The organism is Pseudonocardia ailaonensis (genome assembly GCF_039531635.1).
GTDB classification, from domain to species: domain Bacteria; phylum Actinomycetota; class Actinomycetes; order Mycobacteriales; family Pseudonocardiaceae; genus Pseudonocardia; species Pseudonocardia ailaonensis.
The window spans coordinates 1-113441 of sequence record NZ_BAAAQK010000004.1; the positions used below are offsets into that span (position 1 = coordinate 1).

Annotated in this window: 107 protein-coding genes and 1 riboswitch (1 of these 108 running past the window's edge); of the genes, 63 read left to right on the forward strand and 44 right to left on the reverse strand. The window is 73.3% G+C overall.

Features of this window, described 5'->3' with window-relative positions; genetic code table 11:
• Positions 1 to 389, forward strand: a 389-nt coding sequence (locus tag ABD324_RS06440) for an SDR family NAD(P)-dependent oxidoreductase (RefSeq protein ID WP_344413455.1), incomplete at its 5' end; no start/stop codon positions are given.
• Between the two features lie 74 nt (positions 390 to 463).
• On the opposite strand, the gene ABD324_RS06445 is transcribed toward ABD324_RS06440, so the two are convergent.
• The gene (locus ABD324_RS06445; protein ID WP_344413458.1) at positions 464 to 1504 is read right to left on the reverse strand and encodes an alpha/beta hydrolase; all 1041 of its coding nucleotides are present in this window, start codon (positions 1502 to 1504) and stop codon (positions 464 to 466) included.
• A 166-nt stretch (positions 1505 to 1670) separates the two neighbouring features.
• On the opposite strand from ABD324_RS06445, the gene ABD324_RS06450 reads away from it, so the two are divergent.
• The 7 genes from ABD324_RS06450 to ABD324_RS06480 all read left to right on the forward strand — a co-directional run bounded on the left by ABD324_RS06450 (position 1671) and on the right by ABD324_RS06480 (position 9141).
• Complete coding sequence (locus ABD324_RS06450; RefSeq protein ID WP_344413460.1) at positions 1671 to 2540, forward strand: PaaX family transcriptional regulator; 870 nt, start codon at positions 1671 to 1673, stop codon at positions 2538 to 2540.
• 137 nt (positions 2541 to 2677) lie between these two features.
• The gene (locus tag ABD324_RS06455; RefSeq protein WP_344413462.1) at positions 2678 to 3448 is read left to right on the forward strand and encodes a cupin domain-containing protein; all 771 of its coding nucleotides are present in this window, start codon (positions 2678 to 2680) and stop codon (positions 3446 to 3448) included.
• 63 nt (positions 3449 to 3511) lie between these two features.
• Positions 3512 to 3922 (forward strand): Zn-ribbon domain-containing OB-fold protein, encoded by a 411-nt coding sequence (locus tag ABD324_RS06460; RefSeq protein ID WP_344413464.1) that lies wholly within the window; start codon positions 3512 to 3514, stop codon positions 3920 to 3922.
• On the forward strand, positions 3919 to 5082 hold the full coding sequence (locus ABD324_RS06465; RefSeq protein WP_344413466.1) for a thiolase family protein: 1164 nt from the start codon (positions 3919 to 3921) through the stop codon (positions 5080 to 5082). The genes ABD324_RS06460 and ABD324_RS06465 overlap by 4 nt, the downstream gene beginning before the upstream one ends.
• Positions 5083 to 5153: 71 nt before the next feature.
• Positions 5154 to 6272, forward strand: coding sequence for an ABC transporter substrate-binding protein (locus ABD324_RS06470; RefSeq protein WP_344413468.1), 1119 nt, complete (start codon positions 5154 to 5156; stop codon positions 6270 to 6272).
• A 6-nt stretch (positions 6273 to 6278) separates the two neighbouring features.
• Positions 6279 to 8012, forward strand: coding sequence for an ABC transporter permease (locus tag ABD324_RS06475; protein WP_344413470.1), 1734 nt, complete (start codon positions 6279 to 6281; stop codon positions 8010 to 8012).
• Between the two features lie 13 nt (positions 8013 to 8025).
• Positions 8026 to 9141, forward strand: coding sequence for an ABC transporter ATP-binding protein (locus tag ABD324_RS06480; protein ID WP_344413472.1), 1116 nt, complete (start codon positions 8026 to 8028; stop codon positions 9139 to 9141).
• Positions 9142 to 9300: 159 nt separating this feature from the next.
• Here the strand turns inward: ABD324_RS06480 and ABD324_RS06485 are convergent, their stop codons facing one another.
• Both ABD324_RS06485 and ABD324_RS06490 read right to left on the reverse strand, forming a co-directional pair.
• Entirely contained in the window at positions 9301 to 10617 is a 1317-nt protein-coding gene (locus tag ABD324_RS06485; RefSeq protein ID WP_344413474.1) for an LLM class flavin-dependent oxidoreductase, read from the reverse strand.
• Between the two features lie 56 nt (positions 10618 to 10673).
• Positions 10674 to 11897: an acyl-CoA dehydrogenase family protein gene (locus ABD324_RS06490; RefSeq protein ID WP_344413476.1), complete on the reverse strand. Its 1224-nt coding sequence runs from the start codon at positions 11895 to 11897 to the stop codon at positions 10674 to 10676.
• A 54-nt stretch (positions 11898 to 11951) separates the two neighbouring features.
• On the opposite strand from ABD324_RS06490, the gene ABD324_RS06495 reads away from it, so the two are divergent.
• Entirely contained in the window at positions 11952 to 12605 is a 654-nt protein-coding gene (locus ABD324_RS06495; protein WP_344413478.1) for a TetR/AcrR family transcriptional regulator, read from the forward strand.
• Positions 12606 to 12764: 159 nt separating this feature from the next.
• Here the strand turns inward: ABD324_RS06495 and ABD324_RS06500 are convergent, their stop codons facing one another.
• Together ABD324_RS06500 and ABD324_RS06505 are read right to left on the reverse strand one after the other, a co-directional pair.
• The gene (locus ABD324_RS06500) at positions 12765 to 13997 is read right to left on the reverse strand and encodes an NAD(P)/FAD-dependent oxidoreductase (protein WP_344413480.1); all 1233 of its coding nucleotides are present in this window, start codon (positions 13995 to 13997) and stop codon (positions 12765 to 12767) included.
• Position 13998: 1 nt separating this feature from the next.
• Positions 13999 to 16617, reverse strand: coding sequence for a CaiB/BaiF CoA transferase family protein (locus ABD324_RS06505; RefSeq protein WP_344413482.1), 2619 nt, complete (start codon positions 16615 to 16617; stop codon positions 13999 to 14001).
• A gap of 124 nt (positions 16618 to 16741) precedes the next feature.
• On the opposite strand from ABD324_RS06505, the gene ABD324_RS06510 reads away from it, so the two are divergent.
• Complete coding sequence (locus tag ABD324_RS06510) at positions 16742 to 17443, forward strand: GntR family transcriptional regulator (protein ID WP_344413484.1); 702 nt, start codon at positions 16742 to 16744, stop codon at positions 17441 to 17443.
• 6 nt (positions 17444 to 17449) lie between these two features.
• Here ABD324_RS06510 and ABD324_RS06515 read toward each other — a convergent pair whose 3' ends face one another.
• A complete protein-coding gene (locus ABD324_RS06515) occupies positions 17450 to 18163 on the reverse strand; it encodes a GntR family transcriptional regulator (protein ID WP_344413486.1) in 714 nt (237 codons plus the stop codon).
• A 229-nt stretch (positions 18164 to 18392) separates the two neighbouring features.
• Here ABD324_RS06515 and ABD324_RS06520 point away from each other — a divergent pair, with 229 nt between their 5' ends.
• The gene (locus ABD324_RS06520) at positions 18393 to 19595 is read left to right on the forward strand and encodes an amidohydrolase family protein (protein ID WP_344413488.1); all 1203 of its coding nucleotides are present in this window, start codon (positions 18393 to 18395) and stop codon (positions 19593 to 19595) included.
• Positions 19596 to 20192: 597 nt separating this feature from the next.
• On the opposite strand, the gene ABD324_RS06525 is transcribed toward ABD324_RS06520, so the two are convergent.
• The 3 genes from ABD324_RS06525 to ABD324_RS06535 are packed head-to-tail and all read right to left on the reverse strand — an operon-like array spanning position 20193 to position 25251.
• Positions 20193 to 21515: an aminotransferase class III-fold pyridoxal phosphate-dependent enzyme gene (locus tag ABD324_RS06525; RefSeq protein ID WP_344413490.1), complete on the reverse strand. Its 1323-nt coding sequence runs from the start codon at positions 21513 to 21515 to the stop codon at positions 20193 to 20195.
• Positions 21512 to 23566 (reverse strand): hydantoinase/oxoprolinase family protein, encoded by a 2055-nt coding sequence (locus ABD324_RS06530; RefSeq protein ID WP_344413492.1) that lies wholly within the window; start codon positions 23564 to 23566, stop codon positions 21512 to 21514. Before ABD324_RS06530 ends, ABD324_RS06525 begins: the two co-directional genes overlap by 4 nt.
• 2 nt (positions 23567 to 23568) lie before the next feature.
• A complete protein-coding gene (locus ABD324_RS06535) occupies positions 23569 to 25251 on the reverse strand; it encodes a hydantoinase B/oxoprolinase family protein (protein WP_344413494.1) in 1683 nt (560 codons plus the stop codon).
• Positions 25252 to 25399: 148 nt separating this feature from the next.
• On the opposite strand from ABD324_RS06535, the gene ABD324_RS06540 reads away from it, so the two are divergent.
• Both ABD324_RS06540 and ABD324_RS06545 read left to right on the forward strand, forming a co-directional pair.
• Positions 25400 to 26230 carry a beta-keto acid cleavage family enzyme gene (locus ABD324_RS06540; protein ID WP_344413496.1) on the forward strand — a complete coding sequence of 277 codons (831 nt, stop codon included), beginning with the start codon at positions 25400 to 25402 and terminating at the stop codon, positions 26228 to 26230.
• Positions 26227 to 27252, forward strand: coding sequence for a zinc-binding dehydrogenase (locus ABD324_RS06545; RefSeq protein WP_344413498.1), 1026 nt, complete (start codon positions 26227 to 26229; stop codon positions 27250 to 27252). The genes ABD324_RS06540 and ABD324_RS06545 overlap by 4 nt, the downstream gene beginning before the upstream one ends.
• Positions 27253 to 27316: 64 nt before the next feature.
• Here the strand turns inward: ABD324_RS06545 and ABD324_RS06550 are convergent, their stop codons facing one another.
• Positions 27317 to 28282: a zinc-binding dehydrogenase gene (locus ABD324_RS06550; RefSeq protein ID WP_344413500.1), complete on the reverse strand. Its 966-nt coding sequence runs from the start codon at positions 28280 to 28282 to the stop codon at positions 27317 to 27319.
• 127 nt (positions 28283 to 28409) lie between these two features.
• On the opposite strand from ABD324_RS06550, the gene ABD324_RS06555 reads away from it, so the two are divergent.
• Complete coding sequence (locus tag ABD324_RS06555) at positions 28410 to 28727, forward strand: ArsR/SmtB family transcription factor (protein WP_344413502.1); 318 nt, start codon at positions 28410 to 28412, stop codon at positions 28725 to 28727.
• A 61-nt stretch (positions 28728 to 28788) separates the two neighbouring features.
• On the opposite strand, the gene ABD324_RS06560 is transcribed toward ABD324_RS06555, so the two are convergent.
• Positions 28789 to 29478 (reverse strand): LysR family substrate-binding domain-containing protein, encoded by a 690-nt coding sequence (locus ABD324_RS06560; protein ID WP_344413504.1) that lies wholly within the window; start codon positions 29476 to 29478, stop codon positions 28789 to 28791.
• Between the two features lie 43 nt (positions 29479 to 29521).
• On the opposite strand from ABD324_RS06560, the gene ABD324_RS06565 reads away from it, so the two are divergent.
• The gene (locus ABD324_RS06565) at positions 29522 to 29947 is read left to right on the forward strand and encodes a DUF5997 family protein (RefSeq protein WP_344413506.1); all 426 of its coding nucleotides are present in this window, start codon (positions 29522 to 29524) and stop codon (positions 29945 to 29947) included.
• A 153-nt stretch (positions 29948 to 30100) separates the two neighbouring features.
• On the opposite strand, the gene ABD324_RS06570 is transcribed toward ABD324_RS06565, so the two are convergent.
• The 5 genes from ABD324_RS06570 to ABD324_RS06590 form a co-directional block, all read right to left on the reverse strand.
• Positions 30101 to 30373, reverse strand: a complete 273-nt coding sequence (locus ABD324_RS06570; protein WP_344413507.1) for a hypothetical protein — start codon at positions 30371 to 30373, stop codon at positions 30101 to 30103.
• 60 nt (positions 30374 to 30433) lie between these two features.
• On the reverse strand, positions 30434 to 31330 hold the full coding sequence (locus ABD324_RS06575; protein ID WP_344413508.1) for a pyridoxamine 5'-phosphate oxidase family protein: 897 nt from the start codon (positions 31328 to 31330) through the stop codon (positions 30434 to 30436).
• 67 nt (positions 31331 to 31397) lie between these two features.
• On the reverse strand, positions 31398 to 31961 hold the full coding sequence (locus tag ABD324_RS06580; RefSeq protein WP_344413509.1) for a TetR/AcrR family transcriptional regulator: 564 nt from the start codon (positions 31959 to 31961) through the stop codon (positions 31398 to 31400).
• Positions 31962 to 32027: 66 nt separating this feature from the next.
• Positions 32028 to 32441, reverse strand: a complete 414-nt coding sequence (locus ABD324_RS06585) for a WhiB family transcriptional regulator (RefSeq protein WP_344413510.1) — start codon at positions 32439 to 32441, stop codon at positions 32028 to 32030.
• 13 nt (positions 32442 to 32454) lie between these two features.
• Entirely contained in the window at positions 32455 to 32895 is a 441-nt protein-coding gene (locus ABD324_RS06590; RefSeq protein ID WP_344413511.1) for an SgcJ/EcaC family oxidoreductase, read from the reverse strand.
• A gap of 77 nt (positions 32896 to 32972) precedes the next feature.
• Between ABD324_RS06590 and ABD324_RS06595 the strand changes: the two genes are divergently transcribed.
• Positions 32973 to 33431: a MarR family winged helix-turn-helix transcriptional regulator gene (locus ABD324_RS06595; RefSeq protein ID WP_344413513.1), complete on the forward strand. Its 459-nt coding sequence runs from the start codon at positions 32973 to 32975 to the stop codon at positions 33429 to 33431.
• Here the strand turns inward: ABD324_RS06595 and ABD324_RS06600 are convergent.
• Positions 33428 to 34801, reverse strand: coding sequence for a carboxylesterase/lipase family protein (locus tag ABD324_RS06600; RefSeq protein ID WP_344413516.1), 1374 nt, complete (start codon positions 34799 to 34801; stop codon positions 33428 to 33430). The genes ABD324_RS06595 and ABD324_RS06600 overlap by 4 nt on opposite strands.
• A 174-nt stretch (positions 34802 to 34975) precedes the next feature.
• On the opposite strand from ABD324_RS06600, the gene ABD324_RS06605 reads away from it, so the two are divergent.
• The 3 genes from ABD324_RS06605 (at position 34976) to ABD324_RS06615 (ending at position 37102) form a co-directional block, all read left to right on the forward strand.
• Positions 34976 to 35317, forward strand: a complete 342-nt coding sequence (locus tag ABD324_RS06605) for a hypothetical protein (RefSeq protein WP_344413518.1) — start codon at positions 34976 to 34978, stop codon at positions 35315 to 35317.
• Positions 35318 to 35360: 43 nt separating this feature from the next.
• Entirely contained in the window at positions 35361 to 35594 is a 234-nt protein-coding gene (locus tag ABD324_RS06610; RefSeq protein ID WP_344413521.1) for a hypothetical protein, read from the forward strand.
• A 98-nt stretch (positions 35595 to 35692) separates the two neighbouring features.
• A complete protein-coding gene (locus tag ABD324_RS06615; RefSeq protein ID WP_344413523.1) occupies positions 35693 to 37102 on the forward strand; it encodes an LLM class flavin-dependent oxidoreductase in 1410 nt (469 codons plus the stop codon).
• Positions 37103 to 37114: 12 nt separating this feature from the next.
• Here ABD324_RS06615 and ABD324_RS06620 read toward each other — a convergent pair whose 3' ends face one another.
• Both ABD324_RS06620 and ABD324_RS06625 read right to left on the reverse strand, forming a co-directional pair.
• Entirely contained in the window at positions 37115 to 37261 is a 147-nt protein-coding gene (locus ABD324_RS06620; RefSeq protein ID WP_344413525.1) for a DUF1059 domain-containing protein, read from the reverse strand.
• Between the two features lie 83 nt (positions 37262 to 37344).
• The gene (locus ABD324_RS06625) at positions 37345 to 38559 is read right to left on the reverse strand and encodes a cytochrome P450 family protein (protein ID WP_344413527.1); all 1215 of its coding nucleotides are present in this window, start codon (positions 38557 to 38559) and stop codon (positions 37345 to 37347) included.
• Between the two features lie 111 nt (positions 38560 to 38670).
• Between ABD324_RS06625 and ABD324_RS06630 the strand changes: the two genes are divergently transcribed.
• Positions 38671 to 39450 (forward strand): alpha/beta fold hydrolase, encoded by a 780-nt coding sequence (locus ABD324_RS06630; RefSeq protein ID WP_344413529.1) that lies wholly within the window; start codon positions 38671 to 38673, stop codon positions 39448 to 39450.
• A gap of 61 nt (positions 39451 to 39511) precedes the next feature.
• Here ABD324_RS06630 and ABD324_RS06635 read toward each other — a convergent pair whose 3' ends face one another.
• Positions 39512 to 39937, reverse strand: coding sequence for a MarR family winged helix-turn-helix transcriptional regulator (locus tag ABD324_RS06635; protein WP_344413531.1), 426 nt, complete (start codon positions 39935 to 39937; stop codon positions 39512 to 39514).
• 76 nt (positions 39938 to 40013) lie between these two features.
• On the opposite strand from ABD324_RS06635, the gene ABD324_RS06640 reads away from it, so the two are divergent.
• Complete coding sequence (locus ABD324_RS06640) at positions 40014 to 40937, forward strand: zinc-binding alcohol dehydrogenase family protein (protein WP_344413533.1); 924 nt, start codon at positions 40014 to 40016, stop codon at positions 40935 to 40937.
• A 44-nt stretch (positions 40938 to 40981) separates the two neighbouring features.
• Here the strand turns inward: ABD324_RS06640 and ABD324_RS06645 are convergent, their stop codons facing one another.
• The 3 genes from ABD324_RS06645 to ABD324_RS06655 all read right to left on the reverse strand — a co-directional run bounded on the left by ABD324_RS06645 (position 40982) and on the right by ABD324_RS06655 (position 43187).
• Entirely contained in the window at positions 40982 to 41761 is a 780-nt protein-coding gene (locus tag ABD324_RS06645) for an IclR family transcriptional regulator (RefSeq protein ID WP_344413535.1), read from the reverse strand.
• Positions 41762 to 41936: 175 nt separating this feature from the next.
• Positions 41937 to 42575 (reverse strand): ribonuclease H family protein, encoded by a 639-nt coding sequence (locus ABD324_RS06650; protein ID WP_344413537.1) that lies wholly within the window; start codon positions 42573 to 42575, stop codon positions 41937 to 41939.
• A 9-nt stretch (positions 42576 to 42584) separates the two neighbouring features.
• Positions 42585 to 43187: a TetR/AcrR family transcriptional regulator gene (locus ABD324_RS06655; protein WP_344413539.1), complete on the reverse strand. Its 603-nt coding sequence runs from the start codon at positions 43185 to 43187 to the stop codon at positions 42585 to 42587.
• A 116-nt stretch (positions 43188 to 43303) separates the two neighbouring features.
• Between ABD324_RS06655 and ABD324_RS06660 the strand changes: the two genes are divergently transcribed.
• From ABD324_RS06660 to ABD324_RS06720, 13 genes are all read left to right on the forward strand, one after another.
• Complete coding sequence (locus ABD324_RS06660; RefSeq protein WP_344413541.1) at positions 43304 to 44443, forward strand: acyl-CoA dehydrogenase family protein; 1140 nt, start codon at positions 43304 to 43306, stop codon at positions 44441 to 44443.
• Positions 44440 to 45984 (forward strand): acyl-CoA carboxylase subunit beta, encoded by a 1545-nt coding sequence (locus tag ABD324_RS06665; RefSeq protein WP_344413543.1) that lies wholly within the window; start codon positions 44440 to 44442, stop codon positions 45982 to 45984. The genes ABD324_RS06660 and ABD324_RS06665 overlap by 4 nt, the downstream gene beginning before the upstream one ends.
• A gap of 13 nt (positions 45985 to 45997) precedes the next feature.
• On the forward strand, positions 45998 to 47923 hold the full coding sequence (locus tag ABD324_RS06670) for an AMP-binding protein (RefSeq protein ID WP_344413545.1): 1926 nt from the start codon (positions 45998 to 46000) through the stop codon (positions 47921 to 47923).
• Positions 47916 to 49484 (forward strand): AMP-binding protein, encoded by a 1569-nt coding sequence (locus tag ABD324_RS06675; protein ID WP_344413547.1) that lies wholly within the window; start codon positions 47916 to 47918, stop codon positions 49482 to 49484. The genes ABD324_RS06670 and ABD324_RS06675 overlap by 8 nt, the downstream gene beginning before the upstream one ends.
• Complete coding sequence (locus ABD324_RS06680; RefSeq protein WP_344413550.1) at positions 49481 to 50269, forward strand: enoyl-CoA hydratase/isomerase family protein; 789 nt, start codon at positions 49481 to 49483, stop codon at positions 50267 to 50269. The genes ABD324_RS06675 and ABD324_RS06680 overlap by 4 nt, the downstream gene beginning before the upstream one ends.
• Entirely contained in the window at positions 50266 to 50748 is a 483-nt protein-coding gene (locus tag ABD324_RS06685; RefSeq protein WP_344413552.1) for a MaoC family dehydratase, read from the forward strand. The genes ABD324_RS06680 and ABD324_RS06685 overlap by 4 nt, the downstream gene beginning before the upstream one ends.
• Before the next feature lie 26 nt (positions 50749 to 50774).
• Entirely contained in the window at positions 50775 to 52070 is a 1296-nt protein-coding gene (locus ABD324_RS06690) for an MFS transporter (RefSeq protein ID WP_344413554.1), read from the forward strand.
• On the forward strand, positions 52067 to 52510 hold the full coding sequence (locus tag ABD324_RS06695) for a MaoC/PaaZ C-terminal domain-containing protein (RefSeq protein WP_344413556.1): 444 nt from the start codon (positions 52067 to 52069) through the stop codon (positions 52508 to 52510). Before ABD324_RS06690 ends, ABD324_RS06695 begins: the two co-directional genes overlap by 4 nt.
• Positions 52507 to 53328: an HpcH/HpaI aldolase/citrate lyase family protein gene (locus ABD324_RS06700; RefSeq protein WP_344413559.1), complete on the forward strand. Its 822-nt coding sequence runs from the start codon at positions 52507 to 52509 to the stop codon at positions 53326 to 53328. Before ABD324_RS06695 ends, ABD324_RS06700 begins: the two co-directional genes overlap by 4 nt.
• Positions 53329 to 53339: 11 nt before the next feature.
• Positions 53340 to 54395 carry an LLM class flavin-dependent oxidoreductase gene (locus ABD324_RS06705; protein WP_344413561.1) on the forward strand — a complete coding sequence of 352 codons (1056 nt, stop codon included), beginning with the start codon at positions 53340 to 53342 and terminating at the stop codon, positions 54393 to 54395.
• Positions 54389 to 56119 carry an acetyl/propionyl/methylcrotonyl-CoA carboxylase subunit alpha gene (locus tag ABD324_RS06710; RefSeq protein ID WP_344413563.1) on the forward strand — a complete coding sequence of 577 codons (1731 nt, stop codon included), beginning with the start codon at positions 54389 to 54391 and terminating at the stop codon, positions 56117 to 56119. The genes ABD324_RS06705 and ABD324_RS06710 overlap by 7 nt, the downstream gene beginning before the upstream one ends.
• A 308-nt stretch (positions 56120 to 56427) precedes the next feature.
• On the forward strand, positions 56428 to 58365 hold the full coding sequence (locus ABD324_RS06715; protein WP_344413565.1) for an acetoacetate--CoA ligase: 1938 nt from the start codon (positions 56428 to 56430) through the stop codon (positions 58363 to 58365).
• Positions 58362 to 59003, forward strand: coding sequence for a luciferase domain-containing protein (locus ABD324_RS06720; protein ID WP_344413567.1), 642 nt, complete (start codon positions 58362 to 58364; stop codon positions 59001 to 59003). The genes ABD324_RS06715 and ABD324_RS06720 overlap by 4 nt, the downstream gene beginning before the upstream one ends.
• Here ABD324_RS06720 and ABD324_RS06725 read toward each other — a convergent pair.
• The 3 genes from ABD324_RS06725 to ABD324_RS06735 form a co-directional block, all read right to left on the reverse strand.
• Positions 58993 to 59421 (reverse strand): DUF1707 SHOCT-like domain-containing protein, encoded by a 429-nt coding sequence (locus tag ABD324_RS06725; protein WP_344413569.1) that lies wholly within the window; start codon positions 59419 to 59421, stop codon positions 58993 to 58995. The two genes, ABD324_RS06720 and ABD324_RS06725, sit on opposite strands and share 11 nt — an antisense overlap.
• A 70-nt stretch (positions 59422 to 59491) precedes the next feature.
• On the reverse strand, positions 59492 to 61612 hold the full coding sequence (gene glgX, locus ABD324_RS06730) for a glycogen debranching protein GlgX (RefSeq protein ID WP_344413571.1): 2121 nt from the start codon (positions 61610 to 61612) through the stop codon (positions 59492 to 59494).
• 97 nt (positions 61613 to 61709) lie between these two features.
• Positions 61710 to 62546, reverse strand: coding sequence for a helix-turn-helix transcriptional regulator (locus tag ABD324_RS06735; RefSeq protein ID WP_344413573.1), 837 nt, complete (start codon positions 62544 to 62546; stop codon positions 61710 to 61712).
• Between the two features lie 100 nt (positions 62547 to 62646).
• Here ABD324_RS06735 and ABD324_RS06740 point away from each other — a divergent pair, with 100 nt between their 5' ends.
• Together ABD324_RS06740 and ABD324_RS06745 are read left to right on the forward strand one after the other, a co-directional pair.
• Complete coding sequence (locus tag ABD324_RS06740) at positions 62647 to 63510, forward strand: oxidoreductase (protein ID WP_344413575.1); 864 nt, start codon at positions 62647 to 62649, stop codon at positions 63508 to 63510.
• Positions 63511 to 63673: 163 nt separating this feature from the next.
• Positions 63674 to 64852 (forward strand): acyl-CoA dehydrogenase family protein, encoded by a 1179-nt coding sequence (locus ABD324_RS06745; protein WP_344413577.1) that lies wholly within the window; start codon positions 63674 to 63676, stop codon positions 64850 to 64852.
• 40 nt (positions 64853 to 64892) lie between these two features.
• Here ABD324_RS06745 and ABD324_RS06750 read toward each other — a convergent pair whose 3' ends face one another.
• Complete coding sequence (locus ABD324_RS06750; RefSeq protein WP_344413579.1) at positions 64893 to 65438, reverse strand: VOC family protein; 546 nt, start codon at positions 65436 to 65438, stop codon at positions 64893 to 64895.
• Between the two features lie 23 nt (positions 65439 to 65461).
• Here ABD324_RS06750 and ABD324_RS06755 point away from each other — a divergent pair, with 23 nt between their 5' ends.
• Positions 65462 to 66058: a hypothetical protein gene (locus ABD324_RS06755; protein ID WP_344413581.1), complete on the forward strand. Its 597-nt coding sequence runs from the start codon at positions 65462 to 65464 to the stop codon at positions 66056 to 66058.
• Between the two features lie 50 nt (positions 66059 to 66108).
• Here the strand turns inward: ABD324_RS06755 and ABD324_RS06760 are convergent, their stop codons facing one another.
• Positions 66109 to 66885, reverse strand: coding sequence for an SDR family NAD(P)-dependent oxidoreductase (locus ABD324_RS06760; protein WP_344414232.1), 777 nt, complete (start codon positions 66883 to 66885; stop codon positions 66109 to 66111).
• A gap of 187 nt (positions 66886 to 67072) precedes the next feature.
• On the opposite strand from ABD324_RS06760, the gene ABD324_RS06765 reads away from it, so the two are divergent.
• Both ABD324_RS06765 and ABD324_RS06770 read left to right on the forward strand, forming a co-directional pair.
• Positions 67073 to 67546 (forward strand): hypothetical protein, encoded by a 474-nt coding sequence (locus ABD324_RS06765; RefSeq protein ID WP_344413583.1) that lies wholly within the window; start codon positions 67073 to 67075, stop codon positions 67544 to 67546.
• Positions 67543 to 67908, forward strand: a complete 366-nt coding sequence (locus ABD324_RS06770) for a hypothetical protein (RefSeq protein WP_344413585.1) — start codon at positions 67543 to 67545, stop codon at positions 67906 to 67908. Before ABD324_RS06765 ends, ABD324_RS06770 begins: the two co-directional genes overlap by 4 nt.
• Positions 67909 to 68031: 123 nt before the next feature.
• Here ABD324_RS06770 and ABD324_RS06775 read toward each other — a convergent pair whose 3' ends face one another.
• Positions 68032 to 69258: an acetyl-CoA C-acetyltransferase gene (locus ABD324_RS06775; RefSeq protein ID WP_344413587.1), complete on the reverse strand. Its 1227-nt coding sequence runs from the start codon at positions 69256 to 69258 to the stop codon at positions 68032 to 68034.
• A gap of 215 nt (positions 69259 to 69473) precedes the next feature.
• Between ABD324_RS06775 and ABD324_RS06780 the strand changes: the two genes are divergently transcribed.
• Positions 69474 to 69998, forward strand: coding sequence for a DUF4253 domain-containing protein (locus tag ABD324_RS06780; protein ID WP_344413590.1), 525 nt, complete (start codon positions 69474 to 69476; stop codon positions 69996 to 69998).
• 41 nt (positions 69999 to 70039) lie between these two features.
• Here the strand turns inward: ABD324_RS06780 and paaK are convergent, their stop codons facing one another.
• Both paaK and paaZ read right to left on the reverse strand, forming a co-directional pair.
• Positions 70040 to 71299 carry a phenylacetate--CoA ligase PaaK gene (paaK, locus tag ABD324_RS06785; protein WP_344414234.1) on the reverse strand — a complete coding sequence of 420 codons (1260 nt, stop codon included), beginning with the start codon at positions 71297 to 71299 and terminating at the stop codon, positions 70040 to 70042.
• Between the two features lie 47 nt (positions 71300 to 71346).
• Positions 71347 to 73323: a phenylacetic acid degradation bifunctional protein PaaZ gene (gene paaZ, locus ABD324_RS06790; protein WP_344413592.1), complete on the reverse strand. Its 1977-nt coding sequence runs from the start codon at positions 73321 to 73323 to the stop codon at positions 71347 to 71349.
• A gap of 99 nt (positions 73324 to 73422) precedes the next feature.
• On the opposite strand from paaZ, the gene ABD324_RS06795 reads away from it, so the two are divergent.
• From ABD324_RS06795 to paaE, 7 genes are all read left to right on the forward strand, one after another.
• The gene (locus tag ABD324_RS06795) at positions 73423 to 74232 is read left to right on the forward strand and encodes an enoyl-CoA hydratase-related protein (RefSeq protein ID WP_344413594.1); all 810 of its coding nucleotides are present in this window, start codon (positions 73423 to 73425) and stop codon (positions 74230 to 74232) included.
• A gap of 109 nt (positions 74233 to 74341) precedes the next feature.
• Positions 74342 to 74986, forward strand: a complete 645-nt coding sequence (locus ABD324_RS06800) for a TetR/AcrR family transcriptional regulator (RefSeq protein WP_344413596.1) — start codon at positions 74342 to 74344, stop codon at positions 74984 to 74986.
• Between the two features lie 149 nt (positions 74987 to 75135).
• Positions 75136 to 76068, forward strand: a complete 933-nt coding sequence (paaA, locus tag ABD324_RS06805) for a 1,2-phenylacetyl-CoA epoxidase subunit PaaA (RefSeq protein WP_344413597.1) — start codon at positions 75136 to 75138, stop codon at positions 76066 to 76068.
• On the forward strand, positions 76065 to 76424 hold the full coding sequence (paaB, locus tag ABD324_RS06810) for a 1,2-phenylacetyl-CoA epoxidase subunit PaaB (protein WP_344413598.1): 360 nt from the start codon (positions 76065 to 76067) through the stop codon (positions 76422 to 76424). Before paaA ends, paaB begins: the two co-directional genes overlap by 4 nt.
• Positions 76421 to 77311: a 1,2-phenylacetyl-CoA epoxidase subunit PaaC gene (gene paaC / locus ABD324_RS06815; protein ID WP_344413599.1), complete on the forward strand. Its 891-nt coding sequence runs from the start codon at positions 76421 to 76423 to the stop codon at positions 77309 to 77311. The genes paaB and paaC overlap by 4 nt, the downstream gene beginning before the upstream one ends.
• Before the next feature lie 5 nt (positions 77312 to 77316).
• Positions 77317 to 77835 carry a 1,2-phenylacetyl-CoA epoxidase subunit PaaD gene (gene paaD / locus ABD324_RS06820; RefSeq protein WP_425565746.1) on the forward strand — a complete coding sequence of 173 codons (519 nt, stop codon included), beginning with the start codon at positions 77317 to 77319 and terminating at the stop codon, positions 77833 to 77835.
• A gap of 81 nt (positions 77836 to 77916) precedes the next feature.
• A complete protein-coding gene (gene paaE / locus ABD324_RS06825) occupies positions 77917 to 78996 on the forward strand; it encodes a 1,2-phenylacetyl-CoA epoxidase subunit PaaE (protein WP_344413600.1) in 1080 nt (359 codons plus the stop codon).
• On the opposite strand, the gene ABD324_RS06830 is transcribed toward paaE, so the two are convergent.
• On the reverse strand, positions 78984 to 79508 hold the full coding sequence (locus ABD324_RS06830) for a YceI family protein (protein WP_344413602.1): 525 nt from the start codon (positions 79506 to 79508) through the stop codon (positions 78984 to 78986). The two genes, paaE and ABD324_RS06830, sit on opposite strands and share 13 nt — an antisense overlap.
• Before the next feature lie 221 nt (positions 79509 to 79729).
• Between ABD324_RS06830 and ABD324_RS06835 the strand changes: the two genes are divergently transcribed.
• On the forward strand, positions 79730 to 80209 hold the full coding sequence (locus ABD324_RS06835; protein ID WP_344413604.1) for a peroxiredoxin: 480 nt from the start codon (positions 79730 to 79732) through the stop codon (positions 80207 to 80209).
• Positions 80210 to 80222: 13 nt separating this feature from the next.
• Here the strand turns inward: ABD324_RS06835 and ABD324_RS06840 are convergent, their stop codons facing one another.
• The 3 genes from ABD324_RS06840 to ABD324_RS06850 all read right to left on the reverse strand — a co-directional run bounded on the left by ABD324_RS06840 (position 80223) and on the right by ABD324_RS06850 (position 83601).
• A complete protein-coding gene (locus ABD324_RS06840; RefSeq protein ID WP_344413606.1) occupies positions 80223 to 80645 on the reverse strand; it encodes a hypothetical protein in 423 nt (140 codons plus the stop codon).
• Between the two features lie 179 nt (positions 80646 to 80824).
• Positions 80825 to 82777, reverse strand: a complete 1953-nt coding sequence (locus tag ABD324_RS06845; RefSeq protein WP_425565747.1) for a M13 family metallopeptidase — start codon at positions 82775 to 82777, stop codon at positions 80825 to 80827.
• Entirely contained in the window at positions 82765 to 83601 is an 837-nt protein-coding gene (locus ABD324_RS06850) for an LLM class flavin-dependent oxidoreductase (RefSeq protein WP_344413610.1), read from the reverse strand. Before ABD324_RS06850 ends, ABD324_RS06845 begins: the two co-directional genes overlap by 13 nt.
• Before the next feature lie 90 nt (positions 83602 to 83691).
• On the opposite strand from ABD324_RS06850, the gene ABD324_RS06855 reads away from it, so the two are divergent.
• The 5 genes from ABD324_RS06855 (at position 83692) to ABD324_RS06875 (ending at position 88219) form a co-directional block, all read left to right on the forward strand.
• On the forward strand, positions 83692 to 83835 hold the full coding sequence (locus ABD324_RS06855; protein WP_344413612.1) for a hypothetical protein: 144 nt from the start codon (positions 83692 to 83694) through the stop codon (positions 83833 to 83835).
• 95 nt (positions 83836 to 83930) lie between these two features.
• A complete protein-coding gene (locus ABD324_RS06860; RefSeq protein WP_344413614.1) occupies positions 83931 to 84818 on the forward strand; it encodes a TauD/TfdA dioxygenase family protein in 888 nt (295 codons plus the stop codon).
• An 11-nt stretch (positions 84819 to 84829) separates the two neighbouring features.
• Entirely contained in the window at positions 84830 to 85744 is a 915-nt protein-coding gene (locus ABD324_RS06865) for an NADP-dependent oxidoreductase (RefSeq protein WP_344413616.1), read from the forward strand.
• Positions 85745 to 85888: 144 nt separating this feature from the next.
• A complete protein-coding gene (locus tag ABD324_RS06870; protein ID WP_344413618.1) occupies positions 85889 to 87094 on the forward strand; it encodes a CoA transferase in 1206 nt (401 codons plus the stop codon).
• 81 nt (positions 87095 to 87175) lie between these two features.
• Positions 87176 to 88219, forward strand: a complete 1044-nt coding sequence (locus ABD324_RS06875; RefSeq protein ID WP_344413620.1) for an alcohol dehydrogenase catalytic domain-containing protein — start codon at positions 87176 to 87178, stop codon at positions 88217 to 88219.
• A gap of 48 nt (positions 88220 to 88267) precedes the next feature.
• Here ABD324_RS06875 and ABD324_RS06880 read toward each other — a convergent pair whose 3' ends face one another.
• From ABD324_RS06880 to ABD324_RS06895, 4 genes are read right to left on the reverse strand one after another with little or no spacing between them, the layout of a single operon-like run.
• Complete coding sequence (locus ABD324_RS06880) at positions 88268 to 88846, reverse strand: sarcosine oxidase subunit gamma (RefSeq protein WP_344413622.1); 579 nt, start codon at positions 88844 to 88846, stop codon at positions 88268 to 88270.
• Complete coding sequence (locus ABD324_RS06885) at positions 88839 to 91610, reverse strand: 2Fe-2S iron-sulfur cluster-binding protein (protein ID WP_425565760.1); 2772 nt, start codon at positions 91608 to 91610, stop codon at positions 88839 to 88841. The genes ABD324_RS06880 and ABD324_RS06885 overlap by 8 nt, the downstream gene beginning before the upstream one ends.
• Positions 91611 to 91663: 53 nt before the next feature.
• Positions 91664 to 91906: a sarcosine oxidase subunit delta gene (locus ABD324_RS06890; RefSeq protein ID WP_344413626.1), complete on the reverse strand. Its 243-nt coding sequence runs from the start codon at positions 91904 to 91906 to the stop codon at positions 91664 to 91666.
• A gap of 8 nt (positions 91907 to 91914) precedes the next feature.
• Positions 91915 to 93126, reverse strand: coding sequence for a sarcosine oxidase subunit beta family protein (locus ABD324_RS06895; RefSeq protein ID WP_344413628.1), 1212 nt, complete (start codon positions 93124 to 93126; stop codon positions 91915 to 91917).
• Between the two features lie 165 nt (positions 93127 to 93291).
• On the opposite strand from ABD324_RS06895, the gene ABD324_RS06900 reads away from it, so the two are divergent.
• Positions 93292 to 93930, forward strand: a complete 639-nt coding sequence (locus ABD324_RS06900; protein ID WP_344413630.1) for a GntR family transcriptional regulator — start codon at positions 93292 to 93294, stop codon at positions 93928 to 93930.
• Positions 93931 to 94126: 196 nt separating this feature from the next.
• Here the strand turns inward: ABD324_RS06900 and ABD324_RS06905 are convergent, their stop codons facing one another.
• Together ABD324_RS06905 and ABD324_RS06910 are read right to left on the reverse strand one after the other, a co-directional pair.
• A complete protein-coding gene (locus tag ABD324_RS06905) occupies positions 94127 to 96121 on the reverse strand; it encodes a TPM domain-containing protein (protein ID WP_344413632.1) in 1995 nt (664 codons plus the stop codon).
• A 44-nt stretch (positions 96122 to 96165) separates the two neighbouring features.
• Complete coding sequence (locus ABD324_RS06910; protein WP_344413634.1) at positions 96166 to 96627, reverse strand: HIT family protein; 462 nt, start codon at positions 96625 to 96627, stop codon at positions 96166 to 96168.
• Positions 96628 to 96691: 64 nt separating this feature from the next.
• Between ABD324_RS06910 and ABD324_RS06915 the strand changes: the two genes are divergently transcribed.
• Positions 96692 to 97093 carry an SRPBCC family protein gene (locus ABD324_RS06915; RefSeq protein ID WP_344413636.1) on the forward strand — a complete coding sequence of 134 codons (402 nt, stop codon included), beginning with the start codon at positions 96692 to 96694 and terminating at the stop codon, positions 97091 to 97093.
• 39 nt (positions 97094 to 97132) lie between these two features.
• Here ABD324_RS06915 and treS read toward each other — a convergent pair whose 3' ends face one another.
• Complete coding sequence (treS, locus tag ABD324_RS06920; RefSeq protein WP_344413638.1) at positions 97133 to 99352, reverse strand: maltose alpha-D-glucosyltransferase; 2220 nt, start codon at positions 99350 to 99352, stop codon at positions 97133 to 97135.
• Positions 99353 to 99483: 131 nt separating this feature from the next.
• Here treS and ABD324_RS06925 point away from each other — a divergent pair, with 131 nt between their 5' ends.
• On the forward strand, positions 99484 to 100857 hold the full coding sequence (locus ABD324_RS06925; protein WP_344413640.1) for an MFS transporter: 1374 nt from the start codon (positions 99484 to 99486) through the stop codon (positions 100855 to 100857).
• Between the two features lie 92 nt (positions 100858 to 100949).
• On the opposite strand, the gene ABD324_RS06930 is transcribed toward ABD324_RS06925, so the two are convergent.
• Entirely contained in the window at positions 100950 to 102419 is a 1470-nt protein-coding gene (locus ABD324_RS06930; protein ID WP_344413642.1) for an aminotransferase class V-fold PLP-dependent enzyme, read from the reverse strand.
• 46 nt (positions 102420 to 102465) lie between these two features.
• A riboswitch (SAM riboswitch) is annotated at positions 102466 to 102579 on the reverse strand.
• A 477-nt stretch (positions 102580 to 103056) separates the two neighbouring features.
• Here ABD324_RS06930 and ABD324_RS37145 point away from each other — a divergent pair.
• The 6 genes from ABD324_RS37145 to ABD324_RS06955 all read left to right on the forward strand — a co-directional run bounded on the left by ABD324_RS37145 (position 103057) and on the right by ABD324_RS06955 (position 109891).
• Positions 103057 to 103143, forward strand: coding sequence for a putative leader peptide (locus ABD324_RS37145; protein ID WP_425565761.1), 87 nt, complete (start codon positions 103057 to 103059; stop codon positions 103141 to 103143).
• 289 nt (positions 103144 to 103432) lie between these two features.
• Positions 103433 to 103762 (forward strand): hypothetical protein, encoded by a 330-nt coding sequence (locus ABD324_RS06935; protein WP_344413644.1) that lies wholly within the window; start codon positions 103433 to 103435, stop codon positions 103760 to 103762.
• Positions 103762 to 105579: a hypothetical protein gene (locus tag ABD324_RS06940; RefSeq protein WP_344413646.1), complete on the forward strand. Its 1818-nt coding sequence runs from the start codon at positions 103762 to 103764 to the stop codon at positions 105577 to 105579. Before ABD324_RS06935 ends, ABD324_RS06940 begins: the two co-directional genes overlap by 1 nt.
• Positions 105580 to 105604: 25 nt before the next feature.
• Positions 105605 to 108373, forward strand: coding sequence for a hypothetical protein (locus ABD324_RS06945; RefSeq protein WP_344413648.1), 2769 nt, complete (start codon positions 105605 to 105607; stop codon positions 108371 to 108373).
• Positions 108374 to 108381: 8 nt separating this feature from the next.
• Positions 108382 to 109638 carry a YeeE/YedE family protein gene (locus ABD324_RS06950; RefSeq protein ID WP_344413650.1) on the forward strand — a complete coding sequence of 419 codons (1257 nt, stop codon included), beginning with the start codon at positions 108382 to 108384 and terminating at the stop codon, positions 109636 to 109638.
• 22 nt (positions 109639 to 109660) lie between these two features.
• Positions 109661 to 109891, forward strand: coding sequence for a hypothetical protein (locus tag ABD324_RS06955; protein WP_344413652.1), 231 nt, complete (start codon positions 109661 to 109663; stop codon positions 109889 to 109891).
• Positions 109892 to 110000: 109 nt separating this feature from the next.
• On the opposite strand, the gene ABD324_RS06960 is transcribed toward ABD324_RS06955, so the two are convergent.
• Positions 110001 to 111137, reverse strand: coding sequence for an MBL fold metallo-hydrolase (locus ABD324_RS06960; RefSeq protein WP_344413654.1), 1137 nt, complete (start codon positions 111135 to 111137; stop codon positions 110001 to 110003).
• Positions 111138 to 111334: 197 nt separating this feature from the next.
• Between ABD324_RS06960 and ABD324_RS06965 the strand changes: the two genes are divergently transcribed.
• On the forward strand, positions 111335 to 113441 hold the 5' portion of the coding sequence (locus ABD324_RS06965; protein WP_344413656.1) for an MFS transporter. 263 nt of this gene lie beyond the right edge of the window; only the first 2107 of its 2370 coding nucleotides appear in the window; it begins with the start codon at positions 111335 to 111337; the stop codon falls past the right edge of the window.

A 113441-nucleotide genomic window follows, 5' to 3' on the forward strand; every position in this document is an offset into this window, starting at 1 on the left:
CGAGCCGGGCGGTGCTGGACTACATGATCCCGCAGGGCGGCGGGCACATCATCAACATCGGCAGCGGCTCCGCGAACATGCCGACGGCGCCGCGGAACCTGCTCTACGGCACCGGCAAGAGCTGGCTGGCGTCGTTCACGAAGTTCCTCGCCGGCGAGGTGATCCACCACGGGGTCAACGTGTGTGGGGTCAACCCGGGGTCGATGGTGCGTACGAAGGCGAAGATCCCGGCCTTCAACGACATGTGGTTCTACTCGATGATCCGCAACCAGCTGGGTCGCTACCTGCTCCACGAGGAGACGGCGAACGTGGTGGCGTTCCTGGCCTCGCCGGCGGCCAGCGCGATCGTCGGCGAGGTCATCGGGACCGACGGCGGCGCGTCCCTCTAGCCGTAGCTCCCCGGCAACGGACGAGGCCCGGCGCACCGCGCCGGGCCTCGTCGTCGTTCGGGGTGCGGGAGTGCCTACGGGCGCAGCAGGTTCGCGCGGAGGAACTCGGCGGTGAGACGCTCGGTCTCCGGGCCGACCTCGGGCAGCGCCGCGCCGTGCGCCTGGGGGAGGCGGCGCTGGGTGACCGTGATCCCGTCGTCGACCAGGCGCCGCGCGTACGCGATGCCCTCGTCCCGCAGGACGTCGTAGTCGCCGAGGACGACCAGGGCCGGCGGGAGCCCGCTCAGGTCGGTCGCGTGGATGGGCGAGGCGTACGGGTCGTGGGCGTCGGCCGGCGTGGCCAGGTACATGTCCCACATCTCGAGCGCGTTCTGGCGGGTCATGACGTAGCCCTCGGCGAACACGCGCAGCGACTCCGAGCTGCACCCGCTGTCGACGGCCGGGATGTTGAGGACCTGCGCGGAGATCGCGGGCCCACCCCGGTCCCGGCTCATCAGCGCGACCCCCGCGGCCAGGGCGGCACCGGCGCTGCCGCCGCCCACCGCGATCCGGCCCGGGTCGACGCCGAGCTCCACGGCGTGGGATACAGCCCAGGTCGTCGCCGTGTAGCAGTCCTCGACCGGGAGGGGGAACTTGTGCTCGGGCGCCATCCGGTAGTCGACGTCGATGACCACGACGCCGAGCTCCTTGGCGCGGACGGCGTGCGCCGCGCCCGCGACCCGCAGGATCCCGCCGCCGCCGATCCAGAATCCGCCGCCGTGGAAGTGCAGGTAGACCGGCGCGTCGCTCACCCCGACCGGCCGGTACACGATCGCGCCGATCGACCCGGCGGTGCACTCGGGGCAGCCGGACCAGCCGCACGTCCCCTCGACCGGGATGCGGACCTCGGTCACCTCGACCCCGTCGACGGCCGGCATCCCGGCGGTCGCGGCCGTGACCATCTCGATGGTGCGGCCCTGCTGCCTCGCGCGCAGCTCCGCCACGCCGGCGAACCAGGCCTCCCGCTCCTGCGGATCGGCGGGGGGCTGTCGGACGGCAGGAGCCTCGTTGCCCTTGAGCAAGGGCGTGACCTGCTCGATGATGTCGCGAAGTTCCGCCTCCGCCACCAGTTTCATGGCGGCGGACGTTAGCTGATCGTCAGACCGATGTCTATATCAGATACCATATGTCGCTTCGCGGTCGATTGGGCGTCGGCGCGCTGCGCCGGTGCTGGTCACGCCCGCCGACGCCGTGATCTCATCCGGGGATGTCGTCGTGCCGCACCACCGTCGGGATGAACGTATGACCCCCCAGCACACCGCCGAGCCCGGCGCACGATGGACGGCCGCCCACCCGAGCACGCTGTTCGCCGAGTTCCTCTCGCTGGTCCTGCGGCCCGCCGGCGGGTGGGCCCCGGTGTCGGCGATGGTGGAGCTGATGGGCGAGCTCGGGATCGAGGAGGCCCTCGTCCGCGCGATGGTCTCCCGCCAGAAGCAGCGGGGATGGCTGGAGCCCGAGAAGCGCGGCCGGATGCGCGGGTACCGGCTCGGCGAGCAGGCGCTCGCCGGCCTCACCGAGAGCGACAAGATCGTCTGGCATCCGCGGGCGGAGGCCCGGCTCGAGGACGGCTGGGTGCTGGTCACGTTCTCCGTGCCGGAGTCCGCGCGGACCCGGCGGCACCTCCTCCGGTCCCGGCTGGGCAGCCTCGGCTTCGGGGCGATCGGTCCCGGGACCCTCCTCGCCCCGGCCCGCATGGAAGGGGCCATGAACGCGGTGCTGCGCGATCACGACCTCGGCCGGTTCGTCGACGTGTTCCACGCCCGGCTCGCCCCCGGGGGCGATGCCGCCGAGGTCATCAAGCGGGGCTGGGACCTCGCCGAGCTCAACGCCGGCTACCTCGAGTTCCTCGACGTCTACCGGCCGGTGGTGGCGCTCTGGTCCGAGCGCGGCCCCGACGACCGCGGTCACGACGTCGAGGCGTTCCGGGACTACGTGCTGGCCTTCAACCGGTGGCGGCGGTTGCCGCTGCGGGACCCGGGGCTGCCGACGCACCTGCTCGGGGCCGAGTGGGCGGGCCAGGCCGCGGGGCAGCTGTTCGAGGAGCTCGTGGACCTAATCCGCGACCGTGCCGTCGACTTCGCCCGCGGTCGCTGGGCCGACGAGACCCCCTGAGTCCCTGCCGTCCGGCGGGCGCGTCCTGCCTGCCGGAACGGCGGCGGCGTGGGCGCCGCGGGTGATCGGGCAACCTGGGCCGACACGCACCGGGACCCGGGCCCGGTTCCCCGCACGCGCACGGCAGAGGAGACGAGATGCGATCGTTCTGGATGGCCACCGACGGAGCGGGCGGTTCGCGCCTCGAGTCGCTTCCCCTGCCGTTCCAGCACGTCGGCGCCACGATGACCGCGGCCGACCTGGCCCGGACCCCCGACCCGTCGCTCGCCGGCCTGGTCCGCGCGGTCCGGCCGATCCGGCGTCGCGACGGCGAGACGACGCTGGGCGGGGACGGCGGAGGGCGCCGGCTGGTGGTCGTCGTCGCGGGGTCGCTGGCGGTCGCCGCGGGGGAGTCGCAGGCGCTGCTGGTCCCCGGTGACGTGCTGCTCGTCGACGACGAGGCGAGCCGCGACCACAAGCTCACCTGGGGCGGCGAGGCCCGGGCGGTGGAGATCGACGTCGAGGACGCCTGGGCCCCGTCGGGTTCGGTGCCGCCGGCCGTGGACGGCGGGCGGGGTCCGTCCGGCGCGCCCCGGGTCGACCGGATCCGGGTCCGCGACGACGTGGCGCACTTCGATCCGTTCGACACCTTCTTCCCGGCCGGGTCGCAGGAGGTCGACCGGTTCACCTTCACCCACTTCTCCCCGGGCCTGTCGGGGGACTGGCACACCGAGGACCGGCCGAACCTGGTCGTCGTGCTCGAGGGCGGTTTCGAGCTGGAGGTCGGGGGCAACGGCGGGTCCCGGGTCTTCGGCCCCGGCGACGTGTGCCTGGTCGAGGACGGCCACGGGCAAGGGCACAAGACGCGGATCAAGGGGGAGACCCGGATCCTCGTGTGCGCGCTGCCCGACGGTCACCGCTGGAGCTGAAACGTAACAAGCAAGCTTGGCTAACAGTTTGCTGAGAGTTCGTATCCGAGATACGGTACGGCGGTGCCGACAACGGACGTGGCTCGTCCCGTACCTCACCCCACCGCACTGACCGAACCGTTCTGGACGGCCTGCCGCGAGGGGCGCCTGCTCGTGCAGCGCTGCACCTCGTGCGGCACGCACCTCTTCCTGCCCAGGCCGTTCTGCTCGACCTGCCTCGGGACCGACCTCGAGTGGGTCGAGTCGACCGGGCGCGGGGTCGTCGTCACGCACACGGTCGTCTGGCGCGCCCAGACCCCGGCCTTCGAGACGCCGTACGTCGTCGCCGTCGTCCGGCTGGAGGAGGGCCACGAGATGTTCACCAACCTCGTGGAGGTCGACGTCGCGGCGGTCCGGCCCGGGATGCCGGTGGAGGTCCGCTTCGTCCCGGTGACGGAGACCGTCACGCTGCCCTGCTTCGCCACCGCATCGTGAGGTCCACCGTGCCGACCGCCGTCGCCCCCCGCACCCCGTCGCCCCGGGACGCCGTGATCGTCGGCGCCTTCAACACCCGGCAGGCCCGGCGGCTGGAGGGGGAGACCTCGGACAGCGTCACCCTGGCCGCGATCAAGGGCGCGCTGGCCGACGCCGGCGTGGCGCTCTCCGAGGTCGACGGTCTGAACATCCTGCCGGGCCTCGACCCCAACGGCACCCGCACCTACGGTTACCTGCTCGACATCCCGTACTTCTGGGTGGGTCGGGCCGCGCCCGGACCGCCGGGGGTGCTCGAGGCCGCGACCGCGATCGAGGCCGGGGTCTGCGACACCGTCGTGCTGGCCGCGGGGGAGGCCGGGCTGCACACCGACCGGTCGACCGTCGCGCCCTGGACCCGGCCGTCGAACGAGTTCATCGAGTGCTGGGGGCTCATGACCCCGGCCGAGTTCGCGCTCGCCGCCCAGGAGTACATGGCGCGGTTCTCGGTCGATCCCCGCAAGATCGCCCACATCGCCGCGGTGATCCGCAACAACGGGTCCCGCAACCCGGAGGCCGTGTACCACGGCAAGGGCCCCTTCACTGCCGACGACGTGCTGGCCTCTCGCATGATCGCGGAGCCGTACCACCTGCTGGACTGCGCGACCACGGCCGAGGGGGGTTCGGCCCTGGTCCTGACCACGGCCGAACGGGCCCGCGACCTCGATGTCCCGGCGATCCGGGTGCTGGGTGGAGGATCCGAGAGCTGGGGGCCCTCCTACACCCACCCGCCGACCTACGACCGGACCGGGATGCTGGGGCGGGCGGCGGCGGACCGCGCGTTCGCCAGGGCCGGCCTCGACCGGTCCGATGTGGACGTCTTCGAGCTCTACGACAACTTCTCGTGGGAGATCGTGCGGTACTTCGAGGCGTTCCGCTACTGCGAGGTCGGGGAGGGTCCGGACTTCGTCGCGGGCGGTGCGATCGAGGTCGGTGGCCGGTACCCGATCGTGACCGACGGCGGCACGATGTCGCACTCGCACACCGGCGAGTCGCAGCGCCACCAGCGCGTCGTGCAGGCCGTCCGGCAGCTTCGCGGCACCAGTGCCGCCAACCAGGTGGCGGACGCGCGGGTCGCGCTCGTCGCCGTGCTGGGAGACGTCGTCCTGCTGGGTCGGGACTGACAGGTCTGAACTACCGGTTCGACCACCGTCGCCGGCCCCGGCGCGGTGCCCCACTCGAAAGAGGTGTGTCCGTGAGCAAGGCGCGCTCGGCAAGGACCCGGTTCGGCACTCGAGGAGCACTGCTCCTCGCGGTATCCCTCTCCCTCGTGCTGACGGCCTGCGGCTCCGGCCCGGCCACGGCACCCGCCACATCCGCCGGCATCGATCCGAACCTGGGCGGTGACGCCGCCTGGCAGGAGATCGTCACCAAGGCCAACGCCGAGGGGACGGTCGTCCTCTACTCCGCGAACGACCAGGACGCGGCCACGCTCCCGGCGGCGTTCAACGCCTCGTACCCGGGGATCAAGCTCGAGGTCGACCACTTCGCGTCGGGCGCGCTCACCGCGAAGCTCGACGCCGAGGCGGGCGGCGGGACCGGTGCCGACGTCGCGACGCACTCGTCGCGCGCCTGGTGGCAGGCGAACGTCGCCCGGCTCGCCCCGATCGCGGGACCCGCCATCCCGAAGTACCTGAGCGGATCCCCGGACGTCTACGGGGACAAGCAGTACGCCCTGATCGCGGCCAACCCGCTCGGTGTCGCGGTGAACACGAACCGCCTCAAGGAGCTGGGTGCGCAGCCCATCGCGAGCTACAAGGACCTCCTGCAGCCCGCACTGAAGGACAACCTCGGCATCGTCCCCGGCGAGGGCTCGCCCGCCGCCGAGCAGTGGTGGTTCTACGCGGCGCAGCAGCTGGGTGGGCAGGCCGGCCTGACGCAGCTCGCCGCGCTGAACCCGCGGCTCTACCGCAGCGGGACCACCCCGCTGGCCACCGACGTCGCCTCCGGTGAGATCGCGGTCGGGTTCTACGCCACCCGCGCGTCGGTCGACGCGCTCAAGGCGAAGGGCGCTCCCGTCGAGTTCCTGCCGATCGAGCCGGCGATCGGCATCGGCGGCTACATCGGCGTCGTGGGCAAGACGCACCCGAACGCCGCCCAGGTGCTCGCGAACTGGATGCTGTCCCCGGCCGGTCAGGCGGTCCTGTCGAAGGGCGGGATCCTCACCCCGCTGAGCCCGGACGTGCTCGGCAGCGCCGGGAGCGGCGCCAAGCAGATCACCCCGGACGTGCACGTCACGGACGGCATCCTGACCCCGGAGCAGGACAGCTTCTACCGCACCCAGATGCTGCCGACCCTGGTCACGGGGCGGTGACCGGCGGTGGCCGTGATCTCCGAACGGCCGGCGGAGCGGCACCGGGAGCGGTCTGACCCGGGCACCCGACGTCCGCCCGCGGGCGCCCGCCTGCTCAGGAGCGGGCCCTGGGTCGTGCTGGCGCTGCTCCTCGCGCTGCTCGTGGTGGGCCCGCTCGTCCGCCTGGAGTGGCGTGCCTTCGAGGGCGGCGCCGAGGCCTTCGGGCGCATGTTCGCCCTGCCGAACATCGGGAGCATCTTCGCCAACACGCTGATCGTCGCGGTCGGCTCGGTGGCCTTCGCGGTCCCGGCCGGCACGGCCCTGGCGCTGCTCACCCTCCGGCTCCCGCGCGCCCTGCGGGGGATCATGGGCCTGCTCCCGATCGTGCCCCTGATGCTGCCCCCGGTGGCGAAGGTCGCCGCCTGGTCCTATCTCGTGTCGCCGCGGACCGGGTTGGTCAACACCACGCTGCGGAGCCTCGGCATCGGATCGGGCGGGACCGGACCGCTCGACGTGTTCACCATGACCGGCATCGTCCTGGTGTCCGGGCTGAGCATGACCTCGTTCGTCTTCCTGTTCGTCCACGCGAGCCTCCAGCAGCGCGGGGCGGAGCTGGAGGCGGCGGCCGCCGCGTCGGGCGCGGGCCCGTGGAGGGTCCTGTGGACGGTCACCCTGCCGCTGCTGCGCCCGCCCATCGTCTACGCGACGGGCATCACGTTCCTGCTGGCGCTGGGCCAGTTCACGGCGCCGCTGCTGTTGGGGGCGCCGAAGAACATCGACGTGCTGAGCACGATCATGTACCGGGTGTCGGCGGAGTACCCGGTCGACTACTCACTCGGCGCCGCGCTCGCCCTCCCGCTGCTGGTCGTCGGGCTGCTCGTGATCGGGGTACAGCGGCGCGTCCTCGGCGACGAGCGGCGGTACGCGGCCACGTCCGGGCGGGCCCGGATCGTCGGGCTGCGGACCAGCTGGTGGGCGGTCGTCCCGGTGGGCGTGTACCTCCTCCTGGCGGTCGTGCTGCCGCTGTTCACGCTCATCGCGGTCTCGTTGTCGCCCTACTGGTCCGGCCGCATCGAGCCGTCGACGTTCTCGCTCGACGGGTGGGCGGCCGCGCTGGCCGACCCGGCGACGGGCCAGGCCGTCGGGACCACCGCGCAGGCCGTCGGGATCACGGTGGTCATCGCCGTGCCGCTCGGCTATCTCTGCGCGCTCGCGCTGCTGACCCGCACCCGCGTCCCGGCCGCGGTCCGGCGGGTGATCGACTTCGTCAGCGGCCTGTCCCTGGCCCTGCCGGCGGTCCTGATGGGCTTCGCCCTGCTGCTGACGTACTCGACCCCGCCGCTGCGGCTCTACGGGACCACCGCGATGGTGGTCGTCGCCTACGTGACGCTGATGATCCCGCACGCGATCCGGCCCCAGCTCACGTCGCTGATGGCGACGGGGCCCGAGTACGGCGAGGCGTCCCGGGCGTCGGGAGCCGGCCCGCTGGCCACGACGTGGCGGGTGGGACTCCCGATGGCCCGCAGCGGGATCGGGGTGGCCGTGTCGCTCGTGGTGATCCTGGCGATCCACGAGTTCGCGGTCTCGGTGATGGTGACCTCGCCCGGCCGGCGGGTGATCGGCTCGCTGCTGTACGACGCCACGAACTTCGGCACGGCCCCACAGGTGGCCGTGATCGCCCTGCTGATGGTGGCCATCACGACCGTCGGCATCGTCGCGGCGCTGCTCGTCGGCGGCTCCCGCGCGCTGGACCGGGTCTGAGAGGGAGATTCTCGTGTCAGAGGTCAAGATCGAGGGACTGACCAAGACCTTCGGAGCCGACGTCCACGCCGTCGACGACCTGTCGCTCACCATCGGGGAGGGCGAGCTCGTGGTCCTGCTCGGCCCGAGCGGCTGCGGCAAGACGACCCTGCTGCGCTGCCTGGCGGGCCTGGAGAGTCCCGACGGCGGCCGGATCGACATCGGCGGGGAACAGGTGTCCGGCGGGCGGCGCGAGGTGCCGACGCACCGCCGCGACATCGGCATGGTGTTCCAGAACTACGCGCTGTGGCCGCACCTGACGGTCCTGCAGAACGTGGCCTACCCCCTGCGGGCCCGCGGGGTCGGGAAGGCGGAGCGGTACGAGGCTGCCCGGGAGGCACTGGCGCTGGTCGAGTGCGACATGCTCGCCGACCGGATCCCGGCGGCCCTCTCCGGTGGTCAGCAGCAGCGCATCGCGCTCGCCCGCGCGGTCGTGGCCCGGCCCCGGCTCATCCTGTTCGACGAGCCGCTGTCCAACCTGGACTACCGGCTCCGCGGCCAGCTGCGCCAGGAGATCCGGGACCTGCACCGCACGCTCGGGTTCACCGGCGTGTACGTGACCCACGACCAGACCGAGGCGATGCAGCTCGGCACGCGGGTGGCCGTCCTGCGCAGCGGGCGGATCGAGCAGCTGATGCCTCCGGCCGAGCTGTTCCGCAAGCCGGCGAGCCGCTACGTCGCGGAGTTCCTCGGCGTGGCGAACCGGGTCCACCTGCGGCGCTCAGGCGACACGTGGGTGTTCGGTGAGGCCGACCGGCAGATCGAGCTCCCCGGCGCGGCGCACCTGGGCGAGGGTCCGGTCGACGTGATGCTGAGGGCGGCCGACCTGGAGCTGACGGCTCCGGGCGGCGCCCCGGCGGGCCGGGCCACGATCCCGGGGGTGGTGCGGGACGTCCTGTTCGCCGGGGACCTCAGCGACTGGCTCGTCGAGATCGGGGAGGGCACCGTGCTGACCGCGACGGCGCCCGCGCGCCGGTGGCCGCAGGGCCCCGGGGACGCCGTCGAGGTGAGCTTCGACCCGGTCGACGCCCTCGTCTACGACGGCGCGGACGGTCGGCTCCGCGAGGCCGCGCCGACCTTCGCGGGCTAGGGAGCGTCTGACGGACCCCCGCCGGCCCGCGACGCCCCAGGCGGACGCCCCGCGGCGTTGGCGACAGGCCCGAATACGCCCGGTATGAGGGCCCGTCGCCGCCTTGCGGGGCATCCACCTGGAGCGCCGCGGACTCGACGGCGATCCGTCAGACACTCCCTAGGAGTTCGGCCCGGCGAGATCCGGGCTGTCGTAGGCCTTTCCCAGTTCGGCCACTCGGTTGAGCTGCTCGAACTGTGCTCGGATGTCCGGGGGGAAGGTCGAGGGGTCGATGGGGGGTCGGTCCCGGCCGTAGGCGTCGACGGGTTCCACCGCTGCGGGTGTGGTGGTGGCTCGTCGGGCCAGTGCCTCGGTGACGTGTGCCGGGATCTCGATCGGTTGCGGCCCGTCTCCGAGTGCGGGCAGCACCTGGTCGGCGAACAGCTCCAGCGACGCGCAGATCTCCGCGTGGGGTGTCCGTCCGGCCTGGTGGCTCAGGACGACCTGGTCGACGCCGGCGTCGCGCAGCTCCGTCAGGTGCGCGGCGAGCTGGTCCGGGGTGCCGACGCTGTGGCCGCCGTGCACGACGGGCGCGGCCCCGGTACCGGTGTCGGTGTCGGTGTCGAGCTGTGCGCGGGTGCGGTCCCAGCGTGCGGACAGGTCGGTGCGGCCGGGGTGGTGGCGGCCGAAGGTGTAGTAGTGGCGCACGGCGAAGGTCATGTACTCCATCGCCTGGCCCCCGCGTCGGCGGGCGATGTCGGGGTCGGGGTGGCAGTAGAACGGCTCGAGGGTGGCGACGCGGGGATTGACGGTGAACCCGATGGGTCGGCATTCCTCGGTGAAGGTGCGGCGGTAGATTTCGACGACCCGGCGGGCTTCGTCGGGGTCGCGGAAGCCGTGTGCGAGGGCGCCGACCCCGAACCGGGCCGCGGTGCGGACCGCTTCGTCGGAGGAGCAGGCCATCCACAGTGGAGGATGGGGGCGCTGGGCGGGTTTGGGTACCACGTTGCGGGCCGGCGCGGTGAACCAGCGCCCGCGGTGGCCGGGGTAGGGGTCGAGGGCGAGCATCGCGGCGACCTGTTCGATGGCCTCGGCGGTCATGGCCTGGCGCTGGTCGGCCTCGATGCCGAAGCCTTCCAGCTCGATCCGGGACTTCGAGTCGCCGAACCCGAACTCGACCCGGCCGTCGGAGACCAGGTCGAGCATGGCGAGGCGTTCGGCGATCCGGGTCGGTGGGTTGTAGGCGGGTGGCAGGAGCACGACCCCGTGGCCGAGGCGGATGGTGCGGGTGCGTGCGGCGGCGGCGGCGAGGAACACCTCCGGCGCCGAGGAGTGGGAGTACTCCTCGAGGAAGTGCTGCTCGGGTACCCAGGCGTGGGTGAACCCGAGCCGGTCGGCCAGCTCCACCTGCGCGAGCGCCTCGTGGACCAGTGTGTGCTCGGCCCCGGGACCCCAGGGCCGGGGCAGCTGCAGCGGGAAGTACAGACCGATGTCCACCCGGAAAACCTAGCAGGAGAATGACGATCGTCGGCCCGGGAAAATGCGGAAGCGGCTCAGCTTCCGGCCGGTCCGGTGAATCGGATCGCCCGCCCGAGCGCCCCCATGCCGAGGGTCTGCTGCAGCTGGTCGGTCTTCCACGCCATCACGACTCCCCCCACGAGGTCCCGGAAGATGCGTTCCAGCGGGCGGTCGGTGACGTAGCCGTGCGCGCCGCAGGTCTTCATGGCGCCCATGGCCACCTCCTCGACCATCCGGCGCAGGTGGAACAGGGTGCGGACCAGGTCGCGGGTCAGCCGGTGCTCGTCGGTGGAGTCCGGGTCCATCCGCCGGACCATGTCGTACAGCAGGGCGCGCCCGGTGCCGAGCCAGTGGTCCATGTTGCCGATCGCGGTGTGCGCCCAGGCCTCGTCGGCGTGGAACCGGCCCGGGGTCGGGTTGAAGGTCCCCTCGGCCATGTAGCCGTAGCGGTGCTGGACGTGGTCGGTGGTGAAGTCGAAGGCCGCCTGCGCCAGCCCCAGCCAGATGCCGGCGATCCCGAAGGCGACGAACGCCGAGTCGCCCTGCCGCTGGGACCGGAGCGAGTCGAGCGGGATCACCAGGCAGTCGGAGCGCGGCACCCGGAGGTCCGTGCACTCGATGTCGTTGCTGCCGGTGGCGCGCATGCCCATCGCGCTCCAGTTGTGGTGGTTGACCAGACCCGGCTCGCCGAAGCGCCCGATCGTCATCACGAACCGCGGTTCGCCCGTGGTGTCCTCGGTCAGGATCGCGCCGAGCATGGCGTACGTGGCGGCGTCGCTCATCGAGCCGAAGCCGGCGCGCCCGGAGAAGACGAAGTCGCCGCCGTCGGCCCGGCACTGCAGCCGGGCGGTGCGCGCGTCGAGCGAGCCGGACGGTACCGAGAACGCCCCGCAGATCACGGCCTCGTGCCGGCGGATCGCGTCCAGCGCCTCGTCGCGGCGCGGGAAGGACGGGATGCGGGCCAGCGCCCGGGCGCCGGACCAGTGCATGTTCAGCGCGACCGCGGTCGATGCGTCGCGGTAGCCGAGGGTCTCGGTCACCCGCACGGCGAGATCGAGGTCGGCCCCGCCCCCCTCGTGCGCCGGGTCCACGACCATGCCGGTGATCCCGAGGTCCTGCAGGGCCCGGACGTTGTCGATCGAGAGCCTGCCGAGCCGGTCCGCCTCGGCGGTCCGGTCGATGTAGTCGGGCCGGTCGACGCGGTCCCGCAACCGGAGGAGGAACGCGTCGCGGTCGACGGTCGTAAGGTGCGTGGTCATGGCCCCTCGATTTCATGAGACTGTGAGTCCAGCGAATATCCGAGGGGGAATGTAGTGAGCGGTGAGGGACGGGTCAAGCGCGCCTACCGCTCGGACACCCGCGAGCGGGCTGCCCGGGAGCGGCGGCTGGCGGTGATCGGCGCGGCCACCCGGCTCTTCGTGGAGCGCGGCTACGGGGCCACGTCGGTGGAGGCCGTCGCGGCGGAGGCGGGCGTCGGCCGGGCCACCGTCTTCGCCGTCGTCGGGGGGAAGCCGGCCCTGATGCGGGCGGCGTACGAGGTCGCGGTCGCGGGTGGGGACGAGCAGACCTCGTCCGCGTCGGACTCGTGGTTCGACCGGATGGACGCGGCGCGGTCCGGGGCGGGCGTCCTCGACGCCTACGCCGAGGTCCTCGCCGAGGTCCATGCCCGGGTCGCGCCGGTCTACGAGTCGCTGCGGGTCGCGAGCGGTACGGACGTCGAGCTCACCGGGCTGCTCGACGAGCTCGACGCGGCGCGGCTCGCGGGCGCGCGCAACATCGTCGCGAAGGTGCAGGAGCACACCGTGCTCCGGCCCGGGCTGGCCCCGGACGAGGCCGCGGACGTCCTCTGGGTCCTCGGCGATCCCGGGACCTACCGCAGGCTCGTCGCGACCCGTGGCTGGGACACCGCCCGCTTCCGGGTGTGGTTCGCCGGTGCCATGCGGCGGGAGCTGCTCGAGGCGCGCTGAACGGCGGCCGCCGTCCCGCGCCGCGGAAGGACGGAGAGGCCGGCCTGCCCGTCGACGACGTCCTGACCGACCGCTCGAAGGGACGGTCGGGCTGCGCGGCCGGGCTGCGACCCGACCGCGGCAGCCCGACCGTCGTCCTGCGCCGGAGGCCGGGGGCGCTCAGCCGGCGGCCCGCAGCTCCTTGGCGAGCCGGCGCAGGTCGGTGGCCGGATCGGCCAGCAGGGGGGCCGGTACCGCGGGGGCGGCCCCGACGATCCGGCGCAGGGCGCCGATCTCCCGGCCGGCGTCGAGCCCGAGCGCGGCGACGAGCCGTCCGTCGCGGAGCCAGAAGGCGAGGAGCCGTTCCGGGCCGGAGTCCTCCCGCAGGACCAGGGTGTCGCCGGGGTGGCGCCGGCCCAGCATCTGGTAGGTCGTCCCGAACTGGTCGGACCAGGCGTAGGGCGGGTCGGTGTAGGCGGTGGGGACCCCGGCGGCGCTGGCACCGACGGCCTCGCCGTGGCGCAGCGCGGCGTCCCAGTGCTCGATGCGGCCGCGCTGGGCGAGCGCGGGATGGGGCTGGCTGGCGATGTCGCCCGCCGCCCAGACGCGCGGGTCGCTGGTGGCGCCGTGGCAGTCGACGACGATCCCGGCGCGGTCGGTCTCCAGCCCGGCCTTGACGGCCAGCTCGTCGCGCGGCTCGACCCCGACCCCGACGACGACGGTGGCGGCCGGGAGCCGCCTGCCGTCGGCGAGGACGACCTCCTCGACCGCGCCGTGCCCGACGAAGCGTTCCACCGTCGTGCCCAGGACGAGCTCGACGCCGCGTTCGTGATGGCGGCGGTGGACGAGCTCGGCGACGGGCCGGTCGACGACCCCGAGCAGGGGCAGCGGCGCCATCTCGACGACCGTGGGGCGGATGCCGCGTTCGAGGGCGACCGCGGCGAGCTCGAGCCCGATGAAGCCGCCGCCCACGACGACCAGTGGGCCACCCACGGTGAGCCGGGCGGCCAGGGCCGCGGAGTCGGCCGCGTCCCGGAGCACGAGGACGTTGTCCAGGTCGGCGCCGGGCACGGTGAGCCGGCGGGCCCGCACACCCGTGGTCAGCACCGTGTGGTCGGCCTGCAGCGCGGTCCCGTCGGCCAGGTGTACGGCGCGCCCGGGCTCGATCTCCGCGACCGAGCTCCCGAGCAGGAGCTCGATCCCGGCGTCGGCGTAGTCGGAGGCGGGGCGCAGCGGGCGCAGGGCGGCGGGCCCGCCGAGCTCGGACTTGGACAGCGGCGGGCGTTCGTAGGGCAGGTTCGGGTCGGCGTCGACGATCGTCACCGCGCCGGTCGCGCCGGCCCGGCGGAGGGCGAACGCGGCCGAGACCCCGGCGGCGCTGGCCCCGACGACGACGAACTGTGAGGTGCTCACGTCAGAGGGCCCCGATCTCCCGGAGCTTGTCCACCTCGGACGGGGTGAGGCCGAGGACCGAGCCGAGCACCTGCTCGGTGTCCTCGCCGTAGCTCGGGCCCGACCGGTCGTAGCGACCGCCGATGTAGGGCGGGGTCACCGAGAAGGTGGTCGGGAGCTCCTTGACCGGCCACCGGCCGATCTCGCTCTGGTCGAGCTCGACCAGCCAGCCCAGGTGTGCCAGCTGCGGATCGCGTTCGACGCGGTCCTGCGCGGTCTGGCAGACCCCGGCGGGCACACCGCGCGCCTGCAGCGCGTCCGCCAGCGCCTCACCGTCCCATGTGGACGTCTCGGCGCCCAGTGCGGAGTCGAGGTCGTCCTGGTGGGCGATGCGGTCCGCGAGGGTCGTGAACCGGCTGTCGGCCGCCCAGGAGGGGTGGCCGAGCACGTCGACCAGCGCCTCCCACTGCTGCTCGGTTTGCGCGCCGACGGCGATCCAGCGGTCGTCCCCGGTGACCCGGTAGGCGCCGTGGGGTGCCGCGGGCTTGTACGGCGAGCGGTTGCCGTAGCGCGACCACTGCCGCCCGTTCACCGACCAGTCGAGGACGGCCGTGCCGGTCAGGTAGAGCCCGGTCTCGCCCTGCGAGGCGTCGATGTGGCAGCCCTCGCCCGTCACGTCCCGCCGGTGGAGCGCGGCCAGCATGGCCGTGGCCATGTTGTAGGCGCCGAACCAGTCCAGGTAGGAGTAGCCGATCCCGGCGGGCGGGTAGGGCTCGGGGAGCCCGGACATCTCGCTGATCCCCGAGATCGCCTGCGCGCTCGGGCCGAAGGTCCGCGCGCGGCCGTAGGTGCCGAGCTCACCCAGCCCGCTCTGCTGCACGTAGATGATCGACGGGTTGAGCTCCTTGAGCCGCTCGTAGCCCAGCCCCATGCGGACCATCGTGCCGGGGGAGAAGCCCTCGACGACCATGTCCGCCTCGCGGATCAGGTCCTCGAGCAGCTCGCGGCCACGGGTGTGCTTGAGGTTCAGGGAGATGCCGAGCTTGCCGGCGTTGATCTCCATGAAGGAGCCGCCGCGGTTCGGGTTGGCCTCGAGCCCGTCGAACCCGGGGGTCGGCAGGGGGCCGGTGGCCGCCTCGCGCTCGGCGCGGCCACCCGGCGGGACGGCCCCGAGCGGGCTGAAGCGCATCCGGTCCGGCCTGCTGATGTGCTCGACCTTGATGACGTCCGCGCCCATCGCCGCGAGGAACCGGCCGGCGCCCGCGCTCGCGAGCATCCAGCTGAGGTCGACGACCCGGAGCCCGGCCAGCGCGAAGGGCTTCCCGGTCGGCCCGGCCGTCTCGGTCGCCTCGCGGCGCCGCGGGGAGATGTGCACCGGACCGCGGCGCGGCGGCGACGCCGACCACTCGTCGAGCACCTCGGCGGTGTGCTCGCCGACGAGCGGCGGGCGCGGGCCGCCGCGCCACGCCATCCCCTCGGTGACCCACTTGCCACCGGAGTAGAGGAAGGTCTCCCCGAGCTCGGGGTGGAACACCTCGGTGAAGGCGCCGCGGATCCGCCAGTGCTCGTCGAGCGCGTTCTCCTCGGGCTTGCGGATCGGGGTCCACGGCAGGCCCAGCTCCTGGGCGTCGCGCCAGACGTCGCGCTCGTAGAGCAGGCTGCCCACCATGGTGTCGACCTGGGCCGCCAGCTTCATCCGGGCGTCCGCGGTCTCCCGGCCGGCCCCCTGGTAGCGCTCGTCGAGCAGGTCGCCCGCGCACCCGTAGCGCTCCAGCAGCGCGACGGTGGCGTCCCACTCGTCGCCCTGGGAGCGCACGTAGGTGCGGTAGGGGAGCAGGTAGCGGCCGTCCTTGGTGATCGAGAGGGCGGGGGAGCGGGCCGAGGTGGTGGAGTGCCGGCACGTCAGCCTGCGGTGCGTCTGCCCCAGGAAGACCCAGTCCGGCAGGTCCGTCTCGGTGTTCTGGCTCACGGCCTGGTGCACGCTGGTGGAGAGGGACTGGCCCAGCCCCGTCCCGAGGCGGTAGACCAGCGCGGTGATGATCGAGATCGCGGTCATCTCGCCGGCGATGTAGTACGACTGCCACATCTGCGGGGCGATCGGCGGCGTCTCGTAGAAGCCGGAGGGCTCGGGGTCGTAGCCGCAGTTCATCATCACGCCGCCCAGCGCGAGATGGACCAGGTCGTTGGCCGTGCGGTCCGCCCAGGGGCCGGTGTCGCCGAACGGGCTGATCCGCGCGTGCAGCAGGCCGGGGTTCACCAGGCGCAGCGCCGCCGGGTCCAGACCGCGGTCGGCGAGGTAGGTCCGGGGCCGGCTGTCGAGCAGGACGTCCGCCGTGGAGGCGAGCCGGCGGAACCGCTCCTGCCCGGCCGCGTCGTCGAGATCGAGGACGACCGAGCGCTTCCCGAGGTTGTGGTGCCAGAAGTACAGGCTCCGGTCGGGATGGGGCTCGTCGTGGTGGAACGGGCCGTAGGTCCGGGTGACCTCGCCACCCGGGGGCTCGACGCGGACGACGTCCGCCCCGAGCCCGGCGAGCACCTTGCCGCAGTACTCGCCCAGCTCGTCGCCGATCTCGAGGACCCGTACCCCGTCGAGGAAGCCGGACGGGGCCGTCGGATCGCCGCTCTCCGCGGTGGTGCTCACGTGGTCTCCTCGCGATGCTGGCTGATCGCTATACGATACGCCAGATACGGAGATGACGCGAGAGTGAGGAGGGTTGCGACGGGAGGTCGGCCCCCGGACGACACCGACCCCGTACTCTTCCGGTATGTCATACGCCGAGGTGGACCCGGGGGGGTCGCGTGTCGCGCCCCCTGTGACGCGGCCGGACAACCTGACGGCACTCGTCTTCGCGGCCATCCGGGACAAGATCGTCGACTCGTCGCTCCCGCCCGGCAGCTCCGTGAGCGAGGCGTCCCTCGCGGCGCAGCTGCAGGTCAGCAAGACCCCGGTCCGGGAGGCCCTGCTCCGGCTGCGGCACATCGGCCTGGTCGAGCCCGGCGGGCGCGGGCTGCGGGTCGTGCAGCCGTCGATCACGGGCATCCGGGACGCGTTCGAGTTCCGGGCCGGGGTCGAGGCGATGTCCGGCCGGCACGCGGCGAACCGCTCCACGCCGGATCAGCAGGAACGGATCCTGGAGCTCGCCACCCTCTCCCAGGAGGCCGCCGAGCGGCACGACGACGTGGCGTTCCTGCGCTGCGACCAGGAGTTCCATCTCGCGATCGCCGACGCCGCGCGCAACGGCGTGCTGCGCGAGGCGGTCGAGAACGCGATCATCCTGACCCGGGCGCTGCGGCGCCGGGACGTGACGGGCCTGCGGGACTTCCTCCCGGACGCCCGCGAGCACGTGGGCATCGCCGAGGTGATCAGGGCGGGGAGCCCGGATCTGGCCGCGGGCCGGCTCGCCGATCACATCCACCGGATCATGCTGGAGATGCTCGACATCGATCCCGGCCCGGTGCCGTCCTGACCGTGCTCAGGAGCACGGACCGGGCTCGCCCGGGAAGGCGGCCAGCACCAGCGTCCTGATCCGGCAGAGATGGTCGGTCAGCCGCTCGGCCGCGGCGTCGGCGGCGCCCCGGGCGATCTCGGCGGCGATCTCCTCGTGCTCCTGGCCGTCCGGCACGAGGTCGCGCTCCACCCGGACGTCCCGCTGGCGCAGGGCGATGGTCAGGACCACCGAGTCCTCGACCGCCCGGCAGAGCGTGGGATTGCCGGAGGCCTCGGCGATCGCCAGGTGGAAGGCCAGGTCGAGGTCGAGGAACTCGGTGACCCGGCCGGCGCGGGCGGCGGCGAGGGACGCCGTGGCGAGGCCGCGGATCCGGGCCGCGTCCTCGATCGTCCGGCGGTCCGCGGCGTGCCGGCCCGACGCGCTCTCCAGGGCCGAGCGAAGCTCGAAGGCATTCTGGATGGTGGCCGCCGACGGGGCGACCACACAGAGCCCGGTCCGGCCGGGTTCGACGAGCCCGATGTGTCGCAGCCGGAGCAACGCCTCGCGGACCGGGGTCTTGCTGACCTGCAGCTGCGCTGCCAACATCGCCTCCCCGACGCGGCTGCCCGGCGGCAGGGACGCGTCGACGATCCGGTCGCGGATCGCGGTGAACACCAGGTCGGTGAGGGTGTCGGAGCGGGCGGGCAGCGGCTCCAGGACGGCGGGTGCGGAAGGCACCTGCTGGGCGGAAGACGACATTGGCGCACCTCGGCGGCTCGACGATCGACGTCCAGTATATCGGATGTCATCCATTTTTCCGGTGCTGGAAGGCCTGTCTGCCTTGGTAATCAGGTCTCGTTCGAGGGATCCCGACCTGAGGTGGGTCGTCCGAGGTGGTTCCCGGACGTCGTGGGGGGAGTTACCATATACGAGATATCAATCGTGAGAGGAAGCCATGACGGACTCCCTACTGCCTCGCATCATCAGCGTGGACGACCACATCATCGAGCCCCCCGACCTCTTCCAGCGCTGGCTGCCCCAGAAATACCAGGACCGCGCGCCGCGCGTGGAGCGCCGCCTGATCAGCCGGGCCTCGCAGCTGTTCGACGGTCTGGTCGAGGACCCCGACGGGGCCCCGGGTGACGTCTGGTTCTTCGGTGACTCCGCCTACGTGCTGCGCCGGCCGATCCTGATCCTGAAGGACGTCGAGACCACGGCGGCGATGCGCGGCAACGAGACCGCCACGTACGACGAGATGGACCCGGCCTGCTACGACCCCAAGGCCCGGGTCAAGATGATGCAGACCCAGCACGTCGACGCGTCCCTGGCGTTCCCGACCTTCCCGCGCTTCTGCGGGCAGGCGCTGAGCGAGCAGACCACGACCGACCGTGACTTCGGCCTCGCCTGCGTGCGGGCCTACAACGACTTCATGGTCGAGGAGTGGGCCGGCGAGTCCGAGGGCCGGCTCATCCCGCTGCCCGTCGTCCCGCTCTGGGACCCGACGCTCGCGGCCGCCGAGGTGCGCCGCAACGCCGCCCGCGGCGCGCGCGCCGTGGCGTTCAGCGAGGTCGTCGGCCACCTGGGCTACCCGACCATCCACGACAAGAACTGGGACCCCTTCTTCGCGGCCTGCGAGGAGACGGGCACCGTCGTCTGCATGCACATCGGCTCGTCGTCGAAGATGATGCCGCTCCCGCCCGGCGCCCCGGACGTCGTCACCACCACGCTGCAGTTCACGAACTCCTACGCGTCCATCGCTGACTTCGTGTTCTCCGGGGTGCTCGTCCGGTACCCGAACCTGAAGCTCGCCTACTCCGAGGGCCAGGCGGGCTGGCTGCCCTACGCGATGGAGCGGATGGACCACGCGTACCTGCACCACACCTGGGGCCACGGCGAGGAGCCGATGCCCGAGCTGCCGTCGGCCTACATCCGGCGCAACGTCTACGGCTGCATCTTCGCCGACCGGCACGCCATCGAGAACGCGCGCAAGATCGGCATCGACAACATCACCTTCGAGGTCGACTTCCCGCACGCGGACGGGCCGTTCCCGAAGACCTACGAGCACCTCGCCTCGCAGTTCGAGGGCGTCGACGCGGAGACCACCTACAAGATCATCCGGGGCAACGCCATCAAGCTCTTCCAGCTGGACTTCGACAAGGACCTGACGTTCGACTGGGACTCCGCCGCGTAAGGGGTGCCCGGCTCGGCCGGTCGTCGCGGACATCGGTTCCGCGACGACCGCCGGGGTGGTCGGCGGGCTCGGGACCGTCGTGACCCTCGTGGCGGTCGCGGGTGTCGGCCGGCTGAACGCCCGGTGGTGGCCGGAGATCGACAGCACCCCGGCCCTGGTGGGCGGCGGGGTTCGGGGCGCTCGGGGCCGTGGTCAGCGTGTTCCAGCGGATCTCGAAGGGCTCGCTGCGGCTGGACCACACCGCCCCGGCCGCCCAGCTCCGGATGCTCGGCGGCCTGCGCTCGCTGATCGGCGCGACCGTCGGGACCGTCGTGCAGTTCGGGCTGGTCAGTGGCCTGCTCGGGGCCGGGGGCGGGTGGCGACGTTCGGGGTGTTCGCGCTCGTCGGGTTCGCCGCCGGGTTCAGCGAGCGCTTCGCGACGGACATGGTGGAACGGGCGGGGCAGGTACTGGCGGCGACGACGGCGGAGGAGGAGCGGGCGGGGGCGCGACAGGCGCTCCGCGCCGGAGCCACGGTGGCCCCTCCCGGAATTCCCGGGAGGGGCCACCGGCGTCGATCCCCCTGTGGTCGATCCCCCCTGTGGTCGATCCCCGCGCGTCAGGCGCCCAGCAGCGCCGCGTGCTCCGTGACGATCTCCCGCACCGCGGCGGCGAAGCCGTCGAGATCGGCCTGGGTGAGGGCGACCGACAGCGCCAGGTAGCTGCGGCGCGCGGTGTAGTACCCGCGCGCCATCAGCTCCAGGTGCAGCAGCGCCCGCTCGGTGTTGGCCGCCCGGATCTGCTCCGGGCGCTCGATCGGCCCGCGCTGGAAGTGGATGCCGATCAGCGAACCCAGCCCGGTCGCCTGCACCGCCACCCCGACGTCGGCGAAGACGCCGTTGAGCGCGTCGCGCAGCCCGTCCCCGCGCTGGTTGAGCGCGACCGCCTCCTCGGGCGTGAAGACCTCGCGGAGGCCCGCGGCCCCGGCCGCCATGGTGAGGGTGTTGTTGTTGAACGTCCCCGGGTGGCCGAGCGTCGCCGGGTGGCCGGGGTCGTACCGCTCCATGATCGCCCGGGCGCCGCCGAAGGCGCCGAAGGAGAACCCGCCCCCGAGGTACTTCCCGAAGGTCGTCAGGTCCGGCGTGATGCCGACCCGGCCCTGGATCCCGGAGGGGCCCAGGCGCGAGGTCATCACCTCGTCGAAGTGCAGCAGGATCCCCAGCCGGCTGGTCGTGTCCCGCAGGGCGTGCAGGAACTCCGGCGTGCCGGGGATGACCCCGCCACCGCCGATCACCGGCTCGACGACCACGACCGCGAGATCCGCGGCGTGCTTCTCCAGCAGCGCGACCGTGCCGTCGACGTCGTTGAAGGACCCGACGACGGTGGGGTACGGCACGTTCAGCGGAGCGGCCCCGCGGTAGCTGAGCACCCCGCCGTGGTAGCCGCCGTGGAACACCAGCACGCCGCCGCGACCGGTGACCTCACGCGCGGTCGCGATGGCCATCAGGTTCGCCTCGGTGCCCGAGTTGGTGAACCGGAGCAGGTCCACCGACGGGAACCGGGCCTTGAGCTGGTCGGCGAACTCGACGTCGTAGGTGTTGGGGCCGCCGAACGCGATCCCGCCGTCGAGGGCCTTGCGGGCCGCCCCGATGATCACCGGGTGGGAGTGCCCGTAGAGGCCGGCGGAGTACTCCCCGAGCAGGTCGGTGTAGACGTGCCCGTCGAGGTCGGTCAGGTGCTGGTCCTGTCCGCCGGTGAAGGTGACGGGGAACGGGCTGTAGTGCAGCGACGTCCGCGTGTTGCCGCCGGGCATGGACCCGGCCGCGGCGCGGATCCGCTCCAGGCTGAGCGGGTTGGCCGCGGTGAACCGCTCCTCGGCCGCGCGCAGCGCGCCCTCGATGCCGGCGCGCTGCGCCGGTGACTCGCTCGCGGGCTCGCTCACCGTTCGGCCCCGGCCCGCAGCGGCACGTCGATGTCCAGCCAGCCGTGCGGCGTCACCGTCGCGGTCTCGCCGGCCCGGATCAGCACCGTGGTGGTCGGCGACTCGAACAGCGCCGGGCCCGCGATGCTGCTGCCGGGCGGAAGCACGTCCAGCGCGTGGACGGGGACGTCGATCCAGCCGTCGAGGTGCACCCGGCGGCTGCCGGGCTCGGCCACCTCGGCGGTGGAGGGCTGCAGCGGGGCCGCCTGCAGCTCGGGGAGCTTGCCGATCACCGTCGTCCGCGCGTTGACGATGACGACCTCCTGGCCGTCGGCGTGGTAGGAGTACAGGTCCTCGTGCCGCTTGTGGAAGCGGGCCACGACCTGCTCGACCAGGTCCGCGGCGTCGAGGTCGACGCCGTCGACGGGCACGGTGATCTCGAAGATCTGCTCGCCGTAGCGCATGTCGAGGGCGCGCCGCACCTCGACCGTGCCCGGGAAGCCGTCGAGCCGGGCCCGGCCCTCCTCCTCCATGCGCAGCAGGACCTCGCGCAGGCCCGCGGCGGACGTGGTGGACGCCTCGCCGACGTGCGACCGCACGAGCTCGTGGCGCAGGTCGGAGGCGAGCATGCCCCAGGCCGAGAGGACCGACGCGACGTTGGGGACGACGACCCGGCGGATCTCGAGCAGCCGGGCCACCTCGGTGACGTGCAGGCCGGCCGCGCCGCCGAAGGAGACGAGCGCGAAGCGGCGCGGGTCCACCCCGCGGCGCACCGAGACGATCCGGATGCCCTCCGCCATCGTCGTGTTCACGACCTTGGCGACGCCCTCGGCGGCGGTGACGGCACTCGTGCCGAGCTCCGCGCCCAGCCGCTCCAGGGCGGCCTCGGCCGCCGCGGAGTCGAGTGCCATCCGGCCGCCGAGGAAGCGCTCCGCGCCCAGGTAGCCGAGCACGACGTTGGCGTCGGTGACGGTGGCGACGGTGCCGCCGCGGCCGTAGCAGGCCGGGCCGGGCGCCGCGCCCGCGCTCTCCGGTCCGACGTGGAGGATCGCGCCGGCGACCCGGGCCATGGACCCGCCGCCCGCGCCGAGGGTGTGGATGTCCAGTGTGGGCAGCGACACCTTCGCGATGCCGACCTGCTTCTCGCCGGTGAGCTGCGCCTCGCCGCCCTGCAGCAGCGCGATGTCCGTGCTCGTGCCGCCCATGTCGAAGGTGATCAGGTCACCCTCGCCGATCAGCCGGGCGATGTGGGTGGCCGCGGCGATGCCGCCCGCCGGTCCGGACAGGACCGCACCGGCGGCGAGCCGGCTGGACTCGGCGATCGTGGCCACGCCACCGTGCGAGTGCATGATCATGACCTCGCCCGAGTACCCGGCGTCGAGCAGCTTGGCGCTCAGACGCGACAGGTACGAGGACAGGACGGGCCCGACGTACGCGTTGACGACGGTCGTCCAGACCCGCTCGTACTCCTTGATCTGGGGCAGCACCTCCGACGACAGCGAGACGTAGGTGTCGGGGAGCGCGGCGGCCAGGGCGTCCCCGGTGACCGCCTCGTGCTCGGCGTTGCGGTAGGAGTGCAGGTAGCAGACGGCGACGGCGTCGACGCCGAGGTCCGCGACCTGCTCGACCGCGTCCTTCAGCGACTCCGCGGTCAGCGCGGTGCCCACGCTGCCGTCGGACCGCAGCCGCTCCTTCACCCCGATCCGGCGGTGCCGGGGGACCAGCGGCACCGGCGGGGCCATCCGCACGTTGTAGCGGTCCTCCTTCATGCCCTCGCGCATCTCGATGACGTCGCGGTGCCCCTCGGTGGTGAGCAGCGCGACCTTGGCGCCCTTGCTCTCCAGGAGCGCGTTGGTGGCCACTGTGGTCCCGTGCACGATCCGCTCGGTGCGCGCCAGCAGCTCGGCGCGGTCGAGCCCCAGCTCCCCGGCGAGCACGCGCAGACCCTCGAGCAGGCCCTCGGACGGGTCGGCGGGGGTGGACGAGGACTTCGCGATGACCACGCGGCCGTTCTCGTCGACGGCGGCGATGTCGGTGAAGGTGCCGCCGATGTCGATACCGATGCGGTACATGCTCAGTTCTCCCGGGTGGAGTCGGTGGTGGACACGGGACCGGACTCAGGGCCGGACACGAAGCCGTTGCGCAGGTCCTCGGCGCGGGCCTCGGCGGACCGCGCCTCGGGCGGCCCGAACCCGCCGCCGCCCGCGGACTCGACGAGGAAGACGTCGCCCGGCAGCACCGGCACGTCGATCTCCTTGGTCTTCAGGAACCGCTCCGAGTCGCCGGAGAGCAGGCGGTAGCGGTGGGGCAGCCCGTCGCGGCCGCCGAGCATCCCGAAGGACGGGTGGCGCACGCCCTCACCCGCGGTGTTGGCCACGGCGGGCTCGGCGATCTCCATGTGGAGGCGCAGGACGGAGCCGGCGCCGCCACGGAACTGGCCGTCGCCGAAGGAGTCCGGCCGGAACTCGTGCGTCTCGAAGAACAGCGGGAACCGGGTCTCGGCGACCTCGACGGAGCCGAACTTGGAGCTGCCCATCGCCTGGCCCTCGCCCGCGGTCTCCCAGCCGTCGCCGACGGGGGAGGCGCCGGCACCCGGCCGGGCGTGGAACAGGTGCCAGATGAACTGGCGGTCGGTGCGCGGGTCGACACCCTTGATGGCGATCCGGAAGCGCCGGCCCCAGCCGGCGATGACCCGGTCCGGGCAGGCCTGCGCCATGGCCTTGATCACGGACTCCGCGATCTCCTGCGCGCAGTGGTTCGTGGCGAGCGTCACGGGCGCGGGCGCCTTGGCCCACACCACGGTGCCCTCCTTGGCGATCACGTCCACCGCGCGGAAGGTGCCCGAGTTCTTGGGCGTGCGCGGGTCCACGAGGAACGTCAGCGCCATGTAGACCGCCGACATCATGTTCGGGTACGACGAGTTGACGAAGCCCTTGACCTGCGGGTGCGAGTCGCTGAGGTCCACCGTGAGCGAGTCGCCGGCGACGGTGACCGTGGCCCGGACGTGGATGTCCTCGGTGCCCTGGCCGTCGTCGTCGAGCACCGACTCGCCGGTGTAGACGCCGTCGCGCCAGGTGGCGATGCAGGCGCGGGTCTCGCGCTCGGCGCTGTCGAGGATCGTGTCGACGGACTCGCGGACCACGTCCGCGCCGTACTCCTCGAGGATCGCCAGCACGCGCCGCTCCCCGACGTGGGCCGAGCCGATCATCGCGCGCAGGTCGCCGAGGAACTCGTCCTGGTGGCGGACGTTGGTGGCGATCATGGTGATGACGTCGTCCCGGATCTCGCCGGCGTCGTGCAGCTTGAGCGGGGTGATCCGCAGGCCCTCCTGCCAGATCTCGGTGGCCGCGGGGTTGTAGGCCCCGTGCGTCGAGCCGCCGATGTCGCTCTGGTGGGCGCGGTTGATGGCCCAGAACAGCAGCGTCCCGCCGTCGAAGATCGGCACGAAGGCGGTGAGGTCGGGCAGGTGGTTCCCGCCGTGGTACGGGTCGTTGAGCAGGAAGACGTCGCCCGGCCGGATGTTGTCACCGAACTGGTCGATGACGGCGCGTACCGCCCACGGCAGGGAGCCGACGTGGATCGGGACGTGCTCGGCCTGGGCGATCAGTCGGGCGTCGCGGTCCAGGATCGCGGTGGAGAAGTCCCGGCTGGAGTTGAGGATCTGGGAGTAGGCCGTGCGCAGCATGGCCTCGCCCATCTCCTCGACGATCGCCTCGAATCGGTGGGTGACGACGGAGACGGTAACTGGATCGACCACTGAGGCAGCTCTCTGCTCGAGGGGCAACGACGGGACCCGGCGCACTCCGGATGGTCTCTCGCGGTAGACGGCGGTTCGATATATGGTACGCGAGATACGTTCGGCTGCCTAGGTGGTGGCCGGCCCCGGCCGTCGAAGGAGCCTTCCCGTGAGTGTGGTCATCACCGTTGCACCGACCGGGCCCATCGCCTCCAAGGCGGACAACCCGTCGCTGCCCACCCAGCCCGAGGAGATCGCCGACCAGGTCGCGGCCGCCTACCAGGCCGGCGCGTCGGTGGCCCACCTCCACCTGCGGGACGAGCAGGACCGGCCCACGGCGGACCTCGACATCGCCCGCCGCACGATCGACCTGATCGCTGAGCGCTGCCCCATCCTGGTGCAGCTCTCCACGGGCGTCGGCCTGAGCGTGCCCTTCGAGGAGCGCGAGAAGATGGTCGAGCTGCGCCCGGCGATGGCGACCCTCAACCCGTGCAGCATGAGCTTCGGCGCCGGTGAGTTCCTCAACCCGCCCGCCGGGGTCCGCCGGCTGGCGGCCCGGATGCAGGAGCTCGGGGTCAAGCCGGAGCTGGAGATCTACGACACCGGCCACCTCGACGCCTGCCTGCGGCTGCGCGACGAGGGCCTGCTCGCCGAGCCGCTGCAGTTCAGCATCGTGCTGGGGGTGCGCGGCGGGATGGCCGCGACCCCGGACAACCTGATGATGATGGTCCGCCGGCTGCCGGCCGACGCCGTGTGGCAGGTGATCGCCATCGGGCGGGCCAACCTCGAGCTGACCGCGATCGGCCTGGCGCTCGGGGGCAACTGCCGCGCCGGCCTCGAGGACACCCTCTACCTGCGCAAGGGCGAGCAGGCGGTGGGCAACGTCCCGCTGGTCACGCGGGCCCGCAAGCTCGCGGAGGACCTCGACCTCCAGGTCGCCGACGTGGCGCAGGCGGCACGGCAGCTGCAGCTCCCCGAGGGCGCGGAGAACGCCAGGTGAGCGAGCCGCGCACCATGGGCGCCATGGTCTACGGGCCGGGCCCGGACATCCGCGAGGTCCGCCGCCCCGTCCCGGAACCCGCGGACGGCGAGGTCCGGGTGCGGATCGGGGTCGGCGGCATCAATCCCGCCGACTGGCGCAACCGGCGCCGGTACACCGGCGACGAGCCGGTCGTCCCGCTCCAGGACGGCGCCGGCGTGGTCGACGCCGTCGGGCCCGGGGTCGACGCCACCCGGGTCGGTGAGCGGGTGTGGCTGTGGGAGACGGCCCGCCAGCGCTCCGGCGGCTGCGCCCAGAAACTCGTGGTCGTGCCGGCCGACCGGGCGGTCCCGCTGCCCGCGGACGTCGGCCTGGACGTGGGCGCCGGCCTCGGTGTGCCCGCCGTCACGGCCCACCGGTGCCTCACCGTCGGCGAAGGGGGGCCGGAGCGGCTCGCCCCGAAGGCCCTCGACGGCCGGACGGTGCTGGTGGCCGGCGGTGCCGGTGCCGTGGGTCACGCGGCGATCCAGCTCGCCCGCTGGAGCGGTGCCACCGTGATCGCCACCGTCAGCACCGCGGACAAGGCCGCGCTGGCCGAGGCGGCCGGCGCCCACCACGTCGTCCGGTACCGGGACGGGGACGCGGGCGAGGTCGTCCGCGGGCTCGCCCCGGACGGGGTGGATCTCGTCGTCGAGCTGGCGCCGGACCAGAACACCGAGCTGGACCTGCGCGTCCTCGCCCCCGGCGGCACCATCGCCGTGTACGCGGGCGGCGCGGCCGCCTTCCCGGTGGACCTCGGCTCGTCCCTGGGGGCCAACGCCCGCTGGCAGTTCGTCTCGATCTTCACCATGGCCGCGCGGGCGAAGGAGGCGGCGATCGCCGCCGTCACCGAGGCCGTGGCCGCGGGGGTCCTGGGGGTGGGCCCGGAGGCCGGCCTGCCGGTCCACCACTACCCGCTGGCCGACCTCGGCCGGGCGTTCGAGGCGGTCGAGCAGGGCGCGGTCGGCAAGGTCCTCGTGGACGTCGGCCCCGAGCTCGGCTGAGCGACCGGGACGACCGCTCCTCCGCGCGACCCCCGGGGTCGCGCGGAGGAGCCCGTCCTGCGGCTCAGCGGGTGAAGACGATCTTCCCGGCCGTGTCGCCCTCGAGCATCGCGCGGAAGCCCTCCGCGGCCTTGTCCATGGGCAGCACGTGGCCGATCTCCGGGGTGATCCCGGCGCGCGCCACGAACGCGAGCATGTCGACGAGCTCCTGGCGGGTCCCCATCGTCGAGCCCTCGACGCGGATCTGCAGGAAGAACAGCCGCTGCAGGTCGGCGGACGGGGCGGGACCGCTGGTCGCCCCGCAGCAGATCACGGCGCCCCCGGGGCGGACCGAGCGCATCGAGTGGGCCCAGGTGGCCTCGCCGACGGACTCGAACACGGCGTCGACCTTCCCCGGCAGCCGGGCGCCGGGCTCGAACGTGGCGTGGGCGCCGAGCCGCTCGGCGAGCGCCCGCTTCTCCTCGGTCCGCCCGGTGACCCAGACCTGCATCCCGGCAGCGGCCCCCAGCTGCACCAGCGCCGTGGACACACCGCCTGCGGCACCCTGCACGAGCATGGTCTGGCCGGGGCGCAGGCCGGACTTGGTGAAGAGCATCCGGTAGGCGGTGAGCCACGCGGTGCCGAACACCGACCCGGCCTCGAGCGACACCCCTGCGGGGAGCGGGACGACGTTGCGCTCGGGCACGATCACGACGTCGGCGAAGGCGCCCTGGTGCTTCTCGGTGAGCAGGGTGCGCCGCGGGTCGAGGGTCTCGTCGCCGGACCAGGCGGGGTCGCCGATCACCGGGTAGACCACGACGTCGGTGCCGTCGGCCAGCGTCCCGGCCGCGTCCCCGCCCAGGATCATCGGGTACTGGTCCGGCTTGAGACCGACGCCGCGCAGGGTCCAGAGGTCGTGCATGTTGAGGCTGGCCGCCCTGGTGCGCACGGCCACCCAGCCGGCCGGGACCTCGGGCTCGGGCCGCTCGCCGACCACCAGCCCGGCAAGCGGGTCGGCGGGCTCGGGCCGGGCGGCGTAGACGGCGAACATGGGCGTCTCCTTGGATTCGATGATGTTAGAAACGTAGAGTCATCGAACGGGTGTGGCAACGGCGACGTGACCGTGCCCACCCGAGGACGCGACGAGAGGGGCCGACGCTGTGCGAGCATGGGAGCCGATGAGCACGGACCCGACCGGCCCGCCGGTCACGACCACGCTGCGGGACTCCTATGTCGCCTTCGCCAAGGCGATCGCCGATCCCATGCGGCTGGACATGCTCGTCCTCATCGGGCAGAGCGGCGAGTACCCCTGCACGGCGCTGGAGCAGCAGCTGCCGATCAGCAAGTCGACGATCTCCTACCACGTCAAGGTGCTGACCCAGGCCGGCCTGGTCAAGGTCCGCCGCGAGGGCCGGTTCTTCCACTACGAGCTGCAGCGCGAGGTGCTCGACTACTACGCGCCGAACCTGTTGCTCCGGCTGCTCGACGCACGCTGAGGCCTCTGCCCTCCTGCGGAGCAGGGCGCCGGTCCGCGCCCACCGGCGGTGGCCGGCCCGGTCAGCGTCTCGAACGGCGGCGGTCGGCGGTTCTCCTCGGGGCGCGGGCCACCCCGGTGCGGGGGCTCTCCCTCGGCGCGGGGGTGCGGGAGCTGTTGACCGTGCGCCCCCGGACGATCCCGATGAACTCCTCCATCAGCTCGGTGTTCTCGGCGTCCGGCCAGGTGAGGACGACGCTCGACCCGGGCGCGTCGGTCAGCGGCCGGTAGGTGAGGTCCCGGCGGTGGTGGAGACGGGCCAGGGACTGGGGCAGCACCAGCACGCCGACGCCCGCGGCGACCAGCTCGACCGCCTCGGCGGTCGTGGCGGGGTCGAACGCCGCCGCCCGTCCCGGCCGGTCCCCGGGCCAGGCGAGCGCGTCGTCCTGCGGCCGGAGGACGATCTCGTCGGCGAGGTCCGCCACCGTGGCCTCCTCGGCCGCGGTGAGCAGGTGCTCCTTCGGCACGACGGCCACGGTGGTCTCGGTGTAGAGCGGGATCGCGTGCAGCCCGGCCCGGTCGATGGGCAACCGGACCAGGCCGGCGTCCAGTCCGCCGCCGCGGACCAGGTCCACCACCTCGTCCGTGGTCGTCGCGACCAGCTGCAGGGGGACCCGGGGACGGCGCTCGGCCCAGAGCCGCGCCCACTTGCCGGGGGTGACGCCGGGGACGTAGCCGAGCCGGAAGGATGCGGGGTCGCTCGCCGTCGTCACCGGCCCAGGCTATCCGCCGGTGCGGCCCCGATATCCTGCGCGTATGACGCGGCAGAGGTCGACCCAGACGATGAAGCCCGCGACGGCGGCGAAGAAGCTCGGCGTGCACCTCGACGCGACGCCCGCCGAGTTCCGGGAGGGGGTGGTGACGCGCGACGAGCTCGACGCCCTGCAGGCCGACCCGCCCGAGTGGCTGAGCGAGCTGCGGCGCAACGGCCCCCACCCGCGCCCGGTCGTCGCGGACCGGCTCGGGGTGTCGATCTCCGGGCTGGCCCGTGCCGAGATCACCGAGCCGCTGACGACCGCGCAGATCGCGGCGATCAAGGAGGAGCAGCCGGAGTGGCTGCGCCGTGAGCGCCTCACCCGGGCCGAGGCCCAGCGCGCGGAGGCGCGGCTGAAGGACGAGCGGTCGGCGAAGCCGGGTGCCGGCAGGTCACCTGCTCCAGCACGTCGAGCCGGTCCCAGGTGATCCGGTAGGCCCGGATCTGCGAGGTGACCACACCGAGCCTGGAGGTGTGCCGGTACGAGGCCACCGACACCGCATCGGTCTCGACGTCGCGTCCGGTCGGGCCGACGCCCGGCAGCAGCCACGGCAGCTCGCGGTCGTGGGTGAACCGGACCTTCATCTCGTGCGCGACCCGGCGCTGGTCCGAGATCGTGGACACGCGGGTGAACTCCAGGTTCGACGGCAGGTGGGGCAGCACGTCCTCGGCGAGGAACCGGCGGATCCCCTCGTCCCCTGCGCGCCGATGGCTCCGGAGGCGGTCTGCAGCACGCACCCCGGGTCGACGGACGCCATCGCGGCGTCGAGGTCGCGGTCGACGAAGACAGCGGTGTGGAAGGAGTCGCGGATCTCCTCGATCCTCCATATCAGATGCTGGATCTCCATCGTCATGCTTCCGCACCCTGCGCCGTCCGCGCGCGATGCGCCACCGATGGCTCAAAACGAGACGGGCTACGACGCCTGGTTGAAGCGGGAGTACTCCGGCGCCGACCAGCCCGAGGGGAAACCGTGTTCGGTCCACACGGCCCCGGCGATCCGGAAGACCGTCTCGCGCCCGGTGGCGGGGCCCGGCCCCGGCCCCGCCGCCGAGGTCCGCACCTCCGCCGTACCGGTCAGCTGCAGCGTGGCCCCGGTCCGCCAGTCCGGGAAGAGCAGGCCGGCGGCCGGGTTCACCCGCAGGTTCCCCGCCGTCATCATCATCGCGTTGCCGACGTAGTCCGGCCAGGTCAGCTCGGTAGGCGAGACGACCGTGACGAAGCCCGGGCTGCCGCCCCGGTGCGAGACGTCCGCGCCGTTCTCCGCGGCCGTCGCGACGAAGAAGGTGTCGGCCGCCGCCACCAGGGCCGCCTCCCGGCGGTCGAGCTCCCCGGTCCGGATCGCCTCGGGCGGTACGTCCGAGGGAGCCGGTCCTCGGGCCACCCGGGCCTGGATGTACTTGGGGCAGTTGCCGAACGCCTGGTGCACGGCCACCTCGCCGCCCCCGGGGACGGGGTGCCAGCGGCCGTTGACGCGGAACCGCTTGCGCGAGCGGAGCTCGATCGCCAGGGTCCCGACGTCCACCTCGTCCCGCAGTGCGTCGGCCAGCGGGTCGGTCACCGCGACGGTGGCGGCCACGCGGAGCGTGGACGGGTCCGGTGCGGAGAGGAAGCCCTCCGGCCCGTTCAGGCTGGTGGCCCAGATCCACCCGTCGCGGTCCCGGGCGCCGAGCACCAGCATGCGCTGCCGCATCAGGAAGCCCTCCGCCCCGTGGGGGATGGTGCCCGCGATGATCGGCCGGACCCGCTCCGCCATCTCGGAGGTCCCGGCCGCCCGCTGCGCGGCCAGCTCGCCGGGGTGGAAGTCGGCCATCGGGCCCTCCTTCGTCGACGTCTCCGACGAGATTACCGAATGAACGGTAAAAAACAAGGCGTCCTGGTCACGCCTCCGGCATCAGGAGGTCCGGGAGGAGCGCGACGGCCTCCGCGAAGGCGCCCGTGTCCCCGGTGACCCGGCTCAGGACGAGGGCCCCCTCCATGCGGACGAAGGCGTCCTTCGCCGCGCGCAGCGCCGCGTCGGGCCGGTGGCCGGCGCGGCGCGCGGCCGCCGCCATCGCCTCGATCCAGGCGGTGGCGAGCGCCCGGGCGTGCTCGCGGACCGCCGCCGGGGCCCCCGTCAACGTCATGCTGTCCAGGACACAGGACAGCGCGCCGGCCTCGTAGAACTCGCCGATCCGGCGGGCCGTCTCGGCGATGCCGCGGGCGACCTCCGGATCCTCCCGCAGCGGCGCGAGGATCCGGGTGAAGCGCTGCCCGACCTTCGTCAGCGCCACCTCCGCCATCTGCTCCTTGCCGTCGGGGTAGCGGTGGTAGAGGCTCGCGCGCTGCAGCCCGGAGACCGCCGCGAGATCGCCGATGGCGGTGCCGTCGAAGCCCTTCTCGCGGAACACCGACACGATCAGGTCGATGAGGGTGTCCTCGTCGATCGAGGGTGGGCGTGCCATGCGGCGAACATTACCGAACCTTCGGTCAGCATGGCCGGGCGGTCGACCACGACCATCCGGGACCCGTCAGCGCTCCGGGTAGGTGTGCCGCGCCCCCAGCAGGGTCGCCCACGAGCCGACGCCGTCCCAGGCGCGGAGGACGGCGCGGCGCTCGCGGGCGCTCACCCCGCCCCAGGTGCCGGACTCGATGCGCCGGTCGAGGGCGAAGGCGAGGCATTCCGTGCGCACGACGCAGAAACCGCAGAACGTCCGCAGCGCGCGCTGGTCGGCGGGCGCGGGGCCGAGTGGATCGCTGTCGGTGTCACGGCATCGCGCCGAGGAACGCCAGTCCCACCACGTCACCGATTCCGCGCAATCGGCTCCGGTGCCCGGGCCGGTCCCGGTTTCCGCGCCGATCCCGGTTTCCGCCACGACCACGGTGCATCGCCCCCCGAATTCCGATGAGCACGAATTCTGCTCGGTCGGGGCGCCGGGCGGCACCGAGTAGAACTACTCAGACCCTGCTCGGGGCGGTCGCCGGCTGCAGCCGCGCGGAGATCGACTCGAACAGCGGGCGGCGCTTGGTGTTGTGGAAGGCCGCGATCCACCAGCGGTTCCCGTCGCGCACGAGGGTGTAGGTCTGCGCCTTTCCCGGCGGCCGGCGCCGGCGCCCTTTCACGACGTCCCCGCGCGAGGTGACGACGGCGACATCCGGTCCGGGGAAATGCACCTCGATCCGGTCGTCGGTGAGCGAGGTTCCTTTCAGGAAGGTGCGGAACAGGGCGCGATGGCTCTCGACGATCGCGCTCCGCCCGCGATAGAGGCTGCCGACGAAGGTCGTGTAGGTGGCGTCCTCGAGGAACAGTGCGCCGTAGGCGTCGGCGTCCTGGCGGCCCCAGGCCGCGACCAGCTCCGCGAGTACCGCGCGGACCTGCTGCTCGTCGGTGTCGGTCATCGCATCCCCCTGTTAGTCTCACTGCATCAACACAGTATCTGCATCCGTGCAGACTTTATAGCAGTGGGGATCGAGCGATGCCAGACCCGAGCACGGTGTTCCGGACGTTCGTCGACGCCGTGGGGCTGCACGGGCAGGCCGTCGCGGCGGCGGCGGGACTGCCCGCGACCGACTGGTACGCCCTGAGCGTGCTCGATCTCGAGGGCCGGCTGACGGCGGGGGAGCTGGCCGAGCGCACGGGCCTCACGACCGGCGCGGCGACCCGGATGATCGACCGTCTCGTCCGGGGCGGCCGGGCCCGCCGGGTCGCCGACGAGGCCGACCGCAGGCGGGTGCTCGTCGAGCGCGTGTCCGGCGAGGCGGCCCGCACCGAGGTCGACGACCTGGTCGGCCCGGCGCGCGCGGCCGTCGGCGCGGTGATCGCCGGCTACACCGAGGCCGAACGTGCCCTGCTGCTGGACTTCTTCGAGCGCGCCGCCCCGGCCTTCCGGGAAGGCACCGAGCACATCCGGCGGGCGGGGAAGGCACCCTCCTAGGACAGCTCCAGCGCCGGGAAGTCGTGACCCGCCCAGATCCTGCGCGACTCGACCTCCGGATAGGGCACCACGGCGGGTTCGACGTCGAAGAGGCGGGTGGATCCGTCCGCGAAGGAGGGCCAGCCGGGATCGCCCGTGGTGGCGAAGGAGATCCAGGCGGCGCGCATCTGCGCCGACACGGCCTCGGCGGCCTCCGGATCGGCGATCAGGCCGGCCGGCGCGCCGCGCGTCAGGGTGCCGAAGACCAGCGGGACGTCGAGGCCGTGGCAGGCACCCAGCGTCCCCTCCCAGGTCAGCTCGTAGAAGTGGGCGGTGGTGGCCCGCTCGGCGAGGCGGAGCGAGGGCATCCGGAAGAGCCAGTCGCCGAGGATCCACTCGTACAGGTCCGTGGGCCCCGCCGGCGGGTAGGGCGACGGGGCGAACACCTCGACCGCGGCCGCGACCTGCTCCGCCGTCACCTCGCCGAAGGCGGAGAAGAGCCGGTGCTCGTCGCGGGTGTGGCCGGCGAGCAGGGGGACGTCGTGCACCGCCGCCCACGGGGTCGTCGGCAGGACGTCCCCGTCGACGACCGGTGCGATCAGCACGGAGCGGTGGGCCGCGCGTCCCCAGCGGGCGACGTGCGCACCGGCCTTCGCCGTGACCTCCTCGGTGGCGGCGACGAGCAGGTCGGGGTCCACATCGGACAGATCGGCCACCGAGGCACGCAGGCCGAGCTCCGCGGCGAACGTGCCGGCGACGTCGCGGGCCAGCTCGGGGGCGAAGACCGTCCCGGGGACGCTCTGGGCGACGGCCCGCCGGAACAGCCCGGCGGCGCGCGGCATCGCGAGCAGGCAGGCGACGGACCCGCCGCCCGCCGACTGCCCGAACACCGTGACCTGCGCGGGATCGCCGCCGAACGCGCGGACGTTGTCCCGCACCCATTCCAGCGCCGCGACCTGGTCGAGCAGGCCACGGTTGGCGGGCGCGCCCGCGATCTCCGCGAAGCCCTCGAAGCCGACGCGGTAGTTCAGCGTCACCAGCACCACACCGTCGCGCGCGAGCCGGGTCCCGTCGTACTCGGGCAGGTCCGACGAGCCGATCACGTAGGCGCCGCCGTGGATCCACACCAAAACGGGGAGCCCCGCGTCGGGGCCCGGGTCGGGGGACCAGACGTTGAGCGTCAGCCAGTTCCCGTCGCTCGCCGACACTCCCGGCTGCGGGGGGCGCGGGCCGAAGGCGAGCGCGTCCCCGTCCCGGGGCCGGGCCGCGACCGGCGCCGCGAAGCGCAGCGCACCGAGCGGCGCTGCCGCATAGGGGATCCCGCGGAAGACCGCCACTCCCGATTCCAGGATGCCGCGCACCCGTCCCGCTTCCGTCCGCACCTCGACCACGCGGCGACGGTAGCCACCCCCGCCGGGGACCACACCTGATTTCGTGTCGGGCGATCGGGGGACACGGGCGTCGTCCCGCTGCTCGGCCGGTCGACCGATCCTGGCGGGAGGTGATCCACGAGACCGTCATCTCGTGCCCGGAGGGACCGGGACACGACCGGAAGGACAGAGCCGATGATGAAGAAGACGCTGGTCGCAGCGGGTGTGGCGGCGACCGCCGCGGTGCTGGGTGCGTTCGCGCTGGCGGGCACCGCCTCCGCCTCGGAGGGTACGGACGCGGCGAGCTCGAAGGGCCTGATCACGCGGACCGTGCACTCGCACGCGGCCCCGAGCGTGTACAGCCCGCCGGTCTCGGCGCTGCAGAAGGACCAGCCGGTCGCGGTGCGTTGCTTCGTCGAGGGCGAGAAGCCGCCGGGCAGCGACAACCCCTACTGGTTCCGGATCACCGACGCCAACGGCTCCTCGTTCGTCGAGAAGAGCGCGATCATGGTGCCGCCGACCACCCCGCGCTGCTGATCCCCGCGTTGCGCGGTCCCGACGGGCTGGCGAGACTCGGCCGATGGACCACGAGGCCGAGGCTCGCCGGCACGCCGAGAAGGCGGCCGACCACCTGGCGGACGACGACGCCGCGGGGCACGCCGCCCTCGCCGCCTACCACGCGTCGCTCGCGACGAACGAGCTGCTGCGCAGCCTGCTCGCCCGCCGCGAGACCCCTCCACCGACCGAGCCACCGCCCCCGGCCGCCACGCCGCCGGGACCGCAGCGACCGGACCCGTACCGGGTCGACATGTAGCGCTGTCACCGGGTGAGGCCGGCGAGGGCGGTGGGGATGCTCCGTCCGGCGGCGTGACACCGGCCGTCGCGGGAGCGTAGTGCTGCCACACTGCGCCCGTGAACCTGCCGGATCCCGCGCTCGTGGTGCTCGTCGGGCCCGCCGGTGCGGGCAAGTCGACCTGGGCCGCGGGCCGGTACCGGGACGCCGAGATCGTGTCCTCCGACGCGCTCCGCGCGCGCGTCGGCTCCGGCACGGCCGACCTCGACGCCTCGGACGACGCGTTCGCGGTGCTCGAGGCCGTCGTGGCGGCACGGCTGCGGCGGGGGCTGACGACCGTCGTCGACACCCTGGGCCTCGACGCCGGCCGGCGGGCCGGGTGGCTCGCCGCCGGCCGGGCGGCGGGGATGCCGTGCGTGACCGTCGTGTTCGACACCCCCGCCGACCTCTGCCGGGCCCGGAACCGGAGCCGCGACCGGCCCGTGCCCGCCAGGGTGCTGACCGCGCAGGTCCGGCGGATGCCGGCGGTGTCGGCCGAGGTCGCCGGCGAGGGCTGGGATCTCGTGGTGCGGGAGGACGGCGGCCCGGCCGGGCCCCCCGCCGGCCCGGCCCCCGCGACGGGCCGTCCGGCCGGCGGGGCTCCGCTGTTCGCCGGGCCAAGCGGGCTCTCCTTCGTCCTGCAGGTGTCCCGCTTCCCCTGGGGGACGGAGCCCTCGGAGTGGCTCCGGGACGTCGCGCGGGCCGCCGAGGAGGCCGGGTTCGCCGGGCTCGCGCTGATGGACCACCTGATCCAGATCCCGCAGGTCGGACAGCCTTTCGAGGCCATCCCCGATCCGCTGGTGACCCTGGGGATGCTGGCTGGCGCCACGACCACCCTGCATCTCGGCACCCTGGTCTCCCCGGTGACCTTCCGGCCCGCGGGCGTCCTCGCCAACGCGATGGCGACCCTGGACGTGCTCTCCGGCGGCCGGGCCTTCTGCGGGCTCGGCGCGGGCTGGTGGGCCCGCGAGCACGCCGGGTTCGGCCTGCCGTTCCCCGCGGCGGGGGAGCGCGTGGACCTGCTGGAACAGGCGATCCCGGTCCTGCGGGCACTGTGGGCGCCGGGCACGAGACCGCTCGCCGGCCTGCCCGAGACGACCTGCTATCCCCGCCCGGTCGGCGCGCTCCCGATCATCGTCGGGGGCACCGGTCCGCGGGTCCTGAGGATCGCCGCGACCCTCGGCGACGCCTGCAACGTGCCGGCGGCCCGCCTCGACGAGGTCGGACCGCAGAAGCGGACCACCGTGCTCGACGTCCCGGTCCTCGGCGACGACCGCGAGCACGTCGCACGGCTGGTCGAACGCCTCCGGGGCCGGACCCCCGCGACCACCTACGCCGCCCGCCACCACGCCGGCACGGCCGCCGAGCACACCGAGCGCTACCGCGGCCTCGCTGCGGCCGGCGTCTGCACTGCCTTCGTCGCCCCGGCCGAGCTCACCGGCCCGGACGACGTCGCCCGCTGGGCCCCGGTGATCGCACACTCCTCGTGAGTGCGCGGCGGCTCAGTACGCGATGAAGAGGATCTCGTCGCGGGAGTACTCGTGGTCCGGGTGGTTCTCCTTGAGATGTGCCTGGGTCTTGACGACCAGCTCGTCCTCGTTCTCGGCGGTGATGTGCTCGCCGCACGGGCAGCTGAGGTTCTTCTTCATGTCCCCAGCCTAGGACGCGTCCCGGCCCGTGTGCGCGGTCGATCGGATGAACGCATGCGCACGCGGGCGGGGCCACGCGCGGGTCAGATCCGCACCGGCAGCCGGTGCAGCCCGCGGATCAGCGAGGTGTCCCGCCAGGTCAGGGTCTCCGGCTCGGCCGCCAGCTCCATGTCGGGGAAGCGGGCGAGCAGGGTCCGGAAGGCGATCTCGCCCTCCAGGCGGGCCAGTGGCGCGCCGAGGCAGTGGTGCACCCCGTACCCGAACGCGACGTGCCCGGAGGCGTCCCGGGTGACGTCCAGCTCGGCGGCCCGCTCGTAGCGCTGCGGGTCCCGGTTCGCCCCGATCAGGGACACGAGCACGATCTCGCCCGCCGGGATCTCCGTGCCGCCGATCTCGACCGGGGCCGTGGTGAACCGCAGCGTCGCGAGGTTGATGGGGCCGTCGTACCGCAGGAACTCCTCCACGGCGTTGGGCACCAGGTCGGGGGCCGCCAGCAGCGCCGCGCGCTGGTCGGGATGGCGCAGCAGGGCGAGCGTGCCGTTGCCGATCAGGTTGACGGTCGTCTCGTGCCCGGCGATGAGCAGCAGGAACGCCATGGAGATGGCCTCGTTGGTGGACAGCGAGTCCCCGTCCTCGCTCGCCGCCACGATGGCGGAGAGCATGTCGTCGGCCGGGTGCTCGCCCTTCTCCGCGACGAGCGCGGCGAGGAACGCCGCCATGGCCCGGGCGGCCGCGGAGCGCTCCTGCGGGCCTGCGGAGGAGAGCAGCGTGGTGGACCAGGCCCGGAAGTCCTCCCGGTGCTCCTCCGCCACCCCGAGGAGCTCGCAGATCACGGTCATCGGCAGCGGGAAGGCGAACTCGTCGAAGAGGTCGACCTCCGGGCCGTGCGCGGCCATGGAGTCGGCGAGCCGCTCGGCGATCTCGACGATCCGCGGCCGCATCCGGGCGACCGCCCGCACGGTGAACGCGCGGTTGACGAGCCTGCGCAGCCGGGTGTGGTCCGGCGGGTCCGTGTTGAGCATGTGCTCCACCAGCGAGTTCGCGAACTCCTCCTGGCGGATCGGGGCGCCCGCGTGCTGCTGCACCACCTCCGCGACGGTGCGCCCGTCCTTCGACAGCCGCGCGTCGTTCAGGGCCGGGCGCGCGTCCTCGTAGCGGGTGACGATCCACGCCCGCACGCCGATGGGGGTCACCACGCGGGCCACGGGAGCCTCCTCGCGCAGGCGCCGGTAGAGGGCGTCCGGATCGGCGAAGAAGTCGTCGCCCAGCAGCATCGGGTCGCCTGTTGTCCGGGTCATTCCTGTTGTCCCCCTTTGTCCGGGGTCGCCACCGCCGACGACCCCGCCCCGACGCTAGACCCGCCGGAGGCAGGTGGCCCGGAGGTTTCGTGAACGTCCTACGCTGACCCGGTGACGACCGGGGAGCGGCTGAACGACGGGCTGTCGGTGTTCACCGTCGGGAGCGGGCCGCCGCTGGTGTCGATCCCCGGGCTGGGCGAGGGCACGGACCTGTCGGTCCGGGTGCCACGGACGGATCTCGTCTCCGCCCGCGCGATCGCGACGTCCACCGGCCGCACGGTGCACGTCATCGCGCGTCCGCTCGATCCGCCGCCCGGCATGAGCATCTCGGAGCTCGCCGGCACCTACGCCGGCGCGATCCGGGAGCGGTTCGGCGGCCCGGTGGACGTGTTCGGGGCGTCCGCCGGCGGGGTGACGGGCCTGCAGCTCGCCCTCGACCATCCGGACGTGGTGCGGAAGCTGGTCGTCGCGGTGGCCGCCGCACGCCTCGGCGACGACGGGCGGCGGCTGCTGCGGGAGGGCGTCGCGCTGGACGGGCGACGGTGGCGGGCGGCCTGGTCGGGCAGCGGGGCGATGACGCGCGGCCCGGTCCGTGCTGTCGCGTTCACCGCGATGGCGCTCGCCGGCAGCCGCCCGCGGGCGGCGGGGGAGCTCGCCATGGTCGAGGGCGGCCAGACCTGGGACGTCACCGCCCGGCTCGGCGAGATCACCGCGCCGACGCTGGTGGTGGGCGGCACCCGGGACGCGCTGTTCCCGAAGGAGCTGATCGAGGCGACGGCCCGCGGCATCCCGGGCGCCCGCCTGGTCCTGCTCCCGGGCCGCGGTCACCTCACCACCCTGTTCGACCGCCGCGGCTCCCGCGCCATCGCGGCCTTCCTCGCCACCCCCTGACCCGCACCAACCCCGCGAGTCGGCACTTTCGGTCGTCCGAAACACACCGCTGCGACGCCCGTCAGGGACGGGAGACCAGACGGTCCAACAGGTCCTCCAGCCTGCGCCGCTCCGGTCCGGACAGCTCGCCCGTCGAGGGCGCGAGGGCCGCGGCGACCTCGGCCCGCAGCCGGTGGCCCAGCGCGACCCCCTCCGCGCCGAGGACGACGTCGACCGCCCGCCCGTCTCCCTCGCCGGGCAGCCTGCGGAGCAGCCCGCGCTCCTCGGCGCGGGCGACCAGGCCCGTCATCGTGGACTTCTCCAGGCCCAGGAACTCCGCGAGCGCGGTCATCCGCAGCCGCCGGTCCCGCAGTATCGCCAGCACCCGCAGCTGGGTGAGGGAGAGGTCGTGCGCGGCGGCGATCCGCGTGAGCACGGCCATCGTGGTGAACGCGCTGCGCACCAGCGCGTCGACGAGCCCGTCCCGGCCCACGGCGTCCTCGGTCATGGCTCCGATCGTACTTGAAGTGATTCGTACTACGCACTAATCTAGTTCGTAGTACCAACTAGTTGAGGAGATCGTGATGCACGCTGCCCTCGTCTCCGCGTTCGACCGGCCGCCGCGCTACGCCGAGGTTCCGGAACCCGTCGCACAGGGCCCGCACGAGCTCGTCGTCGAGGTCGTGGCCGCCGGGCTGCACCCCCGGGTGCGGTCGCAGGCCGACGGCTCGCACTACACGAGCACCGGCGTCCTACCCCTCGTCCCGGGTGTCGACGGGGTCGGCCGCGACCCCGACGGCACGCTGCGGTACTTCGTCCTCCCGGACACCCCGCAGGGCTCGTTGGCCGAGCGCACGGTGATCGACTCCCGGCGCTCGGTCGTGCTCCCGTCCGATGTGGATCCCGTGGCGGTGGCCGCCGCGATGAACCCGGCGATGTCGTCCTGGGTCGCGCTGCGGCGGCGGATCACGGTGCCGGACGGCGCTTCCGTGCTCGTCCTCGGTGCCACCGGCAGTGCCGGGCGGATGGCGGTGCCGATCGCCCGCCGGCTCGGGGCCGCCCATGTCGTCGCCGCCGGGCGGGACCGGGCGAAGCTCGCCGCGATGACGGGGGTCGAGACGGTGTCCCTCGACGATCCCGCCGCCGTGGGCCGGGCGGCGGCGGAGGTCGACGTGGTCCTCGACTACGTCTGGGGTGCGCCCTCGGCGGCCGCGATCGTCGCCGTCGTGACCGCCCGCGCGGACCGTTCCCGCCCGCTGACCTGGGTGCAGATCGGGTCCGTCGCCGGGCCCGAGGCCGCGATCCCATCCGCCGCCCTGCGCGCCGCCCGGCTGCAGATCGTCGGGAGCGGACAGGGTTCGGTGCCCACCGCGGACATCGTCGCCGAGCTGGCGGCGCTCGTCCCCGAGATCCCGGGTCTCGACGTCGACGCGGTGCCGGTCGCGCTGGACGACGTCGCCGAGGCCTGGACCTCCCGCAGCGGTCGCCGCATCGTGCTGGTGCCGTAGGGGGTCCTGCGGTGGCGGTCGTTGGGCGCCCGCACCGCGGCGGATCAGGTCTCCCGGTGCGCGGGCGCGACGCCGCCGATCCGCTCGGTGAGCCGCAGGCCCGACTCGCGGATCAGCTCACCGGCCTTCGGCACGGTGTCCTTGTCCAGCTCGGACGAGAAGGCGAGCGAGACGAGGGCGAGGGTGACGGCGCCGCGGTCGTCGAACACCGGCGCCGAGATGCCCGACTGGCCCGGGTCGTACTCGCGCACGCTCGAGGCGTACCCGTTGGCGCGGACCTCGGCGAGCACCTGGTGGAGGCGGGCGTGGTCGACGACGGTCTCCCCGGTGAAGGCGGTGAGCCCGTGCCGTGCCACCGCGCGCTCGACCTCGTCCGCCGGCAGCCAGGCGTGGAAGGCGCGCATGATGGCCGGCGCGGAGAACGGGAACGTGTCCCCGAGCCCCACGGTGATCCGCACCCCCTGGCGCAGGTCCGCCCTGGCCAGCACCGAGTACTCGCCTGGCCCGGTCTGCCGCACCGCGAACACGAGGTGACCCAACAGGCGCGCGAGCTCGTCGATCTCGGACTGGACCAGCTCACCGAGCCAGTCCTCGCGCGTGCCCGCCAGGGTGAGCAGCCGCGGGCCGAGCCACCAGCCCGCACGGTCGTCGCGGGTCGCGGCCCAGCCGGCCCGCCGGAGGGTGCCGAGGATGTTGTAGGCGGTGCTGCGGTTCAGGCCGAGGTCGTCGATGAGGACGCCGGTGGCGACGGGATCCGGCCACGCGCGGGCGATCCGCTCCAGGAGCCGCACGGCGTTCATCACCGCGGGGACGTCGCTCGCCATCCGGTCTCCTTCCCTGGTCGCGTCGCGGGCTCAGGGCTGGTCACCGTATCCGACGGGGGTCCGGTCGGCTCGACGCCCGCGGCCGCGGTGTGGCCGTCCGGTGCCCGAGAGAGGAGGCCGGGGAGGTGCGCGGGATCGACGGGCGCGCCGAGACCCGGAGGCCGGCTCGCGGGTTCTAGGCGGTGAGGGACTTCGACCGTTCGACGGCGAGGCGGTCGACGAGGTCGTTCATCTCGTCTCCCGAGTGGCCCTTGGTCCAGCGGAAGGAGACGTCGCCGCGGTCGTTGACCAGCTCGATCAGGGGTTCCCAGAGGTCCCGGCTGACGACGGGCTTGCGCTGGCTGGTGGTCCAGCCGCGGGCGATCCAGCCCTTCCACCAGGCGTCGCGGAAGCAGTTGACGACGTAGGTGGAGTCGCTGACCACGACGAGCGGGCCGTCGAGAGCCCGGACGGCCTCGAGCGCGGCCTTGATCTCCATGCGCTGGTTGGTGGTCGCCGGCTCGCCGCCGCTGGCCTGCCGCCCGTCCCTGGTGGCCCAGGCCCAGCCGCCGGGCCCGGGGTTGCCCGAGCACGCGCCGTCCGTCCACACCTCGAGGGCACCCTCGGCCGCGGGCATGTCCGGCTTCACGGCCTTGCCCACCTTCTTCGCGGGCCGGGCCGCCGTGCCGCCGGTGGCGCCGGCGCTGTCCGAGGGGGCGGTGGCGGCGCAGGCGGTGTGCGCCCAGCGCTCGCCCGCCCGCGCGATCTCCTCGCCGGGGCGGACGGGGGCGGCACAGACCCCGCAGGTGGTGGCGTACTTGGCGGTCATCGGCATCACGGCAGGTTATCGGGGCGGTTCGATCGAGGCCGTCAGGGAGGCCGCGATCTGCCCGCCCAGCTCCTCCGGACTCAGCGGCCCGTCCGGCCGGTACCACTTGTACGACCAGTTCACGGCGCCGAGGCACATGTTCACGTAGACCTTCGGCGACATCCCGAGCTGCACGGCGGGATACGCGTCGAGGTGCTGGCGCAGCGCGGTGGCGAACAGGTCCTCGAAGTTCCGCCGCCGCGCCAGGACCTCGGCCGCCAGCTCCGCGGGCAGCTCGTGCTCCTCCTCGAAACACACCTTGAGCAGCGCCTGGTGCCGGCAGGTGTAGGCGACCCGGGAGGCGATCAGGTCCCGGATGGCGGCGACGGGGCTGTCGGCGGCCGCGACGGTCGCGCGGCCGAGCACGAGGCTCTCGTCCAGCACGTCGGAGTACAGCCGGACGAGCAGCTCCTCCTTGCTGCGGAAGTAGTGGTAGAGCGTCGGTTTCGACAGCCCGACCGCCGCGGCGATCTCGTTCATCGAGGTGGCGCGGAAGCCGCGCCGGCTGAAGATCTCCGCCGAGGTCGACAGCACGCGCTGCCGCCGGGCGTCCGCCCTGCTGAGCGTCGCTTCCGTCATCAGCCCTCTTCACCGGCCCTTCGTGTCGGCCCTCAACCGTAGCCCCCACTTGACAGGGTGCCCCTGCCGCGCGAAAGTTCGACCGCCCGGTCGGTCGACTTTGTGAGGCAGTGCACATGCTATTCGAGCTCGACGACGAGCACACGGCCTTCCGCGACACCTGTCGCGACTTCACCGATCGCGAGGTCCGGCCACTGGTCGACGCCGCGGAGCAGGGCGGGTCGTTCCCCGCCGAGCTGTGGAAGCCCCTGGGTGCCGCGGGACTGCTCGGCCTGGTCACGCCCGAGGAGCACGGGGGACCGGGCGGGGGCGCCCTCACCGTCGCGGTGCTGGCCGAGGAGCTCGCCCGCGCCAGCGGCGGGATCGCGGTGACCGCGCTGGTCAGCGCGTACATGGCGGGGCCGCACCTCGTCCGGCACGGCACCGAGGCCCAGCAGGCGCGCTGGCTCGGGCGGCTGGCGGGCGGCGAGGCCGTGGCCGCCATCGCCGTGACCGAGCCGGGCACCGGTTCCGACGTCGCCGGCATCACGTCGAAGGCCCGGCGGACGGACGGGGGCTGGGTGCTCGACGGCCGCAAGATGTTCATCACCAACGCGGGCCTGGCGGACGTGCTCGTCGTCGCGGCACGCACCGGGGGGCCCGGCCACTCGGGCATCACGCTCTTCGAGGTCGTCAAGGACACGCCCGGGCTCTCGTTCGGTGCCCCGCTGCGCAAGATGGGCTGGCACTCCTCGGACACCCGCGAGGTGGTCCTCGACGGTGTCGAGGTGTCGGCGGATGCGGTGGTGGGCACCGAGAACCGCGGCTTCCACCAGATCATGGAGGGCTTCCAGCTCGAGCGGATCGCGCTGGCGGGGATGGGCCTCGGGCACGCCGCCGAGTGCCTCGACCTGGCCCGCGGCTACGTCCGGGACCGGGAGGCGTTCGGCGCGCCGCTCGCGCACCTGCAGACGATCCGGCACCGGATCGCGATCATGGAGATCGAGCTCGACGCGGCCCGGCTCGTGACCCACCAGGCGGCGGCGCGGCTCGACGCCGGCCATCCCGAGGCGTCGGCCTCGGTGGCCCGGGCCAAGTACCTGGCCGCCGTCACCGCCAACCGCGTGGTCGACGACGCCGTGCAGCTCTTCGGCGGCGCCGGCTTCGTCGAGGAGACGCCGGTGGCCCGCCACTACCGGGACGCCCGGATCCTGCGGATCGGCGGGGGGACGGACGAGATCCAGCTCGAGATCCTGACGAAGGGGCTGGCCTCGTGACCGAGCTCGCCGCCGAACCGTCGACGCCGGCCGCCCCCACCTACGACGACGTCGTGAAGGCCCGGGAGAGCGCCCTCGCCGGCGGCGATCCCACCCGCTGGCCCGGCAAGATGCCGGTGCGCGACAGGCTCGCCGTGCTGTTCGATCCCGGGTCCTTCGTGGAGGACGGGCTGCTGGCGAGCGCGGCGGGGGAGGCCCTGCCCGCGGACGGCGTGATCACCGGCGTCGGCCGCGTCGAGGGGCGTCCGGTCGCCGTGATCGCCCATGACTTCACCGTCAAGGCCGGGTCCTGGGGCGAGCTGACCTGCGAGAAGCAGATCCGGATCCTGGAGCGGGCCGATCGCGACCTGCTCCCCGTCGTGTACCTCGTGGACTCCGCGGGGGGCCGGCTCACCGACCAGATGGGCTTCTTCCCGGGCCGGCGCGGCGCCTCGGCGATCTTCCACCTGCAGATCAGGCTCTCCGGCCGGGTACCGCAGATCTGCTGCCTGCACGGCCCGTCGGCCGCGGGCGGGGCGTACATGCCGGCCTTCTGCGACTGGGTGGGGATGGTGCGCGGCAACGCGTCCATGTACCTGGCCAGCCCGCGGGTCGCGGAGAAGGTGACGGGCGAGCGCACCACGCTGGAGGAGATGGGCGGCGCGATGATGCACGCCACCGTCTCCGGCTGCGGCGACGAGGTCTTCGACTCCGACTGGGAAGCCGTTGCGGCTGCCCGGCTGCTGCTCGGCTACCTGCCGGACGACTTCCGGAGCTCCCCGGCGCGCCGCGAACCCGAAGCGCCCGAACATGTTCTCGGGGACGTCGTGCCGTTCGACCCCAACGAGGCCTACGAGGTCCGGGACGTGATCGACGGGATCGTCGACGCCGGCTCCTTCTTCGAGATCAAGGCCCGCTGGGCCGAGGAGATCGTGGTCGGCCTCGCGCGCCTCGACGGCCGGGTGATCGGGCTCGTCGCGAACCAGCCCGGCGTGCGCAGTGGCGCGATCTTCCCGGACTCCGCGGACAAGGCCGCCCGCTTCCTCGCCCTCTGCGACGCCTTCGGCATCCCGCTCGTGTTCCTGCAGGACGTGCCGGGCTTCATGGTCGGCGTCGAGGTCGAGCGTCAGGGCATCATCCGGCACGGCGCGAAGATGCTCGCCGCGATGTCGAGCGCCGAGGTGCCGAAGTACACGGTGGTGCTGCGCAAGGCCTACGCCGCGGGCTACTACGCGATGTGCGCGCCGGGCTTCGAGCCGCGGGCGACGATCGGGCTCCCCACCGCGTCGATCGGCCCGATGTCCGCCGAGGCGTCGGTGAACGCCGTGTACGCCAACAAGATCGCCGCGATCGAGGATCCGGACGAGCGGGCGCGCTACGTCGCCGCCCGCACCGCCGAGCAGGAACGCGACATCAACCTGCTCCGGATGGCCGGGGACCTGGTCGTCGACACCGTGGTCGAGCCCGGCGCGCTGCGGGCCGAGCTCGCCGCCCGGATGGTCGACGCCGACCGCTGGACCCGCGAGCCCGGCCGCCGCCACCACCTGATCAGCCCCGTCTAACCGGAGGACGACGATGTCCGAATCGGATCCGCTCGCCCAGCTCATCGCGAACCCGCTGCGGCCCCTGCCGGAGCGCTGGACCGTGGCCGGCCGGGTCGCCGAGCTGGAGCGCGCCCGCGCCTTCGCCACGGCCGACGACTACTGGGCCTGGGTCGCGGAGCAGCAGCGATGGATGCAGCCCTGGGAGACCGTCCGCTCGGGTGAGCTGCCGGACTTCCGCTACTTCGAGGGCGGGCTGCTCAACGTCGCGGACAACTGCGTCGACCGGTGGGCCGAGGACCCGGCCACCGCGTACCGCGCGGCGGTGGTGTGGGAGGGCGAGCCCGGGGACACCCGCACGCTGACCTACACCGAGCTCGCCGACGAGGTGTCCCGGCTGGCCAAGGGCCTGCTGGAGCTGGGCGTGCGCAAGGGCGACGTCGTCGGCGTCTACATGCCCAACCTCGTCGAGGCGTTCACGACCATCCACGCCTGCAACCGGATCGGCGCGATCTACACGGTGCTGTTCTCCGGGTTCGGCGAGGAGGCCGTGGCCTCGCGGCTGCAGGCGGCGCGGGCGTCCGTCGTGGTGGTGGCGGACGCGATCTACCGGCGCACCAAGCGGATCGAGCTCCTGCAGACGCTGCGCGCGGCCCGCGACCGGGCCCCGTCGGTCAGGGCGACGATCGTGGTGGACCGCACCGGGGACGCGCCCCCGTTGCAGGAGAACGAGTTCGGCTACGCCGATGTGCTGGAGAAGGGCACCGGTGGCACCCCGGCCGTGCCGCTCGACCCGAACGAGCCCTCCTTCCTGATCTTCACCAGCGGCACCGAGTCGACGCCGAAGGGCGTGGTGCACAGCGTCGGCGGCTTCCTGCTCGGCACCTGGGCCAACGCGTACTGGCAGGCCGGGTACGAGCCCGGCGACGTCTACTGGGTCGCCGCGGACGTCGGCTGGCTGACCTTCCCGATCCAGGCCGTGGTCGGCGGCCTGGCCTGCGGCATGACCATCGCCTGCTTCGAAGGCGCGCTGGACACGCCGACCCCCGCGCGGTTCTACGAGATCTGCGAGCGCCACCACGTCACCAAGGTGCTCGCCGCGCCCACCGTCGCGCGGATGCTCCGCAAGTTCGGCGACGACCTCGCCGCTGCGCACCCGTTGGGGCTCAAGCTCATCACGATGCAGGGCGAGCCCCTCGACGCCGACACCTTCGACTGGACCACGGACACCTTCGACGCCCCGGTCGTGAACGCCTACGGCCAGACCGAGACCGGCTCCACCTGGACCTACCCGGTGTACGGCGCGGAGGGCCTGAGGGCGGGTTCGGTCGGCACCGCGGTGCCCGGGCACGAGTGGGCGATCCTCGACGACGAAGGGGAGCCCTGCGCGGCCGGGGTCAAGGGCAATCTCGTGCTGACGGCGCCGTTCCCGACCCTGGCGCGCACGGTCTGGGACGACCACGACCGCTACCTCTCGACCTACTTCGCGCAGTTCCCGGGCCGCTACGCCACCCACGACGAGGCCGTCCTCGACCACGACGGGCACCTGTGGGTGCTCGGCCGCGCCGACGACGTCATCAACGTGGCGGCGCACCGCATCTCCACCATGGAGATCGAGGCCGTGGTCACCGCGCATCCGGCCGTCGTCGAGGCGGCCGTGATCGGGGTCCCGGACGCCACCAAGGGGACGGTGCCGATCGCGTTCGTTACCCTCGGCGGGGACGCCACCGACGGGATCGAGCTGGACATCTCGCGACGCGTGGTCGCCGAGCTGGGCGGCTACGCGCGGCTGGAGAAGGTGTACGTCACCGGCGCGATGCCCAAGACCCGCACCGGGAAGACCATGCGTCGGCTGCTCCGCGACCTCGTGGTGCACGGGGAGCCGACCGGCGACACGAGCGCGATGGAGGACCGGTCCGCTCTGGACACCGTCGCCCGGGTGGTGCGGGCCGGTGCATGACCTGCCCCTCGAGGAGCGGACGATCGGGCGCGTCCTCGCGGACAAGGCCGCCCGCGTCGGCGATCGCCCCTTCCTGCACTTCGACGGGAGGACCTGGACCTACGCCGACGTCCACGCCGTCACCAACTCCTACGCGGAGGGCTTCCGGCGCACCGGGATCGGCCGCGGCGACCACGTCGCGCTGATGCTCGACAACCGCCCGGAGCTGATCTGGGCGATGTGGGGGCTGGGCAAGCTCGGCGCCGTCGCCGTGCCGCTGAACACCGCGGCCAAGGGCGACATCCTCGTGTACCTGCTGGACCAGTCGGACTCGGTGCTGCTCTGCGCCGAGGACGCCTACCGGGAGCGGGTCGACCGCTCCCGCGTCCCGGCGATCCGCGAGATCCTGGGCCCGGAGTCGTTGGCCGCCTTCGCCGATCTGCCCGCGGACGATCCGCCGGAGATGCGCGAGGTCACCCACTCCGACCCGCACCTGATCATGTACACCTCCGGGACCACCGGGCCGTCGAAGGGCGTGGTGTCGCCGCACTCGCAGGGGCACGCCGTCGGCCGGCAGATGGCGTCGCTGTCCGGGTACGGGCCGGACGATGTCCTCTACACCTGCCTGCCGGTCTTCCACGGCAACGCACTCTGGTACACCGTCTACGCCGCGCTCTGGGCGGACGCGTCGGTCGCGATGGCGCGCAGCTTCTCCGCCCGCCGCTTCTGGGACGAGATCCGCGAGACCGGCGCGACCGTGTTCAACGCGCTGGGCGCCATGTCCAACATCATCTGGCAGCAGCCGGAGTCCCCACGCGACCGCGAGCACAAGGTCCGCACCGCGATGATGGTGCCCAACTCCGTGGACCTGACCGAGCGCTACGCCCGCCGCTACGGCATCGGCACCACCTCGGTGTTCGCGATGACGGAGAACTGCGCGGTCACCGTGTTCGGCCCGGACGACCCGCCGGAGAAGGCCGGGTCCGCGGGGCGGGTGCGGGACTACATGTCCGTGCAGATCGTGGACGACGACCGGCGGCCGGTCGCGCCGGGCGAGGTCGGCGAGATCTGCATCCGGCCCAACGAGCGCGGCATGATCATGCTCGGCTACTACGAGATGGCCGAGGCCACCGTCGCCGCGACCACGGACCTCTGGTTCCACACCGGGGACCGCGGGTGGGTCGACGCCGACGGCTTCCTCTACTTCGCCGACCGCAAGAAGGAGGCCATCCGCCGGCGCGGGGAGAACATCTCCGCCTACGAGGTCGAGACGGTCCTCTGCAACCACCCGGCCGTCGTCGAGGCCGCCGCTGTCCCGGTCCCCTCCGAGCTGGGGGAGGACGAGGTCATGGCCTACGTCGTGGCCGCCCCGGGCGCGGAGGTGGACCACGCCGAGCTCATCGCCTACTGCGTGGAGAACATGGCCTACTACATGGTGCCGCGGTACCTCGACGTGATCGACGAGCTGCCCAAGACGCCCAGCGCCAAGATCGAGAAGTACAAGCTGATGATGTCGGCGCGGGAGCGCCTCGATGATCTCTGGGACCGCGAGAAGGCCGGGATCACGGTGAGGCGCGGATGAGCGTCGTCTGCGACATCGACGGCCGGGTGGCCCGGGTGCTGCTGGACCGGGCCCCCGCCCGGAACGCCTTGAGCCCGGCGCTGCTCGCCGGTCTGGGGTCCGCTGTGGACGCCGCGCTGGAGGCGCGCTGCGCGGTGTTCGTGCTGCGCGGGGCCGGGGGCTCGCTCTCGGCCGGGGCCGACCTGCCCCACCTGCGGACACTCTCCGGCGACGACACCCGCGCCTACATCACCTCCATCGGCGCACTGCTGGACCGGATCGAGGCCGCGCCGTTCGTGTCCGTCGCCGTGATCAGCCAGTACGCGCTGGCCGGCGGCTTCGAGATCCTGCTGGCCTGCGATCTCGCCGTCGCCTCCGACGACGCGCAGATCGGCGACCGGCACCTGGAGTACGGGCTGCTGCCCGGCGCCGGCAGCTCGGTGCGGCTGCCCCGGGCGCTGCCCGCCGCCCTGGCCCGCCGGCTGCTCTACACCGGCGAGATGATCGACGGTGCCACCGCGGCGCAGTGGGGTCTGGTGAGTCACCACGCCCCCGCCGACGAGCTCGACGCGACCGTCGACGCGCTGGTGGCCCGGCTGGCCCGGCACAGCCCGGCGGCGCTCGCCGGCATGAAGGGCATGTACCGGCACGGCCTGGGGGCCCCGGTGGCGCAGGCCCACGTCGACGAGCGCGAGGTGCTGCTCCGCCACCTGGAGAGCCCGACGATCACCGAGGGCCTGGCGGCCTTCGCCGAGCGCCGCGCGCCCGACTTCACCGGGCCCGCCTTCGACAGGGAGACGCAGTGACGACACCGGTTCTGGGCCGCTGGTTCGAGGAGCTCGAGGCCGGCACGGTGGTGGCGCACGCGATCCGGCGCACCGTCACCGAGACCGACAACGTGCTCTTCACGACGATGACGATGAACCCCGCGCCGATGCACCTCGACGCGGACTACGCCTCCCGCACGGAGTTCGGGAAGCCGCTGGTCAACAGCATGTTCACGATCGCGCTGGTCGTCGGGCTGTCCGTGCCCGAGCTGACCCACGGCACGATCGTCGCGCAGCTCGGTATGACGGACGTGGCCTTCCCCGCGCCGGTGTTCGCCGGCGACACGATCCGCGTGGAGAGCGAGGTCGTGGAGGCGCGGGCCTCGCGGTCGCGGCCCGGGGCGGGCGTCGTGGTCTTCGAGCACCGCGCCTTCAACCAGCGCGACGAGCTGGTCTGCCGCGCGCGGCGGACCGGGCTGATGTACCGCAGGCCTGCCGCACAAGGGAGTGCACAGTGACCAATGACCCAGCGACCAGTGAACCCGTGACCAGGACCGACGTCCCGGCCCCGCCGATGCGGCGGGTGGCGGCCTCCGTACTCATCGGCACGACGATCGAGTGGTACGACTTCATCCTCTACGGCTCGGCCGCGGCGCTCGTGCTGGGCCCGCTGTTCTTCCCCGGCCACGATCCCGTCGCCTCGACGCTGCTGGCGTTCAGCACGTTCGCCGTCGGGTTCGCGGCCCGCCCGCTCGGCGGGATCGTGCTGGGGCACTTCGGGGACCGCATCGGGCGCAAGAAGATGCTGGTGCTGTCGCTGTCCATGATGGGCATCGCCACCTTCCTCATGGGCCTGCTGCCCACCTACGCCACGATCGGCGTCGCGGCGCCGATCCTGCTGGTGCTGCTGCGGCTGATCCAGGGCTTCGGTGTCGGCGGCGAGTGGGGTGGCGCCGTGCTCACGGCCGTCGAGTCGGCAGGCCCGGGCAAGCGCGGATTCTTCGGCAGCCTCCCGCAGGTCGGCGTGCCCGCCGGGCTGTTCCTCGCGACGCTGGTGTGGTTCGGCGTCTCGCAGATGCCGCAGCAGGCCTTCCTGTCCTGGGGCTGGCGGATCCCGTTCCTGGTGAGCATCGTGCTGGTGGCGGTCGGGCTGGTCGTGCGGGCCACGCTCGAGGACACCCCGGTGTTCCAGGAGATGCAGCGCACGAAGCGGACCGCGCGGGTGCCGCTGCTCGACGCGGTGCGCCGCTACCCCAGGCAGATCGTCCTGGCCACCGGCTCGATGATCTCCACGGGCGGCTACTTCTACGTCGTCAACACCTACGCGCTGTCGTACGCGAAGACGGCGAAGACCCAGAGCGGCAACGCGATGCTGATCGCGGTGCTGGTCGGCGCGGTGATCTCCGTGGCGGCCCTGCCCGTCTTCGGGGCGCTGGCGCAGCGCCGCGGCCGGCGCACGATGATCATCGTGGGGCTGGCGGCGATGGCGGTGTGGATCTTCCCGACGTTCCTGGCGATCGACAGCGGCAGCGTGGTGTGGCTGATCCTGGCCTACGTGGTCGGCTCGGTCCTGTTCGCGGTGTCGTACGGACCGCAGGCCACCTTCATCACCGAGCTGTTCGACGCGAGTGTGCGGTTCAGCGCGTCGTCGGTGTCGTTCCAGCTCGGGGTGCTGCTGGGTGGGGCGATCGCACCGCTGGTGGCGGCCGCGCTGGTCGCGGGCACGGGGACGTCGATGAGCGTCGCGGGGTACGTGGCGGCGCTGTCGCTGCTGTCGCTCGCGTGTGTGTTCGCGGTGTCGCAGAAGGACATCAGGCGCGGCAGTGAGGACATGAGTTGATCACCGAGTACCTGGATGACATCTCGGCGGGGGACACGCACATCAGCCGCGCCCGCACCATCACCGAGACGGACATCGTGAGCTTCGCGATGTTCACCGGCGACTGGCACCCCATCCACACGGACGTCGAGTACGCCGCGGCCGATCCGCGCTTCGGTGGGCGGATCGCCCACGGTGCCCTGGTGATCTCGGTGGCGCTGGGGCTCGTCGAGTTCCGGCCGGAGGCCATGAAGGCCTTCTACGGCATCGACGACCTGCGGTTCGTGGCGCCCACCCGGATCGGCGACACCCTCCACGTCGAGACCGAGGTGCTCGACGTCCGTCCGAAGGGGACCGACGACGGCGTCGTCACCTCACGGTTCGAGGTGCTGAACCAGAAGGGCGAGAAGGTCGTGGTGGCCACGCTGAAGGCCCTGGTCGTGCGGGAGGGTGCGGCGTGACCTTCCCCGTACGCAGCCTGATGTTCGTGCCGGGTGGGCGGCCCGAGCTGCTCGACAAGGTCTCCCGCTCCCGGCCGGACGTCGTCGTCGCGGACCTGGAGGACGCCGTCGCGCCCGGGGACAAGGAACGGGCGCGGGCGGCGATCGTCGAGGCGCTGGCCGAGCGGCCGGGTGCCGGGGCGGTCCTGCTGCGGATCAACCCGCCCGGCACCCCGTGGTACGCCGATGATCTCGCGGCGGCCGCCACGGCTGCGACACAGGAACGGCTCGACGGGATCGTGCTGCCGAAGTACGAGCGGCGCTCGCAGCTGGCCGAGGTCCGGGCCGCGCTGCCCACCGGGGCCCGGGTCGTCGTCGGGCTGGAGAGCGCGCGGGGGGTCATGGACGCGCGGATGCTGTTGGAGGAGGGCCCGGACGCCGCCTACTTCGGGGCGGAGGACCTGATCGCCGACCTCGGCGGGCGGCGGACGCCCGGCGGGACCGAGGTGCTCTACGCCCGGAGCCGGGTGTGCCTCGCCGCGCACGTGGCCGCGGTCCCGTCGATCGACCAGGCCGTGGTCGCGGTGCGGGACACGGACTTCTTCCGCTCTGACGCGGCGCAGGCCCGGGACCTGGGCTATCACGGCAAGATCTGCCTGCACCCGCTGCAGGTCGAGGCGGCGCACGCGGTGTTCACGCCGTCGGCCGAGGAGCTCGCGCACGCGCGTGAGGTGCTCGCGGCCGCGGAGCAGGGCGTCGGGGTGGTCGACGGGCAGATGGTCGACGCCGCCCACCTCGCCATGGCCCGCGGGGTCCTGGCCCGGGCGGGGGCCACGTGAGGATCGGCCTGATGGTCCCGCCGCAGACCCCGCTCGGCGGGATCGTGCCGCTGGCGCGGCGCGCGGAGGAGCTGGGCTACGACCTGCTGGCCTGCGGCGAGCACGTGTTCTTCCACGTGCCGGCCACCAACGCGTTCGTCGCGCTCGCGGCGGCAGCCGGTGCGACGGAACGGATCCGGCTGCTCAGCGCCGTCACGCTGCTGCCCGTCTACCCAGCGGCGATCGCGGCCAAGCAGGTCGCGACCCTCGACGGGATCAGCGGCGGGCGGTTCGAGCTCGGCGTCGGGGTGGGTGGCGAGTTCCCGCCCGAGCTGGTCGCCTGCGGCATCGACCCCGCGGAGCGCGGCCCGCGCACGGACGAGTCGCTGGAGATCATGAGCCGGCTGTTCGCGGGGGAGACCCTCACCCACGAGGGCCGCTTCGCGCGCTTCGAGGGCCTCCGGCTGGATCCACGGCCGCAGACCCCGCCGCCGGTGTGGGTCGGCGGCCGCAGGCCGGCGTCGCTGCGCCGGGCGGCCCGCTTCGGCGATGTCTGGTTCCCGTACATGGTCACGCCCGAGCAGCTCGCCGACGGGCTGACCGACGTGGGGCAGCGGGCCGCCGCCCTCGGCAGGAAACCCTTACAGGGCGCGCTGTTCTGCTGGGCGGGCGTCGGCCCCGACGGTCCGGCCGCCCGCCGGTCCGCGCTCGACGAGCTGGGCCGCATCTACCGCCAGGACTTCACCCGCCTCGCGGACCGGTACGTCCCCGCAGGCACGCCGGACCAGGTCGCGGCACGGCTGGCGGACTACGCCGAGGCCGGCGCCGGGACCGTCCTGTTCGCCCCCGCCTGCGGTGACGACGAGCTGGACCGGGCCGTGGAGCTGTTCGCGCGGGAGGTGGCGCCGGCGCTGCGCGAACGGTTCGGTGCGGCGGCGACTCCGCATGCGGGCCCCGGCCCCGCCGGCTCCGCGTCCGCCGGGGCGGGCACCTCACCGGCCGGCCCTGCCGGGCCGGGCGCCGCGTCCGCTGATCCCGTCGCGCCGCGCGATTCGCCGGCCGCCCCCCGAGAGGAGACCCGGTGCTGACCGACGAACCGACGCACCCCCTGCACACCGTGCTGGTCGCGAACCGCGGGGAGATCGCCGTCCGCGTGATCCGCGCCGCCCGTGACGCCGGGCTGCGCAGCGTCGCCGTGTACGGCGGGCCGGACCGCGACGCCCTGCACGTCCGCGAGGCGGACACGGCCGTGGCGCTCGACGGAGACGATGCCGCGTCGACCTATCTGAACGCCTCCGCCCTCGTCGCGGCCGCGATCGAGGCCGGCGCCGACGCCGTCCACCCCGGCTACGGGTTCCTGTCCGAGGACTCGGCGTTCGCCGCCGCCGTCGTCGATGCGGGGTTGACGTGGATCGGCCCGCCCCCGGCGACGATCGCCGAGCTGGGGGACAAGGTCGCGGCCCGCCGGATCGCCCGCGACGTCGGCGCCCCGCTCGCGGCCGGGACCCCCGAACCGGTGCGCGACGTGGCCGAGGTGGAGGAGTTCGCGCGCGAGCACGGCCTGCCGATCGTGATCAAGGCGGCGTTCGGCGGTGGCGGGCGCGGGCTCGAGATCGTCCGCGACGAGGCGGAGATCGGCGAGGCCTACGAGACTGCGGTCCGCGAGTCCACCGCGGCGTTCGGTCGCGGCGAGTGCTTCGTCGAGCGCTTCCTGGACCGGGCCCGGCACGTCGAGGCCCAGGTGCTGGCCGACGTGCACGGCACGGTGCTGGTGGTGGGCCTGCGGGACTGCTCGCTGCAGCGCCGCAACCAGAAGCTCGTCGAGGAGGCCCCGGCGCCGTTCCTCACGGCCGCGCAGGAGGACGAGCTGCGCAGCTCGGCGGAGCGGATCTGCAAGGCGGCCGGCTACGTCGGGGCGGGCACCGTCGAGTACCTGCTGGGCGCGGACGGGACGCTGTCGTTCCTCGAGGTCAACACCCGTCTGCAGGTGGAGCACCCGGTCACCGAGGAGGCGTTCGGCGTCGACCTCGTCGCGGAGCAGTTCCGGATCGCCGGCGGCGCGGGCCTGACCGGGGGGCTGCCGGAGGCCCGGGGGCACAGCATCGAGTTCCGGCTCACCGCCGAGGACCCGGCGGCGGGGTTCCGCCCTGCCCCCGGCACGGTGACCGTGTTCCGTATGCCGTCCGGCCCGGGGGTCCGCGTCGACTCGGGGGTGGCCGAGGGCGACGCCGTCGACGGCCGGTTCGACTCGATGTTCGCCAAGCTGATCGTGTCCGGCCGGGACCGGGCGCAGGCGCTGGCCCGGGCCCGCCGTGCGCTGGCGGAGACCCGGATCGAGGGCGTCCCGACGCCGCTGGCGTTCTACCGGCGCGTGGTGTCCGATCCGGACTTCACCGAGCAGTTCGCGGTGCACAACCGCTGGATCGAGGAACGGTCGTTCGAGCCCGGGGAGCCGGTCGGCGACGTGCTCACCGTGCGGGTCGGTCGCCGGATGATGACGGTCGAGGCCCCCGGACTGGCCGACCTCGGCGACCGCGCGGCGCCGATCCGCCGCGAGTCCGCCGAGCTCCGCCGGGCCGAGACGGCCGAGGTCGCGGGTGCCGCCGTCACCGCGCCGATGGCGGGAACGATCGTCCGCCTCGCGGTGTCCGACGGCGACACCGTGGCGAAGGGCGACGTCGTCGCGGTGCTGGAGGCGATGAAGATGGAGAACAAGGTGCTCGCCCACCGCGAGGGCCCGGTCCACGACGTCTCCGTCGCGGTGGGGGACGCGGTCGCGGACCGGACCGTCCTCTGCCGGATCGGGGACTGAGCTCGTCCAGCGACAACCGTGAGGTGCCCCGCGGGCGGATCACGTGACCACTGATCCGCGCGACGGGTACGTCAGCGAGGGAGACGGGGCGCTGAGGTGCCTGCCGTCGCGATCACCCTGCGATCCTTCCGAGGGTGACGGCGGCGCCGGGGCGGCAGCGCTGACGTCGCGCTCGGAACGATCTTCTCAGGGTGATCATCGCGAGGGAGACGGTGCGGTGCTCCGGACAGCGCGGAGGTGCCGCTCGGATCGATCATCGAAGGGAGACGGTGCTGGCTCGTCGGCGGCTGCGGTGGCAGCCTGGGCGGGTGACGATCCTGCGTGTGCCCGACGACGACGTCCTGGACACCACGGCCCTCGGCGGCTTCGTCCGGTGGCTCGCGGGGCAGGGGCACCCCTTCGACGGCTACGACGCCCTGTGGCGCTGGTCGATCGAGGACCTGGAGGGCTTCTGGGGCGCGGTGTGGGAGTACTTCGGGGTGCGGGGCGACCGGGGCGAGCGCGTGCTGGGCGCCCGCGAGATGCCGGGCACGCAGTGGTTCCCCGACGCGTCGCTCAACTACGCCGAGCACATGTTCGGGCAGGTGGAGGACGCGGACCGGGTCGCCGTCGTCGCCCGCTCGCAGACCCGCGGGCCGAATGAGCTGACCTTCGCGGAGCTGGCCGAGCAGGTCGGGCGGGCGCGGGCGGGGCTGCGGCGGCTCGGCGTCGGGCGCGGGGACCGGGTCGTCGCCTTCCTGCCCAACGTGCCCGAGGCGCTCGTCGCGTTCCTGGCCTGCGCCTCGCTGGGGGCGGTCTGGGCCTCCTGCTCGCCCGAGTTCGGCGCCCGCAGCGTCGTCGACCGGTTCGCGCAGGTGGAGCCCGTGGTGCTGCTCACCGTGGGCGGATACACCTACGGGGACAAGGAGATCGACCGCACCGCGGAGGTCGCGGCGATCCGGGCCGGGCTGCCCACCCTGCGGCACGTCGTCGCCGTTCCGTACGGGCGCCACGAGGTTCCGGACGCGCTGGGGTGGGCGGACCTGGTGGCCGGGCCGGGGCTGCTCGAGTTCGAGCGGGTGCCCTTCGACCATCCGCTCTACGTGCTGTTCTCCTCCGGCACGACCGGGCTGCCGAAGGCGATCGTGCACGGCCACGGCGGGATCCTGCTCGAGCACCTCAAGGCCGGATGCGTGCAGCTCGACACCCGGCCCGGCGACCGGCTGCTCTGGTTCACCACCACGGCCTGGACGATGTGGAACATCCTCGTCTCCGGGCTGCTGGGCCGGGCCGCGGTGGTCCTCGTCGACGGGAACCTCCTGCACCCGGACCTGCGGGAGCAGTGGCGGATCGTCGCCGGGACCGGTGCGACGCTGATGGGCACCAGCCCCGCCTACCTGATGGCCTGCCGGAAGGCGGGCATCGAGCCGGCGAAGGAGTTCGACCTCTCGGCTCTGCGCATGCTCGGCGTGACCGGGTCACCGCTGCCGCCGGAGGGCTTCGACTGGGTCGTCGAGCAGCTCGGGCCGCGGGTGCTGCTCAACCCGATGAGCGGCGGCACGGACGTCTGCTCCGGCTTCGTGTCCGGGAACGTCTGGCTGCCGGTGGTGCGCGGCGAGATGGCCGGGCCGATCCTCGGGGTGGACGTGACGGCGTACGACCCGGAGGGGCACGAGATCGTCGGCGAGGTGGGGGAGCTGGTGGTCCGCCGGCCGATGCCGTCGATGCCCGTCCGGTTCTGGGGGGACGACGACGGCGAGCGCTACCGGTCGTCGTACTTCGACGTCTTCCCCGGGGTGTGGCGGCACGGGGACTGGGTGACGATGTCGCCGGAGCGGACCTTCGTGATCTCCGGGCGCTCGGACGCCACACTCAACCGCGGCGGCGTCCGCCTCGGCACCGCGGAGTTCTACTCGGTCGTCGAGGACCTGCCCGAGGTGGCGGACTCCCTGGTCGTGCACCTGGAGGACGCCGGGGGCGGGCCGGGGAGGCTGCTGCTGTTCGTCACCCCCGCGCCGGGCGCGGAGCTCGACGACGCACTGCGGGACCGGATCCGCTCGGCGCTGCGCCGGGAGCTCTCGCCGCGGCACGTGCCGGACGCGATCGAGTCCGTGTCCGCGGTGCCTCGCACGCTGACCGGCAAGAAGCTGGAGGCCCCACTGAAGCAGGTGCTGTGCGGTCGCCCGGTCGGCGAGGTGATCAGCGCGGACGCCGTGAGCGACTTCGCCGCGGTGGGGGACTTCGCGGCCCACGCGGAGCGGGCGTGAAGGGGCGGACCGCCGCCGCGGCCGGTCTGGCGGCGGCCGCCGCCGGCTGGGCCGTGCGGGACTACCGGGCCTGGAAGGCGCTCGGGCCCGCAGGGATGCCGGCAAACCCGGCCGGCTGGCTGGCCGTCACCGGGATGCGGCTGCGGGCGCGGGATCCGTACACCTTCCGCGAGGCCGGCGACGGCGACGTCAGCCGGCTGTTGATCTCCCTGGACCCGCGGCCCGGGGAACGGCCCGAGGTGGCGCCGCATCCGGTGCCGCACCGGGTGCTCACCCAGCACGCCGGGCCCGCGGAGACCGTCGCCCTCCAGGACGCCGTCGCGGAGCTCGCGGAGCGGCCCGGGTTCGAGATGCGGCTCTCGGACTGGGAGCAGCACCATCCGGCGCTGAGCCGGGTGGACGGGCCCGAGCTCGCGCACGTCCACCCGTCGGACGGTTCCGCGCACGTCGTGCTGTCCCCGCTCGACGCCCGGGTGGTCGTCGGGCGGCGGTGGGGCGAGTTCCATCCACTGGCCGGGGTGGCGCCCGCCCTCCCGTTCATGCCCGGCCTGCCGGCCGGGTACGTGCTGCTCTACCCGCCCCAGGACGCCGCGCAGGTCGCCCGCCTGGCCACCATCGTGGAGGCCGCTACCGGCTGACCGCCCGGCAGCCGGCCCTGCCGGTCAGTGAGCCCGTGAGCGTGCCGAGCAGCAGCACCGCACCCCACGGGCCGAACACCCACACGGGCCAGAAGGGCAGTGGCCGACCGGCGCCCACGGACGTCGCCACCCAGATGACCAGGCAGATCACGCTCGCCAGGGCCCAGGGGGCCCAGATCGCCGCGACCGGCATCCGGGGCATCCGCGGCGGGACGGGGAACGGGCGCTGCGGCGCGGGCCGCGGGGCGGCCGGCAGGTCCGCCGTCACCGCGTCCAGCTCCGCCCTGGTGCGGGCCGCGTAGACCCGGTCCACCCGCTGCTCGTACTCCGCGAGGTCCAGCCGCCCCGCGCCCACGTGCTCACCCAGCCGGGCCGCCGCCTGCTCGCGTTCCGCGTCCCCGATCCGAAGCTCCGCCATGACGCACCTCCCCGTCGTGTGGGACGAGTCTCTCCAGCCGGAGTCGACATGTCAAGTTCGACAGGTCGGCTCAGGACGGTGGGACGGTGCAGCGGAGGACCGCCATCGACCGGGCCGGGATCCGAAGCCGGGTCCCGGCCTGCGGGTGCCGCCGCCGCGGATTGGCGAGCAGCGGGTCCGCGGTGTCGACGACGGTCTCCCACGCCCGTCCGTACGTCTCGTCCGGCAGGGCGAAGGTGACCTGCTGGTGATGGGCGTTGATCAGGAGCAGGAAGGAGTCGTCGACGATCGGGGTGCCCAGCTCGTCGCGGTCCGGGATGCCGCGGCCGTTGAGGTAGATGCCGAGCGGCGCCGTCTGCCCGCGCTCCCAGTCCTCGTCCCGCATGTGCGTCCCGTCGGCGCGCAGCCAGGCGATGTCCGCGATGTCGGAGCCCAGGATCGGCCGGCCCTGGAAGAACCGCTGCCGGCGGAAGATGGGGTGCGCGGCGCGCAGCTCGGTGAGGCGCCCGACGAACTCGGTGAGCACCTCGTGCTCGCGGGCCCGCTCCCAGTCCACCCAGGACAGCTCGTTGTCCTGGCAGTACACGTTGTTGTTGCCCTGCTGGGTGCGGCCGAGCTCGTCGCCGTGCGCGAGCATCGGCACGCCCTGCGACAGCACCAGGGTGGTGAGGATGTTGCGCTTCTGCCGCTCCCGCAGCGCGTGGACCGCGACGTCCTCCGTGGGGCCCTCCGCGCCGTGGTTCCAGGAGCGGTTGTGGCTCTCCCCGTCGGCGTTGCCCTCGCCGTTGGCGTCGTTGTGCTTCTCGTTGTAGGACACCAGGTCCTCGAGGGTGAAGCCGTCGTGCGCGGTGACGAAGTTGATGGACGCGATGGGGCGCCGGTTGTCCGCCTCGTACAGGTCGCTCGAGCCCGTGAACCGCGCGGCGAACTCGCCGAGGCTCGCCGACTCGCCCCGCCAGAAGTCCCGCAGCGTGTCGCGGTAGCGGCCGTTCCACTCCGTCCACAGGGGAGGGAAGCCGCCGACCTGGTAGCCGCCGTCGCCCACGTCCCACGGCTCCGCGATCAGCTTGACCTGGCTGACGATCGGGTCCTGGTTCACCAGGTCGAAGAACGCGGCGAGCCGGTCGACGGAGTGGAACTCGCGCGCGAGGGAGGAGGCGAGGTCGAAGCGGAACCCGTCGACGTGCATCTCGGTGACCCAGTAGCGCAACGAGTCCATGAGCAGGCGCAGCGACTCGTGATGGCGCACGTTGAGGCTGTTGCCGGTGCCGGTGGTGTCGAAGTAGTGCCGCTCGTCGCCGTCGACGAGCCGGTAGTAGGCCTGGTTGTCGATGCCGCGGAAGGAGAGCGTCGGGCCCAGGTGGTTGCCCTCGGCGGTGTGGTTGTAGACGACGTCGAGGATCACCTCGATACCCGCCCGGTGCAGGGTGCGGACCATCGTCTTGAACTCCGCGACCTGCTCCCCGCGGGTGCCGAAGCACGCGTAGCCGTTGTGCGGGGCGAAGAAGCCGATGGTGTTGTAGCCCCAGTAGTTGCTCAGCCCCTTGTCGATCAGGGTCGAGTCGTTCACGAACTGGTGCACCGGCATCAGCTCGACGGCCGTCACCCCCAGCGCCTTGAGGTGGGCGACCATCACGGGATGCGAGAGCCCGGCGTAGGTGCCGCGGACCTCGTCGGGGATCCCGGGGTGCCGGACGGTCATGCCGCGCACGTGGGCCTCGTACACGACGGTCTCGTTGTACGGGATCCGTAGTGGACGGTCGTCGGCCCAGTCGAAGTAGGGGTTGATCACCACGGACGTTGCGGCGTAGGGCGCGGAGTCCGCGTCGTTGAACGAGTCCGGGTCGCCGAAGCGGTAGGAGAACAGCGCCTCGTCCCAGCGGTACTCGCCGTCGACCGCCTTGGCGTAGGGGTCGAGCAGCAGCTTCGCGGGGTTGCAGCGCAGGCCCGCGCCGGGGTCGTACGGGCCGTGCACCCGGTAGCCGTAGCGCTGGCCGGGACCGATCCGCGGCACGTACCCGTGCCAGATCAGGCCGTTGCGCTCGGGGAGCGGCAGGCGTTCCTCGGTGCCGTCGTCGCCGAGGAGGCAGAGCTCGATCCGCTCCGCCACCTCGGAGAAGATCGAGAAGTTGGTGCCACCACCGTCGTACGTCGCGCCCAGGGGATAGGGCTTGCCGGGCCAGACGTCCACACGTTCTCCAGTTCTCGGGGGTGGCCCATCCTCGCCCGCCGACCCCCGCCCCGCACGTCCTGTGAGTGGCAATGGTCGCCATAGCGACTATTGCCACTCACGAGGTCGGGGTGAGCTCCTGGGTGCCGAGCGCGGCAAGGAGGTCGAGCTTGCTGCGCGCGTCGGTGCCGGGGCGCGGGGTGAGCACGAGGACCCGCAGGTTGGAGCCCCGGGTGGACAGCGTGTCGCAGTCCAGGTCGATGTCGCCGGCCTCCGGGTGGGCGATGATCTTGTGGGCGCCCTGGTGCTCCTCGACGATCTGGCGCGCCCACAGCTCGCGGAAGCGCGGGAACTCCTCCAGGCGGGAGAGCAGCGCCGCGACGTCCGGATCGTCCGGGTAGCGGCTGGTGGTGGAGCGTAGGTCCGCCACCATGGACTCCTCGAACACCCGGAACTCCTCGGGGGTGTAGCGGGCCCGGCCGTGGTCGCGGGCGAACATCCGGACCAGCGCGTTGCGTTCCTCCGCGCCACTGGGGTCGCCGAACACCGCCGCGTACAGCGGGTTCCAGTGCAGCAGGGTCCACGTGGCGTCGAAGACGGCGAGCGGATGGCCCTCCAGCTGGCCGACGATGCGCTGCACGCTGTGGGGGAGCATCCGCGGCACGCGGGCGGGGTCCTCGGCGTGGCCGGCGAGGCGCAGGAGGTGGGCCTGCTCGGCGTCCGAGAGCTGCAGGGCGCGGGAGAGCGCCGCGCAGACCTGGGCCGACGGGGTGCGGGCGCGGCCCTGCTCGAGGCGCACGACGTAGTCGATCGAGATGCCGGCCTGGATGGCCAGCTCCTCGCGGCGCAGGCCGGGGGCGCGCCGCGAGCCGTTGCGGGGCAGCCCGATCTCGGCCGGGTCGAGGCGGTCCCGCCAGGTGCGCAGGGCCGCGGCCAGGTCGGCGGTGCTGTCCATGGCTCCATTGTCCGCGCCGCGTCACCCGTCTGCCTGGTATCGGCGTTACCAGGAAGACCCGTCGCTCCCACGACGCAACGATCGGGTGCAGGGTGGACCCATGAGCACTCCAGGCGGGACCCTCACCCTGGCCGACGACCTCGCGCTCAGCCGCATGGGCTACGGCGCCATGCAGCTGGCCGGACCGGGCGTCTTCGGCCCCCCGCGCGACCGCGACGAGGCCGTGCGCGTGCTGCGCACCGTCGTCGAGCTGGGCATCACGCACATCGACACCAGCGACTACTACGGCCCCGTGGTCACCAACGAGATCATCCGCGAGGCCCTGCATCCCTACCCGGCCGACCTGCGGATCGTCACCAAGCTGGGGGCGAAGCGCGGGCCGGAGGGCTCGTGGGACCCCTCGCCCCACAACCTGCGCGAGCAGGTGCAGGACAACCTGGCCCATCTCGGGATCGACGCCCTCGACGCCGCCAACTTCCGCGTGATGGGCCCGGGGCCCGTCGCCGAGACGTTCGGGCCGCTCGCCGAGCTGCAGAAGGAGGGCCTGGTCCGCCACCTCGGCCTGTCCAACGCGACGGCCGAGCAGGTCGCCGAGGCGCGGACGATCGCGCCGCTGGTGTTCGTGCAGAACATGTACAACGTGGCCCACCGGGAGGACGACGCGCTGGTCGACGCCCTCGCCGCGGACGGCATCGGCTACGTCCCGTTCTTCCCGCTCGGCGGGTTCAGCCCGCTGCAGTCCGGGGCGCTCGACGAGGTCGCGGTGTCCCTCGGCGCCACGGCCCAGCAGACCGCGCTCGCCTGGCTGCTGCAGCGCTCGCCGAACATCCTCGTGATCCCCGGGACGAGCTCGGTGGCGCACCTTCGGGACAACGTCGCCGCCGCCTCCCTCGAGCTCCCCGAGGAGGCCCTCGCCCGTCTGGAGAGGATCGCGGCGGAGGACGGCTGGAAGGCCCCGTACTGATCGCCGAGATGAACCTCAGGGCTGTTCTCTCCTGGTCGAAAGCGCCCTGAGGTTCATCTCGACGCGCCTGGGGCTGACCCTCGCGGGCCACGGTCGGCCCGTGCCGCGGGGCACGCGGCGGGCATGATGGGCGCCGTCACCGCCGACCGGAGAGGCCGCCCGCATGGACTTCGCGCTGCCCGAGACCGCCCTCGCCGTGCAGGAGGGGGTGCGCGCGATCGGGGCCAGGTACGACCACGCGTACTGGTCGCGGCTGGAGGAGGAGCACCGCTTCCCGTGGGAGGTCTGGAAGGACCTGTCGGACGGCGGGTGGATCGGGCTGACCGTGCCCGAGGAGTACGGCGGGGGCGGGCAGGGCATGCTCGAGCTGGCCGTGGCCTGCGAGACCCTCGCGGCCTCGGGCGGCACCGGCGGGATCTTCCTCTACATCCTCACCCCGGGGTTCGGCGCGACCACGCTCGCCCGGCACGGCTCCCCGGAGCAGAAACAGCGGCTGCTGCCCGGTCTCGCGTCGGGTGACCTGCAGTTCTGCATGGCCCTCACCGAGCCGGACGCGGGCAGCGACGCGCTCCGCATCCGCACCCACGCCGTCCGCGACGGGTCCGACTTCGTGATCAACGGCCAGAAGATCTGGATCTCCGGGCTGGAGAACGCGGACTGGATGATCGCGATCACCCGGACCGTCCCCGCCGCCGAGGCCAGGCCCCGGACCAGCGGGTTCACCCTCCTGTTGGTGGACGTGAAGGAGGCCGTCGCCGGCGGCACCCTGCGCTACACCCCGATCCCCAAGCTGGGATCCAACGTCGTGACCTCGAGCCAGGTGTTCTTCGACGACGTCCGGGTGCCGGCCGAGAACGTCCTCGGCGAGGTCGACGGCGGGTTCGCCGTGCTGTGGGACATCCTCAACCCCGAGCGGATCCTGGCCGCGGCCGGGGGCGTGGGGACCGCGGACGCGGCGCTCGACGTCGCGGTGCGGTACGCGAAGGAGCGCGAGGTGTTCGGCCGCCCGATCGGCGCCAACCAGGGCATCCAGTTCCCGCTCGCGCAGATCAAGGCGAAGGCGGAGCTGGGCAGGCTGATGACCTACAAGGCCGCGTGGCTCTTCGACAACGACCTGCCCTGCCACACCGAGACCACCATCGCGAAGCTCACCGGGGCGCAGGTGGGTTGGGAGGCCGCCAACCAGGCCTTCCAGACCTTCGGCGGGATGGCGTACTCCAAGGAGTACCCGGTGGAACGGCTGTTCCGGGACGCGCGGATCGCCAAGAACATCCCGGTGGCCGAGGAGCTGGTCCTCGCGCACATCGGTACCCAGGTCCTGGGCCTGCCGCGGTCCTACTGAGGTCGTGAGTGGCGATGGTCGCCGGAGCGACCATCGCCACTCACAGCCGTAGGGGGCCGGAGTCGAGGAGGAGACGCATCGACGGGTCGCCCTCGGCGGTGAGCGAGATGCCCGGGAGCGTGGGGCCGGGGGCGGTGGCGCCGGTCAGGCGGGTGGCGACGATCCCGGTCGCGCCCGACCTGTGCGGGGGGACGTGCCGGTGGGGGAGACCGGCGATCTGCTCGTCCGTGAGCTCGGCGATCGCGAGGAACGGCATGTCCGGGGTGCCCTGGTGGATCGCCAGCGTCGGGCCGTCGGGCACGGTGTAGCGGCGGAAATCGCCCTCGGGGAGGGTGCCACGCAGCACGATGCCGTAGGGGAACGCGGTGCGGGCGGAGCGCTCCGCGAACCCGAGGCCGGAGGCCTGCTCGGTCTCCGGCTCGTCGATCCACAGCAGCTCGACGTAGTGCCGGCGGAAGCGGATCCGCCGGTTGCGGGTGCCCTGCCCGGTGTGCGTCGTGCCCTCGTCGAGGAAGAAGCCGGCGAGAGGACCTGCCGGTTCGGGCGGTCCGGGCAGGAAGGCGATGAGGTGGTCGAGCTCCAGCACGGGATCCAGGGTATTCAGGTGGGGTGATCGATCGTTTCGAGGGCTGGATCGCCGGGCTCGGCACGGCCGCGGGAACCCGCGTCGTGGTGGGGCGCTGGCCGCGCTCGCCGCTCGGGGCGTTCACCGACGTCATGGTCCAGCGGCCGGACGGGCACCGGCTGCTGCTCGCGCCGTCACCTGCCGTCGCGGAGTTCGTCGAGGCCACCTACTCGTTCGACGAGGTGGCGATCGGGCCCGTCGGGTACGTGGTCCGGGGGGACCGGCGGCAGGTGACGGCGGGGCCGCTGGAGTGCGCGTTCCGGATCGGCGGGCGCGCGCCGCTCGGGTGGTTGCTGCGCGGGGTGCCCGGCCCGCTCGCGACGGATCCGCGCTGGGTCACCGCCCTCGACGGCGTGGCCCGCCGGGTGCTGCCCGGGGTGCGGACGGTCGGGACAGCGGGGCAGGGGCGCCGGGAGTTCTACTGCGCCCGCGACCTGCACCGGATCGTCTCCGCGGTGGTGCGCTGGCAGGGAGCGGACCAGGGCGGCCTGACGAGGGTGGACCCGCCGGTCACCTTCGGCTTCGGCTCCACCCCGGCCGCGCCCTCGCTGGTCCGGATCACGACGCTCGTGGAGCGCTGAACCAGGGACGGGTGCTGCCGAGCGCCGCGGCGGCCTCGGGGACCACGGGCCTACAGCAGGCCGAGGGGCTTCAGGGTGGCGCCCGCGTCGGAGACCAGGAGGGATCCCGTGATGTGCCGGGCGCCCTCGTCGCAGAGGAACACGACCGAGACGGCGATGTCCTCCGCGGTGCCGGCGCGGCGCAGCGGGGTGCGGGTCCGGAACTCGTCGGCCAGGCTGTCGCGCGTCGCCGCGTCGTACCATCCCGTGGCGATGAAACCGGGCAGGACGGCGTTGACCCGGACCTCGGGGGCCAGCGAGCGGGCCAGCGAGATCGTCAGCGTGTTCAGGGCGGCCTTGGACGCGGCGTACGCCATGGACGAGCCGGAACCGTCGGTGCTCGACGTCGAGGACACGTTCACCACGGCGCCGGCACCCTGCGCGCGCAGGTGCGGGGCGACCGCGCGGGTCATCTGGAAGGCACCCACCACGTTCACGCGGTAGAGGTCGAGGAAGTCGCCGCCGTCGAGGGCGTCGAGATCGCGATGGTCGGCGGCCTTCGTCCGGCCCGCGTTGTTGACCAGCACGTCGATGCGGCCGAACCGGGCCACCACCTCGTCGGCGACGGCGCGGCAGGCGGCGTCGTCACCGACGTCGCCCTGCACGGTGATCGCCTCCACGCCGAGGCCGCGGCACTCCTCGGCGGTCGCCTCGGCCTCAGCGGCGCTGCGCGAGTACACGATCGCGACGTGTGCGCCCCGTTCCGCGAGCCGGCGGCTCACCGCCGCGCCCAGACCCGTCGCTCCACCGGTGACCACGGCGACCTTGCCGATCATGCTGCCGTCCATGCTGCCCACGCGGACGACCGTAACCCGGCCGCGTTTCCCGGGGGAGGCGTAACGCCGCCGGTCACGACGGGGGACAGCCCCCGGCCGCCGTGGTGTGCACCCCATCGTCGGCCGGGCCGGATCGGCGGACCCTTCGGTGCACGACGGACCGGCACCGGCCGGCCGCGCAGGCACAGGAGAGCACGAGATGACCGCCGAACGGTACGACATGCGCGACCGGGGCCCGGGCGGCTTCGGGATGCGCGACCAGCGCGCCGACATGATCAACAATGTCGCGCGGGACCAGTTCACCTACTACGTCCAGCAGCGGGACAGCCTGCTGCGCGACATCGCCGCGTCCCGGACGAAGGGTCGCCGGCTGATCATCGTCGGGGCGATCCTGCTGGTCGTGGGCTACGGGACCTTCGCCGCCACGACGATGAGCTTCATCTCGGCGATCGCGGACAGCATGGGCTCGTCGGCCATGCCCTCGGCGGACCTGTTCGGGGCGAAGGTCGGCGGCTTCCCGATCGGGATCGCCGGCTGGGCGGTCGGGGCGATCGGCGGGATCCTGCTGCTCGTCGGGATCGTGCTGCACATCGTGGCCGCCTCCCGGCGCCGCAGCGTCCAGCGGGACATGCCGATCTTCGCGCCGGGCTTCCCCGGGGGTGGGTTCCGGTGAGCTTCCACATCGGCTCGCAGACCGCGCAGGTGATCACGAACGTCGACGGCGACTTCCACGGGAATGTGCAGGTCGGGGCCCCACCGGAGATGGTCGGGGACCTGGCCAGGGCCGTCGCGGCGATCCCGCTCGACCGGGCCCGGGGCCGGTTCGCCCGCCGCGAGCTCGACGACCTCGCCGAGGCCGCCCGCGCACCGCGCCCGGAGCGGGCCCGGATGGCGGGTGCCCTCACCCGCCTGACCCGGCTCCTCCAGGGGGCGGGAGCGCTGCTGGCGGCGGCCGCACCGCTGCTCGCCCCGCTCAAGGCGCTGGCGCTGTGGCTCGGCCCGCTGGGCCTGCCTGTCCTGGCGCTGCTGCCCTGACCCGCGAGTCGGCACTTTCCGGAGGCCGAGTCGCACGCTTGCGACGCGCGAACGTCACATCCGGGTTCGGTGGAAGTGCCGACCCGCGGTGCGGCCCGGGATGTCGGGCCGCACCGCGAGGGCTCAGCTCAGGCGCTCGTAGATGATCGCCATGCCCTGGCCGCCGCCGACGCACATGGTCTCGAGGCCGATGCTCTTGTCCTTGGCCTTCAGGCCGTTGAGCAGGGTGGCGGTGATGCGGGCGCCGGTCATGCCGAACGGGTGGCCGACGGCGATCGCGCCGCCGTGCACGTTCAGCTTGTCGCCGAACGGGTCGATGCCCAGGTCCCGGGCGCTCGGGATGACCTGGGCGGCGAAGGCCTCGTTGAGCTCGAAGAGGTCCACGTCGTCCACCGTCATGCCCGCGCGGGCCAGGGCCTGCTTGGAGGCCTCGACCGGGCCGTAGCCCATGATCTCGGGGGAGAGACCGGTGAGGCCGGTCGAGATCACCCGGGCCAGCGGCGTGAGGCCGAGGTCGCGGGCCTTCGTGTCGGACATGACGATCAGCGCCGCGGCGCCGTCGTTGAGCGGGCAGCAGTTGCCGGCGGTGACCAGGCCGTCCGGGCGGAAGACGGGCTTGAGGCCCGCGACCGCGTCGTACGTCACGCCTGCGCGGGGGCCGTCGTCGGTGGAGACGACGGTGCCGTCCGGCAGGGTGACCGGCGTGATCTCACGGGCGAAGAAGCCGTCCTTGATGGCCTGCTCGGCGAGGTTCTGCGAGCGGACGCCGAAGCGGTCCATGTCCTCGCGGGTGACACCCTTGAGCCGGGCCAGGTTCTCCGCGGTCTGGCCCATCGCGATGTAGGCGTCCGGGAGGAGCCCGTCCGCCCGCGGGTCGGTCCAGGTGTCGGTGCCCGACTCGGCGGTGGCGCGGGTGCGGTCCTGGGCCTCGTCGAACAGCGGGTTCTGGGTGTCCGGCAGGGAGTCGGAGCTGCCCTTCTCGAACCGGGACACGGTCTCGACGCCGGCGGAGACGAACACGTCGCCCTCACCGGCGCGGATCGCGTGCATCGCCATGCGGGTGGTCTGCACGGACGACGAGCAGTAGCGGGTGACCGTGGTACCGGGCACGGTGTCCAGCCCGAGGAGGACGGAGACGATCCGGCCGAGGTTGTTGCCGGACTCACCGCCGGGCAGGCCGCAGCCCAGGATCAGGTCGTCGATCTGGGTGGGGTCCAGCTCGGGAACCTGGTCCAGCGCGGCCTGGACCATCTGCGCGGTCAGGTCGTCCGGGCGCATGTCCTTGAGCGAACCCTTGCGGGCTCGACCGATGGGGGATCGGGCGACGGCGACGATCACGGCCTCGGGCACAGCAGCACTCCTTCGTCTTCCTGCTCTTCGGACCAGAGTGTGCACCCTCGGCGCCCGGGTTGTGAGCGGGTGTGTTCTCCGAGACGCCGGGTGAACGGTCCCGGGCAGCGCCCTCCGGCGAGTGCTCTCGCCGCCTGCCGGGACACCGCCTCCCGGGGCGAGCTGCGGAGACGGCGACCGGAACCGATCGAGCACGGCGTCCGTCCAAGCCGGGTATGACGACCTTCGCCGCCCCCCGCTGCTTCCGCTTCCACGATCCCGGGACGCCGCTCGCCTACGGACGCCTGCTGCGCGCGGCCCCCCGCACGGGTCGCTGCCCGATCTGGTTGACGAGCCGGGCGCTGGCGAGCTCGCCGGGTTGGGAGCCGGTGCCGCTCGATCCGAGGCCCGGGTTGCTGCACGAGGGCGTGATCGCCGCGGCGGCCGCCTGGGCGGAGAACACGGCCTGGCGCTCGCACCTCGCCGTGGGAGCGGCGACGCGGCCGGCCGATCTCGTCGCGGCGCTCGGGTGGACGGGGGTGCCGGACCCGGCCCGGTTCTCGGCGTTGCTGCGGGGCTGGGAGGAGCTGTACGGGGCGGTGCTGGTGGAGCTCGACGCCGAGGCGGGGGTGCTGGCGGTCGCGGAGCCGCCGCGGTCGGGGCGGGAGGTCGAGGGGCTCGCCGGTGTGGAAGTGCGGGCGGAGGGCCCGGTGTGGAGGTTCGGGCCGGAGCCGGTGATGGGGGTGGAACAGGGGGCGTGACCACCCGGCGCGACCGCGGAGCCGGGCCGGCCTGCCGACCGTCAGCGCTCGCGGAGGTCCTTCAGCCGCTGGAGTTTGCCGACGGAGCGTTCGAGGGTGTCCGGGTCGACGATCTCGCAGGTCACCGAGACGCCGATGGTGTCCTTGATCCGGCGGACCACCTCGGAGGCGGCCGCGTCGCGGCGGTCGGCCGGGGTGTCGTGGCGGGCCTCGACCCGCACCGCGAGGGCGTCCATCCGGCCCTCGGCGGTGAGCACCAGCTGGAAGTGCGGGGCGAGGCCGGCGGTGCGCAGGACGATCTCCTCGACCTGGGTCGGGAACAGGTTCACCCCGCGCAGGATGATCATGTCGTCGCTGCGGCCGGTGATCTTCTGCATGCGTCGCATCGACGGCCGGGCGGTGCCGGGCAGCAGCCGGGTCAGGTCGCGGGTGCGGTAGCGGATGATCGGCAGCGCCTGCTTGGTCAGCGACGTGAAGACCAGCTCGCCCTCCTCGCCGTCGGCGAGCGGGCGGCCGTCGAGGGGGTCGATCACCTCGGGGAGGAAGTGGTCCTCCCAGATGTGCAGCCCGTCCTTGGTCTCCACGCACTCCTGCGCCACACCGGGTCCCATGACCTCGGACAGGCCGTAGATGTCGACCGCGTGCATGTCCGTGCGGTCCTCGATCTCGGTCCGCATCTGTTCGGTCCACGGCTCCGCGCCGAAGATGCCGACCTGCAGGCTCGTGGAGCGGGGGTCGACGCCGATGCGCTCGAACTCGTCCAGGATCGTGAGCATGTAGCTCGGCGTCAGCATGATCACCTGGGGCGCGAAGTCCTGGATCAGCTGCACCTGCCGCGGCGTCATGCCGCCCGAGATCGGGATCGCCGTCGCGCCGAGCTTCTCGATGCCGTAGTGCGCGCCGAGGCCGCCGGTGAACAGGCCGTAGCCGTAGGCGTTGTGCACCTTCATGCCCGGGCGCCCGCCGGCGGCGCGGATCGAGCGGGCGATCAGGCCGGCCCAGTTCTCGATGTCGCCGGCCGTGTACCCGACGACCGTGGGTTTCCCCGTGGTTCCCGACGACGCGTGCACCCGCCGGACCTCGGCCTGTGGCACCGCGAACATCCCGAACGGGTAGTTGGCGCGCAGGTCGGCCTTGGTCGTCGTCGGGAACTTGGCGATGTCGGACAGCGCCTGGCAGTCGGACGGGTGGACGCCCGCCTCGTCGAAGGCCGTGCGGTAGTGGGGGACGTTGTCGTAGGCATGCTTGAGCGTCCACTGCAGACGTGTCAGCTGCAGGGTGCGCAGCTCGTCCGTCGACATCCGCTCGGCCGCGTCCAGGGTCTCGGATGCCGGCGCTTCCCCGAGCCTCACTGCTGTGTCGCCGAGGTCTTCGCCACCAGGGTGAGGACGTCGTACTGCGCCACGGACTTCCCGTCCTGCCGCGTGACGTCGGCGTCCCAGCGGACCTCGCCGTACTCGGCGGAGTCGCGCGGGGTCAGCTGCTTGCAGGTCAGGGTGACGGTCAGCTCGTCGCCGAACTTCACGGGCGTCAGGAACCGCAGGTTGTCGACGCCGAAGTTGGCCAGCACCGGCCCCGGGTCCGGGTCGACGAACAGGCCGGCGGCCAGCGAGACGATCAGGTACCCGTGGGCAACGCGCTCGCCGAACAGCGGGTTCGCGGCCGCGGCCTCGGCGTCCATGTGCGCGTAGAAGGTGTCGCCGGTGAACTCGGCGAAGTGCTCGACGTCCTCCTGCGTGACGCGCCGCGGGCCGGCGACGAGCGTGTCGCCCGGCTTCAGCTCCTCGAGGTGCAGCCGGAACGGATGGACGTCCGTCGGGTTCCGGCGCGCCCCGTGTACCCAGCGGCCGGTGAGCGCGGCCAGGGTGTCCGGGTCGGCCTGGATCGCAGTGCGCTGCATGTGGTGCAGCACGCCGCGGATGCCGCCCATCTCCTCGCCTCCGCCCGCGCGCCCCGGTCCACCGTGGACGAGCTGGGGGAGGGGGGAGCCGTGGCCGGTGGACTCCTTCGCGTCCTTGCTGTTGAGCACCAGGATCCGGCCGTGGAAGGGGGCGGCACCGAGCACGACCTCGCGCACGAACGCGGGGTCCTCGCTGACGATCGAGCCCGCGAGGCTGCCCTCGCCGCGGGCGGCGTAGTCGATCAGCTGGGCGGTGCTCCCGTACGGCAGGATCGTGGAGACGGGGCCGAACGCCTCGATCTCGTGCGGCTCGGCCCGCTCCGGGTCTCCGACCAGCAGGACCGGCGCCATCGCGGCCCCCTCGCCCAGGTCGGGATCGCCGTGCACGATCCGGGCCGCGGCGGTGAGGGCCTTGACGGCGCGGCGGACCTCCTCGCGCTGGTCCGCCGACGCGAGCGTGCCCATGTCGGTCACCGCGTCGAGCCGGGTCCTCGTGGCCGCGACGACCTCGTCCACCCGGTCCGCGGGGACGAACGCGCGGCGGATCGCCGTGCACTTCTGGCCGGCCTTGACCGTCATCTCGGCGACGAGGCCCTTCACGAACAGGTCGAGATCGCCGTCCGGGCCGAGGGCGGAGAAGTTGAGCGAGTCCGCCTCGGCGGAGAACCGCACCGCGTTGCGGACGATCGTGGGGTGCGTCCGCAGGGTTCGTGCGGTGGTCGCCGAGCCGGTGAAGGAGACCAGGTCCTGGCCGGTGAGGTGGTCGAACGCGTCTCCCAGCGAGCCGGCGACGAACTGCAGCGTGCCCGCCGGGAGCACGCCCGAGTCCACGATCAGCTCGACGAGCTTCGCGGTGAGGAACGCCGTGGGGCTGGCGGGCTTGACCAGGCTCGGCACGCCGGCGAGGAACGCCGGGGCGAACTTCTCCAGTGGCCCCCAGACGGGGAAGTTGAAGGCGTTGACCTGCACCGCGACCCCGTGCAGCGGGGTGCAGAGGTGCTGGCCGACGAAGGTCCCGCTCTTGCTCAGCGGCTCCACCGGGCCCTCGACGTAGATCGTGTCGTTGGGCAGCTCGCGCTTGGCCTTGGACGCGTAGGCCAGCAGGACGCCGATGCCGCCGTCGACGTCGAACTTCGAGTCCCCGAGCGTGGCCCCGGTCTGCGCGGAGACCTCGTAGAGCTCCTCGCGGTGCTCGCGCAGGTGTCCGCCGAGCGCCTTGAGCAGGGCGGCGCGCTGGTGGAAGGTGAGCTCCCGCAGGGCGGGCCCGCCGGTCTCGCGGCCGTAGCGCAGGGCGGCGGCGAAGTCGATGCCGGTGGACGAGAGCCGGGCGATCTCCTCGCCGGTCCGCGCGTCGTGCAGCGGGCGTCCCTCGTCCGTCGGGGTGTGCCACGCGCCGAGTACGTGGCTGCGCAACGGAGTGGTCACGTGCGGGCTCCCTCGTCGTCTCTGAAGTCGGGACTGCCGGTGCGTCCACCGTAGCGTGGCGAACGATCGTTCGGTTGCTTCGGACGCTAGCATGACCGCGTGGAGACGAACAGTGGTGCACCGGTCCTCGTGACGCCGGACGAGAAGGACCCGGCGGTCGCGATCGTCACCCTGAACCGGCCGGACAAGCGCAACTCGCTGACCGTCGAGGTCAAGGAAGCGCTGCTCGCGGCCCTGGAGCGGGTGGCGGCGGACAGCGCTGTGCGGGCCGTGGTGCTCACCGGGACGGGCAGGTCGTTCTGCGTCGGCCAGGACCTCGCCGAGCACGTCGCGTCGCTGCGCGGGGACGCCTCCACCTCCTTCGGGACCGTCGAGAAGCACTACAACCCGATCGTTCGGACGATCGCGACGATGCCCAAGCCCGTCGTCTGCGGCCTCAACGGCGGCGCCGCCGGCGCGGGTCTCGGCTTCGCCATGGCCTGCGACCTGCGGGTCGCCGCGGACACGGCCACCTTCGTCACCGCGTTCTCCGCGATCGGGCTGACCGCGGACTCGGGGCTGTCGGCCACGCTCGTCCACTCGATGGGGGCGGCGCGGGCGACGGAGCTGCTGCTGCTCGGGGAGTCGTTCGACGCGGCGCAGGCGCAGGCGTCCGGGCTGGTCAGGGCCGTGGTGCCGGTCGGCGAGGTGCTGGAGGCGGCGCTCGAGCTGGCCCGGAGGCTGGCCGCCGGGCCGACGCTGGCGTACGCGGAGATCAAGAAGGCCGTCGCGATCGGCGCGGTGTCCTCGCTGGACACGGTGCTGGCGAACGAGGGTGCGGGACAGGCCCGGCTCGGGGTCACCCGGGACCACCGGGAGGCCGTCGAGGCGTTCCTGGAGAAGCGCCGGCCGTCCTTCGAGGGGCGGTAGGGGTGTCGCAGATGTGCGACTCGCGCTACCGAATGTGCCGACTCGCGGGTGTGGTGGTGGGGCGGATCGTGGAGCGCGGCGCGCCGGGGCCGGCTGTGCGGGGTGAGCGGTGAGTACCGCGCCGTCGGATCCGCCCGTCGCTCCCGCCCGGACGCGGCGGGCCCGGGGCGCGGCCGGGGCGCGGCGGCCGGTGTACGACGCGAACTCGCTGCTGGCCGTCGCGGTCGCCGAGTTCAACACCCGCGGCTACGACGCGACCTCCATGGAGGACCTCTCGCGGGCGGCGGGGATCACGAAGTCGTCGTTCTACCACCACGTGAGCGGCAAGGAGGAGCTGCTGCGGGTGGCGCTCGGGCGGGCCCTCGACGGGCTGTTCGGGATCCTCGAGGAGCCCGCGGCCCAGGAGGGCCCGGCGCTCTCGCGGTTGCGGCACATCATCTTCCGGCAGGTCGAGGTGCTGATGGCCGAGCTGCCGTACGTCACGCTGCTGCTGCGGGTGCGGGGCAACACCGAGACCGAGCGCTGGGCACTGGCCCGCCGCAGGGCCTTCGACGCCTCGATCGCCTCCCTGGTCGCCGACGCGGTGGCGGACGGCGAGGTCCGTGCCGGCGTCGAGCCGTCGCTGGCGGCGCGGCTGCTGTCGGGGACCGTCAACTCGATCAGCGAGTGGTACCGGCCGGGGCGCGCCGGCTCGGAGACCCTCCCCGCCGAGGTGGTCCGGATCGTCTCCGAAGGCATCATCCCGCCCGCCTGAGATCCCGACCGGCGCCACGCCCCGACTCGCGGGGACGGACGCAACGGTCCGCGAGTGGGGGTGTCGGGCCGCCCCCGTCGGGGCCGGGTTGCCAGGGCGGGTCCCGTGCGTCATCATGGACCGAACGAACATTCGGTACGGAGGTTCCGATGACGGTGACCGGGCCCGCGGATCCCGCGCTGGGGTTCGACCGGCTGATCGAGGCCGAGCAGCGGATCGAGCCGCGCGACTGGATGCCCGAGGGCTACCGGAAGACGCTGATCCGGCAGATCGCGCAGCACGCGCACTCCGAGATCATCGGGATGCAGCCGGAGGGGAACTGGATCACGCGCGCGCCCTCGTTGCGGCGCAAGGCGATCCTGCTGGCCAAGGTGCAGGACGAGGCCGGCCACGGCATGTACCTGTACGCGGCGGCCGAGACCCTCGGCGTGGACCGCGAGGAGCTCACCGAGAAGCTGATCTCGGCGCAGCAGAAGTACTCCTCGATCTTCAACTACCCCACGCTGACCTACGCCGACGTCGGCGTGATCGGCTGGCTCGTCGACGGCGCCGCCATCTGCAACCAGGTCCCGCTCTGCCGCTGCTCCTACGGGCCGTACGCGCGGGCGATGATCCGGATCTGCAAGGAGGAGTCGTTCCACCAGCGGCAGGGCTACGAGCTGCTGCTCGCGATGGTGAACGGCACCGACGCGCAGAAGGCCATGGTGCAGGAGGCGACGAACCGGTGGTGGTGGCCGTCGCTGATGATGTTCGGGCCGCCGGACGGGGACTCGCCGAACACGCAGCAGTCCATGGCGTGGGGGATCAAGCGGCACACGAACGACGAGCTGCGGCAGCGGTTCGTCGACATGTCGGTGCCGCAGGCGGAGGCCCTCGGGGTGACGCTGCCTGATCCCGACCTGCGGTGGAACGACGAACGGCAGGCGCACGACCACGGCGAGCCGGACTGGTCGGAGTTCAGGGCGGTGATCGGCGGCGGTGGCCCGGCGACGGCGCAGCGGCTGGCGCACCGGCGCAAGGCGCACGAGGACGGGGCGTGGGTCCGCGAGGCCGCGCGGGCGTATGCGGAGAAGCACTCATGAGAAGCGAGCTCACGGCCGAGGGTGGGCACGGCGCCGTGCCCGTCGAGGGTGTGCCGACCGGCGAGGGTGTGAGGCGGCGGGACTGGCCGCTCTACGAGGTGTTCGTGCGGGGCAAGCGCGGACTCAACCACGTGCACGTCGGGTCGCTGCACGCGCCCGATGCCGAGATGGCCCTGCACAACGCGCGGGATCTCTACACGCGGCGCAACGAGGGCGTGTCGATCTGGGTGGTGAAGGCCGAGGACATCACGGCGTCGAGCCCGGGGGAGAAGGACCCGTTCTTCGCCCCGGCCGGCGACAAGGTCTACCGGCACCCGACCTTCTACGTGATCCCGGAGGAGGTGCCGCACCTGTGAACGCCTCTCACGTCCACACCGAGAACGCCTACCGGTCGCTCTCCGAGACCACGGAGCTCGACGACCCGCGGTGGGCGTTCGGGACCGGGATCGTCGAGGAGGAGGGGGCGGAGCTCTCGTCGCCGGTGCCTTCCGGGGTGGACGCCACGGACCTCGCGGCCTACTGCCTCATGCTCGGCGATGACGCACTCGTGTTGCAGCACAGGCTCTCCGAGTGGGTCGCGAACGCGCCGGAGCTCGAGGAGGAGGTCGCGCTCGCGAACATCGCCCTCGATCTGCTCGGGCAGGCGCGGGTGCTGCTCGGTCGCGCCGGACATCTGCTGGGGTCCGATGAGGACGATCTCGCCTATCTGCGCACCGAGAACGAGTTCCGCAACGTCCGGCTCGTCGAACCGAGCGACGAGCTCGACTTCGCCCACTGCATCGCCCGGCTGCTGCTCTTCTCCACGTGGCGGCTCGCGCTGCTGCAGAGGCTGCAGCAGTCGGCGGATCCGGTGCTCGCGGCCGTCGCGGCCAAGGGGGTCAAGGAGGTCGCGTACCACCGCGACTACGCCGTGCGCTGGACGCTGCGGCTCGGCGACGGCACCGCTCACTCACACGAGCGGATGCAGGCCGGGCTGGTCGCCGTCTGGCCGTACTACGACGAGCTGTTCCGCAGCACGGAGATCGAGTGCCGGGTCGGGGTGGATCCGGCGGGTCTGCGGGCAGAGGTCGACGACGTCCTCGACCAGGTCCTCGCCGCCGCGACGTTGGAGCGGCCGACCATTCCCGGGGCCTTCACGGTCGGCGGGCGCGCGGGGCGGGAGGGGCTGCACACCGAGAAGCTCGGGCTTGTCCTTGCCGAGCTGCAGAGCATCGCCCGGCAGCATCCGGGTGCGACGTGGTGAGCCTCGTGAGTGGCGATAGTCGCCAGAGCGACTATCCGCACTCACGGGGGGTGGTGGCGGGGGTCGTGGATCCCGAGATGCCGATGCTGACGCTGGACGACCTCGGGGTGATCCGGTCCGTGTCCGAGGACGGTGGCGCCGTGACCGTGACGATCACACCGACCTACTCCGGGTGTCCGGCGGTGGAGGAGATGCGGGCGGACATCCGGCGGGCGCTGACTGCGGCCGGGTATGAGGAGGTGCAGGTCAGGACGGTCTTTTCGCCCGCCTGGAGTACCGACTGGATCTCCGACGCCGGGCGTCGCAAGCTGGCGGAGGCGGGCATCGCGCCGCCCGGGCCGGCGCCGACGGGACCCGTCGTGCTGAACCTCGCGCCGCCGGCAGGGCCGTCCGCACACGTTCGGTGCCCGCACTGCGGGGCGCCCGCGACCGAGGAGATCTCCCGCTTCGGGCCGACGGCCTGCACGGCACTGCGCCGCTGCCCCGCCTGCCGCGAGCCCTTCGAGCACATGAAGGAGATGTAGGGACCGTGAGCGTCGCAGCGAGCCCTGGCGAGCGAGGAGCGGAGCAGGCCCGGAATCGACCATCGCGAGAGGAGAGCTGACGTGTCCGCGCCCACCACCGAGACCGCAGCACCCCGCTCCACGGGGTTCCACACGCTGCGGGTGTCCGCGGTCGAGCGGCTGTGCGACGACGCCGTGGCCGTCACCTTCGACGTGCCCGACGCCCTGGCGGACGAGTTCGCGTTCCGGCCGGGGCAGTACCTCACGCTGAAGCAGGGCGAGGAGCGCCGGTCGTACTCGATCTGCGCGCCGGCCGGGGCGGCGCCGCGGGTCGGGGTACGCCGGGTCGACGGGGGGCTGTTCTCCGAGTGGCTCGTGGATCGGGTCGCCGCGGGGGACACGGTGGAGGTCGCGCCGCCGTCCGGAAGCTTCACCCCCGCACTGGATGCGGGCACGCACCACGGCCTGATCGCCGCCGGCTCGGGGATCACGCCGGTGCTGTCGATCGCCGCGTCGCTGCTGGCCGCGCACGACGACACCCGTGTGACGCTGCTGTACGGGAACCGGCGCACGGACACGGTGATGTTCACCGAGGAGATCGCGGACCTCAAGGACCGGTACGGGCCGCGGCTGCACCTGCTCCACGTCCTGTCGCGGGAACCCACCGAGGCGGAGATCTTCTCCGGGAGGCTCGACGCCGAGCGGATCCGGGTGCTGCTCAGCGGGTTGGTCGACGTCGAGGGCGTGGACCACTGGTGGCTCTGCGGCCCGCTCGGGATGACCTCCGACGCCCGCTCGGTCCTGACGGAGCTGGGGGTCGATCGCTCGAAGATCCACCGGGAGCTGTTCTACGTCGACGAGCCCCCGCCCGTCGCTACGCACCCCGACGAGGTGCCCACCGGGGAGACCTCGCGGGTGACGATCGTCCTCAACGGACGGTCGACGGGCCTCGACCTGCCCCGCGACCTGCCGGTCCTCGACGCCGCCCAGAAGGTCCGCGCGGACCTCCCGTTCGCCTGCAAGGGCGGGGTGTGCGGGACGTGCCGGGCGCGGGTGACCGACGGGGAGGTCAGGATGCGGCGGAACTACGCGCTGGAGGACGAGGAGGTCGAGGCGGGGTTCGTGCTGACCTGCCAGAGCCTGCCGGTGTCGGGGAAGGTGACGGTCGACTACGACGTCTGAACCGGCGCCGCCTCGATGCGCAGGTCCAGCGGGGAGCGGGCGCCCAGGAGCGCCTCCGCGCCCGGGCGGGCCAGGAGGAAGCCGACGTCGGCCCGGTCGATCTCACCTCCCGCCACCGCGAGGAGCGTCGCGCCGTGGCGGCAGCGGAGGCCGAGCCGCAGCGGCCGGGAGCCGCGCTCGGTGGAGAGCTCGCCGTCGAGAAGCCAGCCGTCGTCGGCCGCGACGAGCCGGGTCGAGCGGAACCGCAGGACCGGGCCGGCAGCCGGGTCCACCAGGCCGGATGCGTGCAGCATCCGGTCCGTGGCGGCGTTCCCGCTGGTCAGCGAGCCGGTACGAACGGCGATCTCGATCCGGCTGTCCGCCGGGGCAGCGCCGAGGCGGATGCGGCCGGCGACGTCGGTGAAGCGGCCGCGGACCGGCAGCAGCCCGCCGATGCGGGTGCCGATGGTGAGCCGGGAGCGCGTGGGGTCGACGGTCCAACGCGTGGGCGGGGCCAGGGTGGTGGTCGTCATGGGAGGAAGAGTCGCGGAGGGAGGGGATCGAGACCTCCCTCTCCAGGGGGATGCCGGGCGCCGGAAGGGGGAATTCGCGGCGGCGGGCAGGCCCACGCTCACACCCGACGGGATCTACGCGCGGACATGATCAAGGGTGCCCGGCAGTGGCGCTTCTGGTGGGACCGAGGAGCGACTAGCGTTCTGGTGAAGGCCTGTTCACTCGACGGAAGCTGGCTCCCGTGCCCCTCTCCACCGGCGACACCCTCCCCGACGTCACCCTCACCACCCTGCGCGACGGTCAGCCCACGCCCGTGCAGAGCGCCGAGGTGCTCGGCAAGGGCACCGTGGTGCTCTTCGGCGTCCCGGGGGCCTTCACCCCCGGCTGCTCCGAGCGCCATTTCCCGAGCTACACCGCGCGGGCGGGCGAGCTGAAGGCCAAGGGCGTGGACACCATCGCCTGCGTCTCGGTCAACGACGCGTTCGTCATGGCGGCCTGGGGCGAGTCCCAGGACTCCGGCGACATCCTCATGCTCGGCGACGGCAACGGCGATCTCGCCACCGCGATGGACCTCGTCCTGGACGGCCGGGCCATGGGCCTGGGCATCCGTAACCAGCGCTACGCCGCGGTCCTGCGGGACGGCGTGGTCGAGAACCTGTGGGTCGAGCCGGGCCGCGGTGTCACCGTCAGCTCGGCCGACGCCGTCCTCGAGAACCTCTGACCGGATCCGGCGGTCAGGCGGCGGGCGCGAGCAGGCGCCCGTCGCCCACACCCAGCCTGCGGAGCAGGGCGTTCCACACGCCGTCCGGGACTCGCGCCTGGCGGCGAGCGGCATCGTCGCGCAGCGCCGACCACGCGACGAGCTCCGGATCGTCGCGCAGCGCGTCCAGGCTCAGCGGCCGGGCGAAGCGCTGGAGCGTGCCGAAGCAGCACACCGCCGCGCCGTCGAAGTCCCGGTACGGGGTCCCGACGGGATACGGGTCGGAGCGCACCGCGAGGAGGTGCGTGATGCCGGCGTCCGGCCGTAGCAGCAGCGCGAGATCGCCCCGGTGCGTGCCCGGGTCGCAGGTCCACTCACCGGTCCGCAGGAAGGGGATCCGGGGCTCCCCGCCCTCGAACTCCTCCGGTCGTGCGGTCCACACCCAGCGCCTGCTCATCGTGCCTCCCGAAACCTCTCGGAAACATTCTCGGGCACGACGTGATCCGCGTTACGTCCGGTTCGCCCGTCGGGAGGCGGTGGGCGCAGACGTCCCACGGCCCTCGTGAGTGGCGATGGTCGCCATGGCGACCCCGTTCGCCCACCCCGCCGGCTGCCGTCCCCCGCCGTCACTCACGGTCACCAGATGCGGACGCGGTCCTCGGGGGCGGTGTAGAGGGCGTCGGAGGAGCGGACGTCGAAGGCCTCGTGGAAGGCGTCCAGGTTGGTGACGACGGCGTTGCAGCGCAGGTCCGGCGGCGAGTGCGGGTCGATCGTGATCCGGCGGATCGCCTCGGCGTCCCGGGTCGCGGCCCGCCACACCTGGGCCCAGCCGAGGAGCACCCGCTGCAGGCCGGTGAAGCCGTCGAGCTCCTCGTCCGGCTGCCCGGCGGTGGCGATCTGGTAGGCCTTGATCGCGATCGTCAGCCCGCCCAGGTCGCCGATGTTCTCGCCGACCGTCAGCGCGCCGTTGATCTTGTGGTCCGGCAGGCCGGCGGGGGAGAGCTGCGAGTACTGGTCGATCAGGGCCTTGCTGCGCCGGTCGAACTCCGCGCGGTCCGCGGCGTCCCACCAGTCCGTCATGTTGCCGTCGCCGTCGTAGCGGGAGCCCTGGTCGTCGAAACCGTGGCCGATCTCGTGCCCGATGACCGCGCCGATGCCGCCGTAGTTGGCCGCGTCGTCCGCCTCCGGGTCGAAGAACGGGGGCTGCAGGATGGCCGCCGGGAAGACGATCTCGTTCATCCGCGGGTGGTAGTAGGCGTTGACCGTCTGCGGGGTCATCAGCCACTCGTCCTTGTCGACGGGGCCGCCGATCCGGTCGAGGTCGAAGTCGAAGTCCCACTCGGCGGCGCGGAGCATGTTGCCGAGCAGGTCGTCGGCGCTGAGCTGCAGGGACGAGTAGTCCCGCCACTTCTCCGGGTAGCCGATCTTCGGCCGGAACTTGCCGAGCTTCTCCAGCGCGCGGTCGCGGGTCGCGGGCGACATCCAGTCCAGCGTGGAGATGCTCTGCCGGTAGGCCTCGACCAGGTTGGCGACGAGCTCGACCATCCGCTCCTTGGACGCCGCCGGGAAGTGCCGCTCCACGTAGAGCTTCCCGACCTCCTCGCCGATCGCGCCCTCGACCACGGACACGCCGCGCTTCCAGCGCTCGCGCAGCGCCGGGGTGCCGGAGAGCGTGCGGCCGTAGAAGTCGAAGTCCGCCGCGACGATCTCCTCGGTGAGGTAGTCCGCGCAGGCGGAGGCGACCCGGACCGACAGCCAGGCCTTCCAGTCCTCCAGCGGCAGCTCCTGCCACAGGCGAGCGGCGGCGATCACGAACGCCGGCTGCCGGACGACGACCTCGTCGAAGCTCCCGTCCGGGGCGCCGAGGCCCGCGTACCAGCGCTCCCAGTCGAACTCCGGGGCGTTGGCGGCCACTGCGGGCCAGGTCATCAGCGAGTAGGTCTTCTCCGCGTCCCGGTTGGTGACCCGGTCCCAGTGCAGCGCGGCGATCTTCGTCTCGAGCGCCAGGACCGTGTCCGCCACGTCGTCGAGGCCGACCAGACCGGCGAGTGTCGTCAGGTGGGCGACGTACGCCGTGCGGATCTCGGCGTACTGCTCCTCGCGGTAGTACGACTCGTCCGGCAGCCCGAGGCCCGCCTGGCTCAGGTGCACCAGGTACCGGGACGAGTCCTTGGCGTCCGTGCCGACGTACGCGCCGAACAGCATCGCCCGGCCCTGCCGCTGACGGCGGCCCAGCACCTCGGCGAGCTCCGCCTTGTCCGCGGCGGCCGCGATCTCGGCGAGCAGGGGCCGCAGGGGCGCGGTGCCCAGCTCCTCGATGCGGGCGGTGTCCATGAACGAGGCGTAGAGGTCCGCGACCTGCCCGGCCCCGGCACCCTCGATGATCCCGCGGACGTCCTCCTCGGCACGGTCGCGCAGGTCGCGGAAGGCACCGTCCTGGGCCCGGTCGTCCGGGATCACGTGGCCCTCGAGCCACGCACCGTTGACGTGGGTGAACAGGTCGTCCTGGGGGCGCGTGCCGCGGTCGACCCATCGCAGGTCCAGGCCGCTCGGCCGGGCGTTCGTCGGGGAGGTCGTCACGCTGCCCATCCTGCCGGGCGGGCCGCCCCGCTCGCCATTCGTTCCGCCGTGAGCGTGACCGCCCTCGCTCCGGTGGCGAGCGTCCGGAGGTGGCCCGCGAGGTCCGTGCGCGTCGGCTGGGTCTGGATCAGCAGGGTGCTCGCCCAGGCCACCGCGGGATCGGCGCGCAACCGCGCGGCCACCTCCTCCGCCGGCTCACCGGCCCTGACCAGCCGGGACAGCGCGACGCGCGGGATCCCGGCCGAGCGGCCCCAGTACCGCTCCAGGTCGGGGGCGGCTCCCTGGGGCCGGCCCGAGATCACCCCCAGGCCGCGCTCGGCGGCGGCGTCGACCCCGCGGGCGGAGCCGGTGGCCCACCACATCCGGTCGAGCAACCCCGGCGCGTCCGGGACGAGCGTGATGCCGCCGAGGATGTCGCACAGCTCGTCGAGGGCGTCGGCGCAGTCCGCGTGCCGGTGCTCGTGGTCGGCCCCGAACAGCGCCGTCGCCGCCGGATCGGAGCCGGCCCCGATGCCCAGCTCCAGCCGCTCGCCGGAGAGCGCGTCGAGCACGGCGGCGTCCTCCGCGACCCGGCGCGGGTCCTCCAGCCCGACGGCGACCACTGCGGTGCCGAGCCGGATCCGGCCGGTGGCCTGGGCGATCGCCGCGAGCAGCACGAACGGCGACGGCAGGTACCCCTGTGCCTCGCTGTTGTGGTGCTGGGCGACCCAGAACGACGAGTACCCGGCCTCCTCGGCCGCGACGGCCAGGGCGATCGTGTCCCGATAGGCGTCGCGCGGGGAGGCCAGCCCGCCGACGTGGGTGAGGTAGCCGAGCTCCAGGGACGCGGACATGTCGCGGAATGTATCGAGTACTCGACGCGGAGTAGCGATGGCGGGGCCGACACTTGCGGGTTGCCCGGCCGGAGGTCCACAGTCGGGGGCGTGACCCAGGAACTCCGGCTCGTGAGTCGACTCCACGTCGACCTGTGCCGGACGAGCGTCGCGCTGTGTCCGGGTTCCCCGCACAGCGACGCCGAGGTCGACCTGCAGTGGACCGGCTCGGCCGTCCGCAACTGGTTCGGTTGAGCCGCAGTCCCGTTGCGCGCGGCTGACGCGCCGGCGACCCACCTGCACCGACACCGGCACCGACCGGTCCCCACCTCTGCGCATCCGGAGTCCTGATGTCCCCGCTGCACGCCGTTTCCGATCTCTCCCTCGAGCCCCTGGGGCCGCGCTTCGGCGCGATCGTCCACGACGTCGACCTCGCCACCGCGTCCGACGCCCAGGTGGCCGCGATCCGCGCGCAGCTCACCGAGCGGAAGGTGCTGTTCTTCCGCGGGCAGCACGCGCTCGACCCGAGCGGGCAGGTCCGGCTCGGCAACCGCCTCGGCGAGCTCACGGCGTCGCACCCGGTCGTGCCGGGGATCGACGAGGACCACACCGAGATCTACGCCCTGGACTCCGCGGACGACGGCTTCTCGGACGTCTGGCACACGGACGTCACCTTCATGAAGCGGCCGCCGCTCGGCTCGGTCCTGCGCGCGGTCACGCTGCCGCCCACCGGCGGCGACACGAACTGGGCCGACCTGGAGCTGGCGTACGAGGCGCTCTCCCCGCCCGTGCAACGGCTCGCCGACCAGCTCGACGCGGTGCACGACGGCAACCGGGAGTTCGGCGCCTATCTCGCGCAGCGCCGCCAGGGCCGCGGCAGCGTGTGGGACGGCGAGACGGTGACGAGCCTGGAGCAGGTCGTGCACCCCGTCGTGCGGGTGCATCCCGAGACCGGGCGGAAGTCGCTCTTCGTGAACCCCGGCTTCACCGAACGGATCGACGGCCTGTCCGACGTGGAGAGCCGGCACCTGCTCGACGTCTTCTACGCGGCGATCACCAAGCCGGAGCACATCGTGCGCCACCGCTGGGCGGAGGGCGACGTGGCCATGTGGGACAACCGTTCCACCGCCCATTACGCGAACCGCGACTACGGCGACGCCCGCCGGGTCATGCACCGGATCACGCTGCGCGGGGATGCTCCGGTCGGCGTGGAGGTACTGCGGAGCCAGGCGGTCTGAGAGGAGAACCCGTGCGGGCGATCGGTGTGACGGGGCCCGGTGGGCCCGAGGTGCTCGAGGTGGTCGAGCTCCCGGACCCGCAGGCGGGGCCGGGGCAGGTGCGGATCCGGGTGCACGCGGCGGCGGTCAACCCCACCGACACCCTGCTGCGTTCGCTCGCCGAGCGGCAGCGGGGCGAGGGCCCGTACGTGCCGGGTATGGACGTCGGCGGCGTGGTCGACCAGGTCGGTGCGGGTGTCGACCACGTGGCCGTGGGCGACGCGGTCATGGCGATCGTCGTGCCGCTCGGCAGCCACGGCGGCTACTCGTCCGCCGTCGTCGTGCCGTCCGGGTCGGTCGTGCCGGCCCCCGCCGACCACGCGCTCTCCGCGACCCTGCCGATGAACGGGCTCACCGCCCGCCGTGCCCTGGACCTGCTCGATCCGCCCGCGGGTGCGGTGGTGGGGGTGACCGGGGCGGCCGGGGCGTTCGGCGGGTACGTCGTGCAGCTCGCCAAGGCCGCCGGCCTGCGCGTGGTCGCGGACGCGTCCGAGGCGGACGACTCGCTGGTCCGCGACCTGGGCGCCGATGTGGTGGTCCGCCGCGGCGACGACGTGGCCGAGCGGTTCCGCGAGGCCGGCGGGGTCGACGTGCTCGCCGACGGCTCGCTGCAGGGCGACGCGCTCCTGCCCGCGGTGCGCGACGGCGGCCGGATCGCCACCGTCCGCGGGCACGTCGGCCGGGACGAACGGGGGATCACCTGGCATCCGGTGGTGGTCCGCGACATCGCCGAGGACCGCGACCGGCTCGACCACCTCCGCGAGCTGGCGAGCGCGGGCGCGATCACCCTGCGGGTCGCGGACACCTACCCGGCGGAGCGGGCCGCCGAGGCTCATGCCCGGTTGGAGAAGGGCGGTGTCCGGGGCCGCCTGATCCTCACGTTCTGACGCCCTTCCGCGGAACCTCGGCGCGGGTGCCGGGGTCCGGAACGCCGTCCGTCCGGGCCCGTCGCGCCCCGCCGTAGGGTTGGCCGCGAAGACGCGCCGTCCGGCAGGACGGGGGCGGACCGGGAACGGAGAGGGGCAGCTGGAGTGGGTCGTCCGCTGGAGGGACTGCAGGTCGTCGAGTGTGCGAGCTTCGTCGCGGGACCGACCGGAGGCATGACGCTCGCCCAGCTGGGCGCGTCGGTGACCCGGATCGACCCGATCGGCGGCGGTTCGGACCACAACCGCTGGCCGGTGGTCGGGGGCGGCGCAGGGCCCGCCGACGCCGAGTCCTACTACTGGACCTCGCTGAACAAGGGCAAGCGCTCGATCGCCGTCGACATGCGGTCGGACGAGGGCCGCGAGCTCGTCGTGTCGCTGATCAGCGCGGCGGGCGTGCTGGTGGACAACGTCGTCGGCCGCCGCTGGATGGCCAACGACGCGCTGGTCGCCCGCCGCCCCGACCTGATCCACCTGCGCGTGCAGGGGTACCCGGACGGCAAGCCCGCCGTGGACTACACCGTCAACGCCGAGGTCGGCATCCCGCAGATCACCGGCAGCGAGGAGGGCGGCGCGCCGGTCAACCACGTGCTCCCGGCGTGGGACCTGGTCACGGGACTGTCGGTGTCCACGGCGGTGCTCGCCGCGGTCTACGAGCGCGCGCGGACCGGCCGCGGCGCCTACGTGGAGCTGGCCCTGTCCGACGTCGCGCTCGCCGGCGTCGCGAACCTGGGCTGGCTGTCCGAGGCGGCGGCCCGCGGCACCGAGCGCCCGCGGCACGGCAACCACGTCTACGGCAGCTTCGGCGTCGACTTCGGCTGCTCGGACGGCCGCCGGGTGATGGTCGTGGCGCTCACCGAGGGGCAGTGGGCCGCGCTGAAGAAGGTCACCGGGACCGACGAGGTGTTCGCCGCGCTCGAGGCGGCGCTCGACGCGGACCTGACCCGCGAGGACGAGCGGTACCGGCTCCGGGACACGATCGCCGCCGTCCTCAAGCCGTGGTTCGCCGCCCGGGACTCCAAGACGGTGGCCGACGAGCTCGACGGGGCCCGCGTGCTGTGGGGCTCCTACCGCGGGATGACCGAGGTGGTGGCCGCGCACCGTGAGGGCCGCTACCCGGTGCTCGCGGACCTGCCGACGCCCGGGGGCGCCGCCGCGATCACGGGCCGGTCGCCGATCCGCTGGAACGGCGAGCACGGCGGGACGGGCGCCGCACCGCTGCTCGGCCGGGAGACGGACGAGGTGCTCGCCGAGGTCCTCGGCCTGGGCTCCGCGGAGATCGCCGGCCTGCACGACCGCGGGGTCGTCGGCTAGGACGGTCGCAGACTGAGACACCGTCGTGTGATGGGCGCCACTACCGTCCGAGGTCGGGACTACCCCGACCGAGGAGGCCAGATGAAGGCGCTCGTCTATCACGGACCCGGCTCGAAGGCGTGGGAGGACGTCGCGGACGCGACGGTCCAGGATCCGACGGACGTGGTCGTCCGCGTGGACACGACCACGATCTGCGGCACGGACCTGCACATCCTGCAGGGCGACGTGCCCGCGGTGACCGACGGCCGGATCCTGGGCCACGAGGCCGTCGGCACCGTCACCGCCGTCGGGGCCGCGGTGACGGGGTTCCGCGAGGGCGACCGGGTGCTCGTCCCGGCGATCACCCGGTGCGGCCGCTGCGTGTACTGCGTGAAGGGCATGCCGTCGCACTGCCAGACGGTCGGCGGGATCGGCTGGATCTTCGGCCACCTGATCGACGGCACTCAGGCCGAGCTCGTCCGCGTCCCGTACGCGGACACCTCGCTCTACGCCGTGCCGAACGAGGTCACGGACGAGCAGGCGATCTTCCTCGCGGACTCGCTGCCCACCGGCTACGAGGTCGGCGTGCTGGCCGGGCGGGTGCGGCCGGGCGACACGGTCGCCGTGGTCGGCGCCGGCGCGGTGGGCCTGTCCGCGATCCTGACCACGGGGCTCTGGGGCGCCTCGCGGGTGATCGCGGTGGACTCCAACAAGTTCCGGCTCACCAAGGCGCTGGACTTCGGCGCGACGGACGCGGTCGAGGCCGGCCCGGACGTCGTCGCCGCGGTCACCGAGATGACGGACGGGCTGGGCGTCGACGTCTCCATCGAGGCCGTCGGCTATCCGGAGACGCTGCGCACCGCCGCCGCGCTGGTCCGCCCCGGCGGCACCATCGCCAACATCGGCGTGCACGGTGCCCCGGTCGAGCTGCCGATGGACCAGCTCTGGATCCACAACGTGACGATCACGATGGGCCTGGTCGACACCGTCTCCATCCCGACGCTGCTCACGATGGTCGCGAGCGGCAAGATTCCGTCGGAGAAGATGGGCACCCACACGTTCGGCCTGGACCAGATCGACGAGGCCTACGAGGTGTTCGGCAACGCCGCCGCCCACGAGGCCCTGAAGGTGGTCATCCGCCGCTGAACCGCCGGTGAGGGGCGGTCGCGGCGAGGAGGTCGGACGCGGGGATCGTTATGAGGGGTCCTGGTACTCGAGCGCCGCGTCGATCAGCCAGTCCGCGAGGTAGGCCGCGACGCTCGACCGGACGAGGATCCGGTACTCCGCCGGGCCCAGGCCCAGCAGGATCACGCCGGCCTGTCCCAGCAGCGTGACCGCAGCCGATCCGGCTCCGAAGGCCCGGGGGTGCAGGTCGACGGCGCAGCCGGTTTCCAGCACGTCGCGGGCGTGGGCACCGCGGAGCCGGATCGTGGTGCGCTGCGCCGAGACGTCGACGGCCGGGGCCCCGGTGCCGCGCGCGAGCTCCTCCAGCTCGTGGGGGGTGTGGAAGGGGCTGGTGAGCAACAGCTCGTCCGGGCCGAGCCGGATCGCGGTGATCCGCTCACCCGCCCAGGCGTTCGGTCCGGGCAGCGCGGCGAGCTCCGCCAGCGCGGTCGCGGTCCCGGGATCGGCCTCGGTCCCGGGACCGGCGGCCGTCCGCACCGTCGTCATGGCGTGGAACGGTTCGGGGAGGAGCACCACGGAGTCCGGGAGGGCGGCGAAGCGTGCCGCCCAGCCGTCGAGCGTGCCCGTGCGGACCAGGGTGTCAGCCATCGCGGCGGGCTCCTTCCGGGTCGAACAGCACGGATCCGGTCACCTCGACGGGGACCAGCTCGGCGCCGACGGGCACGGTCAGGCGCTCGCCGATCCGCGCGTGCCCGCCCTTGACCAGGGCGAGCGCGAAGGTGCGGCCGAGCGCGGCGCTGCGGTAGCTCGACGTCACGTGCCCGAGCATCGGCACCGGGGGAGGGGGCAGCGCGTCGGTGAGCTCGACGATCTGCGAGCCCTCCGGCAGCTTCCGCGTACGGTCGAGCGGCAGCAGGCCGACGAGCTGCTTGCGCAGGGGATCCACATTCGACGGGCGGGTGAACGACCGCCGCCCCAGGAAGTCCGCCTTCTTCTTCGACACCGCCCAGCCGAGCCCCAGATCGTGCGGGGACACCGTGCCGTCCGTGTCCTGCCCGATGATCGGGTAGCCCTTCTCGGCGCGCAGCACGTGCATCGTCTCGGTGCCGTAGGGCGTGATCCCGTGGGGCGCACCGAGCTCCAGGAGCCGGTCCCAGACGGCGGGGGCGTGCCAGCCGTCGACGCTCACCTCCCAGGCCAGCTCCCCGGAGAAGCTGATGCGCGCCAACCGGACCGGGACGTCGTCCACCTCGGTATCGACGAACCCCATGAACGGGAAGGCTTCCGCGGAGACGTCGACGTGCGGGGCGAAGGCGCCGATCACGTCCCGTGAGCGTGGCCCGACGACCGGGAAGGTCGCCCACTGCTCGGTCACCGAGGTGAGCGCGACGCGCAGGTGCGGCCACTCCGTCTGCAGCCACTCCTCCAGGTGGTCGAGGATCGGGGCGGCGCCACCGGTCGTCGTCATCACCAGGAAGCGGTCCTCGTTCACGCGGAGCACGGTGCCGTCGTCGATCACCATGCCGTCGAGGCCGCACATCACGCCGTACCGGGCGCGGCCCGGCCGCAGCGTGGAGATCATGTTCGTGTAGATCATGTCGAGGAAGGCGCCGGCGTCCGGGCCCTGGACGTCGATCTTGCCGAGTGTGGAGCCGTCGAGGATCCCGACACCGGTCCGCACCGCCGCGCACTCGCGCAGCACCGCCTCGTCCATGCCCTCGCCGGCCTGCGGGTAGTGGCGCGGCCGCTTCCACTGCCCGACGTCCTCGAACACGGCCCCGTGCTCGACGTGCCAGGCGTGCAGCGCGGTCGTCCGCTCGGGGTCGAACAGCCGGCCCCGCTCCCGCCCGGCCAGCGCGGCGAACGCGACCGGGGTGTAGGGCGGCCGGAAGGTGGTGGTGCCCAAGGACTCCACCGGCACGCCGAGCAGTTCGGCGGTGATGGCGCTCGCGAGCATCCCGGAGGTCTTGCCCTGGTCGTGGGCGGTGCCGATCGTGGTGTAGCGCTTGACGTGCTCCACCGACCGCATGCCCGCCCCGGTGGCCCGCGCGATGTCGGCGACCGTCCCGTCCCGCTGCAGGTCCACGTACTGACGGGCGGGGTCCCCGTCGGTCCGCCAGAGCACCTGGTTCAGGCGCGGTGCCGAGGCGGAGCCGACCGTCGGCACGGAGGCGGAGCCGACCGTCGGCACGGGTTCGGGCGACTCCCCACGGCCCTCGGCGAGGCACCCGGCCAGATCGAGGGTCCCGTTGGCTGCCCCGACCACGCTCGTGCCCGGGACGGCCTCCCCGGGCCGGAACGCGCCCAGCTCGGCGTCGTAGCGCAGGGTCCCGCGGACGTGCGAGAACAGGTGCGCCGTCGGGTTCCAGCCGCCGGAGACCAGCAGCAGGTCGCAGGGGACCTCGCCGGTGTCGGTGAGCGCGTGGGTGATCTCGCCGGCGTCGCCGCCCCGCGTCCCGGTGACGGTCGCCCCCGGGCGCACGTGGACCGCTCCTTCCTCGAGCAGCGCGGATGTCGCCGCGGACAGGGTCGGCCGGGCGTCCAGGAGGGTCACGGCGGCGCCTGCCGAGGCCAGGTCGACCGCGGCTCCGTGGGCCGCGTCGTCGCTGGTGAACACGACGATCTCGCGCCCGGCGAGGACCCCGTACCGGTGCAGGAGGTCGCGGGCGGAGGCGGCGAGCATGGTTCCGGGGCGGTCGTTGTCGCAGAAGACGATCGGGCGCTCGTGGGCACCCGTCGCGACGACCACGTGGCCCGCGCGGATCCGCCAGACCCGTTGCCGGGACACGTTCGCTGGGGGCGAGGCCAGGTGCTCGGTGCGGCGTTCGAGGGCGAGGACGAAACCGTCGTCGTAGTGGCCGAACGCGGTGGTGCGCGGCAGGATCCGGACGTCCGGGTTCGCGCGGAGCTCGGCGAGGGTGTCGGCGACGAAGTCGAACGCCGCGCGTCCCTGGATCCGCTCGGTGCCGAGCAGGGAGCCGCCGGCCGCCGGGCGGTCGTCGACCAGGACCACGCGGTCGCCCCGGCGGGCGGCGGTGCGCGCGGCGAGCAGCCCGGCCGGGCCCGCGCCGACCACGAGGGTCTCGCAGTGGGCGTGGCGGCGGTCGTAGCGGGCGGTGTCGGGGACGTCGGCCAACCGGCCGCGGCCCGCGACCGAGCGGGCCACCAGGCCGTCGACCAGCTCGATCGTGGTGGCGAGCAGCATCGGCTCGGGGAAGGGCGCCTCGACCTGGACGAGCCCGGTCGGGTCCTCGCTCCAGGCGGCGGTGATCCCGCGCGGGCGGCCGTGGGCCACGCTGGTTCCCGTGCGGCGCACGCCGTTCGCCAGCAGGGCGCTCGCCAGGGTGTCGCCGGGGTGGCCGGTGTACTCGCGGCCGTCGAAGGTGAAGCGCAGGGTGCGGGAGCGGTCGATCCGCCCGTACCCGTCGACCCGGCTCGGGCCCGACGGTTCGCTCGTGGACTCGCTCACGCCTGGAACCTGTAGGTCGCGGTGTCGCGCACGGCGGTGAACCAGCGACGGCAGCCGGCGCTGTGGCTCCAGCGCTCCTCGAAGCGCCCCACGGGATTGGCGCGGACGAACACGAACCGGCCCCACTCCTCGTCGGACAACGCGGCGGGATCGGCCGGGTAGGCCACGCCCGCCTGGCCGCCGTAGTGGAACTCGACCTCCTCGCGGGGGCCGCACCAGGGGCATGCGATGAGCTGCAACGGAACTCCTAGTGGGCCACGGCCGCGGCGCCGTGCTCGTCGACCAGTGCGCCGGTGGTGAACCGGTCGAGGGTGAAGGGGGCGGCGTAGGGGTGCGGACGGCCGTGCGCCACGGTGTCGGCCAGGCACCAGCCGACGCCGGGGGTGGCCTTGAAACCGCCTGTGCCCCAGCCACAGTTGAGGTACACGTTCTCGTACGGGGTATGGCCGATGATCGGGCTCGCGTCCGGGGTGACGTCCACGATCCCGCCCCAGGTCCGCAGCAGGTGGGCGCGGGCGAACACCGGGAACAGCTCCACCGCAGCGGCCATCTGGCGCTCGATGATGTGGAAGGCGCCGCGCTGGCCGTAGCCGTTGTAGGAGTCCACGCCGGCGCCCATGACGAGCTCGCCCTTGTGCGCCTGCGACACGTAGACGTGCACGGCGTTGGACATGACGATCGTGGGGTGCACCGGCTCCAGCAGCTCGGACACCAAGGCCTGCAACGGGTGCGACTGCAGGGGGGCCGGGACGCCGAGCATGTCCAGCAGCACGGAGGTGTGCCCGGCGGCGCACAGAGCCACTGTGCCGCAGGCGATGTCGCCCCGTGACGTACGGACCCCGGTGACCCGGCCGCCGTCGGTGGTGAAGCCGGTGACCTCGCAGCCCTGGATCAGGTCGATGCCGGCCTCGTCGGCGCGGCGGGCGAAGCCCCAGGCCACGTAGTCGTGCTTCGCGATCCCGGCGCGGGGCTGGTAGGTCGCGCCCTGCACGGGATAGCGGATGTTCGCCGATACGTTGACGATCGGGCAGACCTTCGCGACCTCGTCCGGGGTGAGCCACTCGGCGTCGATCCCGTTGAGCCGGTTGGCCTCCACCCGGCGGACCGAGTCCCGCACGTCCTGCTCGGTGTGGGCGAGGTTCAGCACCCCGCGCTGCGAGAACAGGATCGGGTAGCCGAGGTCCTCCTCGAGCCCCTCCCACAGCTTCAGGGAGTGCTCGTAGATCGCCGCCGACTCGTCCCACAGGTAGTTGGAGCGGATCAGGGTGGTGTTGCGGGCCATGTTCCCGCCGGCGAGCCAGCCCTTCTCCAGGACGGCGACATTCGTGATGCCGTGGTTCTTCGCGAGGTAGTGCGCCGTGGCCAGACCATGCCCCCCGCCGCCGACGATCACGACGTCGTAGCTCCGGCTCGGCTCCGGGTTCCGCCAGAGGAAGTCGGGATGCTCCGGCACCTGCATCGCGCTCTCCCACCAGTTCGCGTGGACTGATATACCAGTCGCACGCTAAGGTAGGCGTGGTCCGGCGCGCGGGTCAACCCCCGCCGCCACGTGAGCGAACGGCACGTTCGCTCACACCTAGTGAGCGAGGGTGCCGTTCGCTCATCGGTGGGGAGGGATGTGGGCGTGGCGGAAGCGGTGTCGCTGGCGGATCGGGCCTACGCGGCGATCCGGGACCGGCTGGTGATGCTGGAGATCCGCCCCGGCGACCCGCTGAACGACGACCGGCTGGCCGCGGAGCTCGGCGCCGGCCGGACCCCGGTGCGCGAGGCGTTGAAGCGCCTCGAAGGGGACCGGCTCGTGGTCGCGTACCCGCGGCGCGGGACGTTCGCCACCGCCGTCGACATCACGGACCTGGCCCATCTCTCCGAGGTCCGGCTCACCCTCGAACCCCTGGCCGCCCGCAGCGCCGCCCGCGCGGCGGGGACCACGGACCGGGCCGCGCTGGCCGTGCTGGGCGAGGAGATCGCCACGCTGGACCCGGCCGGGGACCCGAAGGAGCTGCTCCGCGCGGACGTCGAGGTGCACCGCGCCCTCTACCGGGCGACGGGCAATCCGCACCTGGAGGACGTCTGCGTGCGGCTGGACAACCTCGCCACCCGGATCTGGGTGCTCTTCCTGGACCGGCTCCCGGCGCTGCCGGGCCACGTCCACGAACACGCCGACCTGCTCCGGGCCGTGGTCGCGGGGGAGGAGGACAAAGCCGCCGAGCTGGCGCTGGCCCACGTCCAGGGCTTCGAGCGGGCCATCCGCGCCCTGCTCTGACCCGCGCACCATGGATCCTCAACGCCCCCACGAGCCGGCAGAGCCTGCGTTATGGATCCATAACGCCCTCACGCGCAGGCGAATTCAGCGTTGTGGATCCATAACGCGCTCAGGGGCGGGCAGAATCAGCGTTATGGCTCCATAACGCGATCGGGAGGCAGGTGAATCGCGCGTTGTGGAGCCATGACGCGGTGGGTCAGAAGCGGCCGCCGCCGCCTCGCCGGCCGCGGCTGCCGGAGCCGCCGAAGCTCCCGGGGGAGCGGCCGCCGCCCCCGAAGCCCCCGCCTCCGCCGAAGCCCCCGCCCCCGAAACCGCCCGAGCCGCCGCGGTACCCGCCGCCTCGCATGGCTTCGTTGAGGATCCCACCGAGGACGAGGCTGCCCAGGTCGACGCCGATGTTCGAGCCGCTGCCACCCGACGGGCCGGACCAGGTGTTCACGTCGTTGCGGGCCAGGGTGAGCGCCTCCTGAGCCATCGCCTCCGCCTGCTGGGCCTCCCGCAGCGCCACCGCGGGATCACCGCCGGCCGATGCCGCGGACAGGTGCCGCTGTGCCTCCGCGAGCCGGGTCCTGGCCTGTTGGCCGACGGCGCCGCGGCGGGTGGAGATGAAGTCCGAGGCCGCGGCGACCGCGGACCGGGCCGTGACCAGCGCCTGGTCGAGCTGCGCGGCGGTGCGCCGGGTGCGCTCCGCCGCCTCGCGGGCCCCGGCGATCGCGGCGTCGAGCGCCGTGCCGGCCTCGTCGAGGAGGTGCAGGGCGGCGAGGGGATCGGGCAGCGCCCCGGATCCGGCTGCAGCGCCCGCTCCGGCCGTACCACGACCCGACTCGTCCGCCGCCTGGAGCGCGGCGCGAGCGCGAGCCACGACGCCCGGGTCGATCCCCGGCAGCGCGGCGGCCTCGGCGATGTCCTGCTCCACCTCGGCGCGGGCGGCGGGGATCTTCCCGGCCGCCTCGATCAGCTCGTCCTCGCGGCGGGCGACCCCGTCGAGGAGCGTGGTCGCCTGCGTGAGCGCGTCCTCGGCGGCGCGGCCGTCGACCACGGCGAGGGCCGGCTTCGCCGCGGCGAGCTGCGTCCGGGCCTCGCCGAGCTCGGTGGCGGCAGCGCCGGCGAGGGCCGTGGCCTGCGGGATCGCCTCCGCGAGCGCCTCGAGCGCGCTCGGCGCCCAGCGCGCGGTGAGCGACGCCCAGGCCCGCTCGACCTCGGGGATGCGGGCGACGAGCGCGGTGTGGCGGGCGGCCAGCCCGTCGATGTACCCGGGGGCGTCCGCCTCCAGCGAGCGCAGCCGGTCGAAGGCCTCGACCTGAGCGTCGAGCCGGTCGTCCGCCTGCGTGGCGAGCCGGAGGATCTCCGCGTGCATGGCCCGCTGCTGCGGCTCGGTCTCGGGGATCTCGTCGTCGAGCTGCTGGCGGATCTCGAAGGCCGCGACCATGTCCGCGCGCGAGGCCTCGAGCGCGGCGGCGAACGCCGCAACGGCCTCGTCGCCGAAATGACCGCGGGCGGCCGCGAGCTCGGTCTCGGAGGTCCCCACGGCGTTGTCGACGTCGAGGAGTGCCTGGCTGGAGCGGTAGCCCAGATCCTGCGTCGACTCCCCGGGGAACGGATCGGCCGGCGTGGCCTGCGGGGCGGCCGCGGGCGGCGCTGCGGGCTTCCTCCGCCGCCGGCTCACCAGGTAGGCCCCGCCGCCGACGACCACGACCCCGGCGCCGACGAGCAGCGGTGTGGTGATCCCGTTGCTGATCGTCCGCAGCCCGTCCGCCATGCCGGCGGCCGCGCCGGCCCAGTCCGAGCGGGCGAGGGCCGGCTCGAGGGTGTCCCGCTCGACCTGCTGGATCGACGCGTCGGACTCGGGGAAGCCGTCGTCGACCGAGAGCCCGTAGGCGCGGTCCTGCGTGGCGACGGCCAGCAGCACCTGGTCGCGGCCGAGCTGCGACTGGGTGGCGGTGGTGTCCGCCCAGTCCTGCCCGCCGCGGCCGTCGAAGGACCGCACGAACACGACGTACAGGTCGTATCCCTTGTCCGCCTTGAGCTGCGCGATCGCCTGGTTCACCCGGGCGAGGCCCGCGGGGTCGAGGGCCCCGGCGCGGTCGGTGACCCGGTCCGGCACCCGGAAGGGGGCGTCGGCCGAGGCCGTTCCCACGAGGAACAGGAACGGCAGGACGAGCAGCGCGGCGAGCGCGGCCAACCGGCGCACGGTCATCTCCTTCGGCAGGATCCGACCGCCATCATGGACCGTCCTCAGATCCCGCCGGCGAGCAGCACCTGCAGCTCGCGGGTGATCCGCTCCTGGAGGTCCGCGTGGGCCGGCCCGGCGGTGTGCTCCGGGGCCTCGAGATCCGGGTAGCGCCAGACCGGCTTCGAGCGGTACTCGTCGGGCTCCCACTCGTAGCGGGGATGGACGTGCCCGTGCAGGTGCGGCCAGCTGTTGCCGAGGATCTCGTAGTTGATCCGCCGGAACCCCGGGTCCTCCCGCAGCGCGGTGCGCACCGCCTGCCCGAGGAGGGAGAAGTCCCGCAGGAACTGCATCCGGGAGGGTTCGTCGAGGTCGTCGAGGTGCTCGGCGTCGCCGCGGTGGATCAGCAGGCAGTAGCCGGGCAGCTTCTGGTGGTCGCCGAACACCGCGAACCCCGACGGCGTCTCGGCGAGCAGGTTCTCCGCCGGCTCGCCCCGGCGCAGGGCGGCCAGCCTCCCGTCGCTCATGGTGCGGAGGCTATTCGGGTCCGCGGGGCGCCGCCACGGGGGAGCGCTCTGCCACGCTGGGCGCATGAGCCCCTACCCGAGCACGCACGTCGCCGTGCAGATCGACGCCCCCGCGTCGGAGGTGTACGCCTTCGTCGCCGACCCGACCACCCTGCCGCGCTGGGCGTCGGGTCTGGCCTCCGCCCAGGTCGAGCTGCGGGCCGGGAGATGGATCGCCGACTCCCCGATGGGGCAGGTCGAGGTGGAGTTCGTGCCGCGCAACGACTTCGGGATCCTCGACCACGACGTCACGCTGCCGTCCGGCGAGGTCGTCACGAACCCGGTCCGGGTGCTGCCCAACGAGGACGGCTGCGACGTGTTGTTCACCGTGCGGCAGCGGCCCGGGATGTCGGACGACGAGGTGGCGCGGGACGTGCGCACGGTCCGCGGCGACCTCGAGACCTTGGCCCGGATCCTCGGGGAGTGATCACCGGGGGTGCGCACCCCCGGCGATCACGAGCAGCGCTCACTCCGCGCGGGGCAGCTCCAGCAGCAGCGAGTGGCCCTGGTGGGGCTCGAGGTCCACGGTGAAGGCCTTCAGGTCGTCGACCTGCCCGACCTCCTTCTCCGTGAACATGTCCACCACCCGGCTGCCCGGGACCAGGTGCTCGGAGCGGACCGTGCCCGTGACCGGCTCCGCGGCGAAGTTGAGCACCGTGACGTGCTGGTCGCCCGAGTCGAGCTCGTGGACCATCACCAGCATCCCGCGATGGCTGACGTCCGGGACGTCGATCTGGCGGGCGACGGCGATCGCGTGCCGGGAGCGGACCGCCAGGATGGCCTGGAGCTGGCGGAGGAAGCTGCGCTCGTCCTCCATCTGCTCGGGCAGCGGCCCGTAGAGCGAGCGGCCGCGCGGCATCCCGGACGCCGACTTCGTGGCCCCCGGTGCGACGCCCATCAGGTCGTGGGCGGCGCGGCTGATCCAGCGGGTGTCGCCCTCGGCCACCAGCTCGGCCACCTCGTCGACGGGCAGCGGCAGCATCCCGCACAGGTCCCAGCCCGACAGCGCGAAGACGCCGGGCTGCAGGGCGTTGAACATCGCGAGCAGCAGGTGCACCCGCATGATCTCGGGAACGTCCGTGTCCGTGATCGTGTCGAGGGTGCGGTAGCCGAGCGTGGCCGCGATCAGGGACGCGGTGGTGCAGGCGATCCCGTTCGTGGTGAAGACCCGGTTGTAGTCGACGCTCACCAGGGTCGCGGTGAGGTCCGCCCGGATGCGCTCCGCCAGCTGCTCGCCCGTCAGCTCCCCGCCCGCGAAGGGGTAGACGTCGTCGCGGTGCCCGGTGGCCCAGTGGACGAGCTCGTAGGTCAGCTCGTCGTGGTTCTGCAGGGCGTGCACGAGCCCGGCCGGGTCCACACCCAGTTCCAGCGAGGTGCGCAGGGTGAGCCGCAGGAACTCGGTGTCCCCGGTGACCAGCGCGTGGTGGTAGGCGGGCCGGTTGACGAAGTCGTACGACAGGTCCGCCCCGGCCTCGGCGGTGGCGCGGATGTCGTCGATCGTGAGGTTGAGCTCCTGGAAGGTGAAGCCGCCCAGCTTGCGCACCATGGAGCCGATGAGGTGGTTCGCCGCCGCGGAGAGCGGGTGCCCCTCGGACCAGGCGGGCAGGCCCTCCGCGGCCTTCTCCACGCCGAGGAACCCGTTGGCGTCCAGGCGGAGCGCGCCCGCGCCGAGGTCGGCGAGCGAGTGCAGCGCGTCGCCGATCACCAGGCGCATGCCCGCGAACGAGGGATCGAGCCAGTTGATCGACGGCTGACCGTCCTTGAAGTAGTGCAGGTAGACCCAGCGCCGGGAGACCCCGTCGACGCCGACGACCGGCTTGGTCGCGCTCCAGTTCGTCTCCTTGACGCCCGGGGCGTAGAAGATCACCCGCTGCAGCCGGCCGATGATGTAGCCGGCCTTCTCCAGCTGCTCCTCGGTGGCGACGTCGAGGTTCACCGAGTCCTTGCCCGCCGGCACGTCGGGCAGGAGGTTCCAGTCCTCCTCCTCGATCTCCACCATGTGGTAGATGCCCGGGTAGTCGGCGTGCTTCATCTCGGCGAGCCGGAAGTCCGCGCCCTTGCCCGTGTGGCCGGGCACGATGTCGTCGATGATCGTGCCGCCGGACCAGGTGGCCATGCCGCACATGGCCCGGAACTCGGCCTCGGTGCCGAAGGCGGGATCGATCTCGGTGGACATGCGGTCGAAGTGGCCGTCGACGGAGCTGGTGAACTGCCAGCCCGAGATGCCGCCCGCGCGCTTCACCGGTCCGGTGTGGACGGCCTCGATCCCCACCGCGGCGAAGACGTTCCACAGCTCCTCGTCGCCGAACGCCGCGAGGAAGGACTCGCCGGGGCGGGTGATGAAGGAGATCGGGTACGCGGTGAACCACACGGACGCCGTCTCGACCGCCTGGCGCGGGCCCGGATCGGCGAACGGGTTCTGCCACATGGAGCCCTGGCCGGAGAACTGCCGGGCGATCTCGTTCGCGTCCGCGAGCATGGACTGGCTGAGCAGCCACGACACGTAGGCCGGGTTCTCCCCGGTGGCCGCGCCGTCCTTCGCCACGGAGCGCCGGACGACCGGCGACTTGGCCCGCGCGCGATGGCGCAGCGTGCGCGGGCGCGCCGGATGGAGGTGCTCCGCGTAGGTGATCTCGCTCGGCTCTTTCGGCTGCTGCTCAGACTCTGTGCTCGGTTCGCTGCTCACTGACTCTCCGTGCCCGGTGGATGCCCGGGGAGGGTGTACCACCCGGCGCATCCGTGAAACGACCGCGACGCGCGGGCGGTGCGGCGGGATCGCGCTTCGGATCGGTGGCCTGCGTGGCCTACCGTCGGGCGGTGGCTGTGCACCGGAGTCTGGCGCTGCTCGTGGCGGGCGCCCTCTTCATGGAGATCCTCGACGGCACCGTCATCGCGCCCGCCGCCCCGCACATCGCGGCGGACTTCGGGGTCGCCCCCGTCGACGTCAACATCGCCATCACCGCCTACGTGCTGACCCTCGCCGTGCTGATCCCGATCACCGGCTGGCTGGCGGACCGCTTCGGCGCCAAGCGGGTCTTCGTGCTCGCGCTGGTGCTGTTCGGGCTGGCCTCGGCCGGGTGCGCGCTGGCCCCGAGCCTGCCGGTGCTGACCCTGACCCGGGTGCTGCAGGGGGCCGGCGGGGCGATGATGGTGCCGGTCGGGCGGCTCGTCGTGCTGCGGACGACGGCGAAGTCCGACCTGGTGCGCGCCATCGCCTACCTGACGTGGCCGGCACTGATGGCCCCGGTCGTCGCGCCGGTGGTGGGCGGGGTGCTGGCGGAGTACGCGTCGTGGCGGTGGATCTTCGTGATCAACGTGCCGCTGGCGGTGGCTGCGCTGGTCGTTGCGCTGCGGATCGTCCCGGACCTGCGCGAGGACACCGTCGGGCCGCTCGACCGGACCGGGTTCGTGCTGAGCGCGGTGGGCGTGGCGGCGCTGATCGTGGCGCTGGAGGGACTCGGGAACGGGTTCGGGACCGTGACGGCGGTGGCGCTGGTCGTCGCCGTCGGCGGGCTCGGGCTGGCGGTGCGGCACCTGCTGCGCAGCCCGCGCCCGCTCGTCGACCTGCGGATCCTGAAGATCGTCACCTACCGGGTCACGGCGGCCAGCGGCTCGGTGTACCGGGCGGTGATCACCGGCATCCCGTTCCTGCTCCCGCTGCTCTTCCAGGTCGGTTTCGGCTGGTCGGCGGCGCAGGCGGGGCTCGTGGTGATCGCGGTGTTCGTCGGCAACGTCGGGATCAAGCCGGCGACGACGCCGCTCATGCGCCGCCTCGGGATCCGCACCGTGCTGCTCGGCTCCATCGGGATCGGCGCCGCCTGCCTGGTGGGCATGGCCTTCCTCGAGGCGGGCACGCCGCTGGTGGTCACGCTCGCGCTGCTGCTGCTCAGCGGCATCGTGCGGTCGACCGGCTTCACCGCCTACAACAGCGTGGCCTTCGCGGACGTGGAGCAGCCGCGTATGAACCACGCCAACACGCTGTTCTCCACGCTGCAGGAGCTCGGCGCGGGCCTGGGCGTGGCCGTCGGGGCGCTCCTGGTGCGGCTCGGGCAGGCGGTCGGTGTGGCCCCGGGGGTGTCAGGGCCCTACCGCACGGCCTTCGTGCTGCTCGCGGTGATCCTGCTGGTCCCGGCGGTCGCGGCCTTCCGTCTCCCGCGCAGCGCCGGGGACCACATCACCGGCCACGCCTGAGGGCCCGCGCTGCCGTCGTGAGCGTGTGGTTCGGCCTCCCGGCTCTGCCGAATGGCGGACTCCGTCCGCGGGGCCGACTCGCGGGTCCGGGGTCAGTGGCCGCAGGTCTCGGTGGCCGTGGTGGGGGCGGTGCCGAGGTGCAGCGGGTCGAGGTCGCGGGGGTCCGGGGTGGGGGCCCAGCGGCCCGTGACCTGGGCGTAGTCCCAGGCCGGGCCCGTCGTCGCGATCTCGCGGACGGCCGCGACCAGGCGGTCGACGTCCGCCTCGGAGGTGTTCAGGCCGAGGCTGACGCGCACGGCGTCCGTCTCGCCGGTGAGGCGGGCGAGGAGCGGGTGGGCGCAGAAGCGGCCGTCCCGCACGCCGATGCCGTGCTCGGCGGACAGCGCGGCGGCGACCAGGCCGGCCGGGACGTCCCGCACGGTGAAGCTCGCGACGCCGACGCGATCCGGCGCGTCCGCCCAGATCCGCAGCGGGCGGACCCCGGCGATGCCGCTGAGGCCGTCGACCAGCCGGGCGAGCAGCGCGCGCTCGTGGGCCGGGGCGATCTCGTCGATCACCGGGTCCAGGGCCTTGCACGCGGCGGCGAGCGCCGCGGCGCCGAGGACGTTCGGGGTGCCGGCCTCGTGCCGGTGCGGCGCGGGCGCCCAGCTGACCTCGGCGTGCCCGCCCTCGACACCGACGTGGGTCACCGCGCCGCCGCCGGCGAGGTACGGGGTGGCGACGTCGAGCCAGTCCCGGCGGCCGACCAGCACGCCGGTGCCGTAGGGCGCGTAGAGCTTGTGGCCGGAGAGCACCAGGTAGTCCACGCCCCAGGCGGCGACGTCGACCCGGCGGTGCGGGGCGAGCTGCGCGGCGTCGAGCACCACGCGGGTGCCGGCGGCGTGGGCGATCGCGCAGATCTCGGCGATCGGCGGGATCTCGCCGGTCACGTTCGAGGCGCCGGTGATCGCCAGCAGGGCCGTGGGCCGGGCGGCGAGCTCCTCGCGCAGCAGCTCGAGGGTCTCGGCGAGGGTGTCCGGGGCGCGCAGCACGCGGTGGTCGGTGCCCCGCCAGGCGAGCAGCGTGGCGTGGTGCTCGACGTCGAGGCACAGGGTGGCGCCGGGGACCGCGCCGGCCAGCAGGTTCAGGGCGTCCGTGGTGTTGCGGGTGAACACGACGACGTCGTCCTCGCGGGCCCGCACGAACCGGGCGACGACGTCGCGGGCGCCCTCGACCGCCGCGGTGCAGACCTGGGAGGCGTAGCCCGCCCCGCGGTGCACGCTGGAGTAGTAGGGGAGCAGCGCGGCGACGTGGTCCGCGACGGCCTTCAGCGCCGGGGCGCTGGCGGCGAGGTCGAGGTTCGCGTAGGGCACGGTCCGGCCGTCGACCAGCGGGACCGGCAGGCCGGTGCCGACGAGCTCCGGGAGGGCGGCCGACGTGGCGGTGGCCGGGGAGCCGGTGACCGAGCTGCCGGTGGCCGGGGTGCTGGACGGGCCGGTGGCCGACCCGCGCGGCGCCGGACCGCGGCCCGCCGGGGCGGGGAAGGTGGCGGGACAGGCGAGCGTGGTGGGCGCATCGGACATGACGGATCCTCCCGGATCACTACAGGACCCGGTGCTGACGCACAGGAGTCCGCGCTTGCCGATCGCGGTGCCGCGACGGCCTGGTCGTCACCCGGAGCACCCCGCCGCGGAGGAGGGTTGCCGGCCAGCGAGCCGGGGCTTGACGCTGGCGCTCTTGACCTGGCACCGACGGTAAGCGAATCCCGCGCGGCCGGTCAAGTGTGATCCCGACCCCAGGACAATGCCCGGACATTTGCCGGACGACCGTTCCAGAGTGGTGCGGAATGTCCGGGCCGGATGGTGGTGGGCGGCCATTGCGCCGCCATTACCGCGCCTTTCCCTGTCGGCCCGTCGCGACGATCACGGTCGGTGGAGGAGCGGTGGATTCCGGCTCGACGCGTGTGGGTGACGGCCGGGGCGTCGCGCCCGTCGGGCGCCGTGCCACGTGATCGGTTCCCGGATTTACTCCCACGATCGGGTGAATAAAGGGTGGGTGTGACAGGTCGGCGAGTGGGGGATCGGGGGCGCGAAATGGCGCCGAAATCGCGTGACCTGGGCCACGAAATGCCCCTCGAAACGGTTCCGGAACGGCGTGGGATCGCCCTTTGCCCGACCCCGGTGGCAATGACTGCTCCGTCCGGATGACAGGGTTTCGGCCATGCGCCTCACCGACACCTTCGCGAGTCGACGTCATGTCGACCTGCGCCGCGTGGCGAGTGCGCTGTGTAGCGCGACGGTGAGCTGAGACCCGGGCCCGTCCCCGGGCCCGTCTCCCCGATCCTCGCTCCGGCGCACCTCCGTCCCCGCGCCCTCCTCGCCCGGCCGCCGCTCGCGGTCGTCCGGGTCCGGACGCGGGTGCCGCACCCCTCGTGCCGCCGGGCCGCCCCGTACCCGGGAACGGCCCGTCGGGCGTGCGCCACGGCCCCGGCCCGCGCCCGGCCCGCCCCCGTTCGTCCACATCGGATGACGGGCCCGGACCGTGCGACCGCCGCGGCCGTTCGGCTCCCCACTGAAGAAGAAACCGGAGAAACACCGTGCCCCGACACCGTCACCGACCACCCCGGTCGGCCACCCTCACCCGGCTCGCCGGGATCGCGACCCTGACCGGCGCCGCGTTCGCCGTCCTCCCGGGAGCGGCGTACGCCGCCACCCCGGACCTGGTCCCGGACACCGCGCCGCTGCTCACCGCGCACAACGAGCCCGAGCCCGCGCCGGCGCCCACCGCGCCGTACGTGGAGGGATCGCAGACCGCGTTCGGCCAGGGCGACCTGCTGAACCAGGGCCGTGACGTCGCGCCGGCCGGCGTGCCCGTCACCGGGCTCGTGCAGTCCGTCGTCGGCGCGACGAAGATCCTGCCGACCTGATGCGCGCCCCGAAGAAGATCCTCCTCGGGCTGCTGGCCCTCGGCATCGTCGCCGGGGTGACCACGATCCCGGGCGGGGACGCGTACGCCGACGTCCAGACCGTCCGCTCCACCGTGAAGGGGGCCGACGGTAAGGACTACTGGGTCGAGAACAACATCGACGACGCGGCCAAGGGCTCCCACCAGGCGGGTACCCGTCCCGAGTACATGGTGGTCTGGGCGGGCGACGAGAACGCCGCCGACACCGTCGTGCCGGACGTGAAGAACCTGCCGGGGTCGCTGCAGAACCCGACCGACAAGGTGCGCAACGCCCTGCCGGGGCCGGACTTCATGGCCGTCGTCGACGTCACCAAGGGCTCGCCCAGCTACGGCAAGGTCGTCAACACCGCGACCGTCGGCCCGCTGGTGGAGAACGAGCCGCACCACATGCAGTACTCGTGGCGCAAGGGCGACAAGATCTACGCGGGCGGCCTCTACTCGGCGGCCACCTACGTGTTCGACGTGGCCGCGCTGCCGGAGCTCAAGCTCTCCGGCATCAGCCTCCCCAGCCAGACCCTCTGCGGGTCGGTGCCGGACGCGTACTGGGTGCTGAAGGACGGCACGGCGTACGGGACCTACATGGGCGGCCCGGTCGTCCCCGGTCCCTGCACCTACTCCAACGGCGAGGTCCGCACCGGCAACGGGTTCGCGGGCACGCCGGGCGAGGTCGTGCGGTTCGGGCCGGACGGCAGGAAGCTGGTCGAGGCCCCGGCCGCGACGACCACGCCCGAGGACCCGACCCAGTGCCTCAACATGCCGGCGCTCGGCCAGCCCAGCTGCGCGAACCCGCACGGCATCCAGGTCCGCGAGGACCTGAACACCATGGTCACCAGTGACTACGCCGAGCCGCGGACGATCATCCTCGACCCGGTCAAGGCGCCGTCGCCCTACCTGCGCCGGCCCACCGTGCGCACCTGGGACATCTCGGACCTGAACCACCCGAAGGTCAAGTCGGTGTCGTACCTGCCGACCGGGCCGCGCTCGAACGGTCAGGACCCGCTGCACAACGAGAACCGTGCGGCGATGGAGACCACGGTGACCAACCTGCCCGGTCACAAGGGTGCGTTCGCCCAGACCATGCAGGGTGGCGCGCTGTTCTACACCCCGGACATCACGGTTCCGGAGCCGACGTGGCGCGAGATCTACGACCTCTCCGCCGCGGTCAAGGAGCTCGACCCGAAGGCCGGCGACAACGGCGGCCCGTCGTCCAACGGTGGCTGGCTGCAGACCAGCCCGGACGACACGACGCTCTACCACGCCATCATCGGCCGCAAGCCGGGCGCGCTCGGCAAGGACGACCCGGGCACGAACGGCGGTGTGATCGCGCTCGACATCTCCAAGCTCGTCGAGTCCGGTGCCGACGCGCAGTGCTCGATCGACACCACCGACGAGATCGCCGCCGGCGGCGCCGAGGCCGACTGCCCGACCCTCAAGGGCGACCAGGTCATCAACCCCGGCAAGGCCGCGGGCGGCCCGCACTGGGGCGCCCTGGACACCCTCGCCCTGGGCGACGACGGCTTCTACCACCAGACCGACCAGCCCCAGCGCCTCGCGACCGCGAACTACTTCGTGGCCCGCACCGGCACCGACGGTGACCACCGGGTCTGCCTGGTGGACATCGCCGGCGACGGACCGCTGCACCTCGACGAGGACTTCAAGGACGAGAACACGGGCGACACGTGCATCTCGTTCAACCGGGAGCGCTGGCCGCACGGCGCCTTCGGCAACGCGAAGCCCCACTCGATGCTGTTCGTCGCGAACGATGCCGACGTCAAGTAGGAATCAGGCCTCCCGGTCGTGGCGCGTGCTCGCGCGCCGCGGCCGGGCGGCCGCCCCGCTCGCCGTGGCCCTGCCGCTCGCCGTCCTGGCGAGCGGCGGGTCCGCCGCGGCGGAGCCGCTCACCCCGGCCGCCCGTGCGGCGGCGGCCCTGGGGGAGCAGGCGTCCGCGGGGGCGGTGGCGTTGCGGGTGGTGCTGCTGGTGGGCACGGCCCTGCTGGCGGGCATCGCACTGGTCTCGGCGGCGGGACCGGATGCCGGCCGGAGGGGTCCGGGTGGCCGGGCGGGCTCCGGTGTCGGGCCGGCGGGCTCCGGTGTCGGCCGGACGGCCCGGTCCGGTCGAGACGAACCTCGGCCACGGCGGGACCATGATCGACTGGGGCTCACGGTCCTCTCGGGGCGTGGGGTGTCGGTGACGGCGTGGGTCGCGGCGGGCGTCGTGGCCGTCGCGGCCGAGGTCGTGCACCTGACCGGATCGGTGTCGGTGCCCGGCACGGTCGTGCATGTCGTGGCGGCGCTGCTCGCCGCGGCGCTGGTGGGCACCTGCTGGGCGGCGCTGCCCGGGGCGGTGCTGGTGGTGCTCCTCGCCGCCGGCCTCGGCTCGACGCACAGCGGCGTGGCCTTCGCACTCGACGCCCTCGTCGCCGTCGCGGTCGCGCTACTCCTGGGCGCGGCCGCGGTGGGGATCACGGGGCGTGGACCGGCGGTGGAACCGGGACCGCCGCCGGCTCCGGGGCCGGGGGCGGGGGAGCCCCCGGCCCCGGGGAGAACGCCAGTCCCGCAGGGCCTGCGGAGCCGCGAGCTCGCGGAGGCGGTGACGGAGTCGTTCGCGGTCGTGAGCCCGGCCGGGACCCGCGAGGCGGTCCGCGCCGAGCGACATCCCGACTCGCGGCGCGCCACGCCCCGACCCGCGCGGAGGGAGAGCGCGACTCGCGCGGAGCCGGCCCCCGGCTCGCACGGTGTCGGAGGCCGGGGTGTCGAAGTGCGGGGTGTCGGAGACCGGGGTGCCGGAGTTCGGGGTGTCGGAGCGCTGATGGGGATCGGGCTGGTGGGCGGGGTCGTCGCGGTGGCGGCGGCGCTCGCGCAGCTCCTGGTCGACGGTCCGGAGACCGCCCACGACCTCACGGCCACCGGGGCCGGCCTCGCCGGCCTGTCCGCCGTGGTGCTGCCGGCTCTCGCCACAGCGGGGTTGCTCGCCCTGCTCCTCCATGATCGCCGTTTTGGTGCGTCCAGGCAGGTTGGAGGGGGCGCCAGTGCACTCGAACGTCGATCTTCGCCGGTGCGCGGCCGCGCACCGGCGTTGGCGGCTGCCGGTGAGGAGCGGTCGTCCCGTGGAGCTGACAGGCGCCCGGGCGCGGTCGTGGCGGGCGATCGGCGTTTCGGTGCGTCCGTGCAGGTCGAGGGGTGCGCCGCAGCACTCGATCGGCGATCTTCGGGTGCCCGGCGGGTGCGGGAGGTGTGGCGGATCGTCGCCGTACTGGGCGTGCTCGGGACCGTGGCTGCGGCGCTGGTGGGGGTCGTGCCCCTGCCGGGGCCGGCGCCCGTGCCGGGCGAGCCGCTCCTGCGGACCGTCGAGGCCGGGTCCCAGCGGCTCGCGCTGCTGGTGGCGCCCCTGCGGCCGGGGCCGAACCTCGTCCGCGTCTCAGGGACCGGCTATCTCGCCGAGGCCGCCGCGGTGCGGCCCGTGGCCTACGCCGGCCACGACCACCAGGCCAATTCCACCGCGAGTGTCGCGGTGACCGGATCGTCCGCTCCCGCCGTCCCGTTCACGGCGCGGGACGGAGCGGCGGGCGGCTGGGCCGTCGTCGACCTGCCCGAGGGGGCGAGCACGCTGACCGTCACCGCGGGTGGCGTGACGAGCACCGTCCCCGTCGATGCCGGGTCGGAGACCCGCGTCGATACCGGGTCGGCGACGGCCACCCTCCCGGCGGCGACGAAGGGCGCGGTCCCCGAAGGCCCGGCGACCGAGGGCCCGGTCGCGCCGGGGCAGCGTTCATCCACGCAGGTCTCGGCGGTCGACGGGGTGGCCGGCCAGGGTGCGGACCCCCGGAGCGCCGGGCTGACCGGCCCCGACGGTCCGGAGTGTGCCGCGGCACTGCTCGGAGACCTGGTGGGGCAGCGGCCGGGGGAGGCGGCGCCGCAGGTCACGACCTGTCCGGCGGACTCCCTGTCCGAGGCCGACGCGCGCGCCCTGCGGGCGACCGTGCGGACCCTGACCGACCACGGTGTGCGCAGCGTGCGGATCGCGGCGGACGACTCGCCCCGCTCCCGGGCCGCCGCGGACCTGGTCCGGGGGCTGGCCGCGCAGGCACGGGCGAGGGTGGTCGACCGCGTGGACAAGGACAGCGCGCTGATCGTCGTGTCGGGCTGGTCCCCGGCCGCGGCGACCCTGCGGGAGGCTGCGGCGCGGTCGCTCGAGACCCCCACCCACCTGGGCGGGACCTACCTCGCGCCCTGGTTGATGACGGCCGGGGTGGTCACCCGGGCCACGTCGTCGATCGTCCCGCTGGACTTCGATCCGTCCGACCAGCCGGCCCGGCTCTACGCCGGCCAGGTGGCCGCGGCGTTCCCCGGCGAGACCCCGTCCGCGGCGGGCTTCACCGCCTGGGCCCGGCACGGCGGGGCACCCCTCGCCGACCGGCCCCGGCTCTACGGCGCGGCACCCGTCGACGTCCCCATGACCAGCACCGGGCTGACCAACGGCGCGGACGACCACCACCACGGCGGCGCCAACCCGGCCGCCTGGTTCCCCAACGGGACGGTCGTCCCGGTCAGCGCACCGCTCGAGACCCCCTAGGAGATCGCATGACCCTCACCTTCGAGAGCCTCAGGGCCCGGGAGCGCGCCTCCTACGGCCCGCTCGACCGGCAGGCCCCGCCCGTCCAGCCGATCCCGACCGCCGTCGCGGTGCTGCTCGCCGCACTGCTGTTGTGGGGGATCTCCCGGGTCGCCCCGGCCACCATGGTCGGCACCGGGGCCCTCGGCCTCGCGCTGGGCTTCACGTTGTTCCACTCCCGCTTCGGGTTCACCTCCGGCTGGCGGCAGCTCGTCGCCGTCGGCCAGGGGGCGGCGATCCGGGCGCACATGATCATGCTCGGCACCGCGACCGTCCTCTTCGGAGTGATCTTCGCGACCGGGATCGGGCTGTCGGGCGAGCCGAAGGGGCTCGTCGCGCCGGTCGGGATCGGGCTCGTCGTGGGCGCGTTCCTGTTCGGCGTCGGCATGCAGATCGGCGGCTCCTGCGCCTCCGGCACGCTGTTCGCCGTCGGCAGTGGACAGAGCGCGATCGTGTTGACGCTCTTCGGGTTCATCGTCGGGTCCGTGTTCGCGGCCCTGAGCTTCCCGTTCTGGAACGGCGTGGTCCCGCAAGGGGTCCCGGTCGACCTGCGGACGGTCTTCGGGGGCATCCCCGGTGCGCTGGCGGTGTCCCTGCTCGTCATGGTGGGCATCGCGGCCCTGACCTACGTCGTGGCGCGGCGGCGCACCCCGCCGCCCGTCGAGCGGCCGCCGTCGGCGACGGGGATCGCGCGGGCGCTGCGCGGCTCCTGGCCGATGTGGGTCGGCGCGCTGGTGCTCGCGGTGCTCAACGCTGCCGTGCTGGTCGTGTCCGGCCAGCCCTGGGGCGTGACGTCCGCGTTCGGCCTGTGGGGCGCCAAGGTCCTGCAGTGGTTCGGCGCCGAGCCGCAGAACTGGGCCTTCTGGCAGGTGCCGGCCAACGCGAAGGCCCTGGCCGGCCCGGTGCTGGCGGACCGGATCTCGGTGCTGGACCTCGGGATCATGGTCGGCGCGCTGTTCGCCTCGGCGGTCGGCGGCGCCTTCCTGCTGCACAAGCGGGTGCCGTGGCGGATCGCGGTCGGCGCGGTCGTCGGCGGCGTCCTCATGGGGTACGGCGCGCGGCTCGCGGGCGGCTGCAACATCGGCGCCTACTTCTCCGGCATCGCCTCCTTCAGCCTGCACGGCTGGATCTGGGGCGTGGTCGCGCTGGGCGGGACGTGGGTCGGGCTGCGGCTGCGGCCGCTGTTCGGGCACACCAACCCCAAGCCGGCCGACTCGATCTGCTGATCACCACACGAAGGGAAAGCTCATGATCCGCACCGCATCCGTCCTCCTCGGGGGGATCGCGCTCACCGCGCTCGGGGCCGGCGTCGCCACCGCCGCCCCGCTCGTCGCCGAGCCGCCGACCGCGCCCACCGCGCCCGTCGCCGGGAACCCGCTCTGGGCGACCGACCACGTGCCGGTTCCCGTCGAGGACCCGACCTTCGGGCTGTTCGACGCCGCCGCACCGGCCTACGCGCTGCTCGGGGGGATCGGCTGAGCGACGGCTGACCGCGCTCCCGTTCCCCGGTGTCACCCGGGGGGCGGGAGCGTCGTTCGCCCGATCGACGCACCTCGCAGCCGTCCGGCAGAGGTCGCGCAGGAAGAGCTCAGGCGGCGACGCGTCCGGCGAGCCGGACGCGGACCGTCGTCCCCTCCCCGTCGGCGAGGGGATCGCCCAGGTACTCGAGCTCGCCCCGGTCCGCGAGGTACGCGATGTGCGCGGAGGTCTCGGCCAGCGCGCCGAACTTCATCCGTCCGACCTGCTCCCAGGGCCGCGACCAGGTGAGCCGGGCCGTGACCTCCCATACGGAGGGCTCACCGAGCTCGGTGACGATCTCCAGGAGCTCGCGGCAGCGTGCCTCGTGATGGGACTGCAGGCCGCGGGCCCGGTTCGCCAGCCCGCGGAAGCGGTACTCGTGGGCGGGCAGGGCGAGGAGGCCGCCGTGCGCCTCGTCGGCGAGTGCGGTGTCCTCCAGCGACTTCAGGAACGCTGCCAGCGCGGGCATCTTCGCGTTCGCGACCTGCGGGGACAGCCCGATGTTCGGGGTGATCCTGGGCAGGATGTGGTCCCCGGTGAGCATCACACCGGCGTCGAGATCGAGCAGGCAGATGTGGCCGGGGGTGTGTCCGGGCGTCCAGACCGTCTGCAGCCGGCGGCCCGGCAGCGGCAGGATGTCGCCGTCCTCGAGCCGGAGGGTCGGCGCCACCAGGGACTCGGCGGTGGTGCTGTGCGTCCGCTGCTCGGAGAACTCGTCGATCTCGTCCTCGGAGGCGCCGCACGCGCACATCCAGCGGCCCATGGCCTCCACGCGCTGGCCGGTCGTGGTGGTGCCGGTCAGCTGGGGGAGCAGGTCGGCTTCGATCCGGTGCATCGCGATCCACGCGCCGCTGGCCGCGGCCAGCCGGCCGGAGAGGCCGTGGTGGTCCGGGTGCGTGTGGGTGGCCACGATGCCGACGACGTCGTCGAACGTCGCGCCGGCGGTCTCCAGGCCGGCGGTGAGCGCCGCCCAGGTGTCCTCGTCGCTCCAGCCCGGGTCCACGACGACCAGGCCGTGGTCACCCGGCACCAGGTAGGTCAGCGTGTAGCGCAGCGGATTGCGCGGGATCGGGACCGGGATCGACCAGATCCCGGAGTCCAGCCGCTCGACGGGCGGCAGCACCTTGTCCGCCCACGCCTGGCGCTGGGCCGTCCCGACGACCTCGACGCCGGGCGGCACCGGGGCGAGGGGGCTGGTGAAGTTCACGTTCGGACGTTAACGGGCTACCGGTCGGTCGTTCAACACGGCGCGGCGAAGGTGACGGGAACCACCGGGAGGAGCCGGACGATCCGGGCGGGCCGGGACGAGCGGGCGCCAACTACTTGTCGTGTGCTAAAAGTTCTGGGGCGGACGACGGGGGGAGCGCTGTGACGGCGGTCGAGGTGACTCCCACGGATCGCCCGATGACGCATCGCCAGGTCGTGCAGGCCCTCGCCGGGATGCTGCTCGCGATGTTCTCGGCGTTCCTGTCCGCGACCATCGTGTCCAACGCGCTGCCGACGATCATCACGGACCTGCACGGCTCGCAGAACCAGTACACGTGGCTGGTCACCGCGACCCTGCTGGCCTCCACGGCGAGCACCCCGATCTGGGGCAAGCTCGCCGATCTGTTCTCGAAGAAGCTGCTGGTCCAGATCGGAATCGTCGTCTACATCGGCGGATCGGTGCTGGCCGGCTTCTCGCAGTCCGTCGAGACGCTGATCGCGTGGCGGGCGCTGCAGGGCCTCGGCCTGGGCGCCCTGCAGTCGCTGGTCATCATCGTGATCGCGGCGGTGGTGAGCCCGCGTGAGCGCGGCCGCTACACGGGGCCGATGGCGGCCGTCGTGTCCGTGGCGACGATCGCGGGCCCGCTGATCGGTGGCCTGATCGTGGACAGCCCACTGGGCTGGCGGTGGTGCTTCTGGGTCGGGGCACCGGTGGCGGTCGTGGCGATGGTCGTGGTGCAGCGCACCCTGAACCTGCCGGTGATCCGCCGGAAGGTGCGGATCGACTACCTCGGTGCCGCGCTGCTCGCGGCCGGTGTCTGCGACCTGCTGATCTGGGTCACCCTGGCCGGGGACGAGTTCGCGTGGGGCTCCGGGACGTCGTGGGCCCTGCTCGGGACCGGCGTGGCGCTGCTCGCGCTCGCGGTGCTCGTCGAGTCGCGGGCGGCGGAGCCGATCGTGCCGCTGTACCTGTTCAGGGAGCGCACCACGACCCTGGCGGTGATCGCGAGCGTCGCCGTGGGCGTCGCGATGTTCGGCGGGGCGATCTTCCTGGGGCAGTACTTCCAGATCGCGCGCGGCTTCTCGCCCACCGCCGCCGGGCTGCTCACGTTGCCGATGATCGTCGCGTCCACGGTGGCGGCGACGGTGTCCGGCCAGGTGATCACGCGGACCGGCCGGTGGAAGGGGTTCCTCGTCGGCGGCGGGGCACTGCTGACCGCCGGTTTCGGGCTGCTCGGCACCATCGACCACGCCACGGACATGGTGCTCGTCGAGGTGTACCTGGGGGTGCTGGGCCTCGGGATCGGCATGATCATGCAGAACCTGGTGCTCGCCGTGCAGAACACCGTGCGGGCCTCCGATCTCGGGGCGGCCAGCTCGGCGGTCACGTTCTTCCGCTCGCTCGGCGGGACGGTCGGGGTGTCCGTGCTCGGGGCGATCCTGGCGACCCGGGTGGCGGAGCTGACCACCTCGGGAGTCGCGGACGCGGGGATCGGCGTGGTCGACGACGTCGGGATCGGTGCCCTCAACCAGCTGCCGCCCGTGCTGGTGGAGATCGTGCGCGGCGCCTACGGCGACGGGAGCGCGCGGATCTTCCTGGTCGCGGCCGGGCTGTCCGTCATCACCCTGCTGACCACGCTCTGCATCCGCGAGATCCCGCTGCGGACGCTCAGCGGGATCGAACAGCAACGCGCCGAACTCGCCCCCGCACTTTCGTCACTGTCGGACGCGGTGCATGCTCAGAGCGTGACGAGTGAGCAGGTGGTGGTCGGCCCGGCGATCTACGGCTTCGTGACGGGTGCGAGCGGGGGCGGGATCGCCGGCGCCGTCGTGACGGTGACCGGTGCGAACGGTGAGCAGGTCGCCCGCGCGGCGACCCAGGCCGACGGCGGCTACGAGTTCCATCTCGCCACCGGTGGCACCTACCTCCTGGTGGTCGCCTCCGGCGCACTGCAGCCGGCGGCGGCGATGGTGCCCGTGGCGGGTGTGCCCGTGCGGCACGACGTGGCGCTCGACGGTGGCGCGACGGTGAGTGGGACCGTGCTCGGCGGGCCCGGCGGCGGGGTCACCGTCACGCTGATCGACGCCCGCGGCGACGTCGCGGGCGCCGCGACCACGGACGGCGCCGGTCGCTACCTCGTTCCCGGCATCCCGGAGGGGAGCTACACGCTCACCGCGTCCGCGCCGGGCGTGCCGCCCGTCGCCACATCGGTGCTGGTCGGAGCCGGTGCGACCACCCACGACGTGACCCTGGCCGATCGCGCGGAGCTGCGTGGCACGGTGCGTGCGGGCTCGACCGGGGGAC

Excerpts from the sequence above, each read along its gene's own strand:
- ABD324_RS06445 (WP_344413458.1), bottom strand. The coding sequence starts at position 1,504 with ATGAAACTGGTGGCGGAGGCGGAACTTCGCGACATCATCGAGCAGGTC.
- ABD324_RS06450 (WP_344413460.1), top strand. The coding sequence starts at position 1,671 with ATGACCCCCCAGCACACCGCCGAGCCCGGCGCACGATGGACGGCCGCC.
- ABD324_RS06455 (WP_344413462.1), top strand. The coding sequence starts at position 2,678 with ATGCGATCGTTCTGGATGGCCACCGACGGAGCGGGCGGTTCGCGCCTC.
- ABD324_RS06490 (WP_344413476.1), bottom strand. The coding sequence starts at position 11,897 with ATGACCACGCACCTTACGACCGTCGACCGCGACGCGTTCCTCCTCCGG.
- ABD324_RS06510 (WP_344413484.1), top strand. The coding sequence starts at position 16,742 with ATGTCATACGCCGAGGTGGACCCGGGGGGGTCGCGTGTCGCGCCCCCT.
- ABD324_RS06515 (WP_344413486.1), bottom strand. The coding sequence starts at position 18,163 with ATGTCGTCTTCCGCCCAGCAGGTGCCTTCCGCACCCGCCGTCCTGGAG.
- ABD324_RS06530 (WP_344413492.1), bottom strand. The coding sequence starts at position 23,566 with ATGTACCGCATCGGTATCGACATCGGCGGCACCTTCACCGACATCGCC.
- ABD324_RS06550 (WP_344413500.1), bottom strand. The coding sequence starts at position 28,282 with ATGTTCGCCGTCTACGCCGCCCGGCCCGAGCCCGCCGACCCGCTTGCC.
- ABD324_RS06555 (WP_344413502.1), top strand. The coding sequence starts at position 28,410 with ATGAGCACGGACCCGACCGGCCCGCCGGTCACGACCACGCTGCGGGAC.
- ABD324_RS06565 (WP_344413506.1), top strand. The coding sequence starts at position 29,522 with ATGACGCGGCAGAGGTCGACCCAGACGATGAAGCCCGCGACGGCGGCG.
- ABD324_RS06570 (WP_344413507.1), bottom strand. The coding sequence starts at position 30,373 with ATGACGATGGAGATCCAGCATCTGATATGGAGGATCGAGGAGATCCGC.
- ABD324_RS06575 (WP_344413508.1), bottom strand. The coding sequence starts at position 31,330 with ATGGCCGACTTCCACCCCGGCGAGCTGGCCGCGCAGCGGGCGGCCGGG.
- ABD324_RS06580 (WP_344413509.1), bottom strand. The coding sequence starts at position 31,961 with ATGGCACGCCCACCCTCGATCGACGAGGACACCCTCATCGACCTGATC.
- ABD324_RS06590 (WP_344413511.1), bottom strand. The coding sequence starts at position 32,895 with ATGACCGACACCGACGAGCAGCAGGTCCGCGCGGTACTCGCGGAGCTG.
- ABD324_RS06595 (WP_344413513.1), top strand. The coding sequence starts at position 32,973 with ATGCCAGACCCGAGCACGGTGTTCCGGACGTTCGTCGACGCCGTGGGG.
- ABD324_RS06605 (WP_344413518.1), top strand. The coding sequence starts at position 34,976 with ATGATGAAGAAGACGCTGGTCGCAGCGGGTGTGGCGGCGACCGCCGCG.
- ABD324_RS06610 (WP_344413521.1), top strand. The coding sequence starts at position 35,361 with ATGGACCACGAGGCCGAGGCTCGCCGGCACGCCGAGAAGGCGGCCGAC.
- ABD324_RS06620 (WP_344413525.1), bottom strand. The coding sequence starts at position 37,261 with ATGAAGAAGAACCTCAGCTGCCCGTGCGGCGAGCACATCACCGCCGAG.
- ABD324_RS06625 (WP_344413527.1), bottom strand. The coding sequence starts at position 38,559 with ATGACCCGGACAACAGGCGACCCGATGCTGCTGGGCGACGACTTCTTC.
- ABD324_RS06635 (WP_344413531.1), bottom strand. The coding sequence starts at position 39,937 with ATGACCGAGGACGCCGTGGGCCGGGACGGGCTCGTCGACGCGCTGGTG.
- ABD324_RS06640 (WP_344413533.1), top strand. The coding sequence starts at position 40,014 with ATGCACGCTGCCCTCGTCTCCGCGTTCGACCGGCCGCCGCGCTACGCC.
- ABD324_RS06645 (WP_344413535.1), bottom strand. The coding sequence starts at position 41,761 with ATGGCGAGCGACGTCCCCGCGGTGATGAACGCCGTGCGGCTCCTGGAG.
- ABD324_RS06650 (WP_344413537.1), bottom strand. The coding sequence starts at position 42,575 with ATGCCGATGACCGCCAAGTACGCCACCACCTGCGGGGTCTGTGCCGCC.
- ABD324_RS06655 (WP_344413539.1), bottom strand. The coding sequence starts at position 43,187 with ATGACGGAAGCGACGCTCAGCAGGGCGGACGCCCGGCGGCAGCGCGTG.
- ABD324_RS06660 (WP_344413541.1), top strand. The coding sequence starts at position 43,304 with ATGCTATTCGAGCTCGACGACGAGCACACGGCCTTCCGCGACACCTGT.
- ABD324_RS06670 (WP_344413545.1), top strand. The coding sequence starts at position 45,998 with ATGTCCGAATCGGATCCGCTCGCCCAGCTCATCGCGAACCCGCTGCGG.
- ABD324_RS06680 (WP_344413550.1), top strand. The coding sequence starts at position 49,481 with ATGAGCGTCGTCTGCGACATCGACGGCCGGGTGGCCCGGGTGCTGCTG.
- ABD324_RS06705 (WP_344413561.1), top strand. The coding sequence starts at position 53,340 with ATGGTCCCGCCGCAGACCCCGCTCGGCGGGATCGTGCCGCTGGCGCGG.
- ABD324_RS06725 (WP_344413569.1), bottom strand. The coding sequence starts at position 59,421 with ATGGCGGAGCTTCGGATCGGGGACGCGGAACGCGAGCAGGCGGCGGCC.
- ABD324_RS06735 (WP_344413573.1), bottom strand. The coding sequence starts at position 62,546 with ATGGACAGCACCGCCGACCTGGCCGCGGCCCTGCGCACCTGGCGGGAC.
- ABD324_RS06740 (WP_344413575.1), top strand. The coding sequence starts at position 62,647 with ATGAGCACTCCAGGCGGGACCCTCACCCTGGCCGACGACCTCGCGCTC.
- ABD324_RS06745 (WP_344413577.1), top strand. The coding sequence starts at position 63,674 with ATGGACTTCGCGCTGCCCGAGACCGCCCTCGCCGTGCAGGAGGGGGTG.
- ABD324_RS06760 (WP_344414232.1), bottom strand. The coding sequence starts at position 66,885 with ATGGACGGCAGCATGATCGGCAAGGTCGCCGTGGTCACCGGTGGAGCG.
- ABD324_RS06765 (WP_344413583.1), top strand. The coding sequence starts at position 67,073 with ATGACCGCCGAACGGTACGACATGCGCGACCGGGGCCCGGGCGGCTTC.
- ABD324_RS06780 (WP_344413590.1), top strand. The coding sequence starts at position 69,474 with ATGACGACCTTCGCCGCCCCCCGCTGCTTCCGCTTCCACGATCCCGGG.
- paaK (WP_344414234.1), bottom strand. The coding sequence starts at position 71,299 with ATGTCGACGGACGAGCTGCGCACCCTGCAGCTGACACGTCTGCAGTGG.
- paaA (WP_344413597.1), top strand. The coding sequence starts at position 75,136 with ATGACGGTGACCGGGCCCGCGGATCCCGCGCTGGGGTTCGACCGGCTG.
- paaB (WP_344413598.1), top strand. The coding sequence starts at position 76,065 with ATGAGAAGCGAGCTCACGGCCGAGGGTGGGCACGGCGCCGTGCCCGTC.
- ABD324_RS06830 (WP_344413602.1), bottom strand. The coding sequence starts at position 79,508 with ATGACGACCACCACCCTGGCCCCGCCCACGCGTTGGACCGTCGACCCC.
- ABD324_RS06840 (WP_344413606.1), bottom strand. The coding sequence starts at position 80,645 with ATGAGCAGGCGCTGGGTGTGGACCGCACGACCGGAGGAGTTCGAGGGC.
- ABD324_RS06845 (WP_425565747.1), bottom strand. The coding sequence starts at position 82,777 with ATGGGCAGCGTGACGACCTCCCCGACGAACGCCCGGCCGAGCGGCCTG.
- ABD324_RS06850 (WP_344413610.1), bottom strand. The coding sequence starts at position 83,601 with ATGTCCGCGTCCCTGGAGCTCGGCTACCTCACCCACGTCGGCGGGCTG.
- ABD324_RS06860 (WP_344413614.1), top strand. The coding sequence starts at position 83,931 with ATGTCCCCGCTGCACGCCGTTTCCGATCTCTCCCTCGAGCCCCTGGGG.
- ABD324_RS06875 (WP_344413620.1), top strand. The coding sequence starts at position 87,176 with ATGAAGGCGCTCGTCTATCACGGACCCGGCTCGAAGGCGTGGGAGGAC.
- ABD324_RS06880 (WP_344413622.1), bottom strand. The coding sequence starts at position 88,846 with ATGGCTGACACCCTGGTCCGCACGGGCACGCTCGACGGCTGGGCGGCA.
- ABD324_RS06895 (WP_344413628.1), bottom strand. The coding sequence starts at position 93,126 with ATGCAGGTGCCGGAGCATCCCGACTTCCTCTGGCGGAACCCGGAGCCG.
- ABD324_RS06910 (WP_344413634.1), bottom strand. The coding sequence starts at position 96,627 with ATGAGCGACGGGAGGCTGGCCGCCCTGCGCCGGGGCGAGCCGGCGGAG.
- ABD324_RS06915 (WP_344413636.1), top strand. The coding sequence starts at position 96,692 with ATGAGCCCCTACCCGAGCACGCACGTCGCCGTGCAGATCGACGCCCCC.
- ABD324_RS06930 (WP_344413642.1), bottom strand. The coding sequence starts at position 102,419 with ATGTCCGATGCGCCCACCACGCTCGCCTGTCCCGCCACCTTCCCCGCC.
- ABD324_RS37145 (WP_425565761.1), top strand. The coding sequence starts at position 103,057 with ATGCGCCTCACCGACACCTTCGCGAGTCGACGTCATGTCGACCTGCGC.
- ABD324_RS06940 (WP_344413646.1), top strand. The coding sequence starts at position 103,762 with ATGCGCGCCCCGAAGAAGATCCTCCTCGGGCTGCTGGCCCTCGGCATC.
- ABD324_RS06950 (WP_344413650.1), top strand. The coding sequence starts at position 108,382 with ATGACCCTCACCTTCGAGAGCCTCAGGGCCCGGGAGCGCGCCTCCTAC.
- ABD324_RS06955 (WP_344413652.1), top strand. The coding sequence starts at position 109,661 with ATGATCCGCACCGCATCCGTCCTCCTCGGGGGGATCGCGCTCACCGCG.